The following is a 115343-nucleotide window of genomic DNA, read 5'->3' as shown; positions in this document are numbered from 1 at the left end:
ACCCACGTTTTTCATCACCCTTCCTCCTGTCGATACTGTCAACTGGTTAGTGCTCGGAGTAGACAAACACTAATCTACATCACACATTTTAATGAATCTTCTAACAAGAGCGCTTACATTTGCTATGTTGTTGGCTGTATGATGTTTAGGAATTCTCTACAACCTGCTCGACCAGAACATGAAATCCAATACGCAGGTTCACAATTTCCCTGGTGTTGGCGCAATATTCGCGCACCCCGGCTTAGGTCGGGGTCATTTTTTTTCAGCGTTCGCTACCCATTCCCGCAGCACTTGCACATCGTTACGCCATTCCTGTTTCAGTTCATCAACCCAGTCCTGCACGTTATCCCACCATGCCGGCAGCGTTGGCGTTTGGATTTGCTGGGCAAGCTGTTGCAGATGACGTAAACCCACCGAACCCGCCGCACCTTTAATTTTATGCGCCTCTTCTGTGATGCCTTTCTGATCGCGCGCCGTCATATTGGAGTCCAGCACCGCCAGATAACCTGGCATCATCTGCTCAAACATCTCCAGGCTTTGATGAATCAACTGCGGCCCCACCAGGTCCATATACTGTTCCAGCACGGTGGTATCCAGTAACGACTCATTAATCTGCATCGTCTTTTGCTCCGTTTTCTTTGTGGTGTGAGAGGATTGGTGATCCCAGTAATGTTTAATGACTTTGGTCAACGCCGGTACCGACAATGGCTTACTCAGCACGTCGTCCATTCCTGCGTCGAGGTACTCTTTTTTGTCTTTCAGCACGTTGGCCGTCAACGCCACCAAGGGGGGTAGTGCCTGCCCGGCATAGCGCTCACGCAGTATCCGAGCGATATCCAGCCCGGTCATGTCCGGCAGTTGGATATCCAGTAACACCAGATCGAACTCGTCCGGATCAAACATCGCCAGCGCATCCTGGCCATTCATCGCGACTTCTACGCTGTTACCCAGTTTCTCCAGCACTGAACGTGCCACAATCACATTCAGTTCAATATCTTCCACCAGCAGGATATGCAGAGCCGGCAATGGCAGTGCTTCTTCGGCCGGTGTTTCGTTTTCCGCTTCCTGTACCCCTGGCGCCTTAATGGACAACGTGAAGCAAGAACCGTGCCCCTGTACGCTGCTGACGGTAATATCACCGCCCATGCTCTGCGCCAGCCGCTTGGAAACCGCCAGCCCAATGCCGGTACCGGTCGCCGGACGACCACCATGCTGATCCTTCACCTGATAATACATAGCGAAAATCTTGTCTTGTTCGTCCTGAGGAATCCCCATACCGGAGTCTTCAACCTCAAACACCAACCGATCCTGTTCCTCGCGCCGCACGCGCACCACGATCCGCCCTTGCGGGGTGAATTTGACCGCATTGCCGATCAGGTTCCACAAGATTTGCCGCAGGCGGGTACCGTCAGTGATGATTTGTTGCGGCAGCGGTTGCTGCGGCTCCATCACAAATTGCAGCCCTTTCGGTTGTGCCAGCAGGCCAGAGAGGTTTTCCAGGTCGGCGAGGAAACCGGTGAAATCTACCGGTTGGTTGTCGAGCTGCACTTTGCGCCGCTCAAGCTTGTCCATCTCGATAATGTCATTGAAGATATTGCCCAGCGTAATGGCGCTGACATGGATGGTTTTGAGGTACTTCAGCTGTTCGTCGTTTAAATCGGTATCGAGCAGAATGCGGCTTAAGCCAACAATGCCATTAAGCGGCGTACGAAGCTCGTGGCTGATTGTTGAGATGAAGGTGGTCTTGTCCCTACTGGCGTTCTCCAGCGCGTCCTGGTAGCGCTTACGCTCGGTTATATCGCGGCCAAAGCCCATAAGCCCGTGACGTTTACCCACTCGGTCGTAAAACGGGACCTTACGCAATTCAAAACAGGCCTTGCGCCCGTCCGGATAAACCAGCCACTGTTCATAAGTCAGGGAGACGTTGTGACGGAATACTTTTTCGTCGGTTTCTATCACTTTCTCGGCAATTTCCTGGCCGTAAACATCAAACGGCGTTAGCCCAATCAGCTGTTTTTCGCTTTTGCCGGTCAACAGCTCCATTGCCCGGTTACAGCCGGAGAACTCTTTGTCTTCGTTGCGGTAATACACCAGGTCAGGTGAAGCATCGAGGAATGAACGTAACAGTGCCGACTGCTGACCCAGTTCGATCTGCGCCAACTCACGCTGTTCCATCTCTTCGGTCAGCTTGTCCATCACCTGCTGGCGTTCTTCTTCTGCCTTGATACGGTCGGCGATTTCCTGATTCAGTTGGCTGATGTTGTCCTTAAGCTGTTGGTTAAGCTCGAGGTCGCGGTGGCGCATTTCTTCCAGCTTATCAACCAGCCGCGCCAGACGCTGGCGTGACTCCTCAAGCTGTTCGACCACCACAGACAGAAAGTAAACCGCCCACGGCGTAATCAATAGACCGAAGAAAATTGAGCGCACCACGTCAATGCTTTCTACTTCGCCACGCAGCAGCATGGTCACCGCCATCTGCACCACCATCGCCAGCACCACCAATGCCGACGCCAACAGCAGCGAAAAACGCACTAGCCCCAGTTTTACCATTAAATCAACGTAGTACTGGGCTAACACCCTGATTTGCTTCATAGCGGCTCCCATCAGACATAATCTTTTGAATCATACCGCAAATTTTTCCGCCGTGTCTGAGAGTCAAGTCCTGCTAACGGAAAATAGCGGCGTCTGGCGTGCAAAAGGCAGTTCATCGCCCTGCCGAAGTCCAAAACCACATTAATCAACCCGCTCATACTTAGGGATTAATCACTTGTAGCGAAAAGACTTTTTCTGTGACCCACCCCACACCTCAGCCGCTTGAGAGCGCCTTTCCGTTAATATATTAATGATGCGCCGTGCATGCGCTTGCTTTCGCAGACACGGATAGCGAAGCCTTGAGGCTTGAAGTAAGGGAAAGAATTTCATCCCGCGGTTTACTTTCACCGGCAGCAGCGCTGTGGCCGGCCCCGGCAGGCTTCCTCATTTCCCTGATGTGAGGATTGACCATGTTAACCATCTATCGCACCACCCTGCTCGCCCTGTTTCTGACCGTTATTTTTCCCCTGAAGGCCGCAGCCGCCGTTACCGGCTATCTGAGTGCGGAACAGCGGCAAATCGCCCCGTTGTTGCCACCGCCCCCCTCAATGGATACGCCGCTGAACCGGGCGGATCTGCAGGCGGTGTTGGCCCTACAGGCTAGCCGCACCACGGAACAAATCGCCAAAGCCAAGCGGGATGATCATCTGGCGGACGCCGCATTTCCCTTCGCCCGCGATATCTTCGGCCCGACGTTCACCGCCGATCGTCATCCGATCACCGCGGCCCTGTTCCGCCGGGTCTATCAAGATTTTGAACAAAGCCTGATGCCCGCCAAAGCCTTCTATGGTCGCCCGCGCCCTTATGAGGCCGACAACCGCGTGAAGCCGCTGTTGCCGCCGCCAGAAGGCGACTCTTACCCCAGCGGACACGCGATGGACAGCTACCTGACGGCGATCCTGCTGGCGCAGATGGTGCCGGAAAAACGCAGCGCGCTGTTTGAACAGGCGGCGAGCAATGCGCAAAGCAGGGTGATTGCCGGCGTTCACTACCCGAGCGATTTGGAAGGCGGCAAATTGGCGGCGACGGCGCTCGCCGCTCGGCTGCTGGCGAACCCGCAGCTGCAGGCCGACTTGCAACGCGCACGATCAGAAGTTCGCGCCAGCCTGCAGTTATAGCGTCGGTGAATAACACAGGGCGGCGTCCAGCGCGCTGCCCTGCCCGCCGTGACGTTGCAAGTAGCCACCCACTGCCTGCATACCGTTCCAACGGTTTTCGCACCATAATGGTGCCAATAACGTCGGCCTGCGTGCGCTGGCAGAGATACGGTGATACACCACGTCTTTCGGCGTATGGCGGATCATCTCACCCGCACTGGTGGCATACTCATCAAGCGCTAACTCGGGCAGCCTGCCAGCCCGCCAGGCCCGCGCCAGCGTGCTCCCCGTAACAATATGCAGCGGATGCAGTTTGATGCCATCCACACCGCAGTCCACCACCTGTTCCAGCGAAGCCAAGTGGTCGGCGGCGCTTTCCCCAGGCAACCCGACGATCAGGTGACTGCACACCTTCAGCCCGCGCTCGCGTGCCAACCGGGCCGTATGTTGATAACAGGAGAAATCATGGCCTCGGTTGATGCGTTTTAGCGTTTTATCGTGCGCCGTCTGCAACCCAAGCTCCAACCAGACTTCGTAGCCCTGCTCGAGGTAACTCGCCAGCAAATCCAGTGCGGCGGGTGGCACACAGTCCGGGCGCGTGCCGACGCAGAGACCCACCATATCCGCCTGTGCCAGCGCCTGTTGGTACATCTGCGCCAACAGGCTCACTTCTGCATAAGTACTGGTATAAGCCTGAAAATAGGCGAGGTAGCGCTTTGCGCGATTCACTCTGACGGCCTGCTGTGCCAGCTGTTCAGCTATGCTCTGTTGCTGCATCTGCTCATCGGCAAAAGAGGCAACATGACAAAAGGTGCAGCCACCGCGCCCCAGCGTGCCGTCGCGGTTAGGGCAACTAAAACCGCCGTGTAGCGTGAGTTTATGGATCTTTTCACCGTGTCGGCGCTGAAGATCGGCGCCAAACATATTGACTAATTGCGGCAACTGCATAATCTTGATTGTCTCTGTGCTCAAAGCCCGTGATGCTAATAAGAAACGGCTTTTCCCGCGATGACAGAGATCAACGCTTTCCTCGCAAGGCTTCACCAGGCATAACTATTCATTATAAATGCAAATAAAATCATCTTGGCTGAGATGAATTTTTCTTATTTGCACGCAACCGTTAACGCCAGTGTGACAAAGCGATGAAAAATAGTTTCAAACAACAAAAAATAATAAATTACTAGAATAAAACTCTGACATTCCCGCCCGCACTAGCATGGTGCAGAGATTCAGGCGTTGCACTATAGTGAGACAGCTCACATTTCTCTGGGACCTTGCGCGCCGTCACACAACCTCAAAAATTGAAATAAATCATTATATATCAAATCATTAATTACCATTAATTCAATAAAAAACCCCCTTAGGCCTATATTTGACCTGCGTATTCTTTCTCGCTAAGTTGGAAGTCCGCTGGAAGCTTTCTGGACGGGCAAACGTCTCGTCATATTTATGCAGTAATTTAAGACTCCCTCTTAAAACAAGTCATGTACCACTTGTGAGAACCGTCACGAGAGGCCATTAACGGAGGGCGGAAAAGCAGATCGGCGATATCAAGCTTGCTGATTGGACTTCTGCCAACGTTGGGAAGCCCGCTCGTGAGTCGGTTGTGAGAGTCACGCAGAGCCTGGGGAGGTTCACTGATATGTTGTACGATAAATCCCAAGAGCGGGACAACTGTGGTTTCGGCCTGATCGCCCACATAGAAGGCGAACCTAGCCATAAGGTCGTGCGTACCGCGATTCACGCATTGGCCCGTATGCAGCACCGTGGCGCAATCCTTGCTGACGGCAAGACTGGCGACGGTTGCGGCCTGTTATTGCAAAAGCCCGACCGCTTTTTCCGCATGGTGGCGGAAGAGCGCGGCTGGCGTTTAGCCAAGAACTACGCCGTTGGCATGATGTTCCTCAGCCAGAATGAAGAGGAAGCCCGTGCCAGCCGCCGCATTGTCGAAGAAGAACTGCAAAATGAAACGCTGTCCGTTGTCGGCTGGCGTGAAGTGCCGACCAACCCGGACGTGCTGGGCGAGATTGCCCTCTCTTCTCTGCCGCGTATTGAGCAAATCTTTGTTAACGCCCCGGCTGGTTGGCGCCCGCGTGATATGGAACGTCGCCTGTTTATCGCGCGCCGCCGTATAGAGAAACGCGTTCAGGACGACAGTTTCTATGTGTGCAGCTTCTCGAATCTGGTTACGATCTATAAAGGCCTGTGCATGCCTGCGGATCTGCCACGCTTCTATCTTGATCTGGCGGATCTGCGTTTGGAATCGGCTATTTGCCTGTTCCACCAGCGTTTTTCCACCAACACCGTGCCGCGCTGGCCGCTGGCACAGCCGTTCCGCTACCTGGCGCACAACGGCGAGATCAACACCATCACCGGCAACCGCCAGTGGGCTCGCGCACGTACTTATAAATTCCAGACGCCGCTGATTCCGGACCTGCAAACGGCAGCGCCGTTCGTTAACGAAACCGGCTCCGATTCCAGCTCGCTGGATAACATGTTGGAGCTGCTGCTGGCAGGTGGTATGGATTTGATCCGCGCCATGCGTCTGCTGGTACCGCCTGCCTGGCAGAATAACCCGGACATGGATACCGATCTGCGTGCCTTCTTCGACTTCAACTCGATGCACATGGAACCGTGGGACGGCCCTGCCGGTATCGTGATGTCCGATGGTCGCTACGCTGCCTGTAACCTGGACCGTAACGGTCTGCGTCCGGCGCGCTACGTCATCACCAAAGACAAACTGATTACCTGCGCTTCGGAAGTCGGCATTTGGGATTACCAGCCAGATGAAGTGGTAGAGAAAGGCCGTGTTGGCCCAGGCGAACTGATGGTGATCGACACCCGCAGCGGTAAAATCCTGCATTCCGCCGAGACCGATGACGATCTGAAAAGCCGCCATCCGTATAAAGAATGGATGGAAAAGAACGTTAAGCGCCTGGTGCCGTTTGAAGACTTGCCGGCCGATCAGGTTGGCAGCCGTGAACTGGACGACTCGCAGCTTGAAACTTACCAGAAGCAGTTTGGCTACAGCAGCGAAGAGCTGGATCAGGTGATCCGCGTGCTGGGCGAGATTGGTCAGGAAGCTACCGGCTCAATGGGTGACGATACCCCGTTCGCCGTGCTCTCCAGCCGCCCGCGTATTATTTACGACTATTTCCGCCAGCAGTTCGCCCAGGTGACCAACCCGCCTATCGACCCACTGCGCGAAGCGCATGTGATGTCGCTGGCGACCAGCATCGGCCGGGAAATGAACGTGTTCTGCGAGGCCGAAGGCCAGGCGCACCGTTTAAGTTTTAAATCGCCGATCCTGCTGTACTCCGATTTCAAACAGCTCACCACGCTGGAAGGCGAATACTATCGCGCCGACACGCTTGATCTGACCTTCGATCCGGCCGAGCAGGATCTGGAGCAGACCATCCGCGCCCTGTGCGACGAGGCGGAACGTAAAGTCCGTGACGGCGCCGTGCTGCTGGTGCTGTCCGACCGCGCTATTTCCACCAGCCGTTTGCCGGTGCCTGCGCCTATGGCCGTCGGTGCAATCCAGACCCGTTTGGTCGAGAAGAGCCTGCGCTGTGACGCCAACATTATCGTTGAAACCGCCAGCGCCCGCGATCCACACCATTTCGCCGTGCTGTTGGGCTTCGGCGCGACGGCCGTCTACCCGTATCTGGCCTACGAAACTTTGGCCAAGCTGGTAGATACCCAAGCGATCGACAAGAAATACCGTGATGTGATGCTGAACTACCGCAACGGCATCAACAAAGGCTTGTACAAGATCATGTCCAAAATGGGCATCTCGACTATCGCGTCTTATCGCTGCGCCAAACTGTTCGAGGCTGTCGGCCTGCATCGCGATCTGTCCGATTTGTGCTTCCAGGGCGTGGTCAGCCGCATCGGTGGCGCCAGCTTCAGCGACATCCAACAGGATCTGCAAAACCTGTCCAAACGCGCATGGCTGAAACGCAAACCGCTAGAACAAGGCGGCCTGCTGAAGTTCGTTCACGACGGCGAGTACCATGCGTACAACCCAGACGTAGTGAGCACGTTGCAAACCGCGGTTCACAGTGGCAAATACAGCGACTACCAGACGTATGCCAAGCTGGTGAACGAACGCCCGGTCGCTATGCTGCGCGATCTGTTGGCCATTACGCCGAAAGGCACGCCAATTCCGGTTGATCAGGTTGAGCCCGCTGAATCGTTGTTCAAACGCTTCGATACCGCAGCCATGTCCATCGGTGCTCTAAGCCCGGAAGCGCATGAATCACTGGCGATCGCGATGAACAGCCTCGGCGGTTTCTCCAACTCCGGTGAAGGCGGCGAAGACCCGGCACGTTACGGCACCAATAAGGTGTCACGCATCAAACAGGTAGCGTCAGGCCGCTTCGGTGTGACTCCGGCCTATCTGGTGAATGCCGATGTGATCCAAATTAAAGTCGCGCAAGGGGCCAAGCCGGGTGAAGGCGGCCAGTTGCCGGGGGATAAAGTAACCCCTTATATCGCCAAGCTGCGTTATTCAGTGCCGGGCGTGACCTTGATTTCACCACCACCGCACCACGACATCTATTCGATCGAGGATTTGGCACAGCTGATCTTCGACCTGAAACAGGTCAACCCAAAGGCCATGATCTCGGTGAAACTGGTTTCTGAGCCGGGCGTGGGTACCATCGCGACCGGTGTGGCAAAAGCCTATGCCGATCTGATCACCATTGCCGGTTACGACGGCGGCACCGGTGCCAGCCCGTTATCCTCAGTGAAATACGCCGGCTGCCCGTGGGAACTGGGTCTGGTGGAAACCCAACAGGCTCTGGTGGCTAACGGCCTGCGCCATAAAATCCGCCTGCAGGTGGACGGCGGCCTGAAAACCGGCGTGGACATCGTTAAAGCGGCGATCCTGGGTGCGGAAAGCTTCGGTTTCGGCACTGGCCCAATGGTGGCGCTGGGTTGTAAGTACCTGCGTATCTGTCACCTGAACAACTGCGCTACAGGCGTGGCGACTCAGGATGAAAAACTGCGCCGCGATCACTACCACGGCCTGCCGGAGCGTGTGACCAACTACTTCCAGTTTATCGCACGTGAAACCCGCGAGATCATGGCGCAATTGGGGGTCAGCCAACTGGTGGATCTGATTGGTCGTACCGATTTCCTGACCGAGCTGGACGGCATCTCTGCCAAGCAGAACAAACTGGATCTGTCGCCGTTGCTGAAAACCGCCACGCCACATCCGGGCAAAGCGCTATATTGCACCGAAAGCAGCAACCCGCCGTTCGACCAAGGGTTGATGAACAAAGATCTGCTGGCGCAGGCGGAACCGCATATTGAAGCAAAAAGCAGCAAAGCCTTCTACTTCGATATCCGCAACACCGATCGTTCCGTGGGCGCAACCCTGTCCGGGGCCATCGCCACCGTGCATGGTGACCAGGGCATGGCAGCCGATCCGATCAAGGCGTACTTCTCCGGTACCGCGGGCCAGAGCTTTGGCGTATGGAATGCTGGCGGCGTCGAACTGACACTGACCGGCGACGCCAACGACTATGTCGGCAAAGGCATGGCCGGCGGTCGTATCGCCGTACGTCCGCCGATCGGTTCTGCGTTCCGCAGCCACGAAGCCAGCATCATTGGCAATACCTGCCTGTACGGTGCTACCGGCGGCAAGCTGTTTGCAGCAGGCCGGGCGGGTGAACGCTTCGCCGTACGTAACTCTGGCGCCATCACCGTGGTAGAAGGCATCGGTGACAACGGTTGTGAATACATGACCGGCGGCATCGTCTGCGTCCTGGGCAAAACCGGCATCAACTTTGGTGCAGGTATGACCGGCGGCTTCGCCTACGTCATGGATGAAGACGGCGAATTCCGTAAGCGTGTGAACCCAGAGCTGGTGGAAGTGTTGGATGTCGACCAGTTGGCAATTCATGAAGAGCACTTGCGCGGGCTGATTACCGAGCACGTGCAGGCGACCGGTTCATCGCGTGCGGAAGAGATTCTGGCTAACTGGCCGGAATGGGCGCCGAAGTTCGCTCTGGTCAAGCCGAAGTCCAGTGATGTCAAAGCATTGTTGGGTCACCGTAGTCGTTCCGCAGCAGAGCTGCGGGTTCAGGCGCAGTAAGAGGTCATTAATGAGTCAGAATGTTTATCAATTTATCGACCTGCAGCGCGTTGATCCGCCCAAGAAGCCGCTCAAGATCCGTAAAATTGAGTTTGTAGAGATTTACGAGCCGTTTTCGGAAACTCAGGCGAAGGCGCAGGCGGACCGTTGTCTGTCCTGTGGTAACCCTTATTGCGAATGGAAATGTCCGGTTCACAACTACATTCCGAACTGGCTGAAACTGGCAAACGAAGGCCGCATCATGGAAGCTGCAGATCTGGCACACCAGACCAACAGCCTGCCGGAAGTATGCGGTCGTGTCTGCCCCCAGGATCGTCTGTGTGAGGGCTCCTGCACCCTGAACGATGAGTTCGGTGCGGTGACTATCGGTAACATCGAGCGCTATATCAGTGATAAAGCGATCGAAATGGGCTGGAAGCCGGACATGTCCCATGTGCTGCCAACCGGCAAGCGCGTGGCGATCATCGGTGCCGGCCCTGCCGGTCTGGCCTGTGCCGACGTCCTGACCCGCAACGGCGTGAAAGCGGTGGTTTACGATCGTCATCCCGAGATCGGCGGCCTACTGACCTTCGGTATCCCGGCATTCAAGCTGGAAAAAGAAGTGATGGTGAAACGTCGCGGCATTTTCAGCGAGATGGGCATTGAGTTCCAACTCAATACTGAAGTGGGCAAAGACATCGCGATGGAGACGCTGCTCAGTGAGTTTGATGCCGTATTCCTCGGTGTCGGGACTTATCAGTCGATGCGTGGCGGCCTGGAAAACGAAGACGCGCCGGGTGTCTATGACGCACTGCCGTTCTTGATCGCCAACACCAAACAGCTGATGGGTTACCAAGCCGAACAACACGAGCCGTATGTCAGCATGGAAGGCAAACGTGTGGTGGTGCTTGGCGGCGGCGATACCGCGATGGACTGTGTACGCACCTCTATCCGTCAGGGTGCAACCGACGTTATCTGTGCTTACCGCCGTGATGAAGCCAATATGCCGGGCTCCAAACGTGAAGTGAAAAACGCCCGTGAAGAAGGGGTTGATTTCAAATTCAACCTGCAACCATTGAGCATCGAACTGAATAGCGCAGGCCGCGTAGCCGGCGTGAAAATGGTTCGTACTCAGTTGGGTGCACCGGATGCCAATGGCCGCCAGGTTGCAGAGCAAGTACCGGGATCTGAGCACACCATCGATGCCGATGCGGTGGTCATGGCCTTTGGTTTCCGCCCGCACCAAATGAACTGGCTGGCAGCTCACGACGTTGAGCTCGACAAACAGGGGCGTATTGTCGCACCGGAAAGCACCGAGAATGCCTTCCAGACCAGCAACCCGAAAATCTTCGCCGGTGGCGATGCAGTACGCGGTTCGGACTTGGTCGTTACCGCGATTGCCGAAGGCCGTAAGGCTGCTGATGGCATCATGAACTACCTGGAAGTTTAATCCTCTCCCGCTTTACCGCTAAGGGCCCGCAGTTCAGACTGGCGGGCCCTTTGTTTTCACTTCGCTCCCCACACGCTTTGTAACAACCTTACCCGCAGCCCAGCGCCTGGCGCGCTATAGTATTCTATTAATATCACTCAGGGCGCAGTTGCGCCTGGTATCTTGATAAGGATAGCTAACCATGAAATTGCCCGTTCCCCTATTAGCCAGCGCTTTGCTGGTTGTCAGCTTCAACTCGCTGGCAATGTCATTAGATTCACAGGAGGTGGGTTACAACATTGAGGCGCGCGGCGCAGCATCGGTAGTCGCTCAGTTGGCGAAAGCAGGCCAGCTGGCGGCGGTAGAAAACAGCATTAAACTGGGTGATGACAGTTGGATCGCATTGGCGCCCAAGCTAGCCAACGGCGGTAACGCCGCCTTTACCGCAGGCGTCAAATCCGCGCTGTCTTCTGCATTGGTCTACAACCCTGCGGCGGTATTGCATGCTCTCGACAAAGGCAATAACTTACCGATCAACGATATCTGCACCGCCCCCCCGGAAGTGCAAGGTGACACCGCCATCACCTCGTTTAAGCAGCGCGCGACTCACGCACTCACTACCGTGCGTATCGGCGATCTCAGCGCACCGCGTGACGCCTGCATTGCGTCATTGAAAAGCTGAAAACGCACGATTTAGAGACAAAAAAAAGGTCGCCGAGGCGACCTTTAGTATTCACTGCTACGGGGTTATTTCACCACGCGCAATGCTGGGCGGCCACCACGTGGCGGCGGTGGCTCATCATCCGGATCGTGATCTTCACTCAGATCCGGGCGGTCGCCATCAATCACCGACATCAGGCTTTCCGATGGAATCGTCTCATTGTCCATGCCTTCAAACGTGCCTTCCGCTTCATAAGCGGCTTCAGGTTCGAACATGGTGCCTGCGCCGTTTTCACGCGCATAGATTGCCAGCACGGCAGCCATGGGTACCGAGACCTGACGTGGCACACCACCGAAACGCGCATTAAAGTGCACTTCTTCGTTGCCTAACTCCAGATTACCTACTGCACGCGGTGCGATATTCAGAACGATCTGACCATCACGCGCGAACTCCATAGGCACCAAAACGTCAGGACGCGTCACATCTACCACCAGGTGCGGTGTGAGCTGATTATCCAGCAACCACTCATAGAACGCCCGCAACAAGTACGGACGGCGTGGAGTCATCTGAGACATATCCATAATGCTTAGCCCCGAGTCTGCAGGCGCATTTCGCGCTCCGCTTCGGTCAGAGAGGCCAGGAAGGCATCACGCTCGAATACACGGGTCATGTAACCTTTCAGCTCTTTGGAACCCGCGCCGATCAGATCGATGCCCAGCTGCGGCAAACGCCATAACAGCGGTGCCAGGTAGCAATCCACCAGGCTGAACTCTTCGCTCATGAAATACGGGGTCTGGCCAAAGATAGGGGCAATCGCCAGTAATTCTTCGCGCAGCTGGCGGCGAGCTGATTCAGCTTCCTGACCGTTGCTCTGCTCGATTTTGTACATCAGCGAATACCAGTTTTTCTCGATACGCAGCATCATCAGGCGGCTCTCACCACGGGCAACCGGATAAACCGGCATCAATGGTGGATGCGGGAAACGCTCATCAAGGTATTCCATGATGATACGGGATTCATACAAGGTCAGCTCGCGATCGACCAGCGTAGGCACCGTCTGGTACGGGTTGAGGTCAATCAGGTCCTGCGGCAGGTTATCCAACTCAACCTGCTCAATCTCAACGCTGACACCTTTCTCCGCCAGTACGATACGTACTTGATGGCTAAAAATGTCGGTCGGGCCAGAGAACAGCGTCATTACCGAACGTTTGTTGGCAGCGACAGCCATGAAAACCTCCAAGTTATCTAGAAAATACTGCGAATAGCCAACTTCCCTTCATTTTTCATACCACAACAGCGCGGATTTACCTGTCTCACCCCAATGACTTAGCGCACTAAGTTCCAGGGACGAGTCCGGTTACCGCCTTGCTGCACCACGAAATATATCGGGTATACCAGGCTGCTATCCTGAATGATCTTGACCGCAGGCCAGCAACGCGCAGCTAAACCCGAGGTCTAAAAACCGGCCTTGGAAGTAAACTGATAACTGCTGCATGGCGAACAGGCGCAAAAGTGGGTGATAGTTTACCAGATTTTGCTTGTTTTGTGGGGGCTGTACGGCTAATTCGTATTGAATTGTCTGATATACCAAAGATTTTAGTAACGACAACTTGATTTTCAGGCATAAAAAAACCCGGTGAAGCACCGGGTTTTTTGCGTAAATTCCACTGCCAAGGCAGTAAAAAATTAACGCTTGGAGAACTGCGGACGACGACGTGCTTTACGCAGGCCGACTTTCTTACGTTCAACCTGACGGGCGTCACGAGTAACGAAGCCAGCTTTACGCAATTCTGCACGCAGAGTCTCGTCGTACTCCATCAGTGCACGGGTGATACCGTGACGGATAGCGCCAGCTTGACCAGAGATACCACCACCTTTAACGGTGATGTACAGGTCAAATTTACCAACCATGTCGGTCAGTTCCAACGGTTGACGAACTACCATGCGGGCAGTTTCGCGACCGAAGTACTGTTCCAGGCTGCGCTGGTTAATTACGATGTTACCACTGCCCGGCTTGATAAAAACGCGAGCGGCGGAGCTTTTGCGGCGACCAGTGCCGTAGTATTGATTTTCAGCCATTGCCTATAATCCCGATTAGATGTCAAGAACTTGCGGTTGCTGTGCCGCATGAGTGTGCTCGTTGCCCGCGTAAACTTTCAGTTTACGGAACATCGCACGACCCAACGGACCCTTTGGCAGCATGCCTTTAACCGCGATTTCAATCACGCGCTCAGGACTGCGGGCAATCATCTCTTCAAAGGTCGCTTGCTTGATACCACCGATGTGGCCAGTGTGGCGGTAATACACCTTGTCTGTACGCTTGTTGCCGGTTACAGCAACTTTTTCTGCGTTCAGAACGATGATGTAGTCACCGGTATCAACGTGCGGGGTGTATTCCGCTTTATGCTTGCCGCGCAGACGACGAGCCAGTTCAGTAGCGAGACGGCCTAAAGTTTTACCATCTGCATCAACAACGTACCAGTCGCGTTGAACGCTCTCTGGTTTAGCTGTAAAAGTTTTCATTAGAAAGCTTACCCAATAATTAGTTACACGTTGGTGAACACCCAAACGCTCGAAAACAGTTGAGGCTCACACGACCATACAAGTCCAGCAAACCTACCCCTTCGAATAGCCATTGCCGGCACTATAAAGTTTTTGGGAAAAAAAACTTTGTTGTAACGTGGGGTCGCAAGATTATAGAGAAGTCGCTCACAAAGATCGAACGCTTTTTGAATGGAAATACAATTTATCGCTAGCAGAGGAAAACCGGGGACTCCCATGACTGAATCCCCGCGAACCTTATGGCAGATGCGGCAGTTTCAAATACTCCTCACTCTGCATCTCTTGCAGGCGCGACAAGCAACGCTGGTATTCAAACTTCAGCCGCTCGCCCTGGTAGATTTCAAACATCGAGGTTTCGGCCGAAATAACCAGCTTAACGTGCCGTTCGTAAAATTCGTCCACCAATGCCAGAAAACGACGCGCGGTATTTTCCTTCAGCGGCCCCATCACCCGCACATTATACAGGATGACGCTGTGATACAGGCGCGATAACGCAATGTAGTCTAACTGGCTGCGCGCATCCTCACACAGGGTGTGGAAATCCACCGCCAGCACGCCATCTACTGCACGGATCGCTTGCAACGGCCGGTGATTGATCTGCAAGACCGGAGCAAACTCACCGTCTTTGCCCGCTAACTTCACAAACATCCGGTCCATGGTCTGCCGAGTCTGCTCATCAAGCGGCGTCAGGTAAAGATGCGCCTGTGTCAACGTGCGCAGGCGGTAGTCAATACCCGCATCGACGTTCATAACATCACAATATTCATTAATCAGATCTATTGCCGGCAGGAAGCGTGCACGCTGCAAGCCATTGCGATACAGATCGTTCGGCGGAATATTGGAGGTGGCCACCAGCGTGATACCACGGGCAAACAACGCCTGCAACAGCGTTGCCAGCAGCATGGCATCCGTGATGTCGGAGACAAAGAATTCGTCGAAACACAGCACATCGGTCTGCGCCTTGAAACCATCGGCAATAATTTCAAGCGGGTTTTCCTGCCCTTGCAGCTCCGTCAGCTCTTCGTGCACGCGCAGCATAAAGCGATGGAAATGCAGCCGCAGCTTGCGATCCCCCGGCAGGCTGTGGAAAAACATATCCATCAACCAGGTTTTGCCGCGCCCAACACCGCCCCACATATATAGACCCTGTACCGGACGCTGCTTTGCCACTTCGTTACTCTTGCCCAGCAAACGACTGAGCTTGCCTCGCAACCCACCGGTTGGCGCACTGACAGTGGGTGTCTGCTGCAGTGCCTGATAGATGTGATCCAGTTGAGTCACGGCCTGACGTTGAACCGTATCGGCCTGGTATTCCCCCGCGTCCAGCGCCTGCTGGTAGCGAGATAGCGGTGATTGTGCCTGCATCTGTTCGATGTTCCCTAAGAACGCTATCCCCTTCATCTTCAAGCTGCCGCAGCGTTACCTTCTTTCTTATCTCAACAGCTTAGAAAGCTAAACGTTGGAAATCCGCACGGTTGCTGCCTTGTCGTAGCTTGAAACCTATTGGGCATAATAAATTATTTAGCCAATTTTGGCGGCAAGTTGATGCTGCTTCGCACCGTTATCGCCACAAATACCTACTCCGGGCAATGCTGAAAAACCCTGTAAACATTAGGTAAAAGCTCATCAGGATTCCACTCGGACAAGGTTAACGGTTATAGTGGATATTATTAAGTGAAAAATCCCTGCGGAACAACGAAGTCAAAATAGGAGTCATCATGACCTGGGAGTATGCGCTGATTGGTTTGGTGGTCGGTATCGCCATTGGTGCGGTAGCGATGCGTTTTGGTAACCGTAAATTACGCCAACAACAAGTTTTGCAGAACGAGTTGGACAAAAGCAAAACCGAGCTGGAAGAATATCGTCAGGAGCTGGTCGGCCATTTTGCCCGCAGCGCTGAGCTGCTGGACAATATGGCACGTGACTATCGTCAGCTGTACCAACATATGGCGAAAAGCTCTAACAACCTGCTGCCAGACCTGCCGATGCAGGAAAACCCGTTCCGCTATCGCCTGACCGAAGCCGAAGCGGACAACGATCAGGCGCCGGTAGAAATGCCGCGTGACTACTCTGAAGGCGCATCTGGCCTGTTGCGTGGCGAACGTCCACGTCGCGACTAAACGCTTTTCTTGACCCGTGGGCCAACCCCACGGGTTTTTACCCTTCTCCTACTGCTTATCCCACTCTGAACTATCCTTAACGCTGGCGACAGAGTGAACTTTTCACGCAAATTCACGGTCTTACCCTTCACTATGGTATTGCTGCGGCTTTATCATCACTATTTCACCGGCAGGTATTGAGAGAGTTATTATCAATGAAGAAAAAGTCGTTAATTCTTAGTGCATTGGCAATGAGCATTGGCCTCACACTGACCTCCGTACCGGCAGCCACCGCGGCGATGCCCGTCGCCGTTCAGGGGCAGCCGCTGCCAAGCCTGGCGCCGATGCTGGAAAAAGTTTTGCCTGCAGTAGTCAGCGTGCATGTTGAAGGGACTCAGGTGCAGCGCCAACAAGTACCGGAGGAGTTTAAACGCTTCTTCGGCCCAGGCGGTCCTGGACAGCAACAAAGCTCACGTCCATTTGAAGGGCTAGGGTCTGGCGTCATTATCGATGCCGCCAAGGGCTATGTGCTGACCAACAACCACGTGATCAACAACGCCGACAAAATCAGCGTGCAGTTGAATGATGGCCGTGAAGTGGACGCCAAGCTGGTTGGTCGTGACGAACAGTCCGATATCGCCTTACTGCAACTGAGCGACGTGAAAAACCTGACTGCGATTAAAATAGCGGACTCAGATCAACTGCGGGTCGGCGATTTCGCTGTGGCCGTCGGTAACCCATTCGGCCTCGGCCAAACCGCCACTTCCGGTATTATTTCTGCGTTGGGTCGTAGCGGCCTGAACCTGGAAGGGCTGGAGAACTTCATCCAGACCGATGCCTCCATCAACCGTGGTAACTCAGGCGGCGCATTAGTTAACCTCAATGGCGAGCTGATCGGTATCAATACCGCCATTTTGGCACCCAGCGGCGGTAACGTCGGCATCGGCTTCGCCATTCCGAGCAACATGGCGCAAAACCTCAGCCAGCAGTTGATCGAGTTTGGTGAAGTGAAACGCGGCTTGCTGGGCATTAAAGGCAGTGAAATGACGGCCGATATGGCCAAAGCATTTAATACCGATGCCCAGCGCGGTGCCTTCGTCAGTGAAGTGCTCCCGAAATCAGCCGCCGCCAAAGCGGGGATCAAAGCCGGCGACATTCTGGTTTCTGTTGACGGCAAACCGGTCAGCAGCTTCGCCGAGCTGCGTGCCAAAGTAGGGACTACCGCACCGGGCAAAACCATCAAGGTTGGATTGCTGCGTGACGGCAAGCCGCAGGAAGTTTCCGTTACGCTGGATAACAGCGAAAGTGCTTCCACCAATGCCGAAACGCTGTCACCGGCCTTGCAGGGGGTTTCACTCAGCAACAGTGCCCTTCCTGGCGGCGATAAGGGCGTGAAGATCGACCGGGTAGATAAAGGCTCTGCGGCCGCGCAGATTGGTCTACAAAAAGACGATGTGATCATTGGCGTCAACCGCCAGCGCATTGAGAACATCACGGCGCTGCGTAAGGTCCTCGAAGCCAAACCGCCGGTGATGGCGCTGAACATCGTACGTGGCGGTGAAACCCTTTATTTGCTGCTGCGTTAATCAGTAATTTGTTTAAAAACCGGGCTCAGTGACATACTGCGCCCGGTATTCTCATGTTATCCTCCGTGTATCTTTCATCTCACGTACTAAAACTCCATGTTTGCTAAGCTCTTGCGCTCCGTCGTTATTGGTCTAATCGTTGCCGGTTTGTTGCTGGTTGCTCTGCCTGCGCTACGTTCTTCCAATACTCTGTTCGCAGAAAAACATGACAATACCCGTGATGAAACGCCGGTTAGCTACAACAAGGCGGTACGCCGTGCCGCGCCTGCCGTAGTGAATATCTATAACCGTAATATGAGTGGCGCCGCCAACGTGCTGTCGCTAGGTTCTGGCGTGATCATGAACGATCGCGGTTATATCCTGACGAATCGCCACGTGATTAAAGATGCACAGCAAATTACGGTAGTACTCCAGGATGGCCGCCGCTATGAAGCGCTGCTGGTCGGCTCTGACAGTCTGACCGATCTGGCGGTACTGAAAATAGACCCAGGCAATCTCCCGGTAATCCCATTTAATAACGCCCGCACGGCACACGTCGGTGACGTCGTCTTGGCGATCGGCAACCCTTATAATCTCGGTCAGACCGTTACCCAGGGGATCCTTAGCGCCACCGGGCGTATCAGTATGAGCACAACCGGCCGCCAGACCTTTTTGCAGACGGATGCTTCGATTAACCGTGGCAACTCAGGGGGGGCACTGGTCAACTCACTGGGTGAACTCATCGGTATAAACACGCTGACCTACGACAAAATCACCGACGGTGAAACCCCGGAAGGTTTAGGGTTCGCTATTCCTATCGAACTGGCGACCAAAATCATGGATAAACTGATCCGCGACGGTCGCGTCATCCGTGGCTATTTTGGTATTCAGGGTAAAGAGATTATTCCCCTGCGTTCGTCCAATTCTGGCATTGATCGCCTGCAGGGCATTATCGTGACAGAAATTACGCCGAACGGCCCCGCAGGCAATGCGGGTTTCCATATCAACGACGTCATTATCAATGTGGATAACAAGCCAGCAATCTCGGTGCTGGAAACCATGGACCAAGTGGCAGAAATCCGCCCAGGGACTGAGATTCCGGTAGTCGTGCTGCGAGAAGGAAAACGTATCACGCTGAAGATGACGGTCGGTGAGTTCCCGGAAGACAGCAATTAAAAAGGGCCCGGCAATGCCGAGCCCCCATACTGCATTTCCGCCGGAGGCAACGCCCCGGCGTTTAACGAATTACTCGCCTTTCACACGCTCGATATTGGCACCCAGCGCACGCAGCTTGTCTTCAATACGCTCATAACCACGGTCAATGTGATAGATACGATCGACAACGGTCACGCCGTCGGCGATGCAACCGGCCAACACCAGGCTAGCAGAAGCACGCAGATCGGTTGCCATCACTTGAGCGCCTGACAGTTGCTCAACGCCATGACAAATCACCGTGTTGCTCTCGATCTCTGCGTGTGCACCCATACGGATCAATTCAGGCACGTGCATGAAACGGTTTTCAAAGATGGTTTCGGTGATCACACCGGTTCCTTCCGCGACCAGGTTCAGCAAGCTGAACTGGGCCTGCATGTCGGTCGGGAAGCCCGGATGCGGCGCGGTACGCACGGTGACCGCTTTCGGGCGTTTGCCATGCATGTCCAGGCTGATCCAGTCCTCACCCACTTCAATATCTGCACCGGCTTCACGCAGTTTGGCTAACACGGCATCCAATGTATCTGGACGGGTGTCGCGGCACAGCACTTTACCGCCAGAAACTGCCGCGGCAATCAGGAAGGTACCGGTCTCAATACGGTCAGGCAGAACGCGATAAACACCGCCACCCAGGCGCTCAACACCTTCGATGGTGATGCGGTCACTGCCCGCGCCGGTAATTTTCGCACCCAGCGTGTTGAGGAAGTTGGCAGTATCAACAATTTCCGGCTCACGTGCGGCGTTTTCAATCACGGTGGTGCCCGTCGCCAGAGTGGCTGCACTCATGATGGTCACGGTAGCGCCGACGCTCACCTTGTCCATCACGATGTGTGCGCCCTTCAGACGGCCATCGACGGAAGCTTTAACATAGCCTTCTTCCAGTTTGATCTCTGCACCTAGCTGTTCCAGGCCGGTGATATGCAGGTCAACCGGACGTGCACCGATCGCACAACCACCCGGCAGTGAAACCTGACCACGACCAAAACGAGCAACCAATGGCCCCAGCGCCCAAATGGAAGCGCGCATGGTTTTCACCAAATCGTACGGCGCACAAAATTCGTCCACGCCGCTGGCGTCAACAAACACGGAACCGTTGCGCTCAATCTTGGTGCCTAACTGGCTGAGTAGCTTAATGGTGGTATCGATGTCCTTCAGCTTCGGGACATTCTGCAGCTCGACCGGTTCTTCCGCTAACAGTGCGGCGAACAAGATCGGCAGGGCGGCGTTTTTAGCCCCGGAAATAGCAACTTCACCGCTGAGGCGGGTCCGGCCCTGCACACGAAATTTATCCATTTGACTACTCTCTATTATCTAAACTGACGCTGCCCGCCCTGCTGGGCAAACAGCCTTAAAATCCGTTGAGTTTGCGGTCTCGCTGCCACTCTTCAGGGGTGTATGCCTTGATCGACAAAGCATGAATACGGTTGTCCGCAATGTATTCCATCAGAGGCGCATAGACCGCCTGCTGTTTCTTAACGCGGCTCATAGCAGCAAATAACTCGCCGACCACGATCACCTGAAAATGGCTGCCGTCGCCGGTAACATGTGCTTCATCCAGTGCCAATGCTCGCATCAACACGTCTTTTATCTCGTTATTTTCCATAGTATCCAGTTCTGCATCAAAAGGATCATAATCAGCCTGACATCTTAGTGGAATACGACGTTTTCTTAAACTAAAGAAAAAGCCCCTGCATGACAGGGGCTTTTTGAAAGATAACCGTCTTTAGACAGCCTAAAATAGGGCTAACCAGCGGTATCGACAGGCATTATTGCTTGCAGGTTGTACAGCGCGATCAGCGTTTTCAAACGATCGCTGGCACCAGAAATTTTTAATTCCACACCACGCTGACGCTGCTGTTCGCGCAGATGCACCAGCAGTGCCAACCCGGAAGAGTCCACGCGCTGCAGTTGCGTAACGTCGAGGACGGTTTTATCCGCCAGCAACGTTTCCCGCTGTTCCCACAGCGGCAACAGCGTTTCCCGATCCAGTTCACCACGTAGGATCAGGGTTTGTTGTTGCGATTCAAAGCTGAGTGCTGCGGACATCAGTTTTTCTGATCCAGCGTGATTGGACGCTGCGCCGCTGCCTGCAGCTGTTTCGTCAGGCCATCAATACCTTGGGTACGTAACGTAGATGCCCACTCGTTCTGTTTAGTGGTGATCATGCTGACGCCTTCGGCAATCATGTCATACGCCTGCCAATAACCGGTTTTGCTGTTTTTACGCCACTGGAAATCCAGACGCACCGGCGGACGACCACCTTGATCAATGATGGTTACGCGGATGGCCACGATATCGGCAGTGCCGAGCGGCTGTTCAGGTTCAATCTGATATGTCTGGCCGTGGTACATTGCCAGCGCCTGGCCGTAAGCTTGTTCCAGATAAGCCTGGAATGCGGTGAAGTAGGCTTCACGCTGTGCCGGTGTCGCTTCTTTGTAATAACGTCCCAGCACCAGTGCGCCAGCGTATTTGACCTGTACAAACGGCATCAACTCCTGGTGCACGACGCTACGCAGGTAGTTAGGGTCTTGCTTGATTTTTGGCTGCTCTGTTTTCAGACGGTTGAAGGTCTTTTGAGCCGCATCTTGCATCAGGCTGTAAGGATTGGTTTGATCGACCGCATTCGCCAGCGGCGCAACCACCAGCAGCGCAACCATAAGTAAACGTTTAAACATGCAGGCTTCCTCTCTTAATGAATGTGGGCAGCAGATTGCGGCGCAGCACCGGCAGCCGGTGCAGAAGCCGCGTCTCCCGCTTTATCTGCGTTATCCTGACCGCCGCTCTTATACAAGAACTGGCCGATCAAATCTTCCAGAACCATGGCTGATTTGGTGTCCTGAATAGTGCCGCCGTCTTTCAAAATGGCAGTCCCCATATCCGGATCTTCAAAACCGACGTTCAGCGCCAGATATTGCTCTCCCAGCAGGCCGGAAGTACGGATCGCCAATGAACTGGTATCCGGGATCTGGTCGAATTTATCCTGGATATCCAGGGCGACACGCGGTGTATATGTTTTTGGATCAAGGGAGATATCAGCCACACGCCCGATAACCACACCACCGATTTTCACCGGTGAACGTGCTTTCAAACCGCCGATGTTATCGAAGGTCGCGTAAATACGGTATGTCGGCTCGTTACCGATCGACTTAATGTTCGCCACTTGCAGGCACAAGAATACGATGGCGCACAGCGCAATCAGCATAAATGCCCCAACCCAGATTTCACTCTTCTTCGTTTGCATCGAATCAATTCCCAAACATCAGTGCTGTCAGCACGAAATCCAATCCCAACACCGCCAGTGACGAATGTACCACGGTACGGGTCGTTGCCCGGCTAATCCCTTCAGAGGTCGGTACCGCATCATACCCGTTGAAAATGGCAATCCAGGTCACGGTGATGGCAAATATCACGCTCTTTATCAGGCAGTTGAGTAAGTCTTTTTTCCACTCCACGGCGCCCTGCATTGCTGACCAGAAGAAGCCACTGTCAATGCCTTTCCAGTCTACGCCAACCACCGAACCGCCCCAGATGCCAATCGCGACAAAGATAAGCGTCAATAGCGGCATGCTGATCAATCCAGCCCAAAAGCGTGGTGCAACAATACGCCGTAACGGATCAACCGCCATCATTTCCAGGCTGGAGATTTGTTCTGTTGCCTTCATCAGGCCAATTTCGGCCGTCAACGCAGAACCGGCGCGGCCGGCAAACAGCAGTGCGGTCACCACGGGCCCCAACTCGCGCAACAATGACAGCGCCACCATCATGCCCAGACTGGCCTCGGCGCTGTAGGTGGTGAGCACAATATAGCCCTGCAGCCCCAGCACCATGCCGATAAACAACCCGGAAACCATGATGATCAACAGTGACTGTACGCCAACGCTGTGCATCTGCTTGAGCAACAGCGGCCACTGTTTGCGCGGCTCAGGCCGCCCGACCAGCGCGCCCCACAGCATCAACCCTGCACGCCCAAAGCTGGCGCTGGTGTTGATGCCACGGCGTCCTAACGACGCTAACGCCTGTAATAACATCAGCTTATTTACTCCCTAAACCTAACAGCTCGGCCTGATAGTCGCCGGCCGGATAACGGAAGGGTACTGGCCCATCGGCAATACCATCCAGGAACTGGCGCACGCGCGCATCAGGATTGTTCTGTAATTCTTGCGCCGTGCCTTCGGCTATCACCCGATGCTCGGCAACAATGTACGCGTAGTCGGCGATGCTCAGGACTTCTGGCACATCGTGCGAAACCACGATGCAGGTGATACCCAACGCGTGATTCAGCTCATCGATCAGCTTGACCAATACACCCATGGTGATCGGATCCTGGCCGACAAAAGGCTCATCGAACATGATCATTTCCGGATCGAGCGCGATAGCCCTCGCCAGTGCGGCACGCCTTGCCATACCGCCAGACAACTCATTGGGCATCAGGTCAGCTGCACCACGCAATCCAACCGCTTCCAGCTTCATCATCACCGTGCTGCGCAGGAGAGGTTCCGGTAAACGGCTATGTTCGCGTAGCGGGTAAGCCACGTTCTCAAACACCGTCAAATCGGTGAACAGCGCCCCTGACTGGAACAACATGCTCATTTTCTTGCGCGCATCATACAGTTGATGGCGGGACAACGCAGGAATGTTGTCGCCATCGAACCAAATCTCGCCACAGTCCGGCGTCAACTGACCGCCGATCAGACGCAAAAGCGTCGTTTTGCCAATGCCGGACGGCCCCATGATCGCCGTCACCTTGCCACGGGGAACCGTCAGGTTGATATCTTCGAATATCAGTCGATCGCCACGCGAGAAACTCATGTCACGAACTTCGACCAGGTTCTCTGCCTTCTGGTGCATGTTAATTGATCCTTTACGGCTCATTTTTGCTAAATCTACCCGTGATGTTAAAGCAACGGGCGCAATGCGTCTTATCTTTACAAAAACTTACCGGCATTGCGTTACCAATGGTGCGCTGAGGCCGAGCCGCTGACTCGACTCACCAATCTCACGTCTCGCGCCTTGCTGCGCACTCAAATTGCCACCAGCGCTGCTCACGCACAAGGAGAAGCACAGCCTAATTTTACTTTTACGCGCCACCCGGTCAAAATTGGCACCATAACGAAAAAAAACGAAAGTGTTCATATATTAGCCGGGAAAACCCGTTGCTGCGGCTTTAGCGTGCACAACGGAGGGCAAAGCAAGATAGCCGAATTACGGCTTTTAACCAACGAACCGGGATAATACCCAACAAAGGACCCTGCATGTTTCTCGCGATAGCGTTATTAATCGTTGGTTTATTTTTACTGGTGTATGGCGCAGACCGCTTAGTTTACGGTGCTGCAGTCATTTCTCGTTCACTTGGCGTGCCGCCGCTGATCATCGGCATGACCATCGTAGGTATCGGCACGTCCTTACCGGAGCTGTTCGTATCAACGACAGCAGCGCTGAACGGGCAAATAGATATGGCCGTTGGGAACGTATTAGGTTCCAATATTACAAATATTTTGCTGATACTGGGGGTCGCCGCGCTGATACACCCTCTGGCGGCACGTTCCGAAGTGTTGCGGCGCGAACTGCCGCTGATGTTGGCGGTCACAGTACTGTGCGGTTTCGTGTTGATGGATGGCACCTTGAGCCGGTTGGATGGCGTGGTGCTGTTGGCCGCCGCCGCGGTCTTTATTCTATTGATGTTAAAAATTGCCCGACTGGCGCAGCGTGAAGGCAATGACAGCCTGACCGTAGAGCAAATGGCCGAGCTGCCACAGGACAGCAGCAATACCGTCGCGGTGCTGTGGTTGGTGTTGGCGTTTATCATTCTGCCACTGTCTTCCAGAATGGTGGTCGATAACGCCACGGTGATTGCGCACTATTTCGGTATGAGTGAACTGGTTGTCGGTTTGACCATTATTGCTATTGGAACCAGCCTGCCTGAACTGGCTACCTCCATTGCCGGGGCACTAAAGGGTGAGGATGATATGGCGATTGGTAATATCATCGGCTCCAATATTTTCAATACCGTAATCGTACTGGGGGTTCCCGCCCTGCTGTCCCCGGGCAACGTCGACGCTGCCGCCTTCCATCGCGATTACTGGGTGATGCTGGCAGTCAGCATTGTGCTGAGTGCCCTGTGCATTGGGCGGAAACATCGCATCGGCCATCTGGCGGGCGCTCTGTTATTATGTGGTTTTATTGCGTATCTTGCGGTGCTGTTCTTTAACCCTTTCAGTACTTTCGGCTAAACCGACGGGAATGAGTATGTCAAACATTCAGTTGCAACCGGGCTTTGATTTCCAGCAGGCAGGCAAAGAAGTGCTGCAGATTGAACGTGACGGGCTGGCTCAGCTCAGTCAATACATCAATGCAGACTTCACCCGCGCCTGCGAGCTGATTGCCGGTTGCAGTGGCAAAGTGGTCGTGATGGGCATGGGTAAATCCGGGCATATCGGCTGCAAAATTGCTGCAACCTTTGCCAGCACAGGCACACCTGCGTTCTTTGTTCATCCCGCCGAAGCCAGCCACGGCGACCTTGGAATGGTTACTACGCAAGATATCGTGCTCGCCATATCAAACTCGGGTGAGTCTAACGAAATCCAGGCGCTGATCCCGGTGTTGAAGCGCCAGCAAATCCCATTGATCTGCATGACCAACAACCCAGACAGCTCGATGGGCAAAGCGGCCGATATTCACCTGTGCATCAAGGTGCCACAGGAAGCCTGCCCGTTGGGTCTGGCTCCTACCACCAGCACCACGGCGACGCTGGTGATGGGTGACGCCTTGGCCGTCGCACTGCTGAAAGCCCGTGGTTTCACACCGGAAGATTTTGCCCTTTCGCACCCAGGCGGTGCTCTGGGCCGTCGTCTGTTGCTGCGTGTATGCGACATTATGCACAGCGGCGACGAAATTCCCCATGTCAGTGCCGACGCCTCTTTGCGCGACGCGCTGCTGGAAATCACCCGTAAAAATCTGGGCATGACGGTCATCTGTGACGATCTGATGAAGATCGCCGGTATCTTTACCGACGGTGACCTGCGCCGGATATTTGATATGGGCATTAACCTCAACGACGCCAGGATTGTCGATGTCATGACGCTGGGCGGCATCCGCGTACGCCCAAACCTGTTGGCCGTCGACGCGTTAAATCTGATGCAACAACGTCATATCACCGCGGTGCTGGTTGCCGATGGCGACCAATTGCTGGGTGTGGTACATATGCATGACATGCTGCGCGCCGGTGTCGTTTAATTATGGAAGAGAACTCAATGAGTCTGGTTGAAACCTGCTACGGGCCTGTAGAACAAGATGTCATGGCGCGTGCCGGGAAAATCCGCCTGCTGATTTGTGATGTCGATGGCGTGCTGTCAGACGGCCTGATTTTCATGGGCAACAATGGCGAAGAATTAAAAGCATTCAACGTCCGTGACGGTTACGGTATCCGCTGCCTGAAAACCTCAGATATCGAGGTGGCGATCATCACCGGTCGTTCCGCCAAGCTGCTGGAAGACCGGGCAAATACCCTCGGTATCACCCACCTTTATCAGGGGCAATCCGATAAGCTTTTGGCCTTCCGTGAACTGTTGGATACACTGTCGCTTACGGCAGATCAGGTCGCCTATATTGGTGACGATCTGATCGACTGGCCGGTGATGGCGCAAGTTGGCCTGGCCGTTGCGGTCGCAGATGCACATCCGTTGCTGCTGCCACGCGCCCACTACGTTACCCGCATTGCCGGCGGCCGCGGCGCGGTGCGCGAGCTGTGCGACATTATTCTTTTGGCTCAGAACAAGCTGGAGGACGCCAAAGGGCTGTCGATATGAGTAAAACCAAACTTTGGATCACCCTTTTGCTGGCGGTGATCGCATTGGCGCTGATTGGCTGGAACATGGCTGATTTCAATAATGACGCGGTCCCAGGGCCGGTGAACAGTCAGGACCCGACTTACCAGAGCCAGCACACGGTCACCATAGTGTACAATCCGACCGGCAAGCTGAGTTACAAGCTGGTAGCGGAAGATGTGAAGTATTATACCGCCGATGATTTAAGCTGGTTTACCCAGCCAGTGATGACGCTGTTTGATGAAAACGCGGTGGCTACCTGGTCAGTTCGCGCCGATCGCGCCAAACTGACTAAAGATCGGATGCTGTATCTTTACGGCCATGTCGAGGTGAATAGCCTGACCACCACCTCACAGCTGGAAAAAATTAAAACAGATAATGCTCAGGTGAACCTGGTGACCCAGGATGTGTCTTCGGATGACGAAGTGACACTCTACGGGACGAACTTCACCTCTAACGGCATGAAAATGCGTGGGAACCTGCGGACCAAAACCGCTGAGCTGATTGATAAGGTTAAGACCAACTATGAAATTCAGAACCAAAAAACAACGCCGTAATCTGTTGATCGGCAGCTTGATTTTGGCCGCCAGCGCCCCCGCTTGGGCGCTGAAGTCCGACTCCAATCAACCGGTGAGCATTGATTCACTGAAACAGTCACTGGATATGCAGAGCAACGTCAGCACCTTTACTGATAACGTGGTGATTAAGCAAGGCACCATCGATATCAAGGCGGACAAGGTCGTGGTGACTCGGCCGGGCGGCGATCAGAACAAAACCTACATTGAAGCCTTTGGTAACCCAGTGACTTTTTACCAGATGCAAGACAGTGGCAAGCCGGTGAAAGGCCATGCCCAAAAGGTCCGTTACGATGTCGCCTCGCAGTTAGTGACCCTGACCGGGAATGCCTATCTGGAACAGCTCGACAGCAACGTAAAAGGCGATCGCATCACCTACCTGGTGCAACAGCAGCAAATGCAGGCGTTTAGCGATAAAGGCAAACGCGTGACTACGGTTCTGGTACCGTCGCAGTTGCAAGACAAAAACGGGCAAAAGAAGAGTAACTAATCACTTATGGCTACACTCATCGCAGAAAACTTGGCGAAAGCCTACAAGGGCCGCAAAGTTGTTGAAGACGTCAGTCTGAACGTGAAATCCGGCGAAATCGTCGGCCTTCTGGGGCCGAACGGTGCCGGTAAGACCACCACCTTCTACATGGTGGTGGGTATCGTTCAACGTGATGCCGGGCGTATCGTGATTGACGAAGAAGACATCAGCCTGTTGCCACTGCATGCGCGCGCGCGTCGTGGTATCGGCTATCTGCCGCAAGAAGCGTCAATCTTCCGCCGCCTGAGCGTGTATGACAACCTGATGGCCGTTCTTGAGATCCGTGATGACCTCAGCAGCGAACAGCGAGCAGACCGTGCGGTAGAGTTGATGGAAGAGTTCCATATCTCCCATCTGCGCGACAACCTGGGCCAGGCCTTGTCCGGTGGCGAACGCCGCCGCGTGGAGATCGCCCGAGCCCTGGCGGCCAACCCGAAATTTATCCTGCTGGATGAACCCTTCGCCGGGGTCGACCCCATCTCCGTTATCGACATTAAAAAGATTATCGAGCACTTGCGTGATAGCGGCCTGGGCGTGCTGATCACCGACCACAACGTGCGCGAAACGCTGGACGTATGTGAACGCGCCTACATTGTCAGCCAGGGCAAACTGATTGCTCACGGCACGCCGGATGCTATTCTGGCCGATGAGCAGGTGAAACGCGTTTATCTGGGCGAAGAATTCCGCCTCTGAGTACCAGCGCGCCCATTGGGCGACGGTTAACGGAAGTAAACAGAAGATTATGAAGCAAGGTTTGCAACTCAGGTTTAGCCAACAATTGGCTATGACCCCCCAACTCCAGCAGGCTATCCGCCTGTTGCAGTTGTCCACGCTTGAACTCCAGCAGGAGATACAGCTGGCGTTAGAGAGCAACCCATTGCTTGAACAGACTGACCTGCACGAAGAAATCGAAACCAAAGAAACCCTCGAAACCGAAGGTTTGGACACCCGCGAAGCGCTAGAACAGAAAGACATGCCGGAAGAGCTGCCGTTGGACGCTACCTGGGATGAAATCTATACGGCGGGTACCCCCTCCGGTACCCGTACTGATTACAGCGATGATGAACTCCCGGTTTATCAAGGTGAAACCACCCAGACCCTGCAGGACTATCTGATGTGGCAGGTGGATCTCACACCGTTTTCCGATACGGATGCCGCCATCGCCACCTCAATCGTTGACGCTGTCGACGACACCGGTTATCTCACCGTGCCGCTGGAAGACATTCTGGAGAGTATCGGTGACGAAAATGTGACAATGGACGAAGTCGAAGCCGTATTGAAACGCGTACAGCGTTTTGATCCGGTTGGCGTTGCCGCGCGCGATCTGCGTGATTGCCTGTTGGTTCAGCTTTCCCAGTATGCCGAAGACACGCCCTATCTGGCTGAAGCACGCCTGATCATCAGTGAACACCTGGACTTGCTGGCCAACCACGACTTTCGCAGCCTAATGCGAACAACGCGCTCAAAAGAAGATACACTGAAAGAAGCGATGCAGCTGATTCAGTCACTCGATCCGCGTCCGGGCCAGTCGATCAATACCGGCGAGTCTGAGTACGTGATCCCAGACGTGCTGGTACGCAAAGTGCAAGATGTTTGGACGGTTGAGCTCAACAGTGACAGCATTCCACGGCTGAAGATCAACCAGCAATACGCCGCCATGGGCAACAGCGCGCGTAACGACAGCGACGGACAGTACATCCGCAGTAATCTGCAGGAAGCCAAATGGCTGATCAAAAGTCTGGAAAGCAGGAACGACACTTTACTGAAAGTCTCACGCTGCATTGTCGAGCAGCAACAGGCCTTCTTTGAGCAAGGTGCAGAATTTATGAAACCCATGGTACTGGCGGACATCGCTCAGGCCGTGGAGATGCATGAATCGACAATCTCACGCGTGACTACGCAAAAGTTTTTGCACAGTCCGCGCGGCATTTTCGAATTGAAATATTTCTTCTCAAGCCATGTGAATACCGACAGCGGAGGCGAGGCTTCCTCTACGGCGATCCGGGCAGTCGTGAAGAAAATGATCGCGGCGGAAAACCCCGCCAAACCGCTCAGCGACAGCAAGCTGGCTACCCTGCTCTCCGATCAGGGGATCATCGTGGCGCGGCGTACCGTCGCCAAGTACCGAGAGTCTTTGTCCATCCCGCCGTCCAACCAGCGTAAACAGTTGGTTTGACCTCTATTGAGAAGGAAGACACTATGCAGCTCAACATTACCGGACACCACATCGAAATCACCGAACCATTGCGTGAGTTCGTGAACACCAAGTTCGCTAAACTCGAACAGTATTTTGACCGCATAAATCAGGTGTATGTCGTTCTTAGTGTGGAAAAAGTGCAACAGATTGCGGAAGCAACGGTGCACGTGAATGGAGGCGAGTTGCACGCCACCTCGGAAGACGAGAACATGTATGCTGCAATTGATACCCTGATCGACAAACTGGCACGTCAATTGAACAAACATAAAGACAAACTGAAGCAACACTGACATTCTGGGCCGTTTCCGTCCGCGGATTCGGCTCAAACGTAGATTCGGCCATCGGCGCGTTACCTGTTTGTCTATGGGTACCGCGCCGATAAGCCAACAGGCGAAAAATCACCTCACAAGCCTGCTTGCTGGTGTGGTTTTAAGTGAAGATGAGATGAACAACGAAACAATGCAATTAAGCTCGGTCCTAAACATCGAGTGCACCAGAAGCGCCGTCCATTGCACTAGCAAGAAACGCGCTTTGGAAATTATCAGCGAACTGGCCGCCAAGCAGCTAAACCTGTCACCACAGGTGGTGTTTGACGCGGTTCTCACCCGCGAGCGTATGGGCAGCACCGGTATCGGCAACGGTATCGCCATTCCCCATGGCAAACTGGAAGAGGACACATTGCGGGCTGTTGGCGTGTTTATCCGTCTCGACCAACCTATCGCCTTTGATGCCATTGATAACCAGCCGGTCGATCTGCTATTCGCCTTACTGGTACCGGCAGATCAATGTAAAACCCATTTGCATACCCTGTCCCTGGTCGCCAAGCGCCTGGCCGACAAAACCGTATGCCGTCGCCTGCGTGCCGCGCAAAGTGACGAAGAGCTTTACCAAATCATCACCGAGTAACGCCCGGCTGGCGTGACTTCCAGCCCGGATAACGATACTGTTTAGCCATGATGGATTCCGGTTCAGGCCGGAATAATAAAGTTTCTAAAGGTGGCGATAGACGCCACTGAGATGCCAGGGGAGTTTCCACATGGTGCTGATGATTGTCAGCGGCCGTTCCGGTTCAGGGAAATCCGTCGCCTTGCGGGCGTTGGAAGACATGGGTTTTTACTGCGTTGATAACCTGCCCGTGGTACTGCTACCGCAGCTTGCCAATACGTTGGCGGAACGCAACAGCTCCGCAGCGGTAAGCATCGACGTACGTAACATGCCGGAATCGCCGGAAGTGTTTGAATATGCGATGACTCAGCTGCCTGACAGCTTCTCGCCGCAGTTGCTGTTCCTCGACGCCGATCGCAATACGCTGATTCGCCGCTACAGTGATACACGCCGTCTGCATCCGCTCTCTAGCAAGAACCTGTCACTGGAAAGCGCTATCGATGAAGAGAGTGATCTGCTCGAACCCCTGCGTTCCAGAGCCGACCTGATCATCGACACGTCAGAAATGTCAGTGCATGAGCTGGCCGAAATGCTGCGTACCCGCCTGTTGGGCAAACGCGAGCGTGAGCTAACCATGGTGTTTGAATCCTTCGGCTTTAAACACGGTATCCCGATCGATGCCGATTACGTGTTCGACGTACGCTTCCTGCCGAACCCACACTGGGATCCAAAACTGCGCCCAATGACCGGTTTGGATAAACCCGTTGCCTCATTCCTCGATCGCCACACTGAAGTGCACAACTTCATCTACCAGACGCGCAGTTATCTGGAACAGTGGCTGCCGATGCTGGAAACCAACAACCGCAGCTACCTGACAGTGGCCATTGGCTGTACCGGCGGTAAACACCGTTCAGTGTACGTGGCGGAACAATTGGCCGACTACTTCCGTTCGCGCGGCAAGAACGTGCAATCACGCCATCGTACGTTGGAAAAACGCAAACAATGACGGTCAAGCAAACGGTTGAAATCAAAAACAAACTTGGTATGCATGCACGCCCAGCGATGAAGCTGTTCGAGCTGGTGCAGAGTTTTGACGCCGAAGTGATGCTGCGTAACGACAGCGGCACAGAAGCCGAGGCCAGCAGCGTGATTGCGCTGCTGATGCTGGACTCCGCACAGGGGCGCCATATCGAAGTGGAAGCCACAGGTCCGGATGAAGTAAAAGCGTTGGCCGCCGTGATTGAGTTGATTAATTCCGGTTTTGACGAAGATTAAAGAGTAAGGTGCGCTGCATGATGCGCACCGATTTTACAACACCTCATTCCTGCAGCTAGATCCGGCTCAAACAGTCCAGCGCCACCGCCTTAAAGCTATCAAAATTGTCACTGCCCAGCAGGCGACTCATCGATCGTTCACGCACGAAGGTGACGAACAGATCATAGATCGCCATCGCTTCTTCGTAATCGCTTTTACTGATTGCCAGCAGGAAGATCACGTGAGCGATCTCACCTTCGCCCCAGACGATGCCCTGTGGTGCCAGCAGCGTCACCACCACGGTTTTTTTCGCCAGTAACCCGAGTGAGTGTGGCAGTGCGATACCCTCACCCAACATCGTGGAAACAATGGCTTCGCGCTCAACTACCGACGGATAAAAATCATCGCCAACATAGCCTTCACGTTCAAGCTGACTACAGACTTGCTGGAACAATTGCGCCTGGGTCAGCGGTTCGTTGACCACCATAAAGTGGTCGGCATCGAAGAACTTCTCCAGCATGTAGGGTTTGGTGCGATCCACCAGAACCAGCTTGCCAAGCTGCTCTAGCTGATATTCAGTCGGGAACGGTGACATCACAACCACAGGCTTGTTCTTTTCGCTGACCCGCGCGTTGGAAATAACAAAATCTTCGTCAATATGGTTGAGCACCTCGTAATCACGTAGCGAAACGATCTTCGTCATGACCAGTTGTGGGTACTTACGCGCAATCTGTGCCTGGATCATCCGCACCGTCGAGTTGCCGGTATCACAGACCAACATCACCTGCGGGTGCCGCTCATAGCCGATGTTGTAATGCCGTTCCAGCCCAACACCAATGTGCAGTACCAGATACCCAATTTCGTTCTCACTCAGGGTATAAGGCGTGTATTTCCCCCAGCTAGACACTGCCGCCAGCGTCACATCATAGGCCATCGGGTAATGCTGCTTGATATTCGCCAACAGTGGATTGGGGATATTAATCTGGTACTTCACCCGAGTGATCATGGTTTTGATATGGGTGAGCAGATCGGCTCGCAGCTGTTTATCACCCTGCAGATTGTAGTTATAGTGCGCGTTGATGTAGGACAGAATGTAATCCACCAGCGCTTCTTCATCGTCTGCGTTGATCTCGGTCGGCTGCACCTCTTGCACCCGCCGCGCAGCAATATTCACCCGCAGGTAAGCCTCTTCCGCCATCGACACGTCTTTCCCGCTGGCTTTGCGCAGCTCCCCTGCCAACCAGGTAGAGACCTTGCGTACCGCGTCATCGCCATCCTCAACGTCAAAGTCCGGTAACGGATAGCCGTCGGTAATGCGCCGCAACGCCACCGCACAGTAGAAGATAAGGTACTGCTCGCCCTCATCGGTCAAACGAATGGCGTATTGCGACAACAGCGGATGCAGCAGCCCGGCGAAAGTAGACACCTGTGGTTGCAGCAGGATCTCATTGTTGAGTAGCGGGTTCTCCGCGTCGGCCAGATGCAGTTGGAATAAAAGATCGGTCAGACAAGCACGGATCGCCATCTCAGAGCCAAACAGCTTCATACCGTAACGCGGTTTGGTTTCGATGGTTAACTGGTAGTGCGCCAAGCGCTCTCTCACCTCAGCCATGTCGTTTTGCAGCGTACCGCGGCTGACAAACCATTCATCGGCTAAATCTTCAAGCTTTAGAGAAAAAGCTGAGGTCAAAAAACGAATCAGCAGATAGTGCACGCGTTCCTGTGCACTACGCGGCGTCGCGTGCTTTTTGCGTTCTTGATGCTGCAAGGCGCTGAACAGCGCAGCGTCATCAACCTGTAAGTGGTAGCCCGCACCACGGCTATGTACAAAGTGGGCCCCGTATTTTTCCAGAATATCGTTCAGTGCGGTGATATCAGCACGTACGGTTCGGGTAGACACGGCGAAACGCTTCGCCAGCTCATCCTGTGGCAAAGTCTCAGACTGTAAAGCATCAAACAGATAGGCTAAACGCGGGTAGGGAAATCGCACCATTCTCTTTCCGTCAATGTAAGGTGCCCGCCTGGGGAGTCAGACGGGCAGCGGGTTACTTCGCGAGCGGCAAAAACACCATTTGCGATGGGCTGCCTACCGGCGTGTAGCCTTCAGCAAAGCTGAGTTTGCCACTGGCCTTATCCACGCTGAATCGGGTGACATTATCGCTGCGCTGGTTCATCGCATACAGATAGTGCCCGTCCGGGCTCAGCGTCAGTGACCGTGGGTAATCACCGCGCGTCCAGATCTCAGCCACCGAGTGCAGCTCGCCATCAGGCCCAACGCTGAATTGCCCAATGCTGTTGTGCAGCCGGTTAGCAACATAAAGATGTTTACCGTCCTCGCTCAGGACCAGGCCTGCGGCAAAGTTGGTGCCCTTATAATCAGCGGGCAGCGAAGACACAACATGCTGCTGTTTCAGAGTACCTTTTTGGTTATCAAAACGGTAGCTGGTCAGCGTCGAGGCTTCTTCGTTCACCAACAGCAACGTTTTGCCGTTCGGGTGAAACACAAAGTGACGTGGACCTGCGCCGGCAGAAGATGCCGTGATCCACGGCGGATCGTTTGGCGTCAGTTGACCGCTGGCATCATCAAAGCGCCATTGATAGATACGATCCAGCCCCAGATCGGTTGAAAACACATATTTACCGCCAGGATCGCTGGCGATCATATGCGCATGCGGACCATTGTGATCGCTGATGGCGAAGCTACCTTCCACCGCCGCTTCTGGCTTGCCGGCGCCTGCCGGCCCTTGCTGTTGCTGCACTGAGCTGGCGTTGCCGAGCTTGCCATCACTCTGAATCGGGAATACCGCCACGGTACCACTGACGTAGTTCGCCACCAGCAGATGGCGACCGTTTGGCGTAGGAGAAAGGTAAACGGGCCCTGCCCCCTGTGAGTCAACCTGATTGAGCTGAGTCAGGCTACCGTCAGTTGGGTTGATACGGTAAGCAATAATGCCGCCATGCTTAGTGCCGTTAAAGTCTACCACTTCGCTGGCAACATACAGCGTCTGCCCTTTGGCATCCACGGCGAGCTGTGCCGGGTTCGCCTGGCTGCTGACCAATGTCCTGGCGCTCAGCGCGCCGCTGGCCGGATCAACCTGCACCCGATAAACACCTTCACCATTGGGATTGTAAGTACCGATATAAGCAAAATGAGATGACGTGGATTTCATTGCATCCTCAGCGTGCAGCACCGGGCTGGCCATCGCCAGTAGCGCCAAGGTTAACGCGGTGCGTAGGGGTGGAGACTGCCAGTTTCGCATAGTTATCCTTATGAGAGATAGCGGCGCGGTGTGACCGCGCCTGTGGATACAGAACCTGTCGCCTCCCTGCCTTACGTCATCCGATATGCCCTGCTTACGTGAAGCTGCAGCGTTGTTGGCTGCCGCTCCACGTAATTTGGGTACGTGATTAACCCACCAGTTTTTTGGTCATCGCCAGCAAGGTTTTAACGTCCTGCGGGCGCGTGTTGCCGGTGGCCGCATCAATGATTGAGCTGTAGATATGCGGTATCACACGTTTCACGCCGGCAGCCAGTGCGATCTCGACGATCGGCTCGAAGTTTTCCAGATCGATACCGCCAGTCGGCTCCAGCATAAAGTCATGTTCAGCACAGGCCTGGGCCACATACTGATATTCTTCTTTGCATGCCAGCCCGCCCATCGGGAAATACTTGATCGAACTGCCACCCATGTCTTTTAACAGGGCAATCGCGGTTTCCACCGGTACAATACCGTCCGGCGCAGACGCACTCAGTGGACCGGTGGAGATCTTCACCCAGCCGACGCGGCCGGTCGGTGACACCAGACCGTTCACCACGCTGTCGTGTTGCCCCAACAATGCGCGGCTGGCACCGACACCGGTAAACACCTGGTTTACGTGCTGCGGCTGCACCCGTTGAGAGATCAAACTCACCATCGTCGATTGTTTCGGATCGCCCGCGCCCAGCCCCACCGACAGCGCATTCTCGATCAATCGCGCATAACGCTGCATGTCAGCAACCGCGCTATCGACGTCCGGATAATTCTTGGACAGAACGCCCACCAGTACATGCCCTTCCGCCGCCGCATAAATGTCCTGCGCATTGTCTTTCGAGCCGGCCAATACGTTTAGGCACACACGGTCACGATAGTAGTTAGGTTGCAGCTTCATGCTTGTTTCTCCGTAAACAGATTTTTAATACAGGTGAAGACGGTCATCAGTTGTTGCTGGTCAACGCTGCGCACATCCACTTCAATCTTGCCTTCGTTTGCCTTATAGCCACGGAAGTAGATAGCGATATCGCCAGTTTTCAGCGCCTGTACGATGTCGTAGGTCGAACGCCCGAGCACAGCTTCATCAAAGGTGATTTCCGCCCGTGCGATATCGCGACCGGCGCTGTCCCAAACGGTTTTGGCACTGATACCGCTCAGGGTGTTCAGGCTGTCGATAAACGGCGTCATTCTTTCGACCATTTGCTGACCGGTAGTTTTCTCCAGCGTCAGGTAGCTTTCTATCGCCTGAGTCAGACCGAGAATGCCCTCTTTGCCGACCTTCATCGCTCGGCCGATGCCGCCGGATTGCAGCTTCACCCATTCAACGTACTGTTTCTTACCGATCACCAGACCGCTGGTTGGGCCTTCGATGGCTTTGGCGCCGCTGTAAATCACCAGATCGGCTCCCATTTGGGAGTAACACAGCAGATCTTCTTCCGCTGCGGCATCAACGATAAGCGGCAGGTTATGTTTGCGTGCCACCACAACCGCCTGCTCAACGGAAAGAATGCTTTTCTGCACACAGTGATGTGATTTGATGTAGAGAATGGCCGCGGTTTGCGGCGTGATGCAGGCTTCAAGCTGCTCAGCAGAGCATTCATTGGCGTAGCCCGCCTCCACGACTTTACCGCCGCCCAGCGCCACCATGGTGTCGACGGGCGCACCAAAGTTAACGTTATGGCCGCGCGGCAGCACGACCTCACGTGGGACGGTAATAGGTGCTGAGTGCAGGTTCACCAGCAGGTTGGCATTGTCTTTGACGATCAGCGCCGCCACCGACTGGGCGATGCCCGCGGAAGCGCAGGAAACGATCACCGCGGCGTCAACATTCAGCAGGTTGGCGATGTAAGCACCGGTCTTGTCGACCAGATCCTTGATTTCGAAATAGTGATTCAGGCCATAGTCAACGGCGTCAACGACATCCTGGCGCGGCGTGGACACACCGAGCATAGTCATGCGGCCGGAAGTATTAATTACCTGTTTTAAATTATATTTTTCATAGATTGAAGACATGAGCGGCTTTCCCTTCATCGGTTAATAGGATTTCCCCGGCCACCACCGCGGCCAGCGGAACCAGCAATTGTTGGCCCGTGGCCGATTGCCCGTCTGAATCGGCAAACACCTGTGGCTCTTGGCGGAGTTCAAACAGGGTGAAATCAGCGTCATAGCCCGGCTCCAGCCGCCCTTTGTGGGCCAGATGCAGCGCCGAGGCGGCATTTTCCGTAACGCAGGCGATCACCTGCGGTAGGGACAGCCCGACGCTGAAGAATTTGGACATCACCATCGCCAGGCTATGTACCGGGCCAGCCATACGGTTGCGGCAGTAGATATCGGAGCTGATGGTGTGCGGCAAAATGCCAAGCGCAATCGCCTGCCTCGCCACATCAAAGCTAAAGCTGGCCGTACCGTGGCCGACGTCGAGCAACACGCCACGTTTCAACGCGCGCTGAATGGACTCACGCAACGTACCTGCAGGCGTCAGAATACGGTTCGGCTTGCCGTTGTAGCAGTGGGTGATAATGTCTCCACGCGTCAACAAATCGGCTATTTCATCCAGATCCGGCGGGTTATTACCGATATGTACCATCAACGGTAATTGGTTATTTTCCTGTTGGATCTCTTTGGCAAGCACCAATGGCCGCGTGCCATTTTGACCGACGACGCTGCTGCTCATGCGCGCCTTTATGCCGATGATAAAACCCGGGTGCTTACCGATCGCCTGGCTGACTTTTTGCTTATCGATGTCGGCCAAATCGGCCAGTTCGTTTTGCCGTAACAAGCCGATGCGTGAAATATTCAGAAAGGCGAAAACATTGGTTTTAGCATTGCGCGTCAGCGCATAGAACGCCTCGACATCATCGGTACCGGTACTACCGGCATCAATCACTGTCGTGACGCCGCAGGCTGTGCCAACCAGATCCGGTTCGTCATGGTAGATCGGAGAAGAAGGGTAACAATGGACATGAGAGTCGATCCAGCCGGCGCTCAAGCGACAGTTGCCCGCCAGATCCAGTTGCTGATGGCCACGGACGTCGTCGGCTAACTGTCCAACCTCGGCAATCTTGCCGCCCTGAACTGCTATATCGACCAGCTGGTCATCCGCCAGTCTGGCACGTCTGATGACTAAGTCATACATACTGTATTACTCCTTTTCAAGCAGGGGAGCGGTGTGCCGCTCCCCGACAATCACACGGGTGATCAAGCGATGGCGACCGGGAAAATCGCCCCTAACAACATCGCGCCGAGGATCGCCCCGCCGGTGATTGGCTTGTTCCAGATATAGAACAACAGTGCGCCTAGCAGTGAACCTATGCCAATAGGAATGGAGGCCGTCATTGCAGACAGGATGATCAATGGCCCCAGGAAACGCCCAGAGGAGTTACCGGCCCCCATCATCACATCTGCCCCGTAGGTGGAGTTGCTCTGGTTGATGGTAAATTTACGCGCCAGGATGATCAGGTAGCCAATTGCCAAACCAATCACCAAACCGGTTATCAGCGACGCAGCAAAGTTGGCAACCGGGAAGATGATCCCCGCCCCAAGTAACAGCGCCGGAACCCCCAACCCGACACCGGTCTGGATCGCACCACCGATGTCCAGGATCCCCACCAGCGAGCCTTCGATGATGCGCGCAAACAGGAAGCTGGCACCGAATGCCGCTACAGCACCATAAACACCGGTATCCATGCCGGCACGCAGCATGGAAACGAAGGCGACTTCGTTAAATGCGCCTATGCCATACAGGTAGTACATGTGCGTCCCGGCGAACACGCCGGAAGAGAGCAGGCCAACAAAAATCGGGAATGACCAGTCGGCATACCAGAAGCCTTTTTGGGTTTGTTCTTCCATTTTCCAGCTCCTTATTTACCGCTCAGGGTATTGTGAATGGCGTCAAGCCAGCCCGGTACACCAAGGCTGAAGGACTCGAGGACTTTCATGTCGAAGCCGCGGAAGAAGCCGCTAAGCACGAACAACAGCACAATTACCGCCATCATGATCTTGGTGATTTTGTTCCAGCCGCTTTCTTCGACGCCTTTACCGATCAGGATACCCAGCACCAGACCCGGTACGGCGTTACCCATGATCAACTGCGCCAGACCACCAAAGATGGTGCCCCAGAAACCTGAGCGACGCCCAGCGTCGATCGCCGCCAGCCAGAAGATCACCGGCATCACGGTATTCACCAACAGGTTAGCGGCCGGCACCAACACTTTAATCGCCGTGACCTGCAGTGCAGCAGGCACTGCAGAGGCCGTGGTATTGAGGAATGCCACCACCAGCATGCCGATAATGCCGCAGGCGATAGCCATTTTTTTCGGATCGTGCAGCGTTTGCGCCAGATTACGGTTCTTGACCATCAGCGCAGCAGCCCCCCAGTGCGGGATAATGCGGTGGTCAACGTCCTGCGTGAAGGCCCCCGCCGCCACAGAAGACGCCCAGGCGTTGAAGAAGAAGCCCAGACCGAATGAGAAATGGGAAGCTGGGTCACCCTCACACGAGTTCAGCTCGCCCAGAGTACGGAAAGCGCCCATGCCCTGTGTTGTTGGTGCATGGAACATTCGTGCGGCGCCGGCCCCTACGCCAACCCCCACCAGTCCGCCGATAATAAGCGACTTAAATAAGATGATTAAAAACATCAGTATACCCTTTGATTTATGCTAACGTTTTTATTTCGTGACGAAGACAACTTTTTCTGTATTGATTATTGTCACGTTCACGGTTATTTCCAGAGTAACGGAATAATGCTTTCTTTCGCGCGGTAGAAAGAAGAATAGAAACTTTTCTTTTGTTATTTTCTCTTCCGCTTTTAATACGCTGACATCCTGCGGTTCAATACGCAGCAGAATATTACTGGTGGATTTTAATACCGCGCCCTGCACATTGGCCAAGGCGGAAGCAAAAGCTTTCGCTTTGCTGTCGCCTTTACCCTCTACCTTCACCGACGTTGTATATTGCTCTTTCATTACGGATTGCCGTGTTTTTTAACGTAGGCCTCAACCAGTTTTTGCCCCAGCTCTTCTTTATCCATAAAACCAAAACCTAGCACCGTGCACCCTTCATTGATTGCCGTCACGCCTTCATCAATGGAACGCATACCGTATTTGGCTTTGTAACCGTATTTCGTTTGCGCGGTAATCGCGCCGGCACCGCCACTGCCACAGAAAGAAATCCCCAGCTGTGCGCCTTCTGCTTTCATCACGTCGCCCAGCTTCATGTCTGCCGCTACGCCTGGGATAACAATGGCTTTTCCGCCTGCGTTTTCAATGCCCTGACCTACTTTCTGACCTTTGCCTAAACGATCGCCGATCACTACTGTAATTTGACCCATGGTATTTTCTCCTGATTAATGTAATTCGCTAATAGCTATTGGTTATTATCTTTTGCCACTTCAAAATGCACGGAAAGCAAATAAGCTTCTTCGATCGGCAGAGTGGTAAACTGATCGACCACTCTTTCAGCCATTTGCATTGACTCCGCTGAGATCTCATCAAACAGTGATTTATCAACTTCCGGTAGTGGCTCGCCGGTTATTGAACGCAACACCATAGCGCGAATATGCGACTCCAACATCTGTTGCTGTACCGCATTGGTATAAATACCGTCCTCATTCAGCATGGCGGTAATATCCGACAACACCTGTTCAGTTATCGCCCCGGCCATGCTGACATCAGGCTGTTCATTATTTTCTCTCGCAGCAGATCCATCATTCACTTTTCAGTACCCCTAGATCCCAACATGATTCTGTCAATCTCACAGCGCATCACTTGAATAACCCGCCTTCTCTGATGCCTTTACCCTAACCCCGGGACGATTTTCTGTGTAGCGTGTTTTTTTCCAGTTGGAAGTGGAAATTCAGTGAGCATCAGGGATCCATTTCGCAAAATAAGGATTTATTAGATAATTCAATTAAATTACAAAAAGATAACGCCACAAGCTGTTTCCAGTTAGCCCAGCGGCGGTGAAAAGCTTCGTGATCGGGATCTCTTTCTTTTCCCCGCTTAACCGCCTACTATCGGTAAGACAATTCGACATCAACAACACCCCCGCTCCTCTGGCGCGGGGGTGTTGCTTTTGTGTTGTTTTTCCGAATTTATGGGCGCGTGACCCGACGCCTTTTGATTTGACTGGAGAGTGGAATGACCAAGCCAACCATTACTATTAATGAGCTGGATGCGGAACGCCTGGATGCGCTATTGGAACAACCGGCCTTTGCCAACACCGACGTCGCCGCCGCGCTGAACGTCGAACTGGATCGCGCCGAAATCCTGCCGCCGTCCCAGATCCCGGCCAACGTGGTGACCATGAACAGCCGCGTGCGTTTCCGCGATCTGCATACTGCAGAAGAACATGTGCGTACTCTGGTTTACCCGGCGTCGCTGAAAGATAGCCACGAGCAGCTTTCGGTGATGGCGCCCTTGGGCGCAGCACTGTTGGGTATGCATATCGGCAACCAGATTACCTGGCAGTTACCGAATGGCGAAGAAGCACGAATCGAAGTGCTGGAACTGTTGTACCAGCCAGAAGCGGCAGGTGAATACCACCGCTAAGCGGTTATCAGGGCGGTGACGATACCGCCCTTTCTGCGTTTATAGGCTGATGGCGATCAACACCACGATCAACAACAGCACGTAAATTCTGGCATGCAGCCTGTCATTAACCTTCGGCAACCATTTTTTGGCGAACACAATTCCCATAATACCTGCCGCGACAAGCAACCCCAGAATGGTCAAATTGACATAGCCCAAATATTGGGGCCCAGCCATTTCCTTCCAGCCCAAACCGATATACATCAGTGCGCCAATGATGGCGACCGGGATCGACAGTGGATTGGCCGCGCTGACGCAATGTTTCATCTCGTAGCCATGCCGGCGTAATAAAGGCACCGTTAGCACGCTCCCCCCCACACCGAGCATAGTGGCAATCACCCCGATGAGTGGACCACCGACAAACAGCGTCACCTTAGACAAGGTTGCTCGGGGCGGTTTGACCAAAAACCCCTGCCTGAACAAACAGTCCGCAATCGTTACCAGCATATAAATCACAAACAGGAGCCTGACCACGCCGTCTTCCAACAGGCTTGAGGCGAAGGCCCCCAATGCAGCACCAATAGCGATAAAGTAAATCAGCGGAACAATGGTTTCACGCAGCAGATTACCACTGCGCCAGTTGGTGAAGGTGGCGTAACCCGCGTTCAGGATCATCACCGCCGTTGAGGTTGCCACGGCAACATGCATCGCCTGACCCGACTGTTCGCCCGAAGAGGCAACCAGGTGATACACAAAAGGCACCACGACGAATCCGCCACCGAAGCCGAATAAAATGGTGGTAATGCCGGTAATAAAACCGGCACCAAGAATGATCAACATCTCAATCATGGCTATGCGCCCGAATGAAATCGTCGAAACCAGCAGCGAACTGGCCAGCCAGCTCATGGAACTCATCGCCCACAAACAGCGACAGGTAATGGTGGCAAATGGCATCATGGTCGATCAGTTCAATCCCAAGCGCCTCCGCCTGCGCCAGAGCTGGCGCGTCAGGAAATCCCCAGTAACGGTAGTCGCCCTGTAGCTCAACGGCCACCGCTTCCCGCTCGCCCGCCTGCATCAACTGATGCGCCAAAAATGCCCCAGAACGGCACCCCAGCAGCAACATGTTTTCCAAAAATGAAAGGTCATAGCGCAGCTCAGCCGGCTGTCGGGCGATCACCGGACCGGCATCCCATTGCTCGTCCATTTCATGCAGCGTCAATGCACAATTTTTCTCGCCGTTGACCATCGCGCGGAACAGTGTCATGACACCGCGATAATGTGGCAAATCCCCTGGATGCAGATTCCACAGCAATTTACCGCGCTGGCTGAAGGCCCGCACATAATCTGCAGAGAATTTCTGATAACAACGTAACGAAATGACCGCATCCATATTGCCCAAACTGCTGATGAAGGTTGCATCATTAATGTCGGCAATACGGTGGGCCCTGACTGCTGCTCCGGCCAGGAAAATCTGCGGAGCCTGATAAGCACCCTGACAAATATCTGCATGTCGAGTGACGAACGGAAAGACAAAGTCATTCAATACCTGACGTTCATAGAGACCCAACTGCCGCACTGCCGGTTCTTGCGAACGGCCTGAGGCTTTCACCAGTGGAAAATAAACCGTAAAGGCACATTCCTTGTTTAAGGCGCTAATAACATCCTGGCATGCCAACCAAGAAAAAATATCGTTGCCAACAAATAGCGCTACGTTTTTCATACTGTCGCCTTCTTTGTATTAAATATGCTGTTATTAAAAACTATTTTGCTGATATCTCGCGTAATGGACTCCATTGCCGAGGTATAAAAAAGATCCCCTTTGGCTGGGGCGCCAAGAGAGTACAGGTTTTGTTCATTGCCCTGTTCATCCGGGACTTTTAACGTGATGGGATTACACTTCACACCACCAAATCTATTTTCCTGCACCAGTCCACCTTGAAGAAGCGTGTCATTTAACCGGTTTGGCTTCATTTGATATGAAGGGGCAGTACAATTGAGTAAATATTGAGTATGTACCGTTGCATTGTGGCAGAAAACTTTGAACCCGTGATTATCCTTGTCGATATTTACCACACCGCCAAAGACCCGTAAGCGTTGACACTCTAATCCAGTAATAATTTTATAGGCATTCTTTAAGGGCATAGCGTGCCGATTACGCATCCAGGAAGAATTATAAAAACGCATAAATACTTGTCGGTTATTTTCATCCATTTTAACCCAGGCTTCACACACTGCCGGGTGGATCGCGGCCAGGTAGCTGCAGATATGCTCACGCGCAAAACGTGCCCGATCCAGGCTTTCGGCCAGGTCACGATAACAATCTCTGCCAGCCCCCATAGAGGACAATACCGTCAACCGTTCCGGCCCAGGGTAGTATTGTTCCAGCGCCGCATTAATCATGTGAACTAACTGATGCGCATCGATAGAGTTATTGTTGGCGACAAAACGGATCAATTGCTGCCTGAATCCTGGCGGCGGTGCACGCATCAGCGCGGGTTGAACACTGGGAAACAATCCGGATCGCGACAAAGCCGAGATATCGCTAGCCCCAACGCGCTCAATCAGTTCAATAATGGCATCGATCGCCGTTAGGCTGCAGCCAATCACGCCGATGGCTGAAACAGGGTTGATAGCGGGAAGATCTCGATTCGCCTGATAAGAAATCACGCCATCAATGGGATACAGGCTTTCCGCTTCATTATGCCCTGAGCACAGCACCAGCGCATTCATCTGCTCCGCAACACCATCCGCCGTGGTCAGCAAATATCCCGCAGGATGCGTGCCTATTTCCTCAACTTCTGCGGTAATGAAATTCAGGGTTACGTTACTGTCGGCAGCCATAAAGACCGACATGTCACGGATAAAATCGAGATACTCTTTATAAAGCCAACGCGGCGGGTAACGGTCTTTACTGTAGCGAGGGAAATGCATCGTGATCCAATCTGAAAAATGCGCACGATCAAAAATATCTGCCGACATGTTCTCCGGCGTCATATTTAAAATATGGCTATCGAAATCGCTGCTGTAAGCCATGCCACCGTTAAAACCTTGCTTGTCAAAAACCTTCAGAGAAAGATGTTTACTGCAATTATTAACTGACTTATTCTTAATAAAGTTGTAAACAAAGGAAATGCCAGCCGCCCCACCACCAATCACACCGATCTTACACATGAAATATCACCTTATAGTCACAGCATTAAAAGAAGAACTATTGCTTCAGGTGTGGAATAAAAAAGATAACTTATTCCTTATTAACTTCTTGTATTGTGCAGACGAGAGACCTCGCCCTGCCCCGGCGTTTAAAATAAGAGGGTTCAATCAACAATAAAAATATCTCACTGCCAAGGCAGCGTTATTTCTCTTCCTTGATAGTAAAGTGATGGCGATTGGCTTGCTTTATATGAAGGGCCAACTATCATTGCATTTCGGTCAAAATACTCAACGATGGGGCTTATGCGCAACGTACGTATAGATGACCTCGATCACGTGTCCAGGTCCGTGATCGCCATTGGCACCGATTATCCGTCAGGCCATCTGCTGCCCATGCACTGTCACCGTCGCGCCCAACTCCTGTATGGCGCGACCGGTGTGATGCACGTGTTTACCCGTCAGGGGAATTGGATTGTGCCGCCGCAGCGCGCGGTATGGTTGCCACCGCAGATGCCGCATGAGGTCAGAATGGTCGGTGTCACTACGCGGAGCCTATACATTGAGCCGACGGCTCTACTGCCCAATCAACCACAGGTTTGCCAAGTGGTTAGCGTGACGCCACTGATGCGCCAACTGTTGATGGCAGCCGTCGATATGCCTCTGGAATACGATCCACAAGGCCGGGATGGCGCGCTGGTCAGCCTGTTATTGCATGAACTTGCTCATCTGCAGGCCTTACCGTTGCATATCCCGCTGCCCACGGACTCACGCTTGGGTGAACTGTGCCAACGTTTCCTGCAACAACCTGACGCCCATGACTCACCGCAGGAATGGGCCGCACGCCTGTACATGAGTATCCGCAGCTTCAGCCGTCTGTTTCGCGCTCAGACCGGCATGTCATTTTCGCAGTGGCGCCAGCGAGCCTGCGTGGTGTTGGCATTGGCCAGGCTGACCGAAGGCAGCAGCGTGACACAGGTCGCTCTGGACTTGGGTTATGAAAGCAGCGCGGCATTTGCAACGATGTTTCGACGCGTACTGGGACATGCGCCGTCCTGCTATCTGGCGTCAGAACGGCGCGAAAAGGCTTAGCGGAATTTCTTGTGATTGGCGTCGCGGGTTTGCTTGAAGCCCTGAGCGACTTGCTTGGCTTCAGCCAATTTGCCTTGATTAGCCAGCGCCAGCGATTGATCGATCTGGCCGATCAACGTGTCCAGGCCATGATGGAAATCTTTTATTTCCGGGCTATTGGCTGCTTTATCTTCCAGTTTAGGTGGTTTACTTTGCTTCGCATCCACTGCAGCAGCACGCATATTCTGCAAGCTTTGCTTCATGGTGTCCGGGGAGTCGGTGCTCAGCACCGTTTTGTAATTGCCTGCGATGGTATCCATATCGTCGGCCAGATCGGCTGCGACGGCCAGTGAACTGGCACCCAGCAGCGTCAATGCCATAAGCGCTTTCAGTTTGTTCGACATGCTTGCTCACCTTCCAGTTGTACCCAAAAATAATTGGAGTTGCATCAAGGCGGCAAGAACGTGAATCCTCAGAAACTTACTCAAGTAAGTGACTGGGGTGAGCGCTCGCAGCCAACACAGATGCGGCTTCAAGTATGGCGGGTATATTGTTTTATTTGACCCAGCCTAACCATAGGCAAGGGAGTCGAAAACTGAAACAGAAGATTTGTAAGCAAGGTTAAAAGGGGGAAAGGGGAGTGATACGGCTGGCAACCGGAGCGGCCAGCCGTGGCAGAGATTACTGACCGGCGATTTTCATGTCCGGCAACAACACGGAACCGCACTGGATGTTGCTGCGGGTTTCGATATCGCTGCCCACGCTGACGATGTTACGCAGCATATCCTTCAGGTTGCCCGCAATGGTGACCTCGCTGACCGGATATTGGATCTCGCCGTTTTCCACCCAGAACCCCGCAGCACCGCGCGAATAGTCGCCGGTAATACCGCTGACACCCTGGCCCATCAGTTCGGTCACCACCAGACCGGTCCCCAACTGCTTCAACATGCCGGCAAAGTCATCGCCCTGCCCCTTGATTCGCCAGTTGTGGATACCGCCCGCATGGCCGGTGCTGTGCATACCAAGCTTACGCGCCGAATAGCTGGTCATCAGCCAGGTTTGCAGCACGCCATCTTTGACAATGTCGCGGCGTTGGGTACGGACCCCCTCGCTGTCGAACGGCGTAGAAGCCAGCCCTTTCAGCAGATGTGGGTGCTCTTCGATGGTCAGCCAGTCCGGCAGGATTTGCTTACCCAGAGAATCCAACAGATACGTGGATTTACGGTAAACGCTGCTCCCACTGATGGCGCCGACCAAATGCCCGAACAACCCTGTTGCCACTTCAGAAGCAAACAAAACCGGGGCGGTCATGGTCGACAGCTTACGCGGTGCCAAGCGCGACAGCGTACGGCGGGCACATTCCTGACCGACCCATTCAGGGCTTTCCAGATCGCCCATCGCGCGGCCAATGGTGTAGGCGTAATCACGCTCCATGTCACCATTGTGTTCCGCAATCACGCAGCTCGACAGTGAATGCCGGCTGGAACAGTAACTTTGCAACATGCCGTGGCTGTTGCCGAAGACCTTGATACCGTAGTGGCTGTTAAAACTGCCCCCTTCGGTATTGGTAATACGTTTGTCTGCTGCCAGTGACGCCTGCTCTGCTCGCGCAGCCAGCTCGATACCGCGCTCGGCGTCCAGCTCTTCCGGGTGGAACAGGTCCAGATCCGGTGCGTCAAACGCCAGCAGGTCTTTTTCTGCCGGGCCAGCGTTAGGATCTACCGAGGTATAACGGGCAATATCCAGTGCCGCCTGCACGGTACGGGCAATCGCATCCGGGCTGAGATCGGTAGAAGACGCACTGCCTTTACGCTGCTGGTGATAAACGGTAATGCCCAACGCGCCATCGCTGTTGAACTCAACGTTCTCCACCTCTCCAAAGCGGGTGCTGACGCTGATACCGGTAGATTTGGTCACGGCAACTTCTGCCGCATCGGAGCCGGCGCGTGCCAGTTCCAAAGCCTGTGAAACGGCCTGTTCCAGCGCCTTGCGCTGTTCTGCAACTTGAGTGACTACTTTCATCAATCTGCCATACTTAATCAGAAAATCGTTGAGAAAAGTGCCGTGGCGGCGTGGTTGCGCGTGGAGTCACGCGCAAAAATCATGTGATTTATACTTTTGAGTCTAACAGGAACCGCGCGGAATTTCGCATAAAGCCGGCAACCTGTTAGGATTAGCCTCTTTTTAACGGAGCCTACTATGAACAAACAGCCTGAAGACTGGCTCGACGATGTCCCGGAGAACATTGACGAGGAAGATGACGAGATTATCTGGGTCAGTAAAAGTGAAATTAAACGTGATGCCGAAGCGCTGAAAGACCTGGGTGTAGAACTGGTCGAACTGGGTAAAAATGCGCTGGACCGCATCCCACTGGACGAAGATTTACGCACGGCGATTGAACTGGCGCAGAAGATCAAGAAAGAAGGCCGCCGCCGTCAGCTGCAACTGATTGGCAAGATGCTGCGTGCCCGCGATGTAGAGCCAATCCAGACCGCGCTCGACAAGCTGAAGAACCGCCATAACCAGCAGGTTTCGCTGTTCCATAAGCTGGAAGTACTGCGCGACCGCCTGGTAGAAGAAGGCGATGATGCGATCCCACCTATCCTGGCGCTGTATCCAGAGGCCGATCGCCAACAGTTGCGTTCACTGGTGCGTAACGCGCAGAAAGAGAAAGCCGCTAACAAGCCGCCGAAAGCTTACCGTCAAATATTCCAGTACCTGCGCGATTTGGCCGAGACAGCCGAATGATCGCCGCCGTCACCACGGGATGAACCCAGTTCATCCCCGGTGATGTGCAGGTTCACCGCTGCTTTCACGAATATTGAAACGCAAACTGCCTTCCAGTTCTTCTTCCGCTTCTTCAAACAGCAGGATAATCGCGCCAAAACGACGTTTGCTGCGGGCATTGAGATGGGTAAATTCAATCTCGACCGGCAAGCTGATGTCTGCGGTTACCACGTCCCAGAGCGCATCCAGATTGGCGCCAAACGCCTCATCCAGCGCAAACTTATCTGCAAAGTCGCGGTAGAACGCCGGTAAATCGTTAATCTGATTAAAATCGAACTCTACTTTTGCCATCAAGCTCACTCCACCCGAATGAAGTTTTTATAATGGTCACGCGTGACAAAAATCAGGCCGTCGCTGGAATACAGTAAGCGATCGGCACCGCGCCGGCCGCATTGATAATTGATATCCGCTTCGCGCCATACCCGGCTGCGGGCGGTAGGCAGTTGCCCTTCACGGTTTGAGAAACGGTCGCCACCAATGGCTTTACCCGGCAACACCGAACACAAATTCCCGTTGCGTGCATCCCACCCCTGTTCCCGCGCCTGCTTCTTGGTGATGTAATAGTCCGGTAACCGCTGATGCTGCTGCAGATAACTCACTACCCTTTTCTGCTGCGTTAGCTGGTCAATACTCTGACCTTCGGCCACCGCCGGCACGTTGGCAATCACCCGATCGGTGCCGCGCAGTGCATTAAAACCGGCCAACACAACGGCGATGACTATCGCCACGAGGATCCGCTTATTCATTGCTGTCCCTGAATTATGGCAGACAGGGGTGCATCAGCACCCATGCTAGTTGGATTTATAGATGAAAAGGATGAAGCAGAGATGACTGGCATATAACGTTTTCGCTTCAGGGGAAACCGCGCCGAACCACTTGCATCACCCATCCATGCTAATCATGCCATTTTGCAGCGCGTCTGGCACTCAGTGCAACTCCGAAACAGGCTCTTCTTTGGCAAGTATAGCCCCCGCAGGGGCATTTGGCGTGTCAGTCGATCAACGCATGGCGATAGCGATGCAGCATGTCAGCCAGACGTTTTACTGGCCCAGTGACGCTAAGTGGTGCCTGATAATCCACCAGCTTTTGCTGATAGTCATTCATTTCGCCCAATAACCGATCGTAATAGTACGCACGCTTCACATCGTTTTTAGCCGAAACGACATGGTCGGCGGTATTGCGGATCTGCTTATGGAATGCTGAAAGCTCCTCGCTGGCTGGGATCTCCGCTCGCTGCATACGCTGGTGAGCGATGATCAGGTTGAGCGCCAGACGGTACTTCGCGATATCGTTCGGGAACATCATCAGCAGTTGATTGAGTTGTTGGTACAGTGCCGGCAGATGGTTTTGTCGACGACGCGACGCCTTGGTGGTCAACGCCGATACCGCGCTGCTGACAAACTGGTTCAGTAACGTACGTCCCGTACGTTCACGTGAGTTATCACGAATCAGTAACAGCACCATCAGCCCCACGCAGCTGCCGAGGAACTGACCGAGCGCCCCGTCGAGGAACTGCGTCACGTTGAACTCCATCGGATTGCTCAGCACCAGTATGTTGATGGTCCCGGCTAACAGGCCGAGCGATCCCAACCGCCGTTTCTGCACTTCGATACCGATGAAGAAGGCCAACAGGCCCAGGCTGAGACACAGCAGTAAAATACTTTGCTGGGTCGCGGGCAGGATCACCATAAAGAACAGTGAACCAACCGGGATCGCCGCCAGCATACCCAGCACAAAGTCCATCGCCACCATACGCGGCGCGGGAGTACGCATTGCCAATGAAGTGATCACCGCGATGATCACCATAAAACCACTGCCGGACGTCCAGCCAGTCCATAACCACAATAAGCTACCAAACGCCGTTGCCACAAAGGTGCGCAGGCCGTTAATCATCGCATGGTGTCTTTCCGCCGAGGTGGGTTTGACCACAACCTCACTGCTTAACACCCCTTCCTCCACCACACTAATGCTGCTGTTGGTGTGTACACCTTTGGCCAGCAGCAGATAGCGGGTGGCTGCGCCAACCCAACTGGTGATGGTCACTAAAGTCTCGTCGGTACGGTTGGTCGTCAGCACCTGCCGTAGCAACTTCATGCGTTTATGGATTTCCTGCGGCGTTTCCGCCGGTACCATCAATAACTCGCGGATGTTCTCTTTCAGCGCATCCGGGTGGTTCAGCAGGATTAAATAGGTCTCACACGCCTGGGTGATCAGCGTCAGCGACAAGGTATGCAGCGCCAGAACGCGGCGGTTCACTTTCTGCCAGCGTGATGACTCCATCATCAAATTGCTGCGCATACCGTTCAGCGCCGTGGTGCTTTTCACCAGGTTGCTCCAGGCGCGGTCAATGTCTTCTTTCTCGCCGTTGCTAATACACATCTGCATCAATCGGTACTGATCCACCAACAGTTGATCCACCGCGCGATCGATGTCCTGCTTGATTGAACGCGGTGAAAACAGCAGATCCGCCAGCACAGCACTGACGATCCCCAGCACGATCTCGCTACAGCGCTCAATGGCAAACTGCGGCGCTTCTAACAGATGGGATTCACTGCTGGCGACGGTCACAATGATGATCAACGCCGTGTAGCCCGCCAAACCCCAGGCATAGGAGTTTTCGACTTTAATCAGCGAGGACAGCCAGGTACAGAAACCAGCCCAGATACAGCACAGCAATAGCATCACCACCGGCGCACGCGCTGTCGTGACGATAATCACCAGGCCAACAAAGCAACCGATGAAAGTACCGATAATGCGCAACCAACCGCGATGACGAATCGCGCCGGAGAAGGGTTCGCCGCCCGCCGCAAAGGCCGGGCCGGCAGCCACGATGGCGGCCGTCATCGCCGACCAGCGTGGGGTTTCCAGGTTGAGATGGAAACCGACAAACAGCGCAAACACAATCGCAAAGCTGAGCTTGAAGGCAAATCTCAGCCGGATAAAGGTTGGGTTATTCATTAACCGAACTCACGCAGCCGATGCATCAAACGCACAAAAGGCGAGCCGCTATCGACAGCGCGATCGTTCTTACCGGTGATCACCACCGTGGCGGTGGTCCCAGCCGGATAAGGATGTAACTGGTCTTTGTCGTCCAACAGAATTTTCACCGGTACGCGCTGCGCCAGACGCACCCATTCAAGGTTGCTGTCGATCGACGCCAAGCCTTTGCTGTTCATAGTGCTGCTGCTGTTGTTGACGGCAGCGGCCACGCTATCGACAGTACCATGCATAATCCGGTTACTGCCCAACGGAGTGATTTCTGCACGGTCGCCTTTATTCAGGCCATTGAGCTTGGTTTCTTCCAGATAGGCCAGAATGTAGAAACTGTTTTTCTTCACCAACGCCACAGCAACCGAGCCACGTGTAATGTATTCGCCTGCGTGTACGTTCAGGTTGGTGATCCAACCGTCAGCCGGTGCACGTACCGTGGTACGTTCCAGATCCAACTGCGCCAGTTCGCGTGTCGCGACGGCCTTGGCTAACTGATGCTCGACCGTCTGCAGTACGTTATTCGCCTGGTCTATCTCTTCTTGCGACATCGCCTGCACACCTAAACGTACACGGCGGCCAGCCTCACGTCTTTTTTCCGCTGCCAACGTCTGGTAATAGGCAACATCGGCGCTGGCTTGCGCCAATGCCTGCTGATAACGCGGCTGATCGATCACCAACAGCACCTGCCCTTTCTTCACCAGTTGGTTATCTACCAAAGGCACGTCGGTGAGCAGACCGCTGACATCTGGGGCTATCGCGACCACGTCAGCAGTAAACTTGGCGTCTCGCGTCCAGGGGGACTCGGTGTAGAACACCCACGCTTTGAAGATGGCGATTATCCCCAGCAGGACCAGGATCAGTGTGATCGCGATTCGGGCTATTTTTATTGAAAAATTTTTCACAGCGACCTCAAACGAAAAGACATGAAATCAGATAGAACAAACAGCAATACAGCGCGGTATTAAACAACGCTGGATGCCAGACAAAATCGTAAATCCCGGTGGGCTGCAGCAACCGGCGCAGCAAAAAAAACAGCGCTAGCGAAACCAGCAACTCAAAAAAGACCGGGGGAAACGACAGTCCGAAAATGACCATAACCGGAAGCAAACTCATCAATTTTTCCTTATTACTCACTGCACCGGGCATTAACCTTTATACCCGTCATCTTTCAAGTTGCAGCGTTGTTACCTGCACGCTATCACCCCAGTGACTTACTAAAGTAAGCACCTGAGGATGAGCAAGTTGGGCGCCTGGCTGCAACTTGAAAGCTATAGGGTATATTCCCATTCACATTCTCTTTACATTTTAGCGTGCGCGCACCACAAATTCCGGCCCAGACAGGTCAGGAACCTGAAAAAAGAGTAAACTCTGGAACGTACATCCGCGATAGGAATTGCGAGGATACCTGAGGGTTCGGCCCCAATGACGCTGCCGATCACACTCACGCGTTGGTAAGGTCTTTCCACCCGACTACGTTATATTAGCTTGCTTACTATCAACTCATCAACAATCTGTGATCTAAATCACTTTTAAGCCAGAGTGAATAATGGAAAGACTAAAACGGATGTCGGTATTCGCCAAAGTGGTTGAATGCGGGTCGTTTACGGCGGCTGCACGTCAGCTTGATATGAGCGTTTCATCTATCAGCCAGACCGTCTCCAAACTGGAAAATGAGCTACAGGTTAAGCTGCTTAATCGCAGCACGCGCAGTATTGGCCTGACGGAAGCCGGAAAAATTTACTATCAGGGGTGTCGTCGCATGTTGCTGGAAGTCAGCGAAGTGCACGAACAGCTGTACGCCTTTAACAATACGCCGACCGGCACGCTACGAATTGGCAGCTCATCCACCATGGCGCAAAACGTGTTGGCTACCATGACCGCCGATATGCTGAAAGAGTATCCCGGTCTGACCGTGAACCTGGTGACCGGCATTCCGGCACCGGATTTGATCGCTGATGGATTGGACGTGGTGATTCGCACGGGTGCGCTGCAGGACTCTAGCTTGTTTTCCAAACGACTGGGTTCAATGCCAATGGTGGTGTGTGCCGCCAAAAGCTATCTCAGCCAGTACGGTACACCACAAAAACCGAGCGACATGGTCAATTTTTCCTGGTTGGAATACAGCGTGCGTCCGGATAGTGAATTCGAACTGATCGCACCGGAAGGCATCAGTACACGTATTGCACCGCAGGGGCGTTTCGTCACCAATGATTCACAGACCATGATCCGCTGGTTAAAAGCCGGGGCAGGCATTGCCTATGCACCGCTGATGTGGGTGATCGAAGAGATCAAACGCGGCGAGATCGAGATCCTTTTCAAAAGTTATCATTCGGATCCTCGCCCGGTGTACGCCGTGTACACCGAGAAAGATAAGCTGCCGCTCAAAGTACAGGTGTGCATCAACTACCTGACCGACTACTTTAAGCGCGTGGGTGAGGTCTATCAGGGCTATCGTTGAGCAGAACACGACGAGCCCAGGCACCCAGTACCAGTAATACCAGCATGCCCAGACCCCAGATTAACCAGACGGCATATCCCGCCCAGGTGAGCAGGCGCGGGAAAGAACCTGCCAACCCGCTCGCCAGCTGCTGCAACAAGGGCAACCCGGTATCCAACAGCGTCTGCGGTACCAGGCTGAGCAAACCGGTAAGCGGTGGCGTTAACTGGGCCGCCCCGCTCTGCGCCAGCCCCGTCAGTGCAGGCAGCCAGCCCAAGATACCGGAAGCCCCCCACGCCAACAGCGTCCATAACGCCATGGCAACCAACAGCACTATGGCACTCCCTCCGCGTTTCGTCATGGCTGCCCTCCGCTAGCCGCCTTGCCACATTGCTGGCAAAAACGGCTGCCTGCCGGCAGAGGTGCGGAACACCCGCTGCATTGTGCTGTGGGCGTTTCAAAAGGCTGCCCGCAACGGTGGCAATAACGCGCACCGGGCTTGTTAGGCGCCTGACATTGCAGGCATTGCGGCCCCTGATCGCCATACTGATTATAACGGTTGCCATGATGCCCACGCCTATGGCCAGAACCTTGATGACCACCACCGAAACCGCCTTGCCCCAAGAGCCTTTTCAACATGCTCATCACGCTTCTCCTCTCTGCGTTACGCCAGGTTTCACCTTAAACCCTAGAGTAAACTCCAGGGTAAAGAGCAATGAAGGCGGATTTACGTTTAATTACATCACTGAATCAGCAACGCTTTGATGTAGTTAACAAAAAGCATTATCGGTCATTACCTGGCCTGCCGTCGGTGCGCTATGCTGCGGGAACCTCTCCCTGCATCAGGAATAAAAATGAAAAAAATCATACTGGACTGCGATCCGGGGCATGACGATGCGATCGCCATGCTGCTGGCCTGGGGTAACCCGCAGATTGATCTGTTGGCTGTGACCACCGTGGTCGGTAATCAAACACTGGATAAGGTCACCCGTAATGCGCTGGCCGTCGCGCGCATCGCCAATATTACCGGTGTCCCCTTTGCCGCCGGCTGTCCGCGCCCGCTAGTGCGCCAGATCGAAGTCGCACCCGATATCCATGGCGAGTCCGGCCTGGATGGCCCCGTGTTGCCAGTGCCAACATTGGCACTGGAACCCTGCCATGCAGTCGATCTGATCATCAATACCATCATGGCCCGCCCGCCAGGCAGTGTGACGCTTGTCCCGACCGGCGGTCTGACCAATATCGCCATGGCGGTGCGTAAAGAACCCCGTATTGCGGAACGTGTTAAAGAAGTGGTGTTGATGGGCGGTGGCTACCACGTGGGCAACTGGAGCGCGGTGGCAGAATTTAATATCAAGATTGATCCGGAAGCCGCGCACATCGTGTTCAATGAAAAATGGCCGCTGACGATGGTTGGGCTGGATCTGACCCACCAGGCGCTTGCCACGCCGGAGGTGTGCGCACGCATCGCCGCCATCCACACAGGGCCAGCCAGGTTTGTTGGCGAGCTGCTCGAGTTCTTTGGCAAGATGTATCAGCAAGCGCAGGGCTTTAGCGCCCCACCGGTACACGATCCTTGCGCGGTGGCCTATGTCATCGACCCTGAAGTCATGACGGTGCGTAAAGTGCCGGTAGATATTGAGTTAACCGGTACCCTGACGCTGGGTATGACGGTGGCCGACTTCCGCGCCCCGCCGCCGCCTGATTGCCATACTCAGGTAGCCGTGACGCTGGATCAGGAAAAATTCTGGGATTTGGTGGTGGACGCATTGGAAAGGATTGGGGAAGTGAAGGTTTAAACCAGGGCTTAAATACAACGCGAGCCGCAAAACGAAAGCTGACAGGGGCCGTAAATCGGCCCCTGGAAAAAAAATTACGCGGTACCACCAACGGTCAGGGTATCCAGCTTCAGGGTCGGTTGACCGACGCCCACTGGCAGGCTTTGCCCTTCTTTGCCGCAAACGCCCACGCCTTTATCCAGCGCCAGATCGTTGCCGACCATCGATATCTGCTGCATCGCCTCAATCCCTGAGCCAATCAACGTCGCCCCCTTCACCGGTTTGGTAATGCGGCCTTTTTCGATCAAATAGGCCTCGGTGGTGGAGAAAACAAATTTGCCGGAGGTGATATCTACCTGACCGCCGCCAAAGTTAGGCGCATACAGGCCGTATTCAACGCTGGCGATGATCTCTTCCGGCGTGGACTTGCCCGCCAACATATAGGTGTTGGTCATGCGCGGCATTGGCAGATGCGCGTAAGACTCACGACGACCGTTGCCCGTCGGCGCAACGCCCATCAAGCGAGCGTTAAGTTTGTCCTGCATGTAGCCTTTCAGGATGCCGTTCTCGATCAGCACGTTGTACTGGCCCGGCACGCCTTCGTCATCGATCGCCAGAGAACCTCGGCGACCTTGCAGGGTACCATCATCCACTACCGTACAAAGTTCAGAAGCCACCAATTGCCCCATCTGACCGCTGAACACCGACGTACCGCGGCGGTTGAAGTCACCTTCCAGGCCGTGACCTACCGCTTCATGCAGCAACACGCCCGGCCAGCCAGCACCCAGCACCACCGGCATATTGCCGGCTGGCGCCGCTACGGCAGAAAGGTTAATCAACGCCATGCGCACCGCCTCTTTGGCGTAAGCATCAGCGCGGACTTCGCCCTCGGCCATCTCCAGGAAATAGTCGTAACCGAAACGGCCGCCGCCGCCACTGGAACCGCGTTCACGCTTACCGTCTTCTTCCACCAGCACGCTGACAGATAAACGGACTAATGGGCGAACATCCGCCGCCAGCGTCCCGTCGGTTGCCGCAACCAGGATCTGCTCGTACACGCCGGTAATGCTGGCGCTCACTTCCTGTACCCGTTTGTCGGTGGCACGGGCGACCTTGTCGACGCGATGCAGCAGGGCAATTTTCTCTTCACGCGGCAGGCTTTGCAGCGGATCGAGCACTGGATACAGGACGTTATGACTGATTTCGCCCAAGGTATGCACCTTGCCGTTACCTGCGTCACGTACGATGCTGCGCGCTGCCTGAGCACTTTGCTGTAATGCGTTCAGGGTAATTTGATCGGCATAGGCAAAGCCGGTTTTCTCGCCGCTGACGGCGCGTACCCCGACCCCTTGATCAATATTGTAAGAGCCATCCTTGATAATGCCGTCTTCAATTACCCAGGCTTCGTGGTAGCTGGACTGGAAATAGAGGTCGGCATAGTCGAGGCGGCGTTCGGCCAGTTGCCCCAAGACGGAAAACAGGTCCTGGTGGCTCAGCTTATTGGCAGCAAGTAACTGCTCACTGACAAACGTCAGGCTCATAATTTTTTTACTCTTTAATGGAGGAGTTTTTTTCAAACGGCGCGGTTAGCGACGTCTGGAATCTGTTGTGTTGCAATACCGGCATCTGTTCGCGAATGGTTTTGAGCCCGGTAATGTCGACCCGCACCTTCAATGCCGATACGGCATCCGGGTTTTCGGCCAGCACTTTGCCCCAACCGTCTACGGCCATCGAGTGGCCCCAGGTGCGACGCGTCGGCCCATGGCTGCCAACCTGTGCCGGTGCCAGGATCACACACTGGTTTTCAATCGCTCTTGCGCGCAGCAGGATTTCCCAATGCGCTTCGCCCGTCACGCGGGTAAAGGCAGCAGGAACCGAAATCAGTTCAGCGCCCTGGGCTCGCAACGCCTGATACAGTTCAGGGAAGCGCAAATCGTAGCATATGGTCATCCCTAAACGCCCGACTGGGGTATCGACGACCGTTAGCTGTTGGCCATGTTGGTAAGTGTCTGATTCCCGATAGTGACCATGAGTATCCTTGATGTCCACGTCAAACATATGCAGCTTGTCGTAACGAGCACGAATTTCACCCTGGTCATCAAACAACAGGCTGCTGGTAGTGATAAACGCGGGGTTCTCGCGGCTGATCAACGGCATGGAACCGACCAGCAACCAGACGCCATAACGCCGCGCCATCTCGCGCACCGCATTCTGCAACGGCCCGTCACCCTGATGCTCTGCATGCTCACGATAAGCGGCAGAGTTGGCGAACAACAACGCGTTCTCTGGCGTCATGACCAGCTTCACCCCGGCATTGAGTTGCTTAATCTGCTGTTCAATCTGGGCCAGGTTGTCACGTACCTTATCGCCACTGCACAACTGTAACAACGCAACGTTAGCATTTCTCATGGCGCCTTATCCTCCTTTGGCTTACGCAGAACCTCGTTGATCTTCGGCTGATCCAGATCGCCGCTGATATGGTAGCGAATCAATGAAATCTTGCTCCACAGCGGCCCCAGCACCTGAGATGCGGCAAACACCGCCGCACCGACAATCGGGTTAATCACGAAAGCCGTAGCGACGCCAACGGTGGCCGAAATGGCCGGCGCGACTACCGCTTCCATATCAATCCGTCGGCGTGCCAGATCAATCTGCCCACTCATGGCGATATCCGCCGCCAGTCCGTCAACCAACAGGTTATCGGTATGCATTATGCCATCTTTCAGCCATGCCGTGCTGCGGATGGAATCAAAGTAGAAGCCTTTACCAAAGGTATCACTGAAATCGAACTGTAGCTTACGTAGCAAGGCATCGAAGCTCACCAAACGCAAGAGTTGCCCAGCGCGTCCACCGCCCATACTCTCGATCTCACCCTTGCCCATGTTGACCTTCAACGCGCCGCTGAGCGTATTCATCTGTGGCTTCCACGGCTGCCCATGCCAATACAGATCAAAATCGATGTCATAAGGCGAGCCTTTCAGTGGGGTAGTTATCCCAAAGAAAGAGGTGGTTTCGTCAATCTTGCCGCCCAGCAATTTGCCTTTCAATGAGCTGCGCTCTTCCTGCGCATTTTGCTTCCACAGGCCGCTGGCGGTCATACGCCCTTTACCGGTATCGATCAAACCATGCGTAAGCAGGAGAGTATCGCCCTGATTGGCCAGATCCGCCTCGACCTTGCCAAGATTTTGCCCCATGACCCAGCACGACTTGCAGCGCAACATCAGCGAAGGCCAGTCCCGGAAAGACACTTTATCCACCGTCGCCAATGGGTTCGTTGCCGCAGTCGAAGTGCCCTTTGCAGCATCAAACTGCGGATTGTAATAGAGATAATTTATGTCAGCGCGCCATGGCCCGCGTTCAGTTACCCGCAGGCTACCATCAACTTCATCGCCCTTGGCGCTGATCAGCGTCCCCCCCAGCTGTTTCTCGGCAGAAAGCGTCAGCTTGTGCCAAGCCTGACCCCCCAACAGCAATTGTGGTGTTTTCAGCGCCACGGTGGTCGGGAAGTTGAAACCGCCTACCTGGCCTGAACTGCCACCCTGTTTCAGGGCCGGAGCCATTAACCCCAACCATTTCTCACCGTCCAACGCCGGTAAGTTAAGCGTCAGCGATTTTCCCGCGGGCAGTGGCGGAGTTCCGCTGCCTGCGGTTTGCCATGCGGCACGTGCCAACGTCACCTGCTTTTTGGCAAAGGTCCACTCGCTATTAAAATGGTTCTGTTTACCCGCGCTGCCGGTCAGCATGAATCCATTCAAGCCGCCTTTCACTTTTACGCTTAATGGTAATGGCTCACCCGAGGATTTATCCAACGGAGAAGGTAAGTGACTACTTACTTTTTTAAGGTCCGCCTCTACGCCAATGTCATAGCTGGCCGCCCCCTGATGAGGCAAGACGATAGCAACCTGGCCCTTCCAGGGCGCGCTGCCACTCAGCGTGTCGGCCACTTCCTTTGGAATGCCTGGGAATTTACCCGGCTGCCAGTCGGCATTCAGACCCACATTGACCTTGTAGTCGCTTTTACCTTCCTGTGTGTTGAAGTTTACTGCAACCGGCTGCCCGAACCAGTTGGCGGACAAAGTATCACTGCTCAGGTTACCGTTATCAAAACGGAACTTGCCGCTGACCTTTTGCAGTTCACTCTCGATCGGCTTGACCAACAGTGAGTTGTTGTTCAGCGCAACCTCTCCTGTGGCACGGACCAGCTCGCCGTTCAAGGGAATATCAAGATGTAAGCGCCCACTGACATTGCCGCCAATTTGCAGCTCATCCAGCGCGGCACCCAGTGAATCATGCAGTGGTGTCTGTTTGAAATAGTTATGGATCTCCGCACCCTGGCCCGCCACATCGGCATCAACGAACAGGCGTTCTTTCAGATAATCCGGAATAATTGCGGTGACATTCTTACCGTCGACGTTGCCCAACTTAGTCTGCGGCGCATTCATCCACAACCCTTCGTTGGCAAAGTCGAGATCGATAGCCAGATCGGTCAGCGCCGGCCAATCCGGCTGGAACTGGAAGGTTGAATGGCGTAGCGGGACAAACACCTCAAACTGGCCTTCGTTTTTGCGGTACGGGAAATGCTGTGGATCGCCGTTGTAGATCAAGGTGGCGTTATCCACCTGCCCGCCCTGGATGGCACCACTGAGGTAATCGACCAAATGCTTGCCCATCAAGGGTTCAGGGAAGTAACGCCAAGCGTCTGCGCCGTCATACAAACGGATACCGGCCAGAATATTCAGCCACGGGTCCCCTTTTGCCGGCTGCTGATAGCGGAAATCACCTTTTACCCACAGTGATTTGGCTTTCACATTCAAATCCTTGCTCGCCAGCGTCCACCCCTGGTCATTGTACTGCCAGGTCAGCGCCCCCGTGGCGCTGCTCACTTCCAATGGCGCACGGAACATATCACCGTACGGCAAGGTACTGTCGGTGAGACCAAGCTGCAGGCGACCATTTTCTACGCCACCGCTCAGGGCGCCGGAAAAGTGGTTCACCCCTGGCAGCAATTTCCAGTGCTGCCAACTGACATCCTGCCAGCGGGCCTGGAAACGTGTTTTTTCCGGCTGCTTCAGCGGAATATCTAACGCCAGCGCGTTTAGCTTGCCTTGTGGTTGCAGGTCATTCCAACGTTCCAGCACGTCCGGACTCAGGAAAGAGAAAGTCGGCAGCAGCGCCGCCAGCCGTTCTAGCTGAATATTAGTGGCACGTACGCGCAGTTCTTCAGTCTGCCCCGGCCCCATAAACTCGGTGTTTTCCGGGAGCCACAACGTGGAAAGCCGGCCCTGCGGCCAAGCCTGACCGTCTGTGGCCAAATTAAGCTGTGGCGCATCCACCTGCCAGCCCGTGCCCTGGCGGCTGAGCGTTAACGCCAGGTTGTCCACGTCCAATCGGTGTTGCTGATCGCCCACGCTCCAATTGGCCGCGCCTTGCTTCAGCAATGCATTACCGCCGGCGATTTCGCCGTTCTGGATCTGTAGCCAGGCAGCCAGGCTAAAGTCGGCGCTTTCCAGACCGGTATTTGCACGCAACCAGCGAGTAAACCAAGGCTTCATGTCGATATTATCGGCCTGCATATAGACCGTGCCGGTATTCAATAACCCCTGATTGTCACGCAGGTCCATACGTAACTGCACCACACCGTGCTGTCCGTTCAGCGTCGACAGGCTGATCTGCCCTTCGGCACGGTGGCGATCGCGGCTGTTAAGCCAGGTAAGCTGCGGGACTTCGAATTCGGCACGGGCACCGGCGGGCGTCAGGAATGAGAGACGGCTGTCACGTAGGTCGAAATGATCTAATTGATGCAACAGCAGATCGGTAATCTTCCCCGGTTCGATGGTGCTACCCTGATGCGCGTCCCCCCCCAGTGTGGTGTTCAGATCAAACTGGAGTTGGTAAAAGGTGAGATCGCGAAATTGCCAGCGCCAATGCAGCAGTGACTGCCACACGTCTAGCGCCAGCGTAACACGTTCAATATGCAGGTTACTTTTAGGCAACGTGGCCCGCACGTTGCGCATTTCAAGCTGTGGGCCGAAGGTTTCCCAGCTCCCCTGCATGAAATCGACCTGCACAGGCACACCGGAAAGGCTTTCGACCTTTGCCAGTATTTGAGGGCGGTAGTTGTTCAGCTCAGGCAGTGCCAAACGTAATCCGCTGATCAGCAACGCCACGACGACAATCAGACTGGCGCCTGTAGCTAACAAAATCCCAGGCAGTCGCCTCACGCAGTTCTCCTTGCTTCCGCTGCCTGGCAACGGGAATATCTATGCACAGTGGGGCTCAGCATGCTGAGCCCCACCGATGCCGGACCTTGGCTACCCACAGGCGGACTACATCATGACAACGTCAAACTGTTCCTGACTGTACAAGGGTTCGATTTGTACCTTCACCTGCTTGCCGACAAAAATTTCTACTTCCGCCAACGCATGAGACTCTTCGCTTTTCAGCGCTTCCCCCACCGCCGCGGACGCGTATACCAGGAAACGATCGGAATCATAAGCATGGTGCACACGCACAATTTCGCGCAAAATTTCGTAGCACACGGTTTCCACTGTTTTCAATGTGCCGCGTCCATGACAAGTAGGACAATCATGACACAGCACATGTTCAATGCTTTCACGCGTACGTTTACGCGTCATTTCAACTAAGCCTAGCTGAGAGAAGCCGTTAATCGTGGTTTTTACCCGATCTTTACTCAGCGCCAGCTCCAGCGAGTGTAGTACCCGACGCCGGTGTTCGTCATTGTTCATGTCAATGAAGTCAATGATGATTATACCGCCCAAATTGCGCAGCCGCAGTTGGCGGGCAATAGCTTGCGTCGCTTCGATATTGGTATTGAAGATGGTTTCGTCGAGGTTACGATGGCCGACAAAAGCGCCGGTGTTGATATCCACGGTGGTCATCGCCTCGGTCTGATCGATAATCAGATAACCGCCGGACTTCAGTTCCACCTTGCGCTCTAACGCGCGCTGTATCTCATTTTCGACATCGTACAAATCAAAGATGGGCTGGCTACCGGTATACAGTTCCAGCTTGGCAGTGATATCCGGGATGTACTCACCGGTAAACTCCACCAACAGATCGTGAGTCAGACGGGAGTCCACGCGGATCCGATCCAGCGCTGCACCCGCGAAATCACGCAGAATGCGCTGCGCCAGCGCCAATTCACCATACAGTTTGTATTTGGTCTGGTTGCGTTTTTTACGCTCCATCACCTTGGTCCACAGGCGTTTAAGGAAGGCGGCATCCTGCGCCAGCTCTTCTTCACCGATGCCTTCCGCCGCGGTGCGGATGATAAAACCACCCAGCTCATCGCAATAGCCGGCAACGGCTTTCTTCAAACGCTCGCGCTCGGCTTCGCTTTCTATACGTTGGGAAACACCAACGTGCGCCGCACCCGGCATAAACACCAGGTAACGCGAAGGCAAGGTAATGTCGGTAGTCAGGCGTGCGCCTTTAGTGCCCAGCGGATCTTTCACTACCTGCACCATCAGATCCTGCCCCTGGCGCACCAGCTCAGCAATATCCCGCACGTGGAAATTCTTCTGCTCATCACCAGCCACACATTCGGTGTGTGGCATGATATCGGAGGCGTGCAGGAAGGCCGCTTTGTCCAGGCCGATATCGACGAATGCTGCCTGCATGCCTGGCAACACGCGACTTACGCGCCCTTTATAAATATTGCCGACGATGCCACGCTTGGATTCGCGCTCGATGTGGATCTCTTGCAGGATGCCGCCATCAATATAGGCAACCCGCGTTTCAGACGGTGTGATATTAACCAGTAGCTCAGCTGTCATGCCCTCTCCTCAGAACCGGTCGATAATGGCAGCACCCATCAACCGGTTCTTACATCACGTAATGCGACAAAATTACTGAGCAGCTCATGTGTTTCGACTAACGGCAAGCCCATCACTGCGTGATAACTGCCGGTTATCGTTCTGACGAAACAACCACCCTTTCCTTGAATTCCGTAGGCGCCCGCTTTATCCATCGGTTCGCCCGTTGCAATATAGTCGCAAATATCCTGCTGTGACAGGTTGCGGAATGTCACGTCTGTCACCACTAGCTGGCACAGAACATCATGGCAATCGGCGACGGCCACTGCGGTCATCACCTGATGCTGTTTACCCGACAGCGCCGCCAGCATTTCTGCCGCATGCGCTTCGTCGCGTGGCTTTTCCAACACCCGGCCATTGAGCACGACAATGGTATCGGCCCCCAGTACCGGCCAATCTTTCTGCGCCATGGCCACGCCCGCTTTGGCCTTGTCCTGCGCCAAACGGCGCACATAGGCTTCGGCGGCTTCCCCTTCACGCCGCTGTTCTTCTGTGTCCGTTAAGATGACTTCAAACGGAACCCCTAGAAGGGTCAGTAATTCACGTCGACGGGGAGAACCAGAGGCCAGATAAAGCGAAGTCATTGATATACCCTTACTGTACGGCGAACTGACGGCGAATTTTGCGCATCAGCAGGAATAACCACGGCCACAGGATGCCGTTTACCACACTACTCCAGAACACCTCTGGGCGGAAAGAGACGTTGATCACTAAGAACTCGGCCCAGAACACCACGACGTCCATCGCCAGTGACAACAGCACGACGATCAACGCCTGTTGCCAGAGCGCCATATTGCGGAACAGTTGGAATTTGAATGCCACCAGATAGGCAATGATCCCCAACGCCAGTGCGCGAACGCCCAACGTGGAACCGAGGATCAGATCCATAATCAAGCCCAGCACAAAACCGGTACCGACATTAACCCGGTGTGGCAGCGCCATCACCCAGTAGATCAGGATCAAGGCCAGCCAGGACGGTCGGAACATATAGATCTGTTCCGGCCACGGCATGATTTGCAGCACCAGTGCCACCAGAAATGACAGCCAGATTATCCAGCGCCCGTTGCTGCGATAGCGGTTCATTGCGCAGCTCCCGCGGCGGGTGCCGCGGTTGGCACAGCCGTCCCGGTGGCTGCTGCCGGCTGCGGCAACTGTGGCCCCACGGCATCTGGCGGCGGCAGAACCTGCGGCATCATCTGCATCAGGCGCTCATTGGCAACGCGATGTACTTCGTCCGGAGGCAACGGCATATCCCCGTTGCGGTCAGCGCCCCATAACAACAGCAGATAGCGCAAACGTTGCAGGCCAGCCGTTGGTCGCGCTTGAATCACGGTATAGGCGCGCTGGTTATCCACTTTGACCGAGGACACAACGGCCACCGGGTAGCCTTCAGGGAAGCGTCCACCCAGACCCGATGTGACCAGCACATCACCCACGCGGATATCCGTATTGTTCGGCAGATGCTCAAGCTGTAAATCGTCTGCACACCCACTGCCTGCCGCGATCACCCGGATATCGTTACGCAATACCTGGATTGGCAGCGCGTGTGAAGCATCGCAGATGAGCAATACGCGACTGGTCACCTTCGCCACCGCGACGACTTGGCCAACAACACCTTTATCGCTGATGACAGGTTGGCCTTCATAAACGCCATTGTCCGAACCTTTGTCGATCACCACCTGATCGCTGTAAGGATCGGAGCCGGTCGAGATCACCTGGGTGACCATTTTATGTTCGTCCTGGCGCAACGGTGAGCCTAATAACTCACGCAAGCGGGCGTTTTCCTGCTTGAATTGACCAAGAAGAAGAATATCGCTGTTTTTCAGCAGCAGTTCCTGCCGCAGAGCCCGGTTTTCAAGCTCCAGCTGTTGGCGGGTAGCCAGCGTTTCTGAAACGCTGTCCAAAACTTTACGTGGCCCATTGGCCAGAAAATAGAAAGGGCTAACGGCCGTGTCCATGTAGTTACGTATTTTCACGAACGTACCGAGACGGCTATCGGCAACGATCAGGCAAATCGCCGCAATCACTGCCAAAAAAAGTCGTAGTTGCAGAGAAGGGCCCCTGCTAAAAATCGGCTTCATAAATTATGCGTGTTCCTCGACAACAGAAAGAGGAACCGTACCTGATTTTCGCTTTGCGCAGTCATCCGATACGATTCCTCCTTCCTGGGGCTGACTATTCTTCGCTGAACAAATCGCCGCCATGCATGTCGATCATTTCCAACGCCTTGCCGCCGCCGCGGGCTACGCAGGTCAGCGGATCTTCTGCTACGACAACCGGAATACCGGTTTCTTCCATCAGCAGGCGATCCAGGTTGCGCAACAGTGCGCCACCGCCGGTCAACACCATGCCACGTTCGGAAATGTCGGAAGCCAACTCCGGCGGACACTGTTCCAGCGCCACCATCACCGCACTGACGATACCGGTCAACGGCTCTTGCAGCGCTTCAAGGATTTCATTGGAATTCAGGGTAAAGCCGCGTGGCACGCCCTCAGCCAGGTTACGGCCGCGAACTTCGATTTCATGCACTTCATCGCCTGGATAAGCAGAACCGATGCCGTGTTTGATACGTTCAGCAGTGGCTTCACCAATCAGTGAGCCATAGTTACGACGCACATAATTAATGATGGCTTCGTCGAAACGGTCACCACCGATACGCACGGAAGAGGAGTAGACCACACCATTTAGTGAGATCACGGCCACTTCAGTGGTACCACCACCGATATCAACCACCATCGAACCCGTCGCTTCAGAAACCGGCAGACCTGCACCGATTGCCGCAGCCATAGGTTCTTCAATCAGAAACACTTCACGTGCCCCCGCCCCTTGAGCGGATTCACGGATGGCACGGCGTTCAACCTGAGTTGCGCCGACCGGCACACACACCAGCACGCGCGGACTTGGCCGCATGAAGCTGTTGCTGTGGACCTGTTTGATGAAATGCTGCAGCATTTTTTCTGTCACGAAGAAATCGGCGATAACGCCGTCTTTCATCGGACGAATAGCCGCGATATTGCCGGGTGTACGTCCCAGCATCTGTTTAGCCTCATGACCCACGGCCGCAACGCTCTTGGGTGAACCGGCACGATCCTGGCGAATGGCAACCACCGACGGTTCGTTCAGTACAATGCCTTGCCCTTTAACATAAATCAGGGTATTGGCGGTACCCAAGTCGATGGACAAGTCGTTGGAAAACATGCCACGAAATTTCTTAAACATAACTAAAGGATAATCCTGCAAGCTGGGGGCGGAAAATAAAATCCGCCTACTTTACCAACCACACGAAGCAGCGACAAGGCGCAAAAACGTTCTACTTCGGTGAAAAATAGTCTGTATTGTTTCTGCTCGAATGCACGGAAATTGGATGAGGCCTGAATTCCCTGAACAAAGGCTCAGTTTACCACCCTGTCAGCGCACGAAACGGCGTAACACAGCTCATAAAATCTAACATATTCCCTGATTGCCGCTGGTGGTAAGCACCTACCAACGCTCAACAGAAAAGGACTGACAAGAGCCTATATCAAATAGGCGTCATTGTCGCAGGCAGTTTGGGGAAAATCCCAAAATGACAGATAAAATAGCCCAGATGAATTGGCGCTCATTCTACGTCAATTTTTGCCAGGCTTTCAGGTTAAACTCGATAACGGCGTGAATATTTTTTACGCCCGACGTCTATTGGCTCTGGAGGCGCGAAAAAGTCGCCCTGCCCACCGAGAATCCCGCGTTCTTTCAGCGTTTGCCATTCATTGCGCGTCCGCACACTTGCAGCAAAAACCTGGGTACTGGTGCCTTCACAAGCGCCGGTCAGGCTCTGAACGAACAGCTGATTTTCATCACGCTTATCAATACTCCGCACCAGACCCGCGTGAAGCTTAACCAGTTCCACCGGTAAGGACTTGATATAAGAGGTACTGACTACGGTTAACCCCGCTTGAGAGACCACCAAACGGCACCCCAATCCTGAAAGCAATCTCAGCACGGGGCGCAAACGGTCGATATGTTGACACACATCTGCCTCAGCAAGTTCAATCAGAATTCGCCGACGATGACTTTTTTCACACTGTAGCAGGCTATCACGCAGCCAGCGCTGGAAAGTGCGCTGCAATAATGAATCAACACACAGCGTAAATGCCAACGACTCTTCAGGCCACAATGCCAACAAAGGCAGAATGCGGCTAATAAGCTGACGATCGTAGCTTTCCGCCAACCCCAACTGCTGCACTAATGGCATATATTCAGATGGCAGTAGTTCCTGCGTCCCGTCATAAATCCGACTCATGATCTCACGATGATGGACTTCCCCTTCCACCGTCACCGCCGGTTTCTGATATAACCGTGGGCCTCCCTTCGCAAGCACTTGCTCCAACAACGTTCGCCACTTGACGCTACCGCGGCCTTTTTCCGGCACCTGGCTGTCGTAAACATACCACCCGTTTTCCCCCTGCAACGTGGCATGGCGCGTTGCCTGTTCTGCGAAATCAATCACCTGCTCGGTAGTTTGCCCGCTGCGGTATGCCACGATGCCAATGTGTAAAAACGCTTCGCGATCGATGAGTGCCGTTGAAGGCAAGGCGTCAATTGCGTGAACCAGCTGCGAAGCAATACCGTCCGCTTCTTTTAATGTGCGGTGCGGCAAGAGAACGGTAAAATCGCTGTGGAAATAGCGTGCCAGCAGCGCCGCCGGATAGCGCATCACAAAGGTCGACAACAGGTTAACCAGTGAATACATCAGTTCCTGCACCACGGTGTTACCGTGGATTTCCCGCAGCGTATCGAAATCCGGTAATCGCACCATCATAACAATGCCGTGCGAGCCGGCCTCTTCCAACTGAGTGGTGAGCTGGTTATCGAAGAAGAGTCGGTTGTTTAGCCCGGTTTTGGCATCCTGAGCGGCAAAGGCGCGGATCAGCGTATCGACCCGGCTGCGCTCCTCGCGAGCCTCCGCCAGATCCGCCAACAGGCGATCGAGAGCGCCGCTAACGTTCGCAGGCCATTCACGCACGTCACCTTGCATCACGCTTTCACGTTCGCCATTCAAAATGCGGCGCGCACGGCGCTCAAGCCGATCCTCGCCATCGGCCTGTTCCCGTAACCAGCGCAGGCTGAACAGCAGGATCATCACCATCACGACGATAGACAGCGTCACAGCGGCGGTGGATTGCAAGGAACGCACGTCGCTGGCGAAAGGATCAACATAAGTAATCGTCAGTGAGGCGCCAGGGTGCTGTAGCAGCGGCTGGGCGACTTGCCGATAACCGCTAAGAGACTCCCAGGGCGCTTTGACCGTCGGTAATTTATAAGAGAGAAGATTACTGCTACTGGTATCTATGCTGACCGCAACAATACCGAGCGGGCGCATCACCAAAGGCAGCCATTGTTTCTGCTCTTCGGGGGATTCACGCAGCATCGCCTGATCGAGCGAGGTCATCAGTGAGTCGAAACGACGCTCCAGACGATCTTGTGTGACGTAGAAGAAACTGTATGAACAGCCCATCAGCATCAAAAACATCGCCAGAGCAACAAGCAGGGTGATCAATGCAGAGAGTTTGGTGGTGAATCGCATCCCTGTGCCTTGTCCGTTATGGTTACGTGAATTTTCACCTTTGGAAGTATAAAGGCCCCGAATCCTCTCAAATGAATCCAACACAATACCTTGATATTTTAATGAGTCACTGGCTCAACCCAAGGGTATCCACCAACCGATCTTGCCGCTCAAGCTATCAAGCATCGCCAACGATGAAAACCTTCAATCATTATTTTTTGTCCTTTATCAGGACATAAATTTCTTATTATGCATATAGTCATTGAAATCTGATTCAGCCATCTTTGGCAAAAATGCAAACGAGAGGAAGAGTGACATGCGCGCACTGTTATTGGAACAACAAGACGATCAAACTCTAGCTCACGTCAAGGATATCGGTAGCGATCAGTTGCCCGACGGCGACGTGACGGTGAACGTCAACTGGTCCAGCCTTAACTATAAAGATGCATTGGCGATCACAGGTAAAGGCAAGATCGTACGTAATTTCCCGATGGTGCCCGGCATCGATTTCGCCGGTACCGTCCATCATAGCCGCGACGATCGCTTTAAAGAAGGCCAAAGCGTGGTGCTTACTGGTTGGGGTGTGGGCGAAAACCATTGGGGCGGCCTGGCGGAACAAGCGCGGGTCTCCGGCGAATGGTTGGTACCACTTCCACACGGGTTAGATGAACGTAAAGCCATGATCCTCGGGACCGCCGGTTTTACCGCCATGCTGTGCGTGATGGCACTGGAAGAAGGCGGCGTGCATCCCGATGATGGCAATATTTTAGTTACCGGTGCCAGTGGCGGCGTAGGCAGTACGGCGATCGCCATTCTTGCGGCACTGGGCTATCACGTCACGGCAATCAGCGGCCGTGAAAGCAATACCGAATATTTAAAAGCGCTCGGCGCCAAAGAAGTGCTATCGCGCAGTGGCTATCTCGAAGCCCCGCGCCCACTTGAGAAACAGCTGTGGGCAGGTGCCGTAGATACCGTGGGTGACACACTGCTGGCGCGCGTGTTGGCGCAAATGAACTATAACGGTACCGTCGCGGCCTGCGGTTTAGCCGGTGGCTATCACCTGCCGACCACGGTTATGCCATTTATTCTGCGCAACGTACGCCTGCAAGGCGTGGACTCGGTACACACGCCGCTGCATCGCCGTCAAACCGCCTGGGAGCGCCTGGCGGGTATCCTGCCGGACAGCTTCTATCAACAAGCTACCCAAGAAATCACGTTGGAACAGGCTCCGGCTACCGCTGCCGCGCTGCTGGAGAACAAAGTCACCGGTCGTACCCTGGTGAAAATCCGCTAATCCCAACACCCCTCCGGCAACGGGGGGCATACCCCGCCTGCGAAATTTCATATTTTCCCTCCGCTTCTCGCATATGGCCTGCTTTCACGCCATGCTTATATCCTAAGACGCGGAGAAAATATCATGAGTAAACAACGAAAATTGACCGAGGCCGATGTCACACCCGAGAGCGTGTTTCATCAGCGCCGCAAAGTGTTGCAGGCATTAGGCATCACCGCCGCTTCACTGGCGTTGCCCACCCCTGCACGGGCTGATTTGCTGTCATGGTTCAAAGGCCACGATCGGCCCAAGGCACCACCGGGCAAACCGCTGACGTTCACCAAGCCTGCGGCCTGGCAATCCCAGCTGGCACTGACGCCGGAAGACAAAGTTTCCGGCTACAACAATTTCTACGAGTTCGGTCTCGATAAGGCCGATCCGGCCGCCAACGCAGGCGGACTGAAGACCGAAGGCTGGAAAGTGCGCATCGACGGCGAAGTGGCTAAGCCCATCACGCTCGACATCGACGATTTAATGAAGCGTTTTCCATTGGAACAGCGTATCTACCGTATGCGCTGCGTGGAAGCCTGGTCGATGGTCGTGCCCTGGATTGGCTTTGAGTTGGGGAAACTGATCACGCTCGCGGAGCCAAACAGCAATGCACGTTATGTCGCCTTCCAAACGCTGTACGACCCGGAGCAGATGCCGGGCCAGAAAGACCGGTTTATCGGCGGTGGCCTGAAGTATCCCTATGTAGAAGGCTTGCGTCTTGATGAGGCGATGAATCCACTGGCATTGCTGACTGTTGGTGTGTACGGCAAGACACTCCCGCCGCAAAACGGTGCGCCACTGCGGCTTATTACCCCATGGAAATACGGTTTTAAAGGTATTAAGTCGATTGTGCACATCCGTCTGGTACGCGATCAACCGCCGACGACCTGGAATGAGTCTGCGCCAAATGAATACGGTTTCTACGCCAATGTGAATCCGCACGTCGATCACCCGCGCTGGTCTCAGGCCACCGAGCGATTTATCGGCTCCGGCGGTATTTTGGACGTTAAACGCCAGCCGACGCTCCTGTTTAATGGCTATGCCGAACAGGTCGCATCGTTGTATCGCGGTCTCGACCTGCGGGAGAATTTCTAAGTGCGTTTGACCCCAACTCACATCACATGGATCAAGGTCGGCATTTATCTGGCGGCATTTCTGCCTTTCCTCTGGCTGGTGCTGTCGGTAGACCAAGGTTGGTTCAGCGCCGATCCTGCCAAAGATATTCAGCATTTTACCGGCAGAATGACGCTAAAATTGCTGCTGGCAACCTTGGCGATCGCTCCGTTGGCACGCTACGCTCGCCAACCCTTGCTGATACGCTGCCGTCGTTTGGTCGGGCTGTGGTGTTTTGCCTGGGGCACACTGCATCTGATAAGCTATTCGACGCTTGAACTGGGGTTAAGCAATATCGGCCTGCTGGGGCGCGAACTTGTCACCCGTCCGTATTTGACACTCGGCATTATCAGTTGGTTGATCCTACTGGCGCTGGCCGCGACCTCAACGCTGTGGGCTATGCGCAAACTGGGCGCCAAATGGCAGACATTGCATAATTTGGTGTATCTGGTCGCGATCCTGGCTCCGATTCACTACCTGTGGTCGGTAAAAACCTTCTCGCCACAGCCCTTTATTTACGCCCTGCTGGCGGTGTTATTACTGGCACTGCGATACAAGAAATTCCGCAATTGGTGGCGTTAACAGGCGGAACTTTTCTGTGTTCTACCCCTCATAATGCGATAACGCCACCGTCAGTTTGCTGATTTAGGGTTGAATATCTTCGCTGATAAGACCAGTATTTAGCTGCGAATTGCTACGATATCGTTATAATGCCCGACCTTGTTCCTGTTCTCAGGGTGAATTTTCCCCTTAACAGGTGACAAATCGGTGACGTCGGGTTATTTTCTACGATGATGGTTTTATTGCCGGAGATACCAGCACAATGGCGGATAAGTTTCACATTTTGCTTCTGAACGGCCCCAATCTGAATCTGCTGGGGACGCGTGAGCCGGAGAAGTACGGCAGCACGACGTTAACAGAGATTGTTAACGGATTGGAAAACCAGGCATCCACACTGGATATTACCCTGAGCCATCTGCAGTCTAACGCCGAACATGCGCTGATCGACCGCATACATGAAGCGCGCGGCAACACAGATTTTATTCTGATTAACCCTGCCGCGTTCACGCATACCAGCGTGGCGCTGCGTGATGCATTGCTGGCGGTGCAGATCCCGTTTATCGAGATCCACTTGTCCAACGTGCACGCCCGAGAACCTTTCCGCCATCACTCTTACCTCTCCGATATTGCGGTGGGTGTGATTTGCGGCCTCGGCGCGGATGGCTACACATTTGCTTTACAGGCAGCGGTTAAACGTCTGTCGAAAACCCACTAATTGCTACGCAAAAAGAGTACGGAATCACACTCATGGATATTCGTAAAATCAAGAAACTGATCGAACTGGTTGAAGAATCAGGCATTTCTGAACTGGAAATCTCTGAAGGCGAAGAGTCAGTTCGCATCAGCCGCGCCGCACCGGCGCAGGCTTACCCAATGATGCCACAGGCATACGCAATGCCGGCACAGCCGCAGCCAGCACTGGCTACTGCCGTTGCCAGCGCACCAGCCGAAACGCCTGCAGCACCAGCGGCCATGAGTGGCCACGTCGTCCGTTCCCCAATGGTGGGTACTTTCTACCGCACGCCAAGCCCGGATGCGAAAGCCTTCATCGAAGTCGGCCAGAAAGTGAACGCCGGCGACACGCTGTGCATCGTTGAAGCGATGAAAATGATGAACCAGATCGAAGCGGACAAATCCGGCGTAGTGAAAGCTATTCTGGTAGAGAACGGCCAACCGGTAGAATTTGACGAGCCACTGGTCGTCATCGAATAACGAGGCGAACATGCTTGATAAAATTGTTATCGCCAACCGTGGCGAGATCGCACTTCGTATCCTGCGTGCTTGTAAAGAGTTGGGCATCAAAACTGTTGCCGTACACTCCACAGCCGATCGCGATCTGAAACACGTACTGCTGGCTGACGAGACTGTATGTATCGGTCCTGCGCCATCAGTTAAAAGCTATCTGAATATCCCGGCTATCATCTCTGCGGCAGAAATCACCGGCGCAGTGGCGATCCACCCAGGGTATGGCTTCTTGTCTGAAAACGCCGACTTCGCCGAGCAAATCGAGCGTTCTGGCTTTATCTTCATTGGCCCGAAAGCCGAAACTATCCGCCTGATGGGCGACAAGGTTTCTGCTATCAACGCCATGAAGAAAGCCGGTGTACCTTGTGTGCCTGGCTCCGATGGTCCGCTGACCGACGACATGGACAAAAACCGTGCCTTCGCTAAGCGCATCGGCTATCCGGTCATCATCAAGGCATCCGGCGGCGGCGGCGGCCGCGGCATGCGCGTTGTGCGCAGCGACAAAGACCTCGAGCAATCCATCACCATGACCAAAGCGGAAGCCAAAGCGGCTTTCAATAACGACATGGTTTACATGGAAAAATACCTGGAAAACCCACGCCATATCGAAATTCAGATTTTGGCAGACGGTCAGGGTAATGCCATCTATCTGGCCGAGCGCGACTGCTCCATGCAGCGTCGCCACCAGAAAGTGGTTGAAGAGGCTCCGGCACCGGGCATCACCAGCGAAATGCGTCGTTATATCGGCGAGCGTTGTTCAAAGGCCTGTGTGGAAATCGGTTACCGCGGCGCGGGTACTTTCGAGTTCCTGTATGAAAACGGCGAGTTCTATTTCATCGAAATGAACACCCGTATTCAGGTTGAACACCCGGTTACTGAAATGATCACCGGTGTGGATCTGATCAAAGAGCAGCTGCGTATCGCTGCCGGTCAGCCACTGTCGATCAAACAGGACGAAGTGAAGGTTCACGGCCACGCGGTGGAATGCCGTATCAACGCCGAAGACCCGAACACCTTCCTGCCAAGCCCAGGCAAGATCACCCGTTTCCATGCACCAGGTGGTTTCGGCGTGCGTTGGGAATCTCATATTTACGCCGGTTATACCGTACCGCCGTACTATGATTCCATGATCGGCAAACTGATCACGTTCGGTGAAAACCGTGACGTGGCGATTGCCCGCATGAAGAACGCCCTGGCTGAGCTGATCATCGATGGCATCAAAACCAACGTTGAGCTGCAGCAAAAGATCATGAGCGACGAAAACTTCCAGCACGGTGGCACTAACATCCACTATCTGGAGAAGAAGCTGGGTCTGCAGGAAACCTAAGGCAGGCTATTCGCATCGCCTGACAGAAGGCCGGTTAATTGCCGGCCTTTTTCTTTTTTACTCCGGGCGAGGTAACGGCTTGGCAAAATCCGGCCTTGCCGTAGAATTCCCTACCTTTGATAAATCCATCACCGTAAACCTATGGGAGACACTGGTGGAAACTCGCTTTATTCAAGCTCACCGCGAGGCGCGCTGGGCCCTCGGCCTGACGCTGCTTTATCTGTTGGCCTGGTCGCTGGCCGCCTATCTGCCGGACAGCGAATCCGGTATTACCGGCCTGCCACACTGGTTCGAAATGGCCTGCCTGCTGGTGCCGTTGTTGTTTATCGGCCTGTGCTGGCTGATGGTCCGCGGCCTATTCCGCGATATCTCGCTGGAGGACGGTGATGCAAACTGAAGTCATTCTGCCGCTGGTCGCCTATCTGGCGCTGGTGTTCGGGCTGTCAGTTTATGCCTACAGCCGACGCCAAACGGGCAATTTCCTCAGTGAGTACTTCCTTGGCAGCCGCTCAATGGGTGGCTTTGTGCTGGCCATGACGCTGACGGCGACCTATATCAGCGCCAGTTCGTTTATCGGTGGCCCTGGTGCTGCCTATAAATATGGATTGGGCTGGGTGCTACTGGCGATGATCCAACTGCCGGCCGTATGGTTATCACTCGGTGTGCTTGGCAAGAAGTTTGCCATTCTGGCGCGGCGCTACAACGCAATCACCCTCAACGACATGCTATACGGCCGTTACCAAAGCCGACTGCTGGTCTGGCTGGCCAGCCTGAGCCTCTTGGTGGCGTTCCTGGGTGCCATGACGGTGCAGTTTATCGGCGGCGCACGTTTGCTGGAAACCGCTGCCGGTATCCCTTACGACACCGGCCTGCTGATCTTTGGCCTCAGCATCGCGCTATACACCGCCTTCGGCGGTTTCCGCGCCAGCGTGCTAAACGACGCCATGCAAGGATTGGTGATGTTGATCGGCACCGTGCTGTTGCTGGTTGCGGTGATCCACGCCGCGGGTGGCCTGCACAGCGCCGTAGATAAACTGCAACAAATTGATCCTGCACTGGTGTCACCGCAAGGCGGTGAACAGATCCTTAGCCTGCCGTTTATGGCCTCGTTCTGGATCCTGGTGTGCTTTGGTGTGATTGGCCTGCCGCATACTGCGGTGCGCTGCATTTCGTATAAAGACAGCAAAGCGGTACACCGCGGCATCATCCTCGGTACCATGGTGGTGGCGGTGCTGATGTTCGGCATGCACCTGGCCGGTGCGCTGGGCCGTGCAGTGCTGCCGGATCTGAAAATCCCGGATCAGGTAATCCCTACGCTGATGATCACCGTGTTGCCGCCGTATGCTGCCGGTATCTTCCTGGCCGCGCCGATGGCGGCAATCATGTCGACCATTAACGCTCAACTGCTGCAATCTTCCGCCACTATTATTAAAGATCTCTATCTTGGCGTGCGTCCTCAGCAAATGCAGAACGAGCGTTTGATCAAGCGCTTCTCCAGCCTGACCACGCTGGTGCTTGGCCTGCTGGTGCTGCTGGCGGCCTGGCGGCCACCGGAAATGATCATCTGGCTGAATCTGCTGGCGTTTGGCGGCCTGGAGGCCGTCTTCCTGTGGCCGCTGGTATTGGGCCTGTACTGGGAACGCGCTAACGCGCAGGGCGCCCTTAGCTCAATGGTGACAGGTGCGGTATGCTATACGCTATTGGCCAGCTTCAAGCTGCAGTTGGCGGGGCTCCATCCTATCGTGCCTTCACTGCTGCTGGGCTTGCTGGCGTTTTATATCGGTAACGTCGTCGGCGAAAAACGCCGAGTGGCGTCATCATTACCCTCTTAAAGAGAATTGTTATGCCTTGGATCCAACTCAAACTGAATACTACCGGCAGCCAGGCAGAAGACCTGAGCGATGCACTGGTTGAAAGCGGTGCGGTATCGGTGACCTTTCAGGACACCCACGACAACCCGGTGTTCGAACCGCTGCCAGGCGAGACCTTGCTGTGGGGCGATACCGATGTGATCGGGCTGTACGATGCTGAAACCGACATGACCGACGTGGTGGCAATGCTGGAACAGCATCCATTGCTGGGTGCCGGCTTCCGCCACAAGATCGAACAACTCGAAGACAAGGACTGGGAACGTGAGTGGATGGATAACTTCCACCCAATGCGCTTCGGCGAGCGTCTGTGGATTTGCCCAAGCTGGCGTGATGTGCCCGATCCTAACGCGGTCAACGTGATGCTGGACCCAGGTCTGGCGTTCGGTACCGGCACCCACCCAACCACCGCGCTGTGTCTGCAATGGCTGGACGGCCTCGATCTGGCCGGTAAAACCATCATCGACTTCGGCTGTGGTTCAGGCATCCTGGCGATTGCTGCCCTGAAGCTCGGTGCAGCACGCGCTATCGGCATCGATATCGATCCCCAAGCCATTCAGGCCAGTCGTGATAACGCACAGCGTAACGGCGTTTCAGAGCGTCTGGAGCTGTATCTGCCAAAAGACCAACCTGCAGACTTGCTGGCTGACGTGGTCGTCGCAAACATCCTGGCTGGCCCATTACGCGAGTTGGCGCCGCTGATCGGTTGCCTGCCAAAGTCGGGCGGCTATCTGGGGCTGTCAGGCGTATTGGCCACGCAGGCAAGCAGCGTGGCGCAAGCCTATGAAGACAAATTCACTCTCGATCCGGTCGCGGAACGTGAAGAATGGTGTCGTATCACGGGCCAGCGTAAGTAATCAGAAAGAGTACTCTGATAAAAAACCACCGGTAACTTAGAGCGTTACGGTGGTTTTTTTATTCTGTCTTATCACGCAATGGCGATGTCCTTATGCGCCAGTGTCACCACGGAAGTGTCACCTGAAACGACAGACTCTTCGCCAGAATGTCCACCCAGCAATCTCAGCATAATTAGGTCAATTCTCAACGGAATCGCCTGATAGATGCCGTATATTGCGGCCTATCTCTGGCTGAATCGAGACTCATTACAGATAAAATTCTGTTGTATGGGGAATATTTTACCGCATACAAATTAAGCACTTTTCGTCAACTCATTGTTAAATATATATAATATTTTTATGAATCCTGACAAAGCGCATTTTGATTGCCGAATAACGGCCAATTGGTCAAAGTTTGGCCTTTCATCTCAACGCAAAAATGCGTAATATACGCGCCCTTGCGGACACAGTATGGTTACTCTTTGTCTATGCGCATTGGACACCACCAGCTTACAAATTGCCTGATTGCGGCCCCGATGGCCGGCATTACAGATCGCCCATTTAGAACCCTATGTCATGCAATGGGTGCTGGGATGGCTGTATCCGAAATGCTCTCCTCCAATCCGGAGGTGTGGCGGACGGATAAGTCGCGTCTGCGTATGGTACATAGCGATGAACCCGGGATCCGTTCCGTGCAGATTGCCGGATGCGACCCAGATGATATGGCTGCCGCTGCACGTATTAACGTGGCCAGCGGTGCGCAGATCATCGACATCAATATGGGATGCCCGGCCAAAAAAGTGAACCGGAAGCTTGCAGGGTCTGCATTGCTGCAGTACCCGGATCTGGTTAAACAGATCCTCCACGCAGTGGTTAATGCTGTGGATGTGCCGGTTACGCTTAAGATTCGCACCGGCTGGGCGCCAGAACACCGTAACTGTGTAGAGATTGCCCAACTGGCCGAAGATTGTGGTATACAAGCCCTGACTATTCATGGCCGAACCCGTGCCTGCCTGTTCAACGGCAACGCGGAGTACGACAGCATTCGGGCAGTTAAGCAGAGTGTTTCCATTCCAATTATCGCGAATGGAGACATTACTGACCCGCATAAAGCCAGAGCAGTGCTCGACTACACTGGGGCTGATGCCCTGATGATAGGCCGCGCTGCTCAGGGGAGACCCTGGATCTTCCGGGAAATCCAGCATTATCTGGACACTGGGGAACTGCTGCCCCCTCTGCCGCTTGGCGAGGTTAAGCGTTTGTTGATAGGGCATATTCGGGAATTGCACGGCTTTTATGGCCAAGGCAAGGGATTCCGAATTGCTCGTAAGCACGTATCCTGGTATCTCCAGGAGCACGCCCCGAATGACCAGTTTCGGCGCACATTCAACGCCATAGAGGATGCCAGCGAACAGCTGGAGGCGTTGGAGGCATATTTCGAAAATCTTGCGTAACAAAAAAGAGCTGACAGAACTATGTTCGAACAACGCGTAAATTCTGACGTACTGACCGTTTCTACCGTGAACTCACAGGATCAAGTGACTCAAAAGCCTCTGCGTGACTCGGTTAAACAAGCACTGAAGAACTATTTTGCTCAACTGAATGGTCAAGACGTTAACGACCTGTATGAGCTGGTATTGGCTGAAGTTGAACAGCCACTGTTGGACATGGTGATGCAATACACCCGTGGCAACCAGACCCGTGCCGCCCTGATGATGGGCATCAACCGTGGTACGCTGCGTAAGAAATTGAAAAAATACGGCATGAACTGATACTAGTCAGTTAGCATGTTGAAAAGGCGCAACCTCGCAAGAGGCGGCGCCTTTTTCTTATTCGGCGTTATATCAATCGTCTGTCAATACGAATGAGAATATTCGTATGCCACTCTACCTTTAGAGCTCGTATTCTGTGATAGAATACACATTCCTAGAGCCGCCTTCGCTGGCCTACAGCCATCCTTCCGAAGCCTGATAGCAGCGCGAACCGCCCTTCGAGTGTAAAGATTTAGTCAATTATGGAATCTGGCTAAACGATAGTGATGTCTGGGTGTCTGAGTGGTTGTATCGCAAGTGAGTGGATCCTTATGCGTTACAGGTTGCTGCCCCCTTAATGCATAAATGAGTTTATATGAAGCGTCCGCAAAAATTCAAATTGGCCTTGCTGCACCCGCGCTACTGGTTTACCTGGTTCGGTTTGGCTTGCCTGTTCCTGCTGGTTCAACTCCCCTACCCACTGCTGCACAAACTGGGTGTGTGGATGGGGCGCACCTCGATGCGGTTCCTTAAACGTCGGGTTTCCATTACCCGCCGTAACCTGGAACTGTGTTTCCCAGACATGGAAGAAGCGCAACGCGAGCGCAAAGTGGTCGGCAACTTCGAATCCCTCGGTATGGGCCTGCTGGAAACGGGCATGGCTTGGTTCTGGTCAGATAAACGCGTCAAACGCTGGTTCAACGTTTCCGGTATTAATCACCTGAAAATCGCACAGCAGAATCAGCGTGGCGTTCTCGTCATTGGCGTGCACTTTATGTCACTGGAGCTGGGCGGCCGTGCCATGGGGCTCTGCCAGCCAATGATGGCAATGTACCGCCCACACAACAATAAAGCGATGGAGTGGGCGCAAACCAAAGGCCGCATGCGTTCCAATAAAGCCATGCTCGATCGCAAAGATCTGCGCGGCATGGTTCAGGCTCTCAAACGCGGCGAAGCCGTGTGGTTCGCTCCGGACCAAGATTACGGCCCACGTGGCAGCGTGTTCGCTCCGCTGTTTGCTGTCGATCAAGCCGCCACCACCAGCGGTACCTTTATGCTGGCACGCATGGCCAAACCCGCGCTGGTGCCGGTCGTCTTGATTCGCCGAGAGAAAGGCCGGGGTTATGATTTATTGATCCAACCGGCACTGGAGAATTACCCTATTGGCGATGAGATCGCCGCAGCGGCATACATGAATAAAGTGGTGGAGCAAGAGATCATGCGCGCACCAGAACAGTATATGTGGCTGCACCGCCGCTTCAAAACCCGTCCAGCCGGTGCCCCGTCGCTCTACTGAGCCAACACTCGATTCGCCAAGCCCGGCAAACGCCGGGCTTTTTTGTGCGCAGCGTTTGAAAACCTGAAGATTGGCACTCAGCTTTACTGTAATCTCCTTTTTTACCCGCACAGGAAAAGGAAATGATGAAAGCTCAAGTTCGCATTGCTCTGGTCGGTGATTACCTGCCTCAGGCTGTCTCTCACCAAGCCATCCCGATTGCTCTTCAACTCACTGCTGCACACCTTGACGTCGATATTCAATCCCGCTGGCTACCTACAGAGACCATTACCGATACCTCAGTGCTGCAAGATTTTGATGCAATCTGGGTAGTGCCTGGTAGCCCATATAATCATGATGACGGCGCCTTCATGGCAATCCGCTATGCGCGTGAGCAAAACATCCCCTTCCTGGGCTCCTGTGGCGGATTCCAGTATGCCATTGTGGAATACGCCCGTAACGTCATGGGTTGGCACGATGCTGGCCATGCAGAAACTGACAGTGGCGGTCGATTGGTCATCGCGCCTCTGAGCTGTTCGTTGGTCGAAAAGAGCGGCACTATTATTTTCCAACCGGGTACGCTGGCTGCCCGCACTTACGGCAAGCTTGAAACGCACGAAGGCTATCACTGCAATTTTGGTGTTAATCCCGAGTTTGTCGCCGATTTACAGCAACACCCCCTCATTATCAGCGGCCACGACAGCGAAGGTGATGTGCGATCGGTGGAGCTACCAGGGCACCGCTTTTACGCTGCCACTTTGTTCCAGTCCGAACGGGCCGCATTACGCAACGAACTGTCCCCGCTGGTCGTGGCATTGATCAAAACCGCAGCCAACGTTTAATCAACAAAGATTGAGATATCAGGGGCCATACCATCATGGCCCCATTAATAATGGCACTTTCTCAGACCAGCAGTAAATTGACTTATTATAAAAACATATTGTTCATTCCAATTTAATTTAATTGTCATTTTTATGCCCCCGTTAAATGCACAGATATGAAAAACTCATCAATAATTAAATAAGTGGATAAAACTCTTATTTATTACCAAATAATATATCATTAGCAACTCTGATGCTTAAAGTGATTGGAAGATCTATCGACGACATCCTGGCAGTGTTCAAATAGGTAACCTGGTACGCACGTTCACTTTTCACTGCCGAAAAACTCGAGATAAAATCGACATCAGCCATCGATACATTGCAGAATAAACCTCCCCCACCGCCAATGTTTAAGTGAAAATAAAACCATTAAAAACAACCAATTAAACAAAATCACGCAAGCTAGCCATCATTTCAAATCGGCATTATCCAGTTAAAAAACAATTTTTAATTCCCATTAATAACGTGACTAATTATTAATAACGTAATAAGAAATATGTAAACAATTAAATGATTTATATGTGCATACTGAATTATTTATTCAGACAATTAAAAATGTTTAATGTAAAATTGGGCGGATTTAATATCACCTCTTATAATGTTCGAGTACTTACCGACTACGCATCTATTTAAGTCGATTCTTTCCTGTATTTTGGAGGTGGTTCCGTGTCCGCTTATTCTCTCACGACGGTACAACAGGCCGTATGGTTAGATCAGACCTTAAACCCTGATATTCCACTGTATAATGTAGGGTGCCTCTGGCGCGTGGATAAAGAGATTTCTTTCCCACTGTTTAAAGAAGCTATCCAGTATATTCAACAGCAGCATGACGCGTTACAAACCGCGCTGAAGGAAACACCACAAGGCGTCATTCAACGCCCACTCAGTCAAAAATCCATTGAACTTCACTACAACGATTTTTCGCACCAGGAAGATGCAGCCAGTCAGGCCCAGAACCATCTGCGAGAAATATTTATCCAACCTTATCAACTCTATGAAGACCTGCTATGGCGTTGTCATTTGACCAAAATAGATGATTCAACAACGCTATGGTTATTGGCGTCTCATCACCTGATTGCGGATGGCACGTCGATCTCGTTATTAAGCCGAATGATTATGGATCGGTATAAGCAGCTAAAACTGGGGCAGAAGAGTGAAATAAGCCACTCACGCTACAGCGATTTCGTGGTTAGCGATCTTGCCTACCTTCAGTCATCACGCTATCAGCGCGATCGGGATTGGTGGCTCGAACGCTTTGCAGCAGCCCCGCCATCCGTATTGGAACGTCGCCCCAATTACACCGAGCAACAAACCTATCCCAGCAGCCAAATCATCAAGCGTTTACCGCGAGAACGCTTCTTGCAGTTGGAGCGCTATGCCGCTCATCACGGTGGCTCGGCAATGCACTTCATGGTGGCTCTGCTTGCCAGTTGGTTCGCGCGCATTTGGCAGGTGGATAATGTCACCATCGGTGTGCCGGTGCATAACCGCAGCACCAGCGATCATAAACAGACGCTGGGCATGTTCTCCTCCATGATCCCGCTTAATATCAACGTGGACGTGCAAGAGCCCTTTTCCCATCTGTTACAGCATATTGGCAGCGAGCTGCGTAAATGCTACCGCCATCAGCGGTTTCCTATCGCCGAACTTAACCGCCAACTGAATTTGCACCAACAGGGAAGACGCCAGCTATTTGACATCAGCTTTTCGTTGGAAGTCTTCCCGACAGACATTGAGCTGGAGGGGAGTCAGTTTAAAGTTGAGAACATGCATCATGGCTATGAACAATTGCCATTGGGCATCTACCTACGTCACTACCACCCAGGCGATGATCCTGTACTGGAGTTTAATCTCAATCAGGCTTGGTTTAGTCATGAAGACGGTGAGCGCATTGCCAATCGCGTCGTCCAAATACTCGATACCTTGTTAGACGGCGATGCTAATCTGCCCTTGGGGCAACTGCCGCTGTTACTGCCTGCTGAACAGCAGCATATTTTTCACGAATGGAATAATACGCAGCAATCCTGGGCCACGCCGCAGGGCATTCATCAATTACTAGAACAACAGGTATTACGTACACCAAACGCGCCTGCGCTGAGCTATGAGCGGCAGCAGATAAGCTATTTGCAGTTGAACCAGCAGGCAAACCAGTTGGCCAGTTTTCTACGCCAGCAAGGGACGCAGCCTGATGACCGCATCGCCGTTTGCGTCAATCGCAGCCCTGAAATGGTGACAGCGCTGTATGCCATTTTGAAGTCTGGCGCAGCTTATGTCCCTATTGATCCCGATTATCCGCAAGACCGTTTGCGTCATATGCTGCAGGATTGCGGTGCAAAATACATCCTGATCGACCCGGCGGGCGAACAGGCATTGAATCCCATCTGCGATGTCGCTATTCCACGGCTGCACCTGCAACATGATAGCCATCTGTGGCAACAAGAACCCAAGGACAATCTTGCACCGCAAGGGTCTGAGCCACAGCGCAGCCTGGCGTATGTGATCTATACCTCAGGTTCGACCGGGAAACCCAAGGGCGTCATGAATGAACACCGCGGAGTTATCAACCGCCTGCTCTGGATGCAGCACGCTTATCCGCTGACGCACGACGATGTGGTATTGCAAAAAACACCGTTCAGTTTTGACGTCTCCGTCTGGGAGTTCTTCTGGCCGCTCATGGTCGGCGCACAGTTAGCCATTGCCAAACCTGGCGGCCATCAAGACCCCGACTACCTCAGTAGCTGTATCGCACAACACCGCGTAACCACACTGCATTTTGTCCCCTCAATGCTGCAATTGTTTCTGCGTCACGGCGAAATGGCGCAGTGTGATTCCTTGCGCCGTATCATGTGCAGTGGCGAGGCATTGCCACTTGCCACCGTGCACCGCTGCCTGCAACAGTTACCCCAGGCGGAATTGCACAATCTCTACGGACCAACGGAAGCCGCCGTGGATGTATCCAGCTGGCAATGCCACCCCAATGACGAACGGGCATTGGTGCCTATTGGCAAACCGATCGCCAACACGCAACTCCATATTCTGGATGCTCAGTTACAACCCCTTCCACCTGGGGTTGCTGGCGAATTACATATCGGGGGTATTCAGGTTGCACGCGGTTACCTGAATCGGCCAGAGCTAAACGCCGAACGTTTTATTGCCGATCCTTTCAGCGCTGATCCTCAGGCTCGTCTGTATAAGACGGGTGACCTTGCCCGCTGGTTGCCGGATGGCAACATTGAATACCTGGGCAGAAATGACTTTCAGGTCAAGATCCATGGGGTGCGCATTGAACTGGGTGAAATAGAGCAGCAACTACGCCAATGCGAAGGCGTTGAAGACGCCGCAATACTGGCGAGAGAAGATGGGCATGGAGGAAAACGCCTGGTGGCTTATGTCGTCGCTTCGGATGAGGGCTCGCACTCAGCACAATGGCGCCTTCAGTTACAGCAACACTTGCCCGATTACATGGTGCCTTCCACCTTTGTCAGGCTCAAGGCTCTGCCACTGTCACCCAACGGTAAGTTAGATCGCAAAGCCTTGCCGGCCCCCGCACCGCTCACACAGGTTTCGTTGCAATATGAAGCCCCTCAAACCGCATTAGAACAACAGCTTGCCGCATTGTGGTCGGAATTGCTCGGCGTCACGCAGATTGGTTTGGACGATGATTTCTTTGAACTCGGTGGCCATTCGCTGCATGCCATTCAACTTTTGGTCAAACTGAAGCGCTGTGGGTATCCGGTGGTGATAAAAACCCTGTTTGCTCACCCAACGTTGCGCGCGCAAGCTCGCGCATTGACGGCAGAAACAGTCTCTGATGCCACCGCCCCGATTTCTGCTGCGCCTCTGCAGCAGTTGCTGGCGCGGCTAAATCAAACCAATTTTAACTTTAAACAGGTGATGCGCCTTAATCGGACCATTGCCGCCGACGATATCTGGATGGTTCATCCTGCAGTAACCGGGTGCGATATTTACCATGATTTGGCGATCTCGCTCGAGGGGGCTTTCAACGTCTTGGGGATCAACAATCACAATTTGTTTATCCACCCGCATATCACCTCATTGCACGAATTGGCATCCCATTACCTTGGCCATATGAAGCTGTCACCTACCCGCCCCGTGCGCCTATTAGGGTGGTCACTTGGGGGGCTGATTGCTCTGGAAATGGCCGCGCAGCTTGAAAGCCGAGGCTTCCGTGACATCCAGGTATTTTTGCTGGATACCTTCTATCAAACGGCCTTCCAGATCCGCAGCGAGCCAGGGTTGCTGGCGGCTATGCTGGCCATGCTGGGCATTGAGGGTGACGCTGCCGCCAGAGCATTGCGTGCGGAGCCGACCGAGCTATCCCTGAATAAGGAGACGCTCAGCGCCCCCTTACAGCACGCACGCATCACGCTTTTCAAGGCAACGGAAGACGTGAACTTGAGTATGACCGACCAGGGAGATGGGCAGGAACTTTTGGCGATTGCGGACAACGGACTGTCTTCGATTAGTCACCATTTGCACATACAGCCTCTGGCCTGTAACCATCACTCCATTATTTTCAGCCATGACGAAATCGGCCGCGTGTTACGTGAGTCCACACGCTCTCCCGCTATACCGACCGACATTCGTTGAACCTAACCAACAGCCTGCGGCGCATCTTGCGCCGCAGGTTTACCACATCAATTGTCCAATCAAGGGGGCGGCAATAACCGTAATAATCCCCGCTAACATCATCACCAGACTGGATACAACCCCCTCTTCTTGCCCCATTTCATACGCCTTTGCCGTGCCGGCGCCGTGCGAGGATGCTCCTAACCCAGCCCCCTTCGCAAGGCGACTGCGCACCGCCAGCCGCAAAAACAGGATGTCGCCCACCGCCATGCCAAACACCCCGGTGATCACAACAAACAGGGCTACCAGATCCGGTTGCCCCCCCATTTGCTTGGCAGCCTCCAGCGCAAATGGCGTGGTGATCGAACGCACAGCCAGACTGCGCTGAACCTCTTCCGGCAACGTCAACAAACGCGCCAGCCATACCGAGCTGTAAACCGCAACCAACACCGCCGTCAGTACCCCAGCACTGAGCGACAACCAGTGACGGCGGATAATATGCACGTTCTCGTACACCGGTACCGCAAAGGCGATAGTGGCGGGGCCTAATAACCACAGCAGCCAGTGCGTTTCGCCAATGTAATCCTGATATGAGGTATGGGTCACCACCAGCAACAGCACCAGGATCATTGGCGTCAGGACCAGCGGCATCAACAACAGAGTACGGCGGCGGCGATAAAGCCTTTTATTGGCGAAATACAATGCCAATGTCGCCAAAAAACAGAGAACACTGAGGATAAAATCATTCATCGCGCTGCTTCCGGCGACGTAACCAAATCTCCAGACGGTAGACACGATCAACCACCAATCCGGTCGCCCCCAGCGTCAACATGGTGCTGATCGCAATCACCAAAAAAATCTTCCAGCCTTCCACCATCAATAATTGGGCATAGTTGACTACGGCGACCACTGCCGGTACGAAGAACAGCAGCATCTCAGCCAGCAACCAGCGAGAACCGGCCTTAACCCAGTTCAACGGCAAAATGCGCAGCAGGATCAACGCCAACATCATCAACATGCCGACAATATTGGCAGGCAGCGGCAGATGAAACTGTTGCACGAGCCGATCGGCGATCAGAAATAGCCCCGCATACAACGCAACCTGGATCGGCACCTGTAGTCGATTCAATACGCTGGGGGCAGCATGGCGTAATGCCAGTAACATGGAAACCAACCTCAAACAAAAATTCACGGTTTACAGTATACGCAGCCAGGAAACCTGGCCTGAAATGAATTAAAATCATTAATATCATGCCATCAGGGAATAGTTTCCCGCCGGTATTGCCCCTGAGGAGAACCCAACGTGGATGTCCGCACTCTGCGCTACTTCGTGGAAGTCGTGCGCCAGCAAAGCTTTACCCGCGCAGCGGAAAAGCTGTTCGTCACACAACCAACCATCAGCAAAATGCTACGTAATCTGGAAGAGGAACTGGAGTGCACGTTGCTGATCCGTGAGGGGCGTAAACTGCATCTGACCGACAGCGGCCAGGCGGTATACCAGCGTGGGCTGGCAATCCTCGATGAATTTCGCCAGTTGGAGGCGGAGCTGGAAGACATCAGTTCCGTCAAAAAAGGCGTGCTGAGACTGGGTATCCCGCCGATGGTTGGTCGGCAGATCGCCGATTTGATCCGCCAGTTCCGCCAAACCTATCCCGGCATTGAGCTGAAAATTTCCGAGTTGGGTGGGTTATCGGTTGAGCAAGCCGTGATGTCGGGCGAGCTGGATTTGGCAATGACCATATTGCCGGTTGATACGGAACAGCCGCTGACGTTCTTGCCGCTCCTCGACCATCCGATGTGTGTCGTCACACCGCGCACCCCACACTGGCTTAATCGCACCAGTATTAATATCACCGAATTGGCCGAATGGCCGATCCTGATTTATAACGAAGACTTTTCACTGTACAAAATGTTGATGAAGGCTTTCCGTCAGGCGGGTTTTGAGCCACAAATTGCCGTGCGCAGCGGGCAGTGGGATTTCTTGGCTTCAATGGTTCAGGCCGGAGTCGGTATCGCCACCTTACCGGAGCCGGTTTGTCAGTGGCTGGATAAGGAAAACCTGATCTGGTTGCCCCTGGAGCCGCGTATGGAATGGAAGGTCGGATTGATCTGGCGTCAAGGCAGTTACCTGTCGCACAGCGCCCAGGCGTGGATCGCCTGCTGCCGCGACTACTGGCCACCCACCAAGTAAAAAGGGCCGCTTCCGCTGCCCGTTGGCGATTACCCTTCGCGCTCGATCAACAGCGCTTCCAGCAGGTCGAGATCGTGCAGCAGTTTTTGCAGCGTCTCATTGCTGATTTTCTGCGTGGCACGCAGATGGTACAACTCACCCCGCTCCGCACGCAGCGCCGTCAGGCGGAAGCGTCGTTCGAGGTTTTCCAGCATCAGCGCATTTTCGATATCGTCTTTGGTGGTGATACGCCGCCGCAGCGTTCCCACCACGCGCGAGCTAATCTCTTTCAACACCTGAGGATCAATGTTTTCTTCGGTATCAACGGCCAACCGTTCTTCCATTTTGTTGATACTTTCGATCGCCACTTCAGCCGCCATAGCAATCGCCATCCGTTCTTCACTCTTGCTGACGCTCTTGTCTGCCACCTGCACCCCGCGCAATAACAGCGGTAGCGCCATGACGCCAGCAATCAGCGAAAGCAAGATTACCCCGGCGGCAATAAACACAAGCTGGTAACGTGCCGGGAAGGCCGTACCATCACTCAACAGCAAGGGAATCGACAGCACACCGGCTAACGTAATCGCCCCACGCACTCCGGCGAAGGATGCCACCCAGAGTTCACGGGTACTGAAATCACCAAACTGCAACGGCCGTTTTTTCATAAAGCGGCGGCTGGCGTTTTTCATCAACCATAGCCAGGTGAAACGCAGCACCAGCAACGCGGCGTAGATAATGGCCACATCGGCAAACAGGTACCAGGTCTGAATGGTCGGATCCAGCTCTGCCTGCAAGATAGAGGTTTCCAGGATCCCCGGCAGTTGCAGGCCCAACATGATGAAGACCATGCCGTTAAACACAAACTCCAGCATCGCCCAAACGCTGTTGGCCCGCAGGCGCATCGCCAGCGGGGCGTTGCGGATCACGCCAGACTGGCTGATGGTCATCCCCGCAGCAACGGCGGCCAAGATGCCAGAAACGCCGATGTGTTCGGCAATCAAATACGAGGCGAAGGGTAATAACAGCAGGAACACGATTTGCGTCGCCGGGTCATCCCCACTCCAGCGGCTCATCACACGCAACGATTTACTGTAGAGCCAAGTGACGGCGACCCCAGCCAATAGGCCGCCAATCGCCACTTTGAGGAATTCGAGCGTCGCGCCCCCGACGGTAAACACCATGGTCCCCATCGCCACTGCAATCGCAAATTTGAGTGACACCAGGCCGGACGCATCATTCATCAGCGCCTCGCCTTCCAGCACGCCCATGATCGGCTTCGGTATCCGCCCTTTACCAACAATACCGGACAGCGCCACGGCATCGGTGGGTGACAATACGGCAGCCAGCGCAAACGCCGCCACCAGCGGGATACCCGGTACCATGGCGTAAATCAGGTAACCGACACCAACCACAGTAATCAACACCAGCACCAGCGCCAGGCCCAGGATTTCGCGTCCGTGGTGCAGGAATTCTCGCGTGGGGGTTTTCCAACCATCAGCAAACAGCAAGGGTGGAATAAACAATACCAGGAACAATTCAGGGTCGAAATCGACGTGTAACCCGAAATGCGGCCAGGCCAGCAGGGCCCCGATACCGATTTGCATTAACGGCAGTGGTACCTGGAACGGCAACATGCGCGTCACCACCCCTGACAGGGAGACCACCAAAATTAAAATGAGGATTGTAAAAAAGATTTCCATGCTTTCCTTAGACTCTAGGGTTCAGACTGCATCTCTGAGTATGCCCCGATAGTAGATCACTTTTTTTACAGCGGTTAAAGCTTGTTGTGCCTTTCAAATTGCAGCACAGACAGAAGGAGACTTATCTGAAGCGGAGATAAAACATCCCCCGCCGAATCGACGGGGGAAACGACAATGCGATTAAATCGCCCAGCCACCGGCATAGAACGCCACCAGGGCCACCGCGATCACAACAGTGCCAATATTCAGTCGGCGCCATTCGCCCGAGAAAATACGACCGATGACCAATGCGCTAAAGCCCAACATGATGCCGGTAACGATGTTACAGGTCAGTACGATAAATACCGCACACAGAAGGCCTGACATGGCATCAACAAAGTCGTTGAAGTCCAGTTTGGTCACGTTGCTCAACATCAGCAGGCCGACATACATCAGCGCAGGTGCGGTAGCATAAATCGGTACCAGATAAGACAACGGCGACAAGAACAAGATCAGCAGGAACAACAGGCCGACTACGGTCGCCGTCAGGCCGGTTTTGCCCCCCGCCGCAGTACCCGCAGCAGACTCGATATACACTGCAGCCGGGGCTGCACCTACCAAACCGGAAAAAATGCTGCTCAGGGAATCCGACGTCAATGCTTTGCCGCCGTTGATGATTTGCCCGTCTTTATCCAACAGGTTAGCCTGACCAGCCACCGCACGAATGGTCCCGGTCGCATCAAACACCGCGGTCATCACCAATGCCAACACGCTTGGCAATACCACAGGCTGCAATGCCCCCATGATATCAAGACTGAAGATCAATGATTTGCCGTTAGCATCCGTCAGGCTAGGCATCGCGAACAAGCCCTGATATTTCACCGCCGGGTCAAACAGCAGACCAATGATCGAAATGACAATGATCACCAGCAGAATGCCACCGGGCACACGCAGCTTTTCCAAGCCAAAAATCACCGCCAGCCCGAGCAAGGTCATCACAACCGGGAAGGACGTAAATGCGCCCAGCGCCACAGGCAAACCGTCCAGCGGGTTCTTCACCACCAGGCCCACACCGTTCGCGGCGATCAACAACAGGAACAGACCAATGCCAATTCCGGTACCATGCGCCACGCCCATCGGCAGATTACGCAGGATCCAGGCACGAATACCGGTTACCGAGATAATGGTAAAGAGTACGCCCATCAGGAATACCGCGCCCAGCGCCACTGGAATGCTGATGTGTTGCCCCAGCACCAGGCTGAAGGCGGTAAACGCGGTCAGTGAAATCGCACAACCGATAGCCATTGGCAAATTCGCCCACAGCCCCATCAGTAACGATCCAAGACCGGCGACCAAACAGGTCGCGACAAACACCGCCGTTGGCGGGAAACCCGCCTTGCCGAGCATGCTCGGTACGACGATCACCGAATAAACCATCGCCAGGAAGGTGGTTAACCCCGCCACCACTTCCTGACGTACGGTGCTGCCACGCGCAGAAATATTAAAATAACCATCAAGCCCGCCTTTTGGTTTAACGGCGTTGTTCGCTTGAGAATTCGACATGTTGCTGTCCCCTGTGTTTCATTGCCAGCCCGTTTCAAAAGGCTTGTTGTTCCGCCCACGCATGTTTATTACGGTATCGTTTCCGTCACGTTCGCGTCCTTGCCCTTTACGCATGCTGCCAACCGGCATCACATATAAGGCAAACGTTTAACTCCCATTGCGTGAAACGGGTGATTTATGGTGGTTTATTCAAGGCAAACGATTATCCAGCCTTCTACACTCTCTGATCAACCAAAGATCGCGGCAATTCATGCAAAAAGCCTGGGGAACTATCATTATCGAAAATACGGTTTTTGTCCCATAGGTAAATCCGATGGGAATGCCCCCCAAAAACGGGGGGCCGAAGCAGCTACTGCGCCCGCGCTGCATTTTCATCCATGTACATCAGTTCCCAGATATGCCCGTCAAGATCCTGGAAACCATGCCCATACATAAAGCCGTAATCTTGCGGTTGGTTATAAGTATTACCGCCGGCGGCGATCGCCTTACGCACCACATCGTCTACCGCTGCCCGATTAGGCTGCGACAAACATATCAGCACCTCAGTCGCCTTCCTGGCATCGCTAACCGGATTCGGGGTGAACATTTTGAATTTTTCGTGGGTAAGCAGCATCACATAAATGCTGTCGCTGACCACCATGCAGGCGGCGGTGTCATCGGTAAACTGTTGATTAAAGCCGAAGCCCAGCTGGGTGAAAAAAGCAACAGATGCGGGCAGATCGCCCACCGGCAGGTTAACAAAAATTTGCGTAGCCATGGGCTACCTCCGATGAAGAGTGACCTCATCGAGTATAGCCCATCGTCTTAACTCAGCAGGTCATAAGGTCCCCCCTGATCCAGAGCGCGCTGATAGGCTGGACGTGAATGAATACGCTGCAGATAACCACGCAATTTCGGGCAAGCGTCCAGTGCGCCGCGCGCCGCCATCGCTTCCAGCGGGAAGCTCATCTGGATATCCGCCGCGCTGAACTCATTACCGACAAACCAGGTATTTTTGCTCAGGTGTTGTTCCAGATAGTCGCAATGCGGCGCGATCTGTTTGTCCAGGTACTCACGCTGCACGCCTTTGCCAATCGCCCCCGCGATGGGCCTGAGCAGCCAGGGTATGGGTGGCTGACCCAAGCGGCTGAACACCAATTTCATCACCAGTAATGGCATTAGCGAACCTTCGGCATAATGCAGCCAGTATCGGTACTGCTGACGGGCATGGTAATCGGTGGGAATAAACTGCCCCTGCGCATCGTAGGCTTCCTGCAGGTATTCAATAATGGCACCGGATTCCGCCAGCGTCAGATCGCCATCGACAATCACCGGCGACTTGCCCAACGGATGGATCTTCTTCAAGGCTGGCGGCGCCAACATAGTCTGTGGATCACGTTCATAGCGCTGTACCTGATAGGGCACGTCCAACTCTTCCAAAAACCACAGAATACGCTGCGAACGCGAGTTGTTCAGATGGTGAACAATGATCATGAGGACGCTCCTATCCGTTGCCACACCAATTCGCCGATCTGCACGCCGTTACCAAGCTGCAGCGGTACCGTACGCAGTTGGAGACGATCGCCGGAGAAATGATAAAAGCGCTCCTGCCGGCTACCGATCCAATTGGGGAACGAGCTGCCTTCAACCTGATGCACTACCCGCTGGTCGCTCTCATCCACCTGATAGCGACCAAAATAACAAATCATATTGATAAAGGCGGCGTGGGTTTCCTGGTCAGTGCCCTGCGCCAGATCGTCGGCGACAAAGCATGGCCGGGTAGCGCTATATAGCTGCGCCGCCATGGTGCCATTGGGCTCGTAGTTAATGCGACCCAGCACCTGCTCGCCCAGCGGGTGATTGACCCTGCCGTCCTCCCCTTTGAAGACAGAAGACACCAATGACCAGCTGCCAATAAACGCGTTGACTGACATGCCATTTACTCCTCTAAGGTTCCTGCTTACTCAAAGGGTAGTGGCGATTTTTCCGGTACGCCAGCGCAAGTCGCGCCGCTCAGAAATAAGTCAATTTATTTGATAGAGATTATCAAAACTCTCCGATTTTCTATTCAGCCGCGTCAGCCTATTATCTAACACATCGAGAGACGACAACCTCTCAACCCTAAAATACCCTGAGGAATGAATCATGAAAAACATCAAAATTTTTGCTACTGCTCTACTGCTGACTACCGCTTCTTTCGCTAGCGTTGCCGCTGACCAACTGACCAGTCAACCTGCTGCCGACGCCCAGAAAATCGGTGTCGTATCCGTTAGCGGTGCCTCTAACCTGAGTGCATTGGAAAGCGAATTGGCTAGCAAAGCTGCAGCGTCAGGTGCCAGCTCTTATCGCATCATTGCTGCCGGCGGCCAGAACAAACTTTACGGTACCGCAGAGATTTTCAACTGATCGTCAGACAGTTAACTGACGGAAGAAAGAAGCCCCGAAAGGGGCTTTTCTCGTTTCTAGCGGGCGTCAAAACGGGCGGCCAGCTTCTGCTGTCGGAATTGTTCGGTAATGTAATCGACGAACACTCGGGTTTTGGTTGGCAAGAACTTGGTGGTAGGGAAGTACAGGCACAGGCTACCGCGGTCGACATACCAACCTGGCAACACCCGCATCAAGCGGCCACTTTCCAGAAAGGGCAAGGCATTTGGCATACTGATGAGTGCAATACCCAGCCCCATTTCCGCCGCCCGGGCCGCCGCTTCTGGCTCATTCACCGTCATTTTTATTGCCATAGCCGGTACGCGTTGCTCGTTATCTGCATTTCGCAACGGCAAGTTGCGAATTCGCCCTGTTTGCGGCGAACGGATAAAAATACCCGCATGTTCCGCTAACTGCTCTGGCTGCTGAAGTCTCGGGTGCCGCTGCAGATACTCGGCAGAAGCGACCAGGACGCCGTGTGCGGGCGCCAGTTCACGGGCGATCATCCCCTGTGGCAGCTCGATGCCTCCACCCATTGCCACATCGAAATGCTCACCGATCAGGTCCACCTGACGATTATCAAAATGCCAGTCTGGAACAATCGACGGATAACGGGCGAGAAAGTCCGGCAACAGTGGCAGCACAAAATGCAGACCAAAGGCGGTGCCCATACTGACCTTCAACGTCCCAACGGCGACCCCACCACTGCTGCTCACCCCTTTCAATGCACATTGGATCGACAGTAAACCGCTGCGAACGTCCTGCAAAAAACGTTCACCCTCTTCGGTCAGGGTCAATTTGCGTGTATTACGCTGAAACAGCCGCACGCCCACCAGCGTTTCCAGTTTGGTAACGTTCTTCCCCACCGCGGCAGAGCTGATACCCAGCTTGCGGCCAGCAGCGGAAAAACTGCCACTCTCTGCACTGCTGACAAAACATTCCAGATGACCAAGCATGGTTTTCCCGCTGATTTCAAACCTATGGTTTACTCTGATTATAGCTCTTTTGGGCTAGTTACCGATCCGCGCTTCTCCGATACTGAACCGGTAGATTCTTTAACCTCATCCCCACTTTGGAGAAACATCATGTCCGCAACTCTCTCTTTGAAAGGCAAAGTCGCATTCGTTCAGGGCGGTTCACGTGGCATTGGTGCCGCCATTGCCAAACGTCTGGCGCGCGAAGGCGCCGCCGTCGCATTAACCTACGTAGCCTCTGCTGATAAAGCCGATGCGGTGGTCAATGACATCATTTCCGCCGGAGGCAAAGCCCTGGCCATCAAGGCTGATAGCGCCGACGCTGCCGCACTGCAACAAGCGGTACGCCAGGCCGTAAATAGCTTCGGCAATCTGGATATTCTGGTGAATAACGCCGGCGTGCTGGCGATGGGCAGCACCGAAGAACTGCCGCTGGAAGATCTTGATCGCACTCTGGCAGTTAACGTACGCAGCGTGTTTGTCGCCAGCCAGGAAGCCGCCCGCCATATGAATGACGGCGGCCGCATCATCAATATTGGCAGCACCAATGCTGAACGTATGCCTTTTGCCGGCGGCGCAGTCTATGCCATGAGCAAATCTGCGCTGGTCGGCCTGACCAAAGGTATGGCACGCGATCTCGGCCCGCGCGGTATCACCGTCAATAACGTTCAGCCCGGCCCTGTAGATACTGATATGAACCCGGCCAACGGTGATTTCGCCGAGCAGTTGAAAGCGATGATGGCGATCAGCCGTTATGGTAAAGATGAAGAGATCGCCAGTTTCGTCGCTTACCTCGCCGGCCCTGAAGCGGGATATATCACCGGCGCCAGCCTGAGCATTGACGGCGGCTTCTCGGCTTAATCTTTCTCAGAAAAGCAAAAAGCCCCTTTCGGGGCTTTTTTATTGGCTTCAGGCAACGGATATCAGAAAGGAATATCGTCGTCGAAGTCCATTGGTGGTTCGTTGCTGCTGGCAGCCGGTGCATTGTTCTGCGCTGGACGAGCTTGCTGACCACCGCTGAACTGGTTGCCACCCTGTGGCTGCTGAGGTTGGCCCCAACCGCCCTGGCCACCGGAAGCCTGGCCGCCGCCTGCTGGAGCACCGCCGCCTTGACGGCCGCCCAGCATCTGCATGGTGCCACCAACGTTAACCACAACTTCGGTGGTGTATTTTTCTACGCCAGCCTGATCGGTCCATTTACGGGTCTGCAGAGCGCCCTCGATGTACACCTGGGAACCTTTACGCAGATATTCGCCCGCCACTTCAGCCAGCTTGCCGAACAACACAACACGGTGCCACTCGGTCTTTTCTTTCTGCTCGCCAGTTGCCTTGTCACGCCAGCTTTCGGAGGTTGCCAGGGTAATGTTGGCCACTGCACCGCCATTCGGCATGTAACGGACTTCCGGGTCTTGGCCCAGATTCCCGACCAGAATTACTTTGTTTACGCCTCTGCTGGCCATGAGAACTCTCCTGATGATTGATTTTTACACAGTATAAACGAGTAAGTTTAACACGCTCAGCCTGAAACGACACCCGTGTTGATTACTGCGTCTTGTATTCCAGAATTGTCCTTTCGATCGACTTGCTTGCATTCATGTACTGGATATTCATTCAGGTTTTTTTGTGTCATAATTATGCGTTTCGTACTGGCTGTGCCGGTTTTTTGCGCGTTCGATCACAAAACAACCTGTAAATAACCCAGACAGGCGCGGTGTATCATCAAGACGGGAAGTGTAAATGGATAATATCGAAGTTCGTGGTGCTCGAACCCATAATCTCAAAAACATCAACCTGATTATCCCGCGTGACAAGCTGATCGTCGTCACCGGCTTGTCCGGTTCAGGCAAGTCCTCGCTGGCCTTTGATACTCTGTATGCTGAAGGGCAGCGTCGCTATGTAGAATCGCTCTCCGCCTATGCACGCCAGTTCCTTTCGCTGATGGAAAAACCGGACGTCGACCACATTGAAGGTCTGTCACCGGCGATCTCCATCGAGCAGAAATCGACCTCGCATAACCCACGATCCACGGTCGGTACCATCACCGAGATCCACGATTATCTGCGCCTGTTGTTTGCCCGCGTCGGCGAACCACGCTGTCCGGAACACCATGTACCGCTGGCGGCGCAAACTGTCAGCCAAATGGTGGACAACGTACTCAACCAGCCGGAAGGCAAACGCCTGATGCTGCTGGCGCCGGTCGTGAAAGACCGCAAGGGCGAGCACACCAAAACGTTGGAAAACCTGGCGAGCCAGGGCTACATCCGTGCCCGTATCGACGGTGAGGTGTGCGATCTGTCCGATCCGCCTAAGCTGGAATTACAGAAGAAACACACCATCGAAGTGGTCGTTGATCGCTTTAAAGTGCGTGACGATCTGTCTCAGCGTTTGGCAGAGTCGTTCGAGACGGCGCTGGAGCTGTCCGGCGGTACCGCAGTGGTCGCCGATATGGACGACGAGAAAGCGGATGAGCTGCTGTTCTCCGCCAACTTTGCCTGCCCAATCTGCGGTTACAGCATGCGCGAACTGGAACCCCGTCTGTTCTCGTTCAACAACCCAGCCGGTGCCTGTCCGACCTGTGATGGTCTGGGTGTACAGCAGTTCTTCGACCCGGAGCGCGTGGTGCAAAACCCCGAGCTTTCGTTGGCCGGTGGCGCAATCCGCGGCTGGGATCGCCGTAATTTCTATTACTTCCAGATGTTGCGCTCATTGGCAGAACATTACGCGTTCGACGTTGAAGCCCCCTTCAACAGCCTGGACGCCAACGTGCAAAAAGCAGTACTCAGCGGTTCCGGCAAAGAGTCGATCGAATTCAAATACATTAACGATCGCGGGGATACCACCGTGCGCCGCCATCCGTTCGAAGGCGTACTGCACAACATGGAACGCCGCTATAAAGAGACCGAGTCGAGCGCAGTCCGTGAAGAGCTGGCGAAGTTCATCAGCAACCGTCCTTGCGCCTCCTGCCACGGCACCCGTTTGCGCGAAGAAGCACGTAACGTGTTCGTTGAAGACACGACGCTGCCGGAAATCTCCGATCTCAGCATCGGTCACGCGATGACGTTCTTCCAGAACATGAAGCTCAGCGGTCAACGTGCCCAAATCGCTGAGAAAGTCCTGAAAGAAATTGGCGACCGCCTGAAGTTCCTGGTGAATGTCGGCCTGAATTACCTGTCGCTGTCACGCTCGGCAGAAACATTGTCCGGTGGCGAAGCACAGCGTATCCGTCTGGCCAGCCAGATTGGTGCTGGCCTGGTGGGCGTAATGTACGTACTGGATGAACCCTCGATTGGCCTGCACCAGCGCGACAATGAACGCCTGTTGGAAACCCTTATCCACCTGCGTAACCTCGGCAATACGGTGATCGTGGTAGAACACGATGAAGACGCCATCCGCGCCGCGGATCACGTGATCGATATCGGCCCCGGAGCCGGTGTTCACGGTGGCCAGGTCGTGGCAGAAGGCACCGTCGAGGACATCATGGCACAGCCGGAATCACTGACTGGCCAGTTCCTCAGTGGCAAACGTGAGATTGCCATTCCGGAACAACGCGTCCCCGCCGATCCAACCAAGGTGCTGAAGCTGAGCGGCGCACGGGGTAACAACCTGAAAGACGTGACGTTGACACTGCCGGTGGGACTGTTTACCTGCATTACCGGGGTTTCTGGCTCCGGCAAATCAACGCTGATCAACGACACGCTGTTCCCGATCGCGCAACGCCAACTCAACGGCGCCACCATTGCCGAACCGGCTCCCTTCCGTGACGTCAACGGTCTGGAGCATTTCGACAAGGTTATCGATATCGATCAAAGCCCGATCGGCCGTACGCCACGTTCCAACCCGGCAACCTACACCGGTATCTTTACCCCGGTACGTGAACTGTTCGCCGGCGTGCCGGAATCACGCAGCCGCGGCTACAACCCTGGCCGTTTCAGCTTTAACGTTAAGGGTGGCCGTTGCGAAGCCTGCCAGGGCGACGGTGTGATCAAGGTCGAAATGCACTTCCTGCCGGATATTTATGTGCCGTGCGACCAGTGCAAAGGCAAACGCTATAACCGTGAAACGCTGGAAGTGAAGTACAAAGGCAAAAGCATCCACGAAGTGCTGGAGATGACCATCGAAGAAGCGCGCGATTTCTTCGATGCCGTACCGGCATTGGCGCGTAAGCTGCAAACCTTGATGGAAGTCGGCCTGTCGTATATTCGTCTTGGTCAGTCAGCGACCACGTTGTCCGGCGGTGAGGCACAGCGCGTCAAACTGGCGCGTGAACTGTCCAAACGCGGCACCGGCCAAACGCTGTATATTCTGGATGAACCTACAACCGGTTTACACTTCGCCGATATTCAGCAACTGCTGGCGGTGCTGCATCAATTGCGCGATCAGGGCAATACCATCGTGGTCATTGAACACAACCTGGACGTGATTAAAACTGCGGACTGGATTGTCGACCTGGGGCCGGAAGGCGGCAGCGGCGGCGGTGAAATCCTGGTTGCCGGTACACCAGAAACCGTGGCCAACTGCGAAGCGTCGCATACCGCGCGTTTCCTCAAGCCATTACTGAAGAAGAAGTAACCCTGCCCGGCGGGCCGTTCCTGTGACGGCCCGCGCTATTACCCGTTTCGGTAAAATTGAACAGAAACAGGCAAGATTTAGACATTTTCAGGCATTTCCCTCCTCGCTCACCGCTTTTATCATCAATGTTCCCTCTGTGGCCCCTTGATATACTCAGGCCGCGTCTCACCGGCATCCGCTGCCGGAAACTGTTCTCCCACTCATTGATGACTGGAGTTACCATGAACATTACGCATGCCTATGCCGCGCACGACGCCAAGTCAGCGCTAGTTCCTTTTGATTACACACCGCGCACCCTGCGCGACCACGATGTGCAAATCAACGTTCTGTTCTGTGGCGTCTGCCATTCTGATTTGCATCAGGCCCGCAACGAATGGAGCAATACACTTTTCCCGGTAGTGCCCGGTCACGAAATCGTAGGTCGAGTGAGCGCCGTAGGCAGCCACGTTTCACGTTATAAGATCGGCGACTTGGTTGGCGTTGGCTGTATGGTGGATTCCTGCCGCAGTTGTCCGAGCTGTGACGAAGGGCTGGAGCAATACTGTGAGAACGGCTTTACCGGCACCTATAACGGACAGGATCGACAAACCGGCGCCACCACCTACGGCGGCTACTCAACCGATATGGTGGTAGATCAGGACTTCGTGCTGCGCGTACCGGAAAACCTCGATCCTGCCGGAGTGGCCCCGTTGCTGTGTGCGGGTATCACCACCTATTCCCCACTGCGCCAATGGGGCGCCGGGCCGGGTAAAAAGGTGGGGATCGTTGGCCTCGGCGGGCTGGGGCATATGGGCGTCAAATTGGCCCGGGCAATGGGGGCGCATGTGGTGTTGTTCACCACTTCCACATCTAAAGTCGAGGACGCCAAACGCCTTGGCGCGCATGAAGTGGTGATCTCACGCAATCCGGACGAGATGGCCCAACACACCAACAGCTTCGACTTTATACTCAATACGGTCGCAGCCCAGCACGATCTGAACCCGTTCCTTAACCTGCTGCGCCGCGACGGTACCCTGACGCTGGTCGGCGCACCAGAACACGACCATCCGTCACCGCAGGTGTTCAATTTGATCATGAAGCGCCGCCGTATCGCCGGTTCGCTGATCGGCGGCATTGCGGAGACTCAGGAAATGCTGGATTTTTGCGGCCAACATGGCATTACCTCGGATATTGAGCTGATCCCGATGCAGCAAATCAACCAGGCCTTCGAGCGGATGCTGAAAAGCGACGTGAAATACCGTTTCGTGGTGGACATCAATTCACTGCGCGGCTAAGCACTTCGGGCGCCCACTGTGGCGCCCGATTTTTCCTACAGTTGTTTAATGATTCGCACCGGGTTGCCACCGACCACACAGTTGGCTGGCACATCTTTAGTCACCACCGCACCGGAAGCCACCACCACGTTATCCCCCAGCGTAACGCCCGGATTTATCACTGCCCGACCACCGATCCACACGTTATCACCAATATGCACCGGTTTGCCAAACTCTGCCCCGCCGACACGGGTTTCTGCGTCCAATGGATGGGTAGCGGTGTAAATATGGACGCCCGGTGCCAACATGCAGTTATCACCGATATGCACTTCGCACACGTCAAGGATCACGCAATCAAAATTAGCGTAGAAGTTTTTGCCCAGATAAATGTTGTAGCCGTAATCACAGCGAAACGTCGGTTCGAGGGTTCCGCCCTGATATTGACCCAGAAGCTCCACCAACCATTGTTTACGCAATGCCCCCTCATCCGGAGATGAGTGGTTATAATGGTGTACCAACTGGCGCGCGCGCTTGCGCTCGCTGCGGAGTAACTCGTCACCAGCGTCGTACAATTCACCCGCAATCATCTTGCGTTTTTCTTCACTCATGGCCATGTCATGACATCCTTTCGTCTTACGGCTTATTGATTAATGAAGCCTAGTCGTTTCAATCAAACATTAAAAAGGGAACGTTCCCATAATCAAGCTGACTTCACAATTTGGAAGATTAACTGAAGGAAGGGTGAAGATCGTAAAAGGCAGGTCTGTACCTGCCCCTTAAGATTCAAGCGCGCAGTTCTTGGCGTACGTGCTCAGGTAATCCCTGCAACACCAACTGATACGAGCTGTCGATCAAGCTATAGAACTGAGAGTTCGGCAGGTTGCCGTCGAGAAACACGGTATTCCAATGGGCCTTATTCAACCGCTCGCAGGCCACGATCTCTGGATGGTGTTCCCGCAGGCTTTCCGCCAGCTCCGGGCTGGACTTTACCGCCAGTGCCGGCCGCCCCTGCACCTCGCACACCATGGCAAACATCACGTCACCAACCTTGATCTGACTTGCCTGCCACTGGTTCTGGTCGCTCTGTTCCGCGCCCGGCTTCGCCATGCAGTATTCCAGCAGTGCTGTGTTATTCATTGGGTTATTCCCCCTGTAAAGTGGCCACAACCCGGCGTGAACCGCCGTGGATGCGGTGCTCCCCCAGCCAAATTCCTTGCCATGTGCCCAGCATCAGTCGCCCGTGACCGACAGGCAGCGTCAAGGACGTGCCCAACAGAGAGGATTTGATGTGCGCCGGCATATCGTCCGGCCCTTCATAGTCATGTTGGTAGGGTGCGTTCTCTGGCACCTGACGCAGGAAATGCTGCTCCATATCGGCTCGCACCGTAGGATCACAGTTCTCGTTCAGCGTCAGCGAAGCCGAGGTATGCTGCAACAACAGATGCAGCAGGCCAGTTTGCAGGCGGTGTAAGTGGGTTAGCTGGTCGGTAATTTCTTCAGTAACCAGATGAAAACCACGCGCTTTTGCGCTGAGGATTAGCGTTTGCTGATGCCACATAAGTGAGCGCCCCTCAATCAGTATATTCTCTCTCCAGTTTGCGGCAACTCCGGCGACAAACCGACAACAAAAAAGGGAGCGATATCGCTATCGCTCCCTTCGCATGACGATGAACGTCAGTTCACCCTAACAGCAATCACTGCACCGCGGCAAACGCCTCGGCCACCTGATGCACGTTGTTATGGTTCAAGCCAGCCATACAAACACGGCCGCTGTGGATCAGATACACACCAAACTCTTCACGCAGGCGATCAACCTGTGCCGCGCTGAACCCGGTGTAGCTGAACATACCGCGCTGTTCCAGCAGGTAATCGAAGTTACGCTGCGGTAGAGCAACTTTCAGCGCTTCCACCAGCGTTTTGCGCATCTCAAGGATACGGTTACGCATAGTCTCGACTTCTGCCAGCCACTGGGCTTTCAGTTGCGTATCGTTCAGCACCTTTGCCACCACCTGCGCACCGAAGTTCGGTGGGCTGGAGTAGTTGCGGCGAACCGTCGCTTTCAACTGACCCAGCACGCGCCCGGCAGCTTCTTCGCTTTCGCAGACCACTGACAGGCCGCCGACACGTTCACCGTACAGCGAGAAAATTTTCGAGAACGAATTGCTCACCAGGCACGGCAAGCCCGCGGCAGCAAGGGTGCGAATGGCATAAGCGTCTTCGGTAATCCCGCCGCCAAAGCCCTGGTAGGCGATATCGAGGAACGGGATCAATTCACGTTCGGCGATCACCTTAACCACGTCATCCCACTGGGCGTTTGTCAGATCAGAGCCCGTCGGGTTATGGCAGCATGGGTGCAACAGGGCAATGCTGTGTTTTGGCAGTTGTTTCAACGCGCTGAGCATTGCGTCAAATTTCACACCCAGGCTTTCGTTGTCAAAGTACGGGTAGGTGTTCACCTTGAAACCGGCACCGCCAAAGATGGCAATGTGGTTTTCCCAGGTCGGATCGCTGACCCATACCTGCGAATCCGGAAAGTAGCTTTTCAGGAAGTCGGCACCGACCTTCAGCGCACCAGAACCGCCAACGGTCTGAATGGTGGCAACGCGTCCCTGCTGCAACATCGGGTGCTCAGCACCAAACAGCAGGTGTTGAACCGCAGTACGATAAGGGTGCAGGCCTTCCATCGGCAGATAGACCGACGCCCCCTGATCCACCGCGTTCAACTGCGTTTCCGCTGCGGCAACTGCTTTCATCTGCGGGATAATGCCCTGCTCGTCATAGTAAAGGCCGATACTCAGGTTAACCTTGTGCGAACGGGGATCTTTTTTGAATTTTTCCATCAGCGACAGGATCGGGTCACCTGCATAGGCATCAACGTTCTGAAACACGGGGTTGTTCTCCTGGATTATTAGGGTTTGGGGGCACAGCATTAGGCTCTAATATAGACGGAAAACGGCATTCGGTCTGAGCTTTATCTCGCAACGGGCAACAAACCGTTTTCCTTGATACGGTTGAGCACGACCGCCGTTTTGATATGCGCCACACTTTTATGCCGCGACAGCGTCTGGCTGATGAAATCGTCCAGCGCCGGCAGATCCGCCACGGCCACTTTCAGCAGGTAGTCAGCGTCGCCTGTGGTTTTATAGGCGTCAAGAATGGCGTCCACTTCTTCCAGCATCTGGTGGAAACTGTCAATTTGCTCCTGCCCGTGCTGAGTCAGACTTACTTCAATCAGCCCTACAAGCCCCAGCCCGACGGCCTCTGGCGCCAAACGCGCGTGATAACCGCGGATCAGCTGTGCCTGCTCCAGGCTGATGCGCCGCCGTGAGCACTGGGAAGCAGACAGCCCAACCAATTCGCTCAGTTCCTGATTGGTCAGACGGCCATTGGTCTGTAACAGCGTCAGGATTTTCATATCAAAATCGTCAATGTTGTACATAGCCACCTGTAAACTGTGTTAATAAATGTTGACGTTACAGCCTATCAGTTTTTTGACTGTGGATACCCTCCCCCCGCCGAGGTTGTGAAGCGCACAGCAGCAATGCCGAACGTTTCCACCAACTCATGGCATAAAAAGTGGGTAACTCGCGCAAGTCAGCAACAATTAACGGCTAAATTGCGCATAAAACCACGAATGTATAAAAAGGACGCCGATGAAAAAGCTATTCCCTCTCGCACTGCTGGTTGCCGCCGGGAGCGCCAGCGCCCAATCACACCTGGATAAAGTCATTCAGCAGGGCACGCTGGAAGTGTGCACGACCGGCGATTACAAACCCTATACCTTCCTGAAAGAAGACGGCAGCTATGAAGGTATTGATATCACCATGGCGGAATCGCTGGCCAAGAGCCTGGGAGCCAAAGTGAAATGGGTGAAAACCAGTTGGAAAACCCTGACGCCTGATTTTGTCGCCGGTAAATGCGATATCGCTATGGGCGGGATCTCTGTCACGCTGCAGCGACAGAGGCAGGTGTTCTTTGCCGATAAGCTCGATACCGACGGCAAGATCCCGTTGGTGCGCTGCACCGACGTGAAAAAATACCGCACCATCGACCAGATCAACAAGCCGTCAGTACGCCTGCTGGAACCGGCTGGCGGTACCAACGAAGCCTTCGTGCACGCCTATCTGCCCAAGGCCAAGCTGACATTGACCCATGATAACGTGGGCATTTTCCAGCAGTTAGTCGACAAGAAAGCCGATGTGATGATCACTGACGCTTCCGAAGCGTTATATCAGCAAAAGCGGTATCCGAAGCTATGTGCGGTAAATCCGAACAAACCGATGCAGTACGGCGAGAAGGCCTACATGCTGCCGCGTGATGATTTGAGTTGGAAACTGTATGTGGACCAGTGGCTGCACCTGGCCAAAGCGACCGGTGAGTATCAGAGCATTATCGATCAGTGGTTGGCGGTAAAGAAGTAACGCGCAAGTGATCGGGGCCAGCACATTGTCGCTGGCCCCCTCGGGAGGCTATTCTCCGATATATTCCATCGCCACGCGCTGCGTCAGCTTGGTGATCAGCTCGTAAGCGCTGATGCCGGTGCAGGCCGCAATGCGTTCAACCGGCAACGCGTGACCCCACAGCACCACTTCATCGCCCACCTTATCTGTCGCATCAGGGCCCAGGTCCACCGACATCATGTCCATCGACACACGGCCCACGATTGGCACTTCACGGCCATTAAGCCACACGGGAGTGCCGGAAGGTGCGCTGCGCGGATAACCGTCACCATAGCCCATCGCGACCACGCCCAAACGGGTATCGCCTTCACTCACCCAGGTGCCACCGTAGCCGACAGACTCACCGGCCTTGTGCTCGCGCACGGCAATCAGGTTAGATTTGAGCGTCATGGCCGGCTGCAGATCAAACTGACAGCCATTGGAACCGTCCATCGGCGAAACGCCGTAAAGAATGATCCCCGGACGGACCCATTCGTTGTGCGCGTCCGGCCACAGCAGCGTGCCACCGGAAGCCGCAATCGAACGCTGCCCCGGTTTGCCACGGGCAAAGTTCTCAAAACACTGCATTTGCTTGAGCGTCGTGTCGGATTCGGGTTCATCGGCACGGCTGAAGTGGCTCATGATATTGACTGGCTGCACGACGTTGCGGCAGGCACTCAAACGTTGATAGAAGGCCTCAGCCTGCTCCGGGCGTACGCCCAGGCGATGCATGCCGGTGTCCAGCTTCATCCACACGGGCACCGGACGTGATAACGTGGCCTGCTCCAGCGCTTCAAGCTGCTCGATACTGTGCACTGCGGTTTCGATGTTGTTGGCTACCAAAACGGGCAAATCTTCGGCGGAGAAGAAGCCTTCCAGCATCAAGATTGGCTTGACGATGCCACCGGAGCGCAACATTAGCGCTTCGCCAATGCGCGCCACGCCGTAGCAGTCGGCATCTTGCAGGGTGTGCGCTGTTTCCAGCAGGCCATGTCCATAAGCGTTTGCTTTCACAACGGCAATCAGGCGACTTTGCGGCGCCTGACGGCGCACCTGTTGCAGATTATGTCGCAGAGCGCGGCGGTCGATTACAGCGGTTGCCGCTTTCATTTCAGTTCCTTAGCTGATTATTCGTCATCATATTGTGGCCCCGCGTAGTTATCGAAACGCGACCACTGGCCGTTAAAGGTAAGGCGCACGGTACCGATAGGGCCGTTACGCTGCTTACCCAGAATAATTTCAGCAATCCCTTTCAGATCGCTGTTCTCGTGATAAACCTCATCACGGTAGATGAACATAATCAGGTCGGCATCCTGCTCGATGGAACCAGACTCACGCAGGTCTGAGTTGACCGGACGCTTGTCGGCACGCTGCTCCAGGCTTCGGTTCAGCTGCGACAGCGCCACCACCGGTACTTGCAGCTCTTTCGCCAATGCCTTCAACGAGCGGGAAATTTCGGCGATCTCCAGCGTACGGTTATCGGACAGGGCCGGCACGCGCATCAGCTGAAGGTAGTCGATCATGATCAGGCTAAGGCCGTCATGCTCACGGAAAATACGGCGCGCGCGCGAACGCACTTCGGTTGGCGTCAAACCGGAGGAGTCATCAATGTACATATTGCGCTTCTCCAGCAGGATACCCATAGTGCTGGAAATACGCGCCCAATCCTCGTCATCAAGCTGACCGGTACGGATACGCGTTTGGTCAACGCGTGACAGTGACGCCAGCATACGCATCATGATCTGGTTGCCTGGCATCTCGAGACTGAAGATCAGCACCGGTTTTTCCTGCGTCATCGCAGCGTGTTCGCACAAGTTCATGGCGAAAGTGGTTTTACCCATCGAAGGACGGGCGGCAACGATGATCAGATCCGACTTTTGCAAACCGGCGGTTTTCTTGTTGAGATCCTGATAGCCGGTGTCCACACCGGTAACGCCATCATGCGGCTGCTGATACAACTGCTCGATGCGCGCAACGGTGTCCTCCAGGATGCGTTCGATACCTTTCGGGCCTTCATCTTTGCTGGCACGGTTTTCCGCAATTTGGAATACGCGTGATTCAGCCAGATCGAGCAGGTCTTCACTGCTGCGCCCTTGCGGATCATAACCGGCGTCGGCGATCTCATTCGCCACCGAGATCATCTCACGCACTACCGCACGTTCACGTACGATATCGGCATAAGCGCCAATGTTGGCAGCACTCGGGGTATTTTTCGATAACTCGGCCAAATAGGCGAAGCCACCGACAGAATCCAGCTCGCCCCGCTGTTCCAGCGATTCGGACAGCGTGATCAAATCGATCGGCCGGCTCATTTCCAGCAGGCGCTGCATCTCGGTAAAGATCAGACGGTGCGGGCGACTGAAGAAGTCGTTGGCAACAACACGTTCTGCCACGTTGTCCCAACGTTCGTTATCCAGCATCAAACCGCCCAACACGGACTGTTCCGCCTCCAGCGAATGTGGCGGCATCTTCAGCCCTTCCATCTGACGATCTCGTGGACGATCTCTGGCCTCGTCCGCGTTTGTTTTGTTGGTTGGTTTTTTTCCTGCCATGAAGCGTATTCTTTATCCGGTTGCGAATGGAGAATCCTGACGCGAGAGTATACGTGATTTTTATCTGTGATTCCTGCGGCATAACCGATGCAAAAAAGGTATCAATCTGCGCAAGGGCAAACTGGATCACCGATACTAAAACGCGTAGGGTGAAATTAGACACCCACACGAGGTAATGAAATGGCAAAGCGCATTCAATTCTCCGCCACCGGCGGCCCGGAAGTGTTGCAATACGTTGATTTTACACCCGTAGATCCAACTGCCGGCGAGGTGCAAATCGAGAACAAAGCGATCGGCATCAACTATATCGACACTTACGTGCGCAGCGGGTTGTACCCGCCAGCCACCCTGCCCAGCGGATTGGGCACCGAAGCCGCCGGCGTCGTCACTAAGGTCGGTGCGGGTGTCACCGCACTGAAGCCCGGCGACCGGGTGGTTTACGCCCAATCGTCACTCGGTGCCTACAGCGAAGTCCACAACGTTGCGGCTGAAAAAGTGGCGATATTGCCGCACAACTTGAGCTTTGAGCAGGGCGCAGCCGCTTTCCTTAAAGGGCTGACGGTACACTATCTCTTGCGTCAAACTCATGAAGTTCAGCCAGGGGAAATATTCCTGTTCCATGCCGCCGCTGGCGGTGTTGGGCTGATTGCCTGCCAATGGGCCAAAGCGCTTGGAGCAAAATTGATTGGCAGCGTAGGTTCCGATGAAAAAGCAGAATTGGCGAAACACGCCGGCGCTTGGGCAACCATCAATTACCATAAGGAAGACATCGCCGCGCGCGTGGCTGAGCTGACACAGGGCGAAAAAGTCGGCGTGGTGTATGACTCCGTTGGGCAAAGTACCTGGCAGACCTCACTCAATAGTCTGAAGCGACGCGGGTTGATGGTCAGCTTCGGCAATGCCTCCGGCCCGGTTACCGGTGTCGATTTGGCGCTGCTGAACCAAAAAGGCTCGCTGTATGTCACCCGCCCTTCCCTAAACGGCTACATTACCAACCGTGCTGAACTGCAGTTTGCCAGTAATGAACTGTTTTCACTGATCGGCAGCGGAGCCATCAAGGTCGACGTGAAGGAAGAGCAGAAGTTTGCGTTAGCCGACGCACAGCGCGCGCATCAGGTGTTGGAAAGCCGCAGCACCAGCGGTTCAAGCCTGCTGATTCCCGGGCGCTGAGATCGTCCAATGTGCCGTTATGACCAATAGAAAGGGCTCCGTAAGGAGCCCTTTCTATTACTGCGTTTGTAGGGGTAGAGCAGAGTCCGCCAGAGACAGGGGTTGCTTGAGCAACACGCATATTTGGTATTACTGCCTCTTGCGGTGATGAAATAGGTCGCATCGCTGCATCGACAAACATCCTAACAGCCCGGAAACGCAAAAAACATGGCTAATGCGGCACGTTAGCATTTAAAGCACCAACCTGTGACCGCTGCCACATTCAGAGCAGGTCTGTTGCGTATATTTCAGCGTGACCGACTGATTATTCGACAAAAAGTCAGTAACGCCGGATTTGTGGTTTCTGCATCGAACGGTATATCCACACGCCCACAACAGCCAAAATCAGCCACGGTAACAGTTTAATCACCATCGCAAACAGGCCACCAATCAACATAAACGCCGCAGCAACCAGCAACGCGGCGAACACGCCCAACAACGAAATCCCGGTCACCATCAACATGACGACAAAACCGATAAGAAAGAAGAGTTCCAACATGATTTTGCTCCTTCGCAAAACGAGGTATCTGCTGAGGTATTACAAAAAGCATGCCAGAAACGTGAGAAAACTAAGTGATTGAAATTAAAAAAAAGGCATGTCGCAGCGTGCAACATGCCTGGTCAAAAACACTAATTTTTAGTCAGATTTTTATACCGTTTCCGCTATCTCGGTGCGCGGCAGGCGCACTAAATTCAGCGCCTGTTCAACCACACGCGCATCGGCCCCCGGCTTATGCGCATTTTCACTCAGGTGGCGGCGCCACTGACGTGCACCTGGGACCCCTTGGAACAAACCAAGGATATGGCGGGTGATGTGGCCCAAATAGGTACCATTTGCTAGCTCGCGCTCGATGTACGGATACAGCGACTCGATAATCGCTATGCTGTCCATAACGTCGGTCTTACGGCCAAACAGTTCACTGTCAACGCGCGCCAGAATGCCCGGGTTCTGATAGGCTTCGCGCCCCATCATTACGCCATCCAAATGCAGCAGGTGTTGTTTTGCTTCTTCCAACGTTTTCACCCCACCGTTGATGGCCAGGGTCAGCGTGGGGAAATCACGTTTTAACTGATACACACGTGGATAGTCCAACGGTGGCACTTCGCGGTTCTCTTTCGGGCTCAGGCCTGACAGCCAGGCTTTGCGCGCATGTATCGTGAACATGTCGCACTCGCCGCGCCCGGCAACGGTGCCGATAAAATCACACAAAAACGCATAGCTGTCCTGATCGTCAATGCCAATACGGGTTTTCACCGTCACAGGAATCGACACCACGTCACGCATCGCTTTGATGCAATCGGCAACCAGCGTTGCCTGCCCCATCAGACAGGCACCGAACATGCCATTCTGTACCCGATCGGATGGGCAACCGACATTGAGGTTAATTTCGTCATAACCGCGCTGCTCAGCCAGTTTGGCACAGTGCGCTAACGCAGCCGGATCGCTACCGCCTAATTGTAGCGCTACCGGGTGTTCCTCTTCGCTGTAAGCCAGGTAGTCACCCTTACCGTGGATAATCGCCCCGGTAGTCACCATCTCGGTGTACAGCAGCGTTTCCTTGGTCAACAGGCGGTGAAAGTAACGGCAATGACGATCGGTCCAGTCGAGCATCGGCGCGATGGAGAAACGATTGGCGGCGTATTTTGAGGCGTTATTGTCTGTCGTCATGCTGGGCTACTGGCTACCTGATTCTGTCTGGGATTCAACGAACGGCGTGCTGCCGCAAACGGCTATTATACCGACAATCGGCGGCATTGGGAAAACTGACGCGCCTTAAGATTAAAAAACAACCGGAAAAAATGAATAAACGGGCGCTTTCAGGTGTTATCTCAGCAAGGGTGCAGCTCCGCGCCCTCTCCCGATGAGGAAACGACCATGAACAATTTCGTTAAACGCCTGCTGCTCCCCGTCATTGCCAGTTCTCTGTTGATTTCCGGTGCCGCGCTGGCAATGGGAGGAGATGGCAGCGGCCAGACTACGCCAACCTGCCCGAAGGGCCAGATATACGATACAAAAACCAAGACCTGCACGGTGGATAAAAGCAGCATGATCAACGACAACGATCGGGCGAACTATGCTTATGCACTGGCAAAAAGTGGTCGCTACCAGGAAGCTCTCGACGTGCTTAACACGCTGAAGGATCCCAATACCGCCGTAGCCTTGAACTACCGAGGTTATGCCACCCGCAAGCTTGGCCGCACCGACGAAGGGATCAGCTACTATTTAAAATCAGTAGCACTCGATCCGAAATACCCAAAAGTCCGCGAATACTTGGGTGAAGCCTATATGGTGAAAGGGCGCCAAGACTTGGCAAAAGAGCAACTGAAGGTGATTCAGTCACTGTGCGGTACCGGTTGTGAAGAGTACAAAGATCTGGCGGCTGCCATCGATCACCATCCAGAGTCATGATGTAACAGATCCCGGAGGCGAACATCAGCACAGATGCGATTCGCAACGAAATCGGTCAGTATCTTTCCCGCCTGTGGCGCTATGGCCTGGTGCTTTCCCACCGGCGGGATATTGCCGATGACTTGGTGCAAGCCACCTGCGTACGCGCCCTCGAGCGCGCCGCGCAGTTTGCTGTCGGCACGCGTATGGATCGCTGGTTATTTGCAATCCTTCACTCCATTTGGCTTAACGAGATCCGCGCTCAACATATCCGCCAGGGACAAGGTTTTGTCGACGTCGACGAACTGGCCGGTGCGGAAAACAGCGAGCAGCCTATCTGGGCCAATGAAGTGATGCAGCGGGTCAACCAACTGCCGGAGGCACAGCGCAATACGCTGTTTTTGGTGTACGTCGAAGAGCTTTCTTACCGTGAGGCCGCTGAAGTGTTAGGTGTACCCATTGGTACCATAATGAGTCGCCTGGCGGCAGCGCGACTGAGGTTGGCGAACGACAGCATGCTGCAAACCCGCTCACCGCAGGCAAAAGGAGGACAATCATGAGCTCAACCTATGCTGCGGATGAACTACTGGTCGCCTATCTGGACAATCAGTTAGACCCACAACAACGCCTGCAACTGGAGCAACGCTTGGCTGGAGAACCTGCGTTGGCTGAGCGTTTGACGTTGCTGGCGCGCAGTAACCTGCCCTTTAAGCAAGCATTCGCCCCTTTGCTTGATGAGGCCCCAGTGCAACAGTTAAGTGAGGCATGGCCACTCACCGTCGCTACCCCGCAAACGGGCATCAGCCGTCGCGGTCTCATCGCTGCGGCCGTCGGCTTCTTGGCGCTCGGGATCGCAGGCGATCGCGTCTATCTGCAGTTTAATCAGCCAGAGGACAACTGGCGTGGCTTGGTCGCCCAATATATGGCGCTGTACACGCCGGAAACGCTGGCAGGTGCCGACGAATCGGCCACGCAGATTGCCGCTCAATTACAACAAACCGGCGATCGACTGGGTATTAGCCTTCCGGCACAAAAACTGGTGTTGAAGGGTGCCGAACTGAAAAACGCCCGCGTGTTGGCCTACGACGACCGACGCATCGCGCAATTGACCTGGCTGGATACGCAATATGGCGCACTGGCACTATGCATTATCCAGCAGAGGGGCCAACAACAACCGGCCGAAAGCGAACGCCGCCAAGGCATGAACGTCGTCTATTGGGCCGATGGCAACCATGCCTTTATGCTGATTGGCCATAATCCAACGGGTGAAATGACCGCGTTAGCAGCCCACTTGCAACACGCTTTATCAACCTGACCCCCTTGCGCCCTCCCGCCCACTGATGAGTAAGTTGTGAATAGCGTCACATTTCTGGCGCGCAACACGCGGTCAACCGGGCAATTAACGCGCCATATCAGAGGAAAAGGGGCCGACTCTCGGCGATTTGGCTGAACCATGTTAAAATCGGCTTTTTTACGTACCGGGAAATTTGCCATGAACTCAAACACCCAGGAAAAGCTGCTGGCGCAGGCTGAACAACTCTGTCAGCAACGCAATGTGCGACTGACACCGCAGCGGCTGGAAGTGTTACGCCTGATGGCACAACAGCCCGGTGCCATCAGCGCTTATGACCTGCTCGATTTACTGCGCGTTGCCGAACCCCAGGCCAAACCGCCAACGGTTTACCGCGCGCTGGACTTCCTGTTGGAACAAGGCTTCATTCACCGGGTCGAGTCAGCCAACAGCTACGTGCTGTGTCATCACTTCGAACAACCTATGCACACTTCCGCGCTGTTTATCTGTGATCGTTGCGGTCAGGTGACAGAGCGCACAACTGAAGGGGTTGAAGATACGCTGCAAAAACTGGCCAAAGAGTCGGGGTTTGTCCTGCGTCACAGCGTAGTGGAAGCACACGGCCTGTGCGCCGCTTGCGTTGAGGTAGAAGCTTGCGACAGCAAACATGATTGCGGCGAACACGACCATAGCATTGCCATCAAGAAGAAATAGACAGGGTTAGCAGGCACCTCCTTGTGTCTGCAGGCCTGGCACCAAGGGGAAGGCGCCAGACTTTCGGCCGCATCCGCTGCGGCCCATCGCGCTACCAGCGATATTTGTTATGATCTTCCCAAGACTTCACTTCTTTCTCGGCCGCCTCTTTCTGGTAGCCGTAGCGCTCCTGGATTTTACCGACAAGCTGCTCGCGTTTCCCTTCGATGACCGTCAGGTCGTCATCGGTCAGCTTGCCCCATTTTTCTTTCACTTTCCCTTTAAACTGCTTCCAGTTACCGTCGGCTTGATCTTTGTTCATAGTATCTCCGTTAACCTGTGGTGAGTCAGTTTTAACTACTGCTGGCTGAGGATGCGCCCCGTTTATATTGCCAGCCACACGATTAATTATAGATGCAGATAGCGACAAACAAATAAAAACCAGAATTAAAATCCATTTTTAAATTGAAAATAAGAAAAAAACGCCAACAAACAACTTACTACACGACTTGGCTAACCGACGAGAATATGTAACAAAATACAAACAAACACATAATTAAAATTTATGTATTTGCAAGAAAGGCTATCGTCATTGTGCTGCTGAAAACCAGCTGCCACGCAGCCTGTGACGGTGCCAAATCCACCCAAGCGCGATGCCGCGCAGCGCAAGAAAGACCGCCAGCGCCAACCACAATCCATGATTGCCCAAGACAGGCACGGTCAGCAGCGTCAAACCGTAACCCGCAGCCGCCACGGCCATGCTGTTACGCATTTCTGCACCGCGAGTCGCACCAATGAACATGCCATCCAGCAAATAGCACCACACCCCAACCAGCGGTAGCACCACCTGCCAAGGTAAATAGTCATTCGCCATCGCACGCAGTTCTGGCAACGAGGTCAACGCCGCAATGATTTGCTGCCCGGCAAAGGCATAAACCACACCAAAGGCTAGCGCCACTAAACAGGCCTGCCGGCAAGCCGCGCGCCACACCTTACGCAATTGACTGTCATCTCTGGCACCATAAGCATGACCAGAATGCGCTTCTACCGCATAGGCAAAACCATCCAGTGCATAGGCGGTAAAGGTCAGCAAATTCATCAGTACCGCGTTTACTGCCACTACGTCACCGCCAAGCCTGGCGCCGAAGATAGTCAAGGATGCAAAGCACAATTGCAGCAACAATGAACGCAACATGATATCGCGGTTCAACGCAAGCAAACGCCGCAGATTACCGCGCCAGGCATGGCGCAACATCGGAACAGAAATACCGCGTATGCGCATCACTCGCCAGGACAGCCATAAACCCAGCAGCAGCGTAGCGTACTCAGAGACGGCGGTCGCCGTCGCGGCACCTTGCACATTCCAGCCCAGCCCCATGACCAACCAGATATCCAGAACGATATTCAACACATTACCGACTATCAGCAGGATGACCGGCGCCCGCACGTATTGCAC

Annotated in this window: 114 protein-coding genes (2 of these 114 cut by a window edge); 48 read left to right on the top strand and 66 right to left on the bottom strand. The window is 54.1% G+C overall.

Features of this window, described 5'->3' with window-relative positions; genetic code table 11:
- Both elbB and arcB read right to left on the bottom strand, forming a co-directional pair.
- Positions 1–15 carry the start of an isoprenoid biosynthesis glyoxalase ElbB gene (gene elbB, locus JOE25_RS17145; protein WP_209637179.1) on the bottom strand. It extends 639 nt beyond the left edge of the window, so only the first 15 of its 654 coding nucleotides appear in the window; the start codon lies at positions 13–15; its stop codon lies beyond the left edge, outside the window.
- Positions 16–252: 237 nt separating this feature from the next.
- Positions 253–2592, bottom strand: a complete 2340-nt coding sequence (arcB, locus tag JOE25_RS17140) for an aerobic respiration two-component sensor histidine kinase ArcB (RefSeq protein WP_209637177.1) — start codon at positions 2590–2592, stop codon at positions 253–255.
- Positions 2593–3002: 410 nt separating this feature from the next.
- Here arcB and JOE25_RS17135 point away from each other — a divergent pair, with 410 nt between their 5' ends.
- The gene (locus tag JOE25_RS17135; protein WP_209637175.1) at positions 3003–3710 is read left to right on the top strand and encodes a phosphatase PAP2 family protein; all 708 of its coding nucleotides are present in this window, start codon (positions 3003–3005) and stop codon (positions 3708–3710) included.
- Here the strand turns inward: JOE25_RS17135 and JOE25_RS17130 are convergent.
- Positions 3705–4637, bottom strand: a complete 933-nt coding sequence (locus tag JOE25_RS17130; protein WP_209637627.1) for a TIGR01212 family radical SAM protein — start codon at positions 4635–4637, stop codon at positions 3705–3707. The genes JOE25_RS17135 and JOE25_RS17130 overlap by 6 nt on opposite strands.
- A 694-nt stretch (positions 4638–5331) precedes the next feature.
- Between JOE25_RS17130 and gltB the strand changes: the two genes are divergently transcribed.
- The 3 genes from gltB to JOE25_RS17115 all read left to right on the top strand — a co-directional run bounded on the left by gltB (position 5332) and on the right by JOE25_RS17115 (position 11882).
- Positions 5332–9792 carry a glutamate synthase large subunit gene (gltB, locus tag JOE25_RS17125; RefSeq protein ID WP_209637173.1) on the top strand — a complete coding sequence of 1487 codons (4461 nt, stop codon included), beginning with the start codon at positions 5332–5334 and terminating at the stop codon, positions 9790–9792.
- A gap of 10 nt (positions 9793–9802) precedes the next feature.
- The gene (locus JOE25_RS17120; RefSeq protein WP_209637171.1) at positions 9803–11221 is read left to right on the top strand and encodes a glutamate synthase small subunit; all 1419 of its coding nucleotides are present in this window, start codon (positions 9803–9805) and stop codon (positions 11219–11221) included.
- A gap of 181 nt (positions 11222–11402) precedes the next feature.
- Positions 11403–11882 (top strand): hypothetical protein, encoded by a 480-nt coding sequence (locus JOE25_RS17115; RefSeq protein WP_209637168.1) that lies wholly within the window; start codon positions 11403–11405, stop codon positions 11880–11882.
- 65 nt (positions 11883–11947) lie between these two features.
- Here JOE25_RS17115 and sspB read toward each other — a convergent pair whose 3' ends face one another.
- The 5 genes from sspB to zapE form a co-directional block, all read right to left on the bottom strand.
- Positions 11948–12442: a ClpXP protease specificity-enhancing factor gene (gene sspB, locus JOE25_RS17110; protein WP_209637166.1), complete on the bottom strand. Its 495-nt coding sequence runs from the start codon at positions 12440–12442 to the stop codon at positions 11948–11950.
- 5 nt (positions 12443–12447) lie between these two features.
- Positions 12448–13089: a stringent starvation protein SspA gene (gene sspA, locus JOE25_RS17105; RefSeq protein ID WP_037416363.1), complete on the bottom strand. Its 642-nt coding sequence runs from the start codon at positions 13087–13089 to the stop codon at positions 12448–12450.
- A 458-nt stretch (positions 13090–13547) separates the two neighbouring features.
- Positions 13548–13940 carry a 30S ribosomal protein S9 gene (rpsI, locus tag JOE25_RS17100; RefSeq protein ID WP_020831838.1) on the bottom strand — a complete coding sequence of 131 codons (393 nt, stop codon included), beginning with the start codon at positions 13938–13940 and terminating at the stop codon, positions 13548–13550.
- Between the two features lie 15 nt (positions 13941–13955).
- Positions 13956–14384 carry a 50S ribosomal protein L13 gene (rplM, locus tag JOE25_RS17095; RefSeq protein WP_209637165.1) on the bottom strand — a complete coding sequence of 143 codons (429 nt, stop codon included), beginning with the start codon at positions 14382–14384 and terminating at the stop codon, positions 13956–13958.
- Positions 14385–14660: 276 nt separating this feature from the next.
- Positions 14661–15788, bottom strand: coding sequence for a cell division protein ZapE (gene zapE / locus JOE25_RS17090; protein ID WP_209637625.1), 1128 nt, complete (start codon positions 15786–15788; stop codon positions 14661–14663).
- A gap of 353 nt (positions 15789–16141) precedes the next feature.
- On the opposite strand from zapE, the gene zapG reads away from it, so the two are divergent.
- The 3 genes from zapG (at position 16142) to degS (ending at position 19263) form a co-directional block, all read left to right on the top strand.
- On the top strand, positions 16142–16543 hold the full coding sequence (gene zapG / locus JOE25_RS17085; RefSeq protein WP_006317094.1) for a Z-ring associated protein ZapG: 402 nt from the start codon (positions 16142–16144) through the stop codon (positions 16541–16543).
- Positions 16544–16737: 194 nt separating this feature from the next.
- A complete protein-coding gene (gene degQ, locus JOE25_RS17080) occupies positions 16738–18108 on the top strand; it encodes a serine endoprotease DegQ (protein WP_209637164.1) in 1371 nt (456 codons plus the stop codon).
- 96 nt (positions 18109–18204) lie between these two features.
- Positions 18205–19263: an outer membrane-stress sensor serine endopeptidase DegS gene (gene degS, locus JOE25_RS17075; protein ID WP_061807832.1), complete on the top strand. Its 1059-nt coding sequence runs from the start codon at positions 18205–18207 to the stop codon at positions 19261–19263.
- A gap of 69 nt (positions 19264–19332) precedes the next feature.
- On the opposite strand, the gene murA is transcribed toward degS, so the two are convergent.
- The 7 genes from murA to mlaF all read right to left on the bottom strand — a co-directional run bounded on the left by murA (position 19333) and on the right by mlaF (position 24147).
- On the bottom strand, positions 19333–20592 hold the full coding sequence (gene murA, locus JOE25_RS17070; protein WP_209637162.1) for a UDP-N-acetylglucosamine 1-carboxyvinyltransferase: 1260 nt from the start codon (positions 20590–20592) through the stop codon (positions 19333–19335).
- 55 nt (positions 20593–20647) lie between these two features.
- Positions 20648–20902, bottom strand: coding sequence for a BolA family iron metabolism protein IbaG (gene ibaG, locus JOE25_RS17065; protein ID WP_017894138.1), 255 nt, complete (start codon positions 20900–20902; stop codon positions 20648–20650).
- Between the two features lie 140 nt (positions 20903–21042).
- Positions 21043–21345 (bottom strand): lipid asymmetry maintenance protein MlaB, encoded by a 303-nt coding sequence (mlaB, locus tag JOE25_RS17060; protein WP_037416347.1) that lies wholly within the window; start codon positions 21343–21345, stop codon positions 21043–21045.
- On the bottom strand, positions 21345–21974 hold the full coding sequence (gene mlaC, locus JOE25_RS17055) for a phospholipid-binding protein MlaC (protein ID WP_209637159.1): 630 nt from the start codon (positions 21972–21974) through the stop codon (positions 21345–21347). Before mlaC ends, mlaB begins: the two co-directional genes overlap by 1 nt.
- A 14-nt stretch (positions 21975–21988) precedes the next feature.
- Positions 21989–22540, bottom strand: coding sequence for an outer membrane lipid asymmetry maintenance protein MlaD (gene mlaD / locus JOE25_RS17050; RefSeq protein ID WP_209637157.1), 552 nt, complete (start codon positions 22538–22540; stop codon positions 21989–21991).
- A gap of 4 nt (positions 22541–22544) precedes the next feature.
- On the bottom strand, positions 22545–23327 hold the full coding sequence (mlaE, locus tag JOE25_RS17045) for a lipid asymmetry maintenance ABC transporter permease subunit MlaE (protein ID WP_209637154.1): 783 nt from the start codon (positions 23325–23327) through the stop codon (positions 22545–22547).
- Positions 23328–23331: 4 nt separating this feature from the next.
- Positions 23332–24147, bottom strand: a complete 816-nt coding sequence (gene mlaF, locus JOE25_RS17040) for a phospholipid ABC transporter ATP-binding protein MlaF (RefSeq protein WP_209637152.1) — start codon at positions 24145–24147, stop codon at positions 23332–23334.
- A 404-nt stretch (positions 24148–24551) separates the two neighbouring features.
- Here mlaF and JOE25_RS17035 point away from each other — a divergent pair, with 404 nt between their 5' ends.
- From JOE25_RS17035 to npr, 11 genes are all read left to right on the top strand, one after another.
- Positions 24552–25529, top strand: coding sequence for a calcium/sodium antiporter (locus JOE25_RS17035; RefSeq protein WP_209637150.1), 978 nt, complete (start codon positions 24552–24554; stop codon positions 25527–25529).
- A gap of 16 nt (positions 25530–25545) precedes the next feature.
- Positions 25546–26532: an arabinose-5-phosphate isomerase KdsD gene (gene kdsD, locus JOE25_RS17030; RefSeq protein WP_209637147.1), complete on the top strand. Its 987-nt coding sequence runs from the start codon at positions 25546–25548 to the stop codon at positions 26530–26532.
- 17 nt (positions 26533–26549) lie between these two features.
- Complete coding sequence (gene kdsC / locus JOE25_RS17025) at positions 26550–27104, top strand: 3-deoxy-manno-octulosonate-8-phosphatase KdsC (protein WP_209637145.1); 555 nt, start codon at positions 26550–26552, stop codon at positions 27102–27104.
- Entirely contained in the window at positions 27101–27679 is a 579-nt protein-coding gene (lptC, locus tag JOE25_RS17020; protein WP_209637143.1) for an LPS export ABC transporter periplasmic protein LptC, read from the top strand. The genes kdsC and lptC overlap by 4 nt, the downstream gene beginning before the upstream one ends.
- Positions 27648–28187 carry a lipopolysaccharide ABC transporter substrate-binding protein LptA gene (gene lptA / locus JOE25_RS17015; RefSeq protein WP_006317105.1) on the top strand — a complete coding sequence of 180 codons (540 nt, stop codon included), beginning with the start codon at positions 27648–27650 and terminating at the stop codon, positions 28185–28187. The genes lptC and lptA overlap by 32 nt, the downstream gene beginning before the upstream one ends.
- Before the next feature lie 6 nt (positions 28188–28193).
- Positions 28194–28919, top strand: a complete 726-nt coding sequence (gene lptB / locus JOE25_RS17010) for an LPS export ABC transporter ATP-binding protein (protein WP_037416315.1) — start codon at positions 28194–28196, stop codon at positions 28917–28919.
- Between the two features lie 49 nt (positions 28920–28968).
- The gene (gene rpoN / locus JOE25_RS17005; RefSeq protein WP_209637141.1) at positions 28969–30402 is read left to right on the top strand and encodes an RNA polymerase factor sigma-54; all 1434 of its coding nucleotides are present in this window, start codon (positions 28969–28971) and stop codon (positions 30400–30402) included.
- A 23-nt stretch (positions 30403–30425) separates the two neighbouring features.
- On the top strand, positions 30426–30713 hold the full coding sequence (hpf, locus tag JOE25_RS17000; protein WP_004948547.1) for a ribosome hibernation promoting factor: 288 nt from the start codon (positions 30426–30428) through the stop codon (positions 30711–30713).
- A gap of 154 nt (positions 30714–30867) precedes the next feature.
- Positions 30868–31329, top strand: coding sequence for a PTS IIA-like nitrogen regulatory protein PtsN (gene ptsN / locus JOE25_RS16995; protein WP_172479792.1), 462 nt, complete (start codon positions 30868–30870; stop codon positions 31327–31329).
- Positions 31330–31459: 130 nt separating this feature from the next.
- Complete coding sequence (gene rapZ, locus JOE25_RS16990) at positions 31460–32314, top strand: RNase adapter RapZ (RefSeq protein ID WP_012147065.1); 855 nt, start codon at positions 31460–31462, stop codon at positions 32312–32314.
- Entirely contained in the window at positions 32311–32583 is a 273-nt protein-coding gene (npr, locus tag JOE25_RS16985) for a PTS phosphocarrier protein NPr (protein WP_020831874.1), read from the top strand. The genes rapZ and npr overlap by 4 nt, the downstream gene beginning before the upstream one ends.
- Positions 32584–32638: 55 nt before the next feature.
- Here the strand turns inward: npr and JOE25_RS16980 are convergent, their stop codons facing one another.
- From JOE25_RS16980 to JOE25_RS16935, 10 genes are all read right to left on the bottom strand, one after another.
- A complete protein-coding gene (locus JOE25_RS16980; RefSeq protein ID WP_209637139.1) occupies positions 32639–34555 on the bottom strand; it encodes a PRD domain-containing protein in 1917 nt (638 codons plus the stop codon).
- 52 nt (positions 34556–34607) lie between these two features.
- Positions 34608–35822, bottom strand: a complete 1215-nt coding sequence (locus tag JOE25_RS16975) for a lactonase family protein (protein ID WP_209637137.1) — start codon at positions 35820–35822, stop codon at positions 34608–34610.
- 148 nt (positions 35823–35970) lie between these two features.
- Positions 35971–36711 carry a KDGP aldolase family protein gene (locus tag JOE25_RS16970; RefSeq protein ID WP_209637135.1) on the bottom strand — a complete coding sequence of 247 codons (741 nt, stop codon included), beginning with the start codon at positions 36709–36711 and terminating at the stop codon, positions 35971–35973.
- Complete coding sequence (locus JOE25_RS16965) at positions 36708–37826, bottom strand: DgaE family pyridoxal phosphate-dependent ammonia lyase (protein ID WP_209637132.1); 1119 nt, start codon at positions 37824–37826, stop codon at positions 36708–36710. Before JOE25_RS16965 ends, JOE25_RS16970 begins: the two co-directional genes overlap by 4 nt.
- Positions 37810–38949: an amidohydrolase/deacetylase family metallohydrolase gene (locus JOE25_RS16960; RefSeq protein WP_209637129.1), complete on the bottom strand. Its 1140-nt coding sequence runs from the start codon at positions 38947–38949 to the stop codon at positions 37810–37812. The genes JOE25_RS16965 and JOE25_RS16960 overlap by 17 nt, the downstream gene beginning before the upstream one ends.
- A 62-nt stretch (positions 38950–39011) precedes the next feature.
- Complete coding sequence (locus JOE25_RS16955) at positions 39012–39662, bottom strand: DUF4310 family protein (RefSeq protein ID WP_037416299.1); 651 nt, start codon at positions 39660–39662, stop codon at positions 39012–39014.
- Between the two features lie 11 nt (positions 39663–39673).
- Complete coding sequence (locus tag JOE25_RS16950; RefSeq protein WP_012147073.1) at positions 39674–40450, bottom strand: DUF4311 domain-containing protein; 777 nt, start codon at positions 40448–40450, stop codon at positions 39674–39676.
- Between the two features lie 30 nt (positions 40451–40480).
- Positions 40481–40777 carry a DUF4312 family protein gene (locus JOE25_RS16945; RefSeq protein ID WP_209637127.1) on the bottom strand — a complete coding sequence of 99 codons (297 nt, stop codon included), beginning with the start codon at positions 40775–40777 and terminating at the stop codon, positions 40481–40483.
- Positions 40777–41142 (bottom strand): SFCGS family glycine-rich protein, encoded by a 366-nt coding sequence (locus JOE25_RS16940; RefSeq protein WP_209637125.1) that lies wholly within the window; start codon positions 41140–41142, stop codon positions 40777–40779. The genes JOE25_RS16945 and JOE25_RS16940 overlap by 1 nt, the downstream gene beginning before the upstream one ends.
- Before the next feature lie 35 nt (positions 41143–41177).
- The gene (locus JOE25_RS16935; RefSeq protein ID WP_314590645.1) at positions 41178–41525 is read right to left on the bottom strand and encodes a glycine dehydrogenase; all 348 of its coding nucleotides are present in this window, start codon (positions 41523–41525) and stop codon (positions 41178–41180) included.
- 425 nt (positions 41526–41950) lie between these two features.
- Here JOE25_RS16935 and rnk point away from each other — a divergent pair, with 425 nt between their 5' ends.
- The gene (gene rnk / locus JOE25_RS16930; RefSeq protein WP_209637123.1) at positions 41951–42361 is read left to right on the top strand and encodes a nucleoside diphosphate kinase regulator; all 411 of its coding nucleotides are present in this window, start codon (positions 41951–41953) and stop codon (positions 42359–42361) included.
- 39 nt (positions 42362–42400) lie between these two features.
- On the opposite strand, the gene JOE25_RS16925 is transcribed toward rnk, so the two are convergent.
- The 3 genes from JOE25_RS16925 to JOE25_RS16915 are packed head-to-tail and all read right to left on the bottom strand — an operon-like array spanning position 42401 to position 45514.
- Complete coding sequence (locus tag JOE25_RS16925) at positions 42401–43189, bottom strand: sulfite exporter TauE/SafE family protein (protein WP_209637121.1); 789 nt, start codon at positions 43187–43189, stop codon at positions 42401–42403.
- The gene (locus tag JOE25_RS16920) at positions 43182–44063 is read right to left on the bottom strand and encodes a formyltransferase family protein (RefSeq protein WP_209637119.1); all 882 of its coding nucleotides are present in this window, start codon (positions 44061–44063) and stop codon (positions 43182–43184) included. Before JOE25_RS16920 ends, JOE25_RS16925 begins: the two co-directional genes overlap by 8 nt.
- Positions 44060–45514 carry an FAD/NAD(P)-binding protein gene (locus JOE25_RS16915; protein WP_209637117.1) on the bottom strand — a complete coding sequence of 485 codons (1455 nt, stop codon included), beginning with the start codon at positions 45512–45514 and terminating at the stop codon, positions 44060–44062. The genes JOE25_RS16920 and JOE25_RS16915 overlap by 4 nt, the downstream gene beginning before the upstream one ends.
- A gap of 282 nt (positions 45515–45796) precedes the next feature.
- Here JOE25_RS16915 and JOE25_RS16910 point away from each other — a divergent pair, with 282 nt between their 5' ends.
- Complete coding sequence (locus JOE25_RS16910) at positions 45797–46582, top strand: helix-turn-helix transcriptional regulator (protein WP_209637115.1); 786 nt, start codon at positions 45797–45799, stop codon at positions 46580–46582.
- Here JOE25_RS16910 and cybC read toward each other — a convergent pair.
- Positions 46579–46965: a cytochrome b562 gene (gene cybC / locus JOE25_RS16905; protein ID WP_209637113.1), complete on the bottom strand. Its 387-nt coding sequence runs from the start codon at positions 46963–46965 to the stop codon at positions 46579–46581. The genes JOE25_RS16910 and cybC overlap by 4 nt on opposite strands.
- 277 nt (positions 46966–47242) lie before the next feature.
- On the bottom strand, positions 47243–48583 hold the full coding sequence (gene pmbA, locus JOE25_RS16900; protein WP_209637111.1) for a metalloprotease PmbA: 1341 nt from the start codon (positions 48581–48583) through the stop codon (positions 47243–47245).
- Between the two features lie 177 nt (positions 48584–48760).
- On the opposite strand from pmbA, the gene yjgA reads away from it, so the two are divergent.
- On the top strand, positions 48761–49309 hold the full coding sequence (gene yjgA / locus JOE25_RS16895; RefSeq protein WP_209637109.1) for a ribosome biogenesis factor YjgA: 549 nt from the start codon (positions 48761–48763) through the stop codon (positions 49307–49309).
- Between the two features lie 30 nt (positions 49310–49339).
- On the opposite strand, the gene JOE25_RS16890 is transcribed toward yjgA, so the two are convergent.
- The 5 genes from JOE25_RS16890 to aaeX all read right to left on the bottom strand — a co-directional run bounded on the left by JOE25_RS16890 (position 49340) and on the right by aaeX (position 53452).
- Positions 49340–49639, bottom strand: a complete 300-nt coding sequence (locus JOE25_RS16890; RefSeq protein ID WP_209637107.1) for a barstar family protein — start codon at positions 49637–49639, stop codon at positions 49340–49342.
- A 5-nt stretch (positions 49640–49644) separates the two neighbouring features.
- On the bottom strand, positions 49645–50094 hold the full coding sequence (locus JOE25_RS16885; protein WP_209637105.1) for a ribonuclease: 450 nt from the start codon (positions 50092–50094) through the stop codon (positions 49645–49647).
- 244 nt (positions 50095–50338) lie between these two features.
- The gene (aaeB, locus tag JOE25_RS16880) at positions 50339–52306 is read right to left on the bottom strand and encodes a p-hydroxybenzoic acid efflux pump subunit AaeB (RefSeq protein ID WP_209637103.1); all 1968 of its coding nucleotides are present in this window, start codon (positions 52304–52306) and stop codon (positions 50339–50341) included.
- Positions 52306–53241: a p-hydroxybenzoic acid efflux pump subunit AaeA gene (aaeA, locus tag JOE25_RS16875; protein ID WP_209637101.1), complete on the bottom strand. Its 936-nt coding sequence runs from the start codon at positions 53239–53241 to the stop codon at positions 52306–52308. The genes aaeB and aaeA overlap by 1 nt, the downstream gene beginning before the upstream one ends.
- 7 nt (positions 53242–53248) lie before the next feature.
- Positions 53249–53452: a p-hydroxybenzoic acid efflux pump operon protein AaeX gene (aaeX, locus tag JOE25_RS16870; RefSeq protein ID WP_004936952.1), complete on the bottom strand. Its 204-nt coding sequence runs from the start codon at positions 53450–53452 to the stop codon at positions 53249–53251.
- Positions 53453–53885: 433 nt separating this feature from the next.
- Here aaeX and aaeR point away from each other — a divergent pair, with 433 nt between their 5' ends.
- Entirely contained in the window at positions 53886–54797 is a 912-nt protein-coding gene (gene aaeR / locus JOE25_RS16865) for an HTH-type transcriptional activator AaeR (protein WP_037416253.1), read from the top strand.
- On the opposite strand, the gene JOE25_RS16860 is transcribed toward aaeR, so the two are convergent.
- Positions 54760–55137 carry a hypothetical protein gene (locus JOE25_RS16860; RefSeq protein ID WP_209637098.1) on the bottom strand — a complete coding sequence of 126 codons (378 nt, stop codon included), beginning with the start codon at positions 55135–55137 and terminating at the stop codon, positions 54760–54762. The two genes, aaeR and JOE25_RS16860, sit on opposite strands and share 38 nt — an antisense overlap.
- Positions 55134–55415 (bottom strand): zinc ribbon domain-containing protein, encoded by a 282-nt coding sequence (locus JOE25_RS16855; RefSeq protein WP_245209979.1) that lies wholly within the window; start codon positions 55413–55415, stop codon positions 55134–55136. Before JOE25_RS16855 ends, JOE25_RS16860 begins: the two co-directional genes overlap by 4 nt.
- A gap of 215 nt (positions 55416–55630) precedes the next feature.
- On the opposite strand from JOE25_RS16855, the gene JOE25_RS16850 reads away from it, so the two are divergent.
- A complete protein-coding gene (locus JOE25_RS16850; protein ID WP_209637094.1) occupies positions 55631–56575 on the top strand; it encodes a nucleoside hydrolase in 945 nt (314 codons plus the stop codon).
- A 74-nt stretch (positions 56576–56649) separates the two neighbouring features.
- Here JOE25_RS16850 and tldD read toward each other — a convergent pair whose 3' ends face one another.
- From tldD to csrD, 9 genes are all read right to left on the bottom strand, one after another.
- A complete protein-coding gene (gene tldD / locus JOE25_RS16845; RefSeq protein ID WP_209637092.1) occupies positions 56650–58095 on the bottom strand; it encodes a metalloprotease TldD in 1446 nt (481 codons plus the stop codon).
- 7 nt (positions 58096–58102) lie between these two features.
- On the bottom strand, positions 58103–58963 hold the full coding sequence (gene nit1, locus JOE25_RS16840) for a deaminated glutathione amidase (RefSeq protein WP_209637090.1): 861 nt from the start codon (positions 58961–58963) through the stop codon (positions 58103–58105).
- The gene (yhdP, locus tag JOE25_RS16835; RefSeq protein ID WP_209637082.1) at positions 58960–62775 is read right to left on the bottom strand and encodes an AsmA2 domain-containing protein YhdP; all 3816 of its coding nucleotides are present in this window, start codon (positions 62773–62775) and stop codon (positions 58960–58962) included. The genes nit1 and yhdP overlap by 4 nt, the downstream gene beginning before the upstream one ends.
- A gap of 105 nt (positions 62776–62880) precedes the next feature.
- Complete coding sequence (rng, locus tag JOE25_RS16830) at positions 62881–64350, bottom strand: ribonuclease G (RefSeq protein ID WP_209637080.1); 1470 nt, start codon at positions 64348–64350, stop codon at positions 62881–62883.
- Between the two features lie 38 nt (positions 64351–64388).
- A complete protein-coding gene (locus JOE25_RS16825; RefSeq protein WP_209637078.1) occupies positions 64389–64973 on the bottom strand; it encodes a nucleoside triphosphate pyrophosphatase in 585 nt (194 codons plus the stop codon).
- A gap of 10 nt (positions 64974–64983) precedes the next feature.
- Entirely contained in the window at positions 64984–65472 is a 489-nt protein-coding gene (mreD, locus tag JOE25_RS16820; RefSeq protein WP_012147104.1) for a rod shape-determining protein MreD, read from the bottom strand.
- Positions 65469–66470, bottom strand: coding sequence for a rod shape-determining protein MreC (gene mreC, locus JOE25_RS16815; protein ID WP_209637076.1), 1002 nt, complete (start codon positions 66468–66470; stop codon positions 65469–65471). The genes mreD and mreC overlap by 4 nt, the downstream gene beginning before the upstream one ends.
- A gap of 94 nt (positions 66471–66564) precedes the next feature.
- A complete protein-coding gene (gene mreB, locus JOE25_RS16810) occupies positions 66565–67608 on the bottom strand; it encodes a rod shape-determining protein MreB (RefSeq protein WP_012147106.1) in 1044 nt (347 codons plus the stop codon).
- A gap of 412 nt (positions 67609–68020) precedes the next feature.
- Positions 68021–69952 (bottom strand): RNase E specificity factor CsrD, encoded by a 1932-nt coding sequence (gene csrD / locus JOE25_RS16805; RefSeq protein WP_209637074.1) that lies wholly within the window; start codon positions 69950–69952, stop codon positions 68021–68023.
- 295 nt (positions 69953–70247) lie between these two features.
- On the opposite strand from csrD, the gene JOE25_RS16800 reads away from it, so the two are divergent.
- The 14 genes from JOE25_RS16800 to JOE25_RS16735 all read left to right on the top strand — a co-directional run bounded on the left by JOE25_RS16800 (position 70248) and on the right by JOE25_RS16735 (position 86724).
- Positions 70248–71225: an MDR family oxidoreductase gene (locus JOE25_RS16800; RefSeq protein ID WP_209637072.1), complete on the top strand. Its 978-nt coding sequence runs from the start codon at positions 70248–70250 to the stop codon at positions 71223–71225.
- Positions 71226–71348: 123 nt separating this feature from the next.
- The gene (msrP, locus tag JOE25_RS16795) at positions 71349–72350 is read left to right on the top strand and encodes a protein-methionine-sulfoxide reductase catalytic subunit MsrP (RefSeq protein WP_209637070.1); all 1002 of its coding nucleotides are present in this window, start codon (positions 71349–71351) and stop codon (positions 72348–72350) included.
- Complete coding sequence (gene msrQ / locus JOE25_RS16790) at positions 72351–72950, top strand: protein-methionine-sulfoxide reductase heme-binding subunit MsrQ (protein ID WP_209637068.1); 600 nt, start codon at positions 72351–72353, stop codon at positions 72948–72950.
- Between the two features lie 241 nt (positions 72951–73191).
- Positions 73192–73644, top strand: a complete 453-nt coding sequence (gene aroQ, locus JOE25_RS16785; protein ID WP_209637066.1) for a type II 3-dehydroquinate dehydratase — start codon at positions 73192–73194, stop codon at positions 73642–73644.
- A 32-nt stretch (positions 73645–73676) separates the two neighbouring features.
- Positions 73677–74141 (top strand): acetyl-CoA carboxylase biotin carboxyl carrier protein, encoded by a 465-nt coding sequence (gene accB, locus JOE25_RS16780; RefSeq protein ID WP_020832085.1) that lies wholly within the window; start codon positions 73677–73679, stop codon positions 74139–74141.
- 10 nt (positions 74142–74151) lie between these two features.
- Entirely contained in the window at positions 74152–75501 is a 1350-nt protein-coding gene (gene accC / locus JOE25_RS16775) for an acetyl-CoA carboxylase biotin carboxylase subunit (RefSeq protein ID WP_037416206.1), read from the top strand.
- Positions 75502–75655: 154 nt separating this feature from the next.
- The gene (locus JOE25_RS16770; protein ID WP_209637623.1) at positions 75656–75898 is read left to right on the top strand and encodes a YhdT family protein; all 243 of its coding nucleotides are present in this window, start codon (positions 75656–75658) and stop codon (positions 75896–75898) included.
- A complete protein-coding gene (gene panF / locus JOE25_RS16765; RefSeq protein WP_209637064.1) occupies positions 75888–77333 on the top strand; it encodes a sodium/pantothenate symporter in 1446 nt (481 codons plus the stop codon). The genes JOE25_RS16770 and panF overlap by 11 nt, the downstream gene beginning before the upstream one ends.
- 11 nt (positions 77334–77344) lie before the next feature.
- Positions 77345–78226 carry a 50S ribosomal protein L11 methyltransferase gene (prmA, locus tag JOE25_RS16760; RefSeq protein WP_209637062.1) on the top strand — a complete coding sequence of 294 codons (882 nt, stop codon included), beginning with the start codon at positions 77345–77347 and terminating at the stop codon, positions 78224–78226.
- A 467-nt stretch (positions 78227–78693) separates the two neighbouring features.
- Positions 78694–79659 carry a tRNA dihydrouridine synthase DusB gene (gene dusB / locus JOE25_RS16755; RefSeq protein ID WP_037416196.1) on the top strand — a complete coding sequence of 322 codons (966 nt, stop codon included), beginning with the start codon at positions 78694–78696 and terminating at the stop codon, positions 79657–79659.
- A 21-nt stretch (positions 79660–79680) separates the two neighbouring features.
- On the top strand, positions 79681–79977 hold the full coding sequence (fis, locus tag JOE25_RS16750; RefSeq protein WP_000462905.1) for a DNA-binding transcriptional regulator Fis: 297 nt from the start codon (positions 79681–79683) through the stop codon (positions 79975–79977).
- Positions 79978–80332: 355 nt separating this feature from the next.
- Positions 80333–81253, top strand: a complete 921-nt coding sequence (lpxP, locus tag JOE25_RS16745; RefSeq protein WP_209637060.1) for a kdo(2)-lipid IV(A) palmitoleoyltransferase — start codon at positions 80333–80335, stop codon at positions 81251–81253.
- A 125-nt stretch (positions 81254–81378) separates the two neighbouring features.
- On the top strand, positions 81379–82074 hold the full coding sequence (locus tag JOE25_RS16740; protein ID WP_209637621.1) for a CTP synthase: 696 nt from the start codon (positions 81379–81381) through the stop codon (positions 82072–82074).
- Between the two features lie 705 nt (positions 82075–82779).
- Entirely contained in the window at positions 82780–86724 is a 3945-nt protein-coding gene (locus JOE25_RS16735) for a non-ribosomal peptide synthetase (protein WP_209637058.1), read from the top strand.
- Positions 86725–86763: 39 nt separating this feature from the next.
- On the opposite strand, the gene JOE25_RS16730 is transcribed toward JOE25_RS16735, so the two are convergent.
- Together JOE25_RS16730 and JOE25_RS16725 are read right to left on the bottom strand one after the other, a co-directional pair.
- The gene (locus JOE25_RS16730; protein WP_209637056.1) at positions 86764–87453 is read right to left on the bottom strand and encodes an LrgB family protein; all 690 of its coding nucleotides are present in this window, start codon (positions 87451–87453) and stop codon (positions 86764–86766) included.
- On the bottom strand, positions 87446–87868 hold the full coding sequence (locus tag JOE25_RS16725) for a CidA/LrgA family protein (RefSeq protein WP_209637053.1): 423 nt from the start codon (positions 87866–87868) through the stop codon (positions 87446–87448). Before JOE25_RS16725 ends, JOE25_RS16730 begins: the two co-directional genes overlap by 8 nt.
- Positions 87869–88006: 138 nt before the next feature.
- Between JOE25_RS16725 and JOE25_RS16720 the strand changes: the two genes are divergently transcribed.
- Entirely contained in the window at positions 88007–88894 is an 888-nt protein-coding gene (locus JOE25_RS16720) for a LysR family transcriptional regulator (protein WP_209637051.1), read from the top strand.
- Positions 88895–88923: 29 nt separating this feature from the next.
- Here the strand turns inward: JOE25_RS16720 and JOE25_RS16715 are convergent, their stop codons facing one another.
- From JOE25_RS16715 to JOE25_RS16695, 5 genes are all read right to left on the bottom strand, one after another.
- A complete protein-coding gene (locus JOE25_RS16715; RefSeq protein ID WP_209637049.1) occupies positions 88924–90573 on the bottom strand; it encodes a Na+/H+ antiporter in 1650 nt (549 codons plus the stop codon).
- 180 nt (positions 90574–90753) lie between these two features.
- Positions 90754–92115, bottom strand: a complete 1362-nt coding sequence (locus tag JOE25_RS16710) for an NCS2 family permease (protein WP_209637047.1) — start codon at positions 92113–92115, stop codon at positions 90754–90756.
- 349 nt (positions 92116–92464) lie between these two features.
- A complete protein-coding gene (locus tag JOE25_RS16705; protein WP_209637045.1) occupies positions 92465–92872 on the bottom strand; it encodes a VOC family protein in 408 nt (135 codons plus the stop codon).
- A 47-nt stretch (positions 92873–92919) separates the two neighbouring features.
- Positions 92920–93588 (bottom strand): glutathione S-transferase, encoded by a 669-nt coding sequence (locus JOE25_RS16700; protein ID WP_209637043.1) that lies wholly within the window; start codon positions 93586–93588, stop codon positions 92920–92922.
- Complete coding sequence (locus tag JOE25_RS16695) at positions 93585–94028, bottom strand: lipocalin-like domain-containing protein (RefSeq protein ID WP_209637041.1); 444 nt, start codon at positions 94026–94028, stop codon at positions 93585–93587. The genes JOE25_RS16700 and JOE25_RS16695 overlap by 4 nt, the downstream gene beginning before the upstream one ends.
- A 211-nt stretch (positions 94029–94239) precedes the next feature.
- Between JOE25_RS16695 and JOE25_RS16690 the strand changes: the two genes are divergently transcribed.
- The gene (locus JOE25_RS16690; RefSeq protein WP_209637039.1) at positions 94240–94500 is read left to right on the top strand and encodes a YdgH/BhsA/McbA-like domain containing protein; all 261 of its coding nucleotides are present in this window, start codon (positions 94240–94242) and stop codon (positions 94498–94500) included.
- 56 nt (positions 94501–94556) lie between these two features.
- Here the strand turns inward: JOE25_RS16690 and JOE25_RS16685 are convergent, their stop codons facing one another.
- Positions 94557–95474 carry a LysR family transcriptional regulator gene (locus tag JOE25_RS16685; RefSeq protein WP_209637037.1) on the bottom strand — a complete coding sequence of 306 codons (918 nt, stop codon included), beginning with the start codon at positions 95472–95474 and terminating at the stop codon, positions 94557–94559.
- 129 nt (positions 95475–95603) lie between these two features.
- On the opposite strand from JOE25_RS16685, the gene JOE25_RS16680 reads away from it, so the two are divergent.
- Entirely contained in the window at positions 95604–96353 is a 750-nt protein-coding gene (locus JOE25_RS16680) for a 3-oxoacyl-ACP reductase family protein (RefSeq protein WP_209637035.1), read from the top strand.
- Between the two features lie 62 nt (positions 96354–96415).
- On the opposite strand, the gene ssb1 is transcribed toward JOE25_RS16680, so the two are convergent.
- Positions 96416–96952 carry a single-stranded DNA-binding protein SSB1 gene (gene ssb1 / locus JOE25_RS16675; RefSeq protein ID WP_020837150.1) on the bottom strand — a complete coding sequence of 179 codons (537 nt, stop codon included), beginning with the start codon at positions 96950–96952 and terminating at the stop codon, positions 96416–96418.
- A 277-nt stretch (positions 96953–97229) separates the two neighbouring features.
- Here ssb1 and uvrA point away from each other — a divergent pair, with 277 nt between their 5' ends.
- Both uvrA and JOE25_RS16665 read left to right on the top strand, forming a co-directional pair.
- Complete coding sequence (gene uvrA / locus JOE25_RS16670; RefSeq protein ID WP_209637033.1) at positions 97230–100061, top strand: excinuclease ABC subunit UvrA; 2832 nt, start codon at positions 97230–97232, stop codon at positions 100059–100061.
- A gap of 221 nt (positions 100062–100282) precedes the next feature.
- A complete protein-coding gene (locus JOE25_RS16665; RefSeq protein ID WP_209637031.1) occupies positions 100283–101335 on the top strand; it encodes an NAD(P)-dependent alcohol dehydrogenase in 1053 nt (350 codons plus the stop codon).
- A gap of 35 nt (positions 101336–101370) precedes the next feature.
- Here JOE25_RS16665 and maa read toward each other — a convergent pair whose 3' ends face one another.
- The 5 genes from maa to JOE25_RS16640 form a co-directional block, all read right to left on the bottom strand.
- Positions 101371–101928, bottom strand: coding sequence for a maltose O-acetyltransferase (gene maa / locus JOE25_RS16660; protein ID WP_280921278.1), 558 nt, complete (start codon positions 101926–101928; stop codon positions 101371–101373).
- A gap of 169 nt (positions 101929–102097) precedes the next feature.
- The gene (locus JOE25_RS16655; protein ID WP_209637029.1) at positions 102098–102451 is read right to left on the bottom strand and encodes an MmcQ/YjbR family DNA-binding protein; all 354 of its coding nucleotides are present in this window, start codon (positions 102449–102451) and stop codon (positions 102098–102100) included.
- A 4-nt stretch (positions 102452–102455) separates the two neighbouring features.
- Positions 102456–102872 carry a secondary thiamine-phosphate synthase enzyme YjbQ gene (locus tag JOE25_RS16650; protein WP_017894193.1) on the bottom strand — a complete coding sequence of 139 codons (417 nt, stop codon included), beginning with the start codon at positions 102870–102872 and terminating at the stop codon, positions 102456–102458.
- Positions 102873–103008: 136 nt separating this feature from the next.
- Positions 103009–104202 carry an amino acid aminotransferase gene (locus JOE25_RS16645; RefSeq protein ID WP_209637027.1) on the bottom strand — a complete coding sequence of 398 codons (1194 nt, stop codon included), beginning with the start codon at positions 104200–104202 and terminating at the stop codon, positions 103009–103011.
- An 83-nt stretch (positions 104203–104285) separates the two neighbouring features.
- Positions 104286–104753: an Lrp/AsnC family transcriptional regulator gene (locus JOE25_RS16640; protein WP_209637025.1), complete on the bottom strand. Its 468-nt coding sequence runs from the start codon at positions 104751–104753 to the stop codon at positions 104286–104288.
- 214 nt (positions 104754–104967) lie between these two features.
- Between JOE25_RS16640 and JOE25_RS16635 the strand changes: the two genes are divergently transcribed.
- Positions 104968–105735, top strand: a complete 768-nt coding sequence (locus tag JOE25_RS16635; protein WP_209637023.1) for a transporter substrate-binding domain-containing protein — start codon at positions 104968–104970, stop codon at positions 105733–105735.
- A gap of 48 nt (positions 105736–105783) precedes the next feature.
- Here the strand turns inward: JOE25_RS16635 and alr are convergent, their stop codons facing one another.
- The gene (gene alr, locus JOE25_RS16630) at positions 105784–106863 is read right to left on the bottom strand and encodes an alanine racemase (protein WP_209637021.1); all 1080 of its coding nucleotides are present in this window, start codon (positions 106861–106863) and stop codon (positions 105784–105786) included.
- 17 nt (positions 106864–106880) lie between these two features.
- Positions 106881–108305 (bottom strand): replicative DNA helicase, encoded by a 1425-nt coding sequence (dnaB, locus tag JOE25_RS16625; protein ID WP_209637019.1) that lies wholly within the window; start codon positions 108303–108305, stop codon positions 106881–106883.
- 180 nt (positions 108306–108485) lie between these two features.
- On the opposite strand from dnaB, the gene JOE25_RS16620 reads away from it, so the two are divergent.
- On the top strand, positions 108486–109475 hold the full coding sequence (locus JOE25_RS16620; RefSeq protein ID WP_209637016.1) for a quinone oxidoreductase: 990 nt from the start codon (positions 108486–108488) through the stop codon (positions 109473–109475).
- A 319-nt stretch (positions 109476–109794) separates the two neighbouring features.
- Here the strand turns inward: JOE25_RS16620 and pspG are convergent, their stop codons facing one another.
- Both pspG and dusA read right to left on the bottom strand, forming a co-directional pair.
- On the bottom strand, positions 109795–110013 hold the full coding sequence (gene pspG, locus JOE25_RS16615) for an envelope stress response protein PspG (protein ID WP_037416133.1): 219 nt from the start codon (positions 110011–110013) through the stop codon (positions 109795–109797).
- A 150-nt stretch (positions 110014–110163) separates the two neighbouring features.
- On the bottom strand, positions 110164–111183 hold the full coding sequence (dusA, locus tag JOE25_RS16610) for a tRNA dihydrouridine(20/20a) synthase DusA (RefSeq protein ID WP_209637014.1): 1020 nt from the start codon (positions 111181–111183) through the stop codon (positions 110164–110166).
- A gap of 207 nt (positions 111184–111390) precedes the next feature.
- On the opposite strand from dusA, the gene JOE25_RS16605 reads away from it, so the two are divergent.
- From JOE25_RS16605 to zur, 4 genes are all read left to right on the top strand, one after another.
- Positions 111391–111924 carry a hypothetical protein gene (locus JOE25_RS16605; protein ID WP_209637012.1) on the top strand — a complete coding sequence of 178 codons (534 nt, stop codon included), beginning with the start codon at positions 111391–111393 and terminating at the stop codon, positions 111922–111924.
- A gap of 89 nt (positions 111925–112013) precedes the next feature.
- On the top strand, positions 112014–112463 hold the full coding sequence (locus JOE25_RS16600) for an RNA polymerase sigma factor (protein ID WP_265556941.1): 450 nt from the start codon (positions 112014–112016) through the stop codon (positions 112461–112463).
- Positions 112460–113218, top strand: a complete 759-nt coding sequence (locus JOE25_RS16595; protein ID WP_209637010.1) for an anti-sigma factor — start codon at positions 112460–112462, stop codon at positions 113216–113218. Before JOE25_RS16600 ends, JOE25_RS16595 begins: the two co-directional genes overlap by 4 nt.
- A 177-nt stretch (positions 113219–113395) precedes the next feature.
- A complete protein-coding gene (gene zur, locus JOE25_RS16590; protein ID WP_209637008.1) occupies positions 113396–113908 on the top strand; it encodes a zinc uptake transcriptional repressor Zur in 513 nt (170 codons plus the stop codon).
- Positions 113909–113999: 91 nt separating this feature from the next.
- Here the strand turns inward: zur and JOE25_RS16585 are convergent, their stop codons facing one another.
- Both JOE25_RS16585 and dinF read right to left on the bottom strand, forming a co-directional pair.
- A complete protein-coding gene (locus JOE25_RS16585; protein ID WP_017894203.1) occupies positions 114000–114209 on the bottom strand; it encodes a CsbD family protein in 210 nt (69 codons plus the stop codon).
- A gap of 267 nt (positions 114210–114476) precedes the next feature.
- On the bottom strand, positions 114477–115343 hold the 3' portion of the coding sequence (dinF, locus tag JOE25_RS16580) for an MATE family efflux transporter DinF (RefSeq protein WP_209637006.1). Its footprint extends 474 nt past the window's final position; only the last 867 of its 1341 coding nucleotides appear in the window; the start codon falls outside the window, past its right edge — the gene reads right to left on this strand; the stop codon is at positions 114477–114479.

The organism is Serratia sp. PL17 (genome assembly GCF_017832355.1).
Lineage (GTDB): Bacteria > Pseudomonadota > Gammaproteobacteria > Enterobacterales > Enterobacteriaceae > Serratia.
The sequence above is the reverse complement of the archived record's forward strand: the minus strand, read 5'-3'. Positions and strand labels throughout refer to the sequence as shown.

Coding starts and splice junctions, on each gene's coding strand:
- aaeX (WP_004936952.1), bottom strand. CDS start 53,452: ATGAGTTTGCTTCCGGTTATGGTCATTTTCGGACTGTCGTTTCCCCCG.
- JOE25_RS16705 (WP_209637045.1), bottom strand. CDS start 92,872: ATGGCTACGCAAATTTTTGTTAACCTGCCGGTGGGCGATCTGCCCGCA.
- mlaD (WP_209637157.1), bottom strand. CDS start 22,540: ATGCAAACGAAGAAGAGTGAAATCTGGGTTGGGGCATTTATGCTGATT.
- aaeB (WP_209637103.1), bottom strand. CDS start 52,306: ATGAATAACCCAACCTTTATCCGGCTGAGATTTGCCTTCAAGCTCAGC.
- mreC (WP_209637076.1), bottom strand. CDS start 66,470: ATGAAGCCGATTTTTAGCAGGGGCCCTTCTCTGCAACTACGACTTTTT.
- pspG (WP_037416133.1), bottom strand. CDS start 110,013: ATGTTGGAACTCTTCTTTCTTATCGGTTTTGTCGTCATGTTGATGGTG.
- JOE25_RS16955 (WP_037416299.1), bottom strand. CDS start 39,662: ATGGAAGAACAAACCCAAAAAGGCTTCTGGTATGCCGACTGGTCATTC.
- rpsI (WP_020831838.1), bottom strand. CDS start 13,940: ATGGCTGAAAATCAATACTACGGCACTGGTCGCCGCAAAAGCTCCGCC.
- JOE25_RS16885 (WP_209637105.1), bottom strand. CDS start 50,094: ATGAATAAGCGGATCCTCGTGGCGATAGTCATCGCCGTTGTGTTGGCC.
- JOE25_RS16595 (WP_209637010.1), top strand. CDS start 112,460: ATGAGCTCAACCTATGCTGCGGATGAACTACTGGTCGCCTATCTGGAC.
- maa (WP_280921278.1), bottom strand. CDS start 101,928: ATGGCCATGAGTGAAGAAAAACGCAAGATGATTGCGGGTGAATTGTAC.
- JOE25_RS16960 (WP_209637129.1), bottom strand. CDS start 38,949: ATGTATGACTTAGTCATCAGACGTGCCAGACTGGCGGATGACCAGCTG.
- JOE25_RS16800 (WP_209637072.1), top strand. CDS start 70,248: ATGCGCGCACTGTTATTGGAACAACAAGACGATCAAACTCTAGCTCAC.
- pmbA (WP_209637111.1), bottom strand. CDS start 48,583: ATGAAAGTAGTCACTCAAGTTGCAGAACAGCGCAAGGCGCTGGAACAG.
- lptB (WP_037416315.1), top strand. CDS start 28,194: ATGGCTACACTCATCGCAGAAAACTTGGCGAAAGCCTACAAGGGCCGC.
- degS (WP_061807832.1), top strand. CDS start 18,205: ATGTTTGCTAAGCTCTTGCGCTCCGTCGTTATTGGTCTAATCGTTGCC.
- nit1 (WP_209637090.1), bottom strand. CDS start 58,963: ATGAGAAATGCTAACGTTGCGTTGTTACAGTTGTGCAGTGGCGATAAG.
- JOE25_RS16945 (WP_209637127.1), bottom strand. CDS start 40,777: ATGAAAGAGCAATATACAACGTCGGTGAAGGTAGAGGGTAAAGGCGAC.
- csrD (WP_209637074.1), bottom strand. CDS start 69,952: ATGCGATTCACCACCAAACTCTCTGCATTGATCACCCTGCTTGTTGCT.
- JOE25_RS16650 (WP_017894193.1), bottom strand. CDS start 102,872: ATGTGGCATCAGCAAACGCTAATCCTCAGCGCAAAAGCGCGTGGTTTT.
- JOE25_RS16710 (WP_209637047.1), bottom strand. CDS start 92,115: ATGTCGAATTCTCAAGCGAACAACGCCGTTAAACCAAAAGGCGGGCTT.
- sspB (WP_209637166.1), bottom strand. CDS start 12,442: ATGGATATGTCTCAGATGACTCCACGCCGTCCGTACTTGTTGCGGGCG.
- ptsN (WP_172479792.1), top strand. CDS start 30,868: ATGAACAACGAAACAATGCAATTAAGCTCGGTCCTAAACATCGAGTGC.
- alr (WP_209637021.1), bottom strand. CDS start 106,863: ATGAAAGCGGCAACCGCTGTAATCGACCGCCGCGCTCTGCGACATAAT.
- mlaC (WP_209637159.1), bottom strand. CDS start 21,974: ATGTTTAAACGTTTACTTATGGTTGCGCTGCTGGTGGTTGCGCCGCTG.
- rplM (WP_209637165.1), bottom strand. CDS start 14,384: ATGAAAACTTTTACAGCTAAACCAGAGAGCGTTCAACGCGACTGGTAC.
- JOE25_RS16980 (WP_209637139.1), bottom strand. CDS start 34,555: ATGGTGCGATTTCCCTACCCGCGTTTAGCCTATCTGTTTGATGCTTTA.
- rnk (WP_209637123.1), top strand. CDS start 41,951: ATGACCAAGCCAACCATTACTATTAATGAGCTGGATGCGGAACGCCTG.
- JOE25_RS16970 (WP_209637135.1), bottom strand. CDS start 36,711: ATGAAGCTGCAACCTAACTACTATCGTGACCGTGTGTGCCTAAACGTA.
- accB (WP_020832085.1), top strand. CDS start 73,677: ATGGATATTCGTAAAATCAAGAAACTGATCGAACTGGTTGAAGAATCA.
- accC (WP_037416206.1), top strand. CDS start 74,152: ATGCTTGATAAAATTGTTATCGCCAACCGTGGCGAGATCGCACTTCGT.
- aroQ (WP_209637066.1), top strand. CDS start 73,192: ATGGCGGATAAGTTTCACATTTTGCTTCTGAACGGCCCCAATCTGAAT.
- murA (WP_209637162.1), bottom strand. CDS start 20,592: ATGGATAAATTTCGTGTGCAGGGCCGGACCCGCCTCAGCGGTGAAGTT.
- JOE25_RS16940 (WP_209637125.1), bottom strand. CDS start 41,142: ATGGGTCAAATTACAGTAGTGATCGGCGATCGTTTAGGCAAAGGTCAG.
- JOE25_RS17115 (WP_209637168.1), top strand. CDS start 11,403: ATGAAATTGCCCGTTCCCCTATTAGCCAGCGCTTTGCTGGTTGTCAGC.
- JOE25_RS16715 (WP_209637049.1), bottom strand. CDS start 90,573: ATGGAAATCTTTTTTACAATCCTCATTTTAATTTTGGTGGTCTCCCTG.
- msrP (WP_209637070.1), top strand. CDS start 71,349: ATGAGTAAACAACGAAAATTGACCGAGGCCGATGTCACACCCGAGAGC.
- JOE25_RS16925 (WP_209637121.1), bottom strand. CDS start 43,189: ATGATTGAGATGTTGATCATTCTTGGTGCCGGTTTTATTACCGGCATT.
- dnaB (WP_209637019.1), bottom strand. CDS start 108,305: ATGGCAGGAAAAAAACCAACCAACAAAACAAACGCGGACGAGGCCAGA.
- mlaF (WP_209637152.1), bottom strand. CDS start 24,147: ATGCACCAGAAGGCAGAGAACCTGGTCGAAGTTCGTGACATGAGTTTC.
- dusB (WP_037416196.1), top strand. CDS start 78,694: ATGCGCATTGGACACCACCAGCTTACAAATTGCCTGATTGCGGCCCCG.
- JOE25_RS16850 (WP_209637094.1), top strand. CDS start 55,631: ATGAAAAAAATCATACTGGACTGCGATCCGGGGCATGACGATGCGATC.
- rapZ (WP_012147065.1), top strand. CDS start 31,460: ATGGTGCTGATGATTGTCAGCGGCCGTTCCGGTTCAGGGAAATCCGTC.
- JOE25_RS16700 (WP_209637043.1), bottom strand. CDS start 93,588: ATGATCATTGTTCACCATCTGAACAACTCGCGTTCGCAGCGTATTCTG.
- JOE25_RS16855 (WP_245209979.1), bottom strand. CDS start 55,415: ATGTTGAAAAGGCTCTTGGGGCAAGGCGGTTTCGGTGGTGGTCATCAA.
- kdsC (WP_209637145.1), top strand. CDS start 26,550: ATGAGTCTGGTTGAAACCTGCTACGGGCCTGTAGAACAAGATGTCATG.
- JOE25_RS16585 (WP_017894203.1), bottom strand. CDS start 114,209: ATGAACAAAGATCAAGCCGACGGTAACTGGAAGCAGTTTAAAGGGAAA.
- lptC (WP_209637143.1), top strand. CDS start 27,101: ATGAGTAAAACCAAACTTTGGATCACCCTTTTGCTGGCGGTGATCGCA.
- ssb1 (WP_020837150.1), bottom strand. CDS start 96,952: ATGGCCAGCAGAGGCGTAAACAAAGTAATTCTGGTCGGGAATCTGGGC.
- uvrA (WP_209637033.1), top strand. CDS start 97,230: ATGGATAATATCGAAGTTCGTGGTGCTCGAACCCATAATCTCAAAAAC.
- zur (WP_209637008.1), top strand. CDS start 113,396: ATGAACTCAAACACCCAGGAAAAGCTGCTGGCGCAGGCTGAACAACTC.
- hpf (WP_004948547.1), top strand. CDS start 30,426: ATGCAGCTCAACATTACCGGACACCACATCGAAATCACCGAACCATTG.
- rpoN (WP_209637141.1), top strand. CDS start 28,969: ATGAAGCAAGGTTTGCAACTCAGGTTTAGCCAACAATTGGCTATGACC.
- JOE25_RS16910 (WP_209637115.1), top strand. CDS start 45,797: ATGCGCAACGTACGTATAGATGACCTCGATCACGTGTCCAGGTCCGTG.
- JOE25_RS17035 (WP_209637150.1), top strand. CDS start 24,552: ATGTTTCTCGCGATAGCGTTATTAATCGTTGGTTTATTTTTACTGGTG.
- JOE25_RS17130 (WP_209637627.1), bottom strand. CDS start 4,637: ATGCAGTTGCCGCAATTAGTCAATATGTTTGGCGCCGATCTTCAGCGC.
- panF (WP_209637064.1), top strand. CDS start 75,888: ATGCAAACTGAAGTCATTCTGCCGCTGGTCGCCTATCTGGCGCTGGTG.
- JOE25_RS16635 (WP_209637023.1), top strand. CDS start 104,968: ATGAAAAAGCTATTCCCTCTCGCACTGCTGGTTGCCGCCGGGAGCGCC.
- sspA (WP_037416363.1), bottom strand. CDS start 13,089: ATGGCTGTCGCTGCCAACAAACGTTCGGTAATGACGCTGTTCTCTGGC.
- lpxP (WP_209637060.1), top strand. CDS start 80,333: ATGAAGCGTCCGCAAAAATTCAAATTGGCCTTGCTGCACCCGCGCTAC.
- JOE25_RS16640 (WP_209637025.1), bottom strand. CDS start 104,753: ATGTACAACATTGACGATTTTGATATGAAAATCCTGACGCTGTTACAG.
- kdsD (WP_209637147.1), top strand. CDS start 25,546: ATGTCAAACATTCAGTTGCAACCGGGCTTTGATTTCCAGCAGGCAGGC.
- cybC (WP_209637113.1), bottom strand. CDS start 46,965: ATGTCGAACAAACTGAAAGCGCTTATGGCATTGACGCTGCTGGGTGCC.
- dusA (WP_209637014.1), bottom strand. CDS start 111,183: ATGACGACAGACAATAACGCCTCAAAATACGCCGCCAATCGTTTCTCC.
- JOE25_RS16740 (WP_209637621.1), top strand. CDS start 81,379: ATGAAAGCTCAAGTTCGCATTGCTCTGGTCGGTGATTACCTGCCTCAG.
- JOE25_RS16860 (WP_209637098.1), bottom strand. CDS start 55,137: ATGACGAAACGCGGAGGGAGTGCCATAGTGCTGTTGGTTGCCATGGCG.
- JOE25_RS16950 (WP_012147073.1), bottom strand. CDS start 40,450: ATGTTTTTAATCATCTTATTTAAGTCGCTTATTATCGGCGGACTGGTG.
- ibaG (WP_017894138.1), bottom strand. CDS start 20,902: ATGGAAAATAACGAGATAAAAGACGTGTTGATGCGAGCATTGGCACTG.
- JOE25_RS16890 (WP_209637107.1), bottom strand. CDS start 49,639: ATGGCAAAAGTAGAGTTCGATTTTAATCAGATTAACGATTTACCGGCG.
- JOE25_RS16725 (WP_209637053.1), bottom strand. CDS start 87,868: ATGTTACTGGCATTACGCCATGCTGCCCCCAGCGTATTGAATCGACTA.
- JOE25_RS16690 (WP_209637039.1), top strand. CDS start 94,240: ATGAAAAACATCAAAATTTTTGCTACTGCTCTACTGCTGACTACCGCT.
- JOE25_RS16605 (WP_209637012.1), top strand. CDS start 111,391: ATGAACAATTTCGTTAAACGCCTGCTGCTCCCCGTCATTGCCAGTTCT.
- arcB (WP_209637177.1), bottom strand. CDS start 2,592: ATGAAGCAAATCAGGGTGTTAGCCCAGTACTACGTTGATTTAATGGTA.
- JOE25_RS16665 (WP_209637031.1), top strand. CDS start 100,283: ATGAACATTACGCATGCCTATGCCGCGCACGACGCCAAGTCAGCGCTA.
- JOE25_RS16620 (WP_209637016.1), top strand. CDS start 108,486: ATGGCAAAGCGCATTCAATTCTCCGCCACCGGCGGCCCGGAAGTGTTG.
- aaeR (WP_037416253.1), top strand. CDS start 53,886: ATGGAAAGACTAAAACGGATGTCGGTATTCGCCAAAGTGGTTGAATGC.
- JOE25_RS17135 (WP_209637175.1), top strand. CDS start 3,003: ATGTTAACCATCTATCGCACCACCCTGCTCGCCCTGTTTCTGACCGTT.
- JOE25_RS16730 (WP_209637056.1), bottom strand. CDS start 87,453: ATGAATGATTTTATCCTCAGTGTTCTCTGTTTTTTGGCGACATTGGCA.
- JOE25_RS16655 (WP_209637029.1), bottom strand. CDS start 102,451: ATGAATAACACAGCACTGCTGGAATACTGCATGGCGAAGCCGGGCGCG.
- npr (WP_020831874.1), top strand. CDS start 32,311: ATGACGGTCAAGCAAACGGTTGAAATCAAAAACAAACTTGGTATGCAT.
- zapE (WP_209637625.1), bottom strand. CDS start 15,788: ATGCAGGCACAATCACCGCTATCTCGCTACCAGCAGGCGCTGGACGCG.
- JOE25_RS16915 (WP_209637117.1), bottom strand. CDS start 45,514: ATGTGTAAGATCGGTGTGATTGGTGGTGGGGCGGCTGGCATTTCCTTT.
- JOE25_RS16965 (WP_209637132.1), bottom strand. CDS start 37,826: ATGTCTTCAATCTATGAAAAATATAATTTAAAACAGGTAATTAATACT.
- tldD (WP_209637092.1), bottom strand. CDS start 58,095: ATGAGCCTGACGTTTGTCAGTGAGCAGTTACTTGCTGCCAATAAGCTG.
- rng (WP_209637080.1), bottom strand. CDS start 64,350: ATGACAGCTGAGCTACTGGTTAATATCACACCGTCTGAAACGCGGGTT.
- mlaB (WP_037416347.1), bottom strand. CDS start 21,345: ATGTCCGCAGCACTCAGCTTTGAATCGCAACAACAAACCCTGATCCTA.
- JOE25_RS16695 (WP_209637041.1), bottom strand. CDS start 94,028: ATGTCAGTCAACGCGTTTATTGGCAGCTGGTCATTGGTGTCTTCTGTC.
- JOE25_RS16685 (WP_209637037.1), bottom strand. CDS start 95,474: ATGCTTGGTCATCTGGAATGTTTTGTCAGCAGTGCAGAGAGTGGCAGT.
- JOE25_RS16680 (WP_209637035.1), top strand. CDS start 95,604: ATGTCCGCAACTCTCTCTTTGAAAGGCAAAGTCGCATTCGTTCAGGGC.
- gltB (WP_209637173.1), top strand. CDS start 5,332: ATGTTGTACGATAAATCCCAAGAGCGGGACAACTGTGGTTTCGGCCTG.
- JOE25_RS16825 (WP_209637078.1), bottom strand. CDS start 64,973: ATGACTTCGCTTTATCTGGCCTCTGGTTCTCCCCGTCGACGTGAATTA.
- JOE25_RS16975 (WP_209637137.1), bottom strand. CDS start 35,822: ATGCGAAACTGGCAGTCTCCACCCCTACGCACCGCGTTAACCTTGGCG.
- prmA (WP_209637062.1), top strand. CDS start 77,345: ATGCCTTGGATCCAACTCAAACTGAATACTACCGGCAGCCAGGCAGAA.
- fis (WP_000462905.1), top strand. CDS start 79,681: ATGTTCGAACAACGCGTAAATTCTGACGTACTGACCGTTTCTACCGTG.
- degQ (WP_209637164.1), top strand. CDS start 16,738: ATGAAGAAAAAGTCGTTAATTCTTAGTGCATTGGCAATGAGCATTGGC.
- lptA (WP_006317105.1), top strand. CDS start 27,648: ATGAAATTCAGAACCAAAAAACAACGCCGTAATCTGTTGATCGGCAGC.
- mreB (WP_012147106.1), bottom strand. CDS start 67,608: ATGTTTAAGAAATTTCGTGGCATGTTTTCCAACGACTTGTCCATCGAC.
- mlaE (WP_209637154.1), bottom strand. CDS start 23,327: ATGTTATTACAGGCGTTAGCGTCGTTAGGACGCCGTGGCATCAACACC.
- mreD (WP_012147104.1), bottom strand. CDS start 65,472: ATGAACCGCTATCGCAGCAACGGGCGCTGGATAATCTGGCTGTCATTT.
- JOE25_RS16920 (WP_209637119.1), bottom strand. CDS start 44,063: ATGAAAAACGTAGCGCTATTTGTTGGCAACGATATTTTTTCTTGGTTG.
- zapG (WP_006317094.1), top strand. CDS start 16,142: ATGACCTGGGAGTATGCGCTGATTGGTTTGGTGGTCGGTATCGCCATT.
- yjgA (WP_209637109.1), top strand. CDS start 48,761: ATGAACAAACAGCCTGAAGACTGGCTCGACGATGTCCCGGAGAACATT.
- JOE25_RS17120 (WP_209637171.1), top strand. CDS start 9,803: ATGAGTCAGAATGTTTATCAATTTATCGACCTGCAGCGCGTTGATCCG.